Origin of the sequence: Streptomyces sp. NBC_01017 (assembly GCF_045162795.1) — a bacterium.
Classification (GTDB): Bacteria; Actinomycetota; Actinomycetes; order Streptomycetales; family Streptomycetaceae; genus Streptomyces; species Streptomyces machairae.
In genome coordinates this window covers 688,465-803,807 of the sequence record NZ_CP108683.1, presented here as the reverse complement: position 1 = coordinate 803,807, position 115,343 = coordinate 688,465, and the positions used below count along the sequence as shown (strand labels likewise).

Annotated in this window: 90 protein-coding genes and 15 pseudogenes (2 of these 105 only partly in view); 44 read left to right on the top strand and 61 right to left on the bottom strand. The window is 66.8% G+C overall.

Features of this window, described 5'->3' with window-relative positions; all coding sequences use genetic code 11:
• A protein-coding gene (locus OG331_RS03920; protein ID WP_406191590.1) for a CDP-glycerol glycerophosphotransferase family protein crosses the window boundary here: on the top strand, positions 1 to 620 show its final stretch. 2,251 nt of this gene lie to the left of the window's left edge; 620 of the gene's 2,871 nt are visible here — the last part of the coding sequence; its start codon lies off the left edge, out of view; the stop codon is at positions 618 to 620.
• 38 nt (positions 621 to 658) lie between these two features.
• Positions 659 to 1,807 carry a glycosyltransferase gene (locus OG331_RS03915; protein ID WP_406191588.1) on the top strand — a complete coding sequence of 383 codons (1,149 nt, stop codon included), beginning with the start codon at positions 659 to 661 and terminating at the stop codon, positions 1,805 to 1,807.
• Between the two features lie 424 nt (positions 1,808 to 2,231).
• On the opposite strand, the gene OG331_RS03910 is transcribed toward OG331_RS03915, so the two are convergent.
• Positions 2,232 to 2,792: a hypothetical protein gene (locus OG331_RS03910; RefSeq protein ID WP_406191586.1), complete on the bottom strand. Its 561-nt coding sequence runs from the start codon at positions 2,790 to 2,792 to the stop codon at positions 2,232 to 2,234.
• Between the two features lie 451 nt (positions 2,793 to 3,243).
• On the opposite strand from OG331_RS03910, the gene OG331_RS03905 reads away from it, so the two are divergent.
• Positions 3,244 to 3,918 carry a GNAT family N-acetyltransferase gene (locus tag OG331_RS03905; RefSeq protein WP_406191584.1) on the top strand — a complete coding sequence of 225 codons (675 nt, stop codon included), beginning with the start codon at positions 3,244 to 3,246 and terminating at the stop codon, positions 3,916 to 3,918.
• Positions 3,919 to 4,188: 270 nt separating this feature from the next.
• Entirely contained in the window at positions 4,189 to 5,412 is a 1,224-nt protein-coding gene (locus OG331_RS03900; protein ID WP_406191582.1) for an AMP-binding protein, read from the top strand.
• Positions 5,413 to 5,629: 217 nt separating this feature from the next.
• On the opposite strand, the gene OG331_RS03895 is transcribed toward OG331_RS03900, so the two are convergent.
• Positions 5,630 to 6,283: a class F sortase gene (locus OG331_RS03895; RefSeq protein WP_406191580.1), complete on the bottom strand. Its 654-nt coding sequence runs from the start codon at positions 6,281 to 6,283 to the stop codon at positions 5,630 to 5,632.
• Positions 6,284 to 7,072: 789 nt separating this feature from the next.
• Between OG331_RS03895 and OG331_RS03890 the strand changes: the two genes are divergently transcribed.
• The 3 genes and pseudogenes from OG331_RS03890 to OG331_RS03880 form a co-directional block, all read left to right on the top strand.
• Positions 7,073 to 8,287, top strand: a complete 1,215-nt coding sequence (locus OG331_RS03890; RefSeq protein ID WP_406191578.1) for a hypothetical protein — start codon at positions 7,073 to 7,075, stop codon at positions 8,285 to 8,287.
• A gap of 285 nt (positions 8,288 to 8,572) precedes the next feature.
• Positions 8,573 to 9,142, top strand: coding sequence for a response regulator transcription factor (locus OG331_RS03885; protein ID WP_406191576.1), 570 nt, complete (start codon positions 8,573 to 8,575; stop codon positions 9,140 to 9,142).
• A 126-nt stretch (positions 9,143 to 9,268) separates the two neighbouring features.
• A pseudogene (locus tag OG331_RS03880) lies at positions 9,269 to 9,511 on the top strand (transposase); the annotation flags it as partial.
• 502 nt (positions 9,512 to 10,013) lie between these two features.
• On the opposite strand, the gene OG331_RS03875 reads toward OG331_RS03880, so the two are convergent.
• Together OG331_RS03875 and OG331_RS03870 are read right to left on the bottom strand one after the other, a co-directional pair.
• Entirely contained in the window at positions 10,014 to 10,625 is a 612-nt protein-coding gene (locus OG331_RS03875; protein ID WP_406191574.1) for an NUDIX hydrolase, read from the bottom strand.
• A 5-nt stretch (positions 10,626 to 10,630) separates the two neighbouring features.
• Positions 10,631 to 11,262, bottom strand: a pseudogene (locus tag OG331_RS03870) (adenosylhomocysteinase); the annotation flags it as partial.
• Between the two features lie 477 nt (positions 11,263 to 11,739).
• On the opposite strand from OG331_RS03870, the gene OG331_RS03865 reads away from it, so the two are divergent.
• The gene (locus OG331_RS03865; RefSeq protein WP_406191572.1) at positions 11,740 to 11,910 is read left to right on the top strand and encodes a hypothetical protein; all 171 of its coding nucleotides are present in this window, start codon (positions 11,740 to 11,742) and stop codon (positions 11,908 to 11,910) included.
• A 26-nt stretch (positions 11,911 to 11,936) separates the two neighbouring features.
• On the opposite strand, the gene OG331_RS03860 is transcribed toward OG331_RS03865, so the two are convergent.
• The gene (locus OG331_RS03860) at positions 11,937 to 13,322 is read right to left on the bottom strand and encodes a hypothetical protein (protein WP_406191570.1); all 1,386 of its coding nucleotides are present in this window, start codon (positions 13,320 to 13,322) and stop codon (positions 11,937 to 11,939) included.
• Positions 13,323 to 13,461: 139 nt separating this feature from the next.
• Here OG331_RS03860 and OG331_RS03855 point away from each other — a divergent pair, with 139 nt between their 5' ends.
• From OG331_RS03855 to OG331_RS03845, 3 genes are all read left to right on the top strand, one after another.
• Entirely contained in the window at positions 13,462 to 13,590 is a 129-nt protein-coding gene (locus OG331_RS03855; protein ID WP_328689944.1) for a hypothetical protein, read from the top strand.
• 538 nt (positions 13,591 to 14,128) lie between these two features.
• On the top strand, positions 14,129 to 15,259 hold the full coding sequence (locus OG331_RS03850; protein WP_406191568.1) for an asparagine synthase-related protein: 1,131 nt from the start codon (positions 14,129 to 14,131) through the stop codon (positions 15,257 to 15,259).
• Between the two features lie 76 nt (positions 15,260 to 15,335).
• Positions 15,336 to 17,216, top strand: a complete 1,881-nt coding sequence (locus tag OG331_RS03845; RefSeq protein WP_406191566.1) for an ATP-binding cassette domain-containing protein — start codon at positions 15,336 to 15,338, stop codon at positions 17,214 to 17,216.
• A 102-nt stretch (positions 17,217 to 17,318) separates the two neighbouring features.
• On the opposite strand, the pseudogene OG331_RS03840 reads toward OG331_RS03845, so the two are convergent.
• The 19 genes and pseudogenes from OG331_RS03840 to OG331_RS03750 form a co-directional block, all read right to left on the bottom strand.
• A pseudogene (locus tag OG331_RS03840) lies at positions 17,319 to 17,534 on the bottom strand (Tn3 family transposase); the annotation flags it as partial.
• Positions 17,535 to 17,695: 161 nt separating this feature from the next.
• Positions 17,696 to 18,169, bottom strand: a complete 474-nt coding sequence (locus tag OG331_RS03835; protein WP_406191564.1) for a hypothetical protein — start codon at positions 18,167 to 18,169, stop codon at positions 17,696 to 17,698.
• 455 nt (positions 18,170 to 18,624) lie between these two features.
• The gene (locus tag OG331_RS03830) at positions 18,625 to 19,437 is read right to left on the bottom strand and encodes a DNA integrase/recombinase (protein ID WP_406191562.1); all 813 of its coding nucleotides are present in this window, start codon (positions 19,435 to 19,437) and stop codon (positions 18,625 to 18,627) included.
• A 56-nt stretch (positions 19,438 to 19,493) separates the two neighbouring features.
• Positions 19,494 to 20,193, bottom strand: a pseudogene (locus OG331_RS03825) (Tn3 family transposase); the annotation flags it as partial.
• Positions 20,194 to 20,617: 424 nt separating this feature from the next.
• Positions 20,618 to 21,337: a GNAT family N-acetyltransferase gene (locus OG331_RS03820; RefSeq protein ID WP_406191560.1), complete on the bottom strand. Its 720-nt coding sequence runs from the start codon at positions 21,335 to 21,337 to the stop codon at positions 20,618 to 20,620.
• 607 nt (positions 21,338 to 21,944) lie between these two features.
• A complete protein-coding gene (locus OG331_RS03815) occupies positions 21,945 to 23,336 on the bottom strand; it encodes a hypothetical protein (protein WP_406191558.1) in 1,392 nt (463 codons plus the stop codon).
• A 278-nt stretch (positions 23,337 to 23,614) separates the two neighbouring features.
• Positions 23,615 to 24,916, bottom strand: a complete 1,302-nt coding sequence (locus tag OG331_RS03810) for an NADase-type glycan-binding domain-containing protein (protein ID WP_406191556.1) — start codon at positions 24,914 to 24,916, stop codon at positions 23,615 to 23,617.
• A 719-nt stretch (positions 24,917 to 25,635) separates the two neighbouring features.
• The gene (locus OG331_RS03805; protein WP_406191554.1) at positions 25,636 to 26,124 is read right to left on the bottom strand and encodes a phage tail protein I; all 489 of its coding nucleotides are present in this window, start codon (positions 26,122 to 26,124) and stop codon (positions 25,636 to 25,638) included.
• Positions 26,125 to 26,171: 47 nt separating this feature from the next.
• Positions 26,172 to 28,118, bottom strand: coding sequence for a putative baseplate assembly protein (locus tag OG331_RS03800; RefSeq protein WP_406191552.1), 1,947 nt, complete (start codon positions 28,116 to 28,118; stop codon positions 26,172 to 26,174).
• Between the two features lies 1 nt (position 28,119).
• On the bottom strand, positions 28,120 to 28,533 hold the full coding sequence (locus tag OG331_RS03795) for a GPW/gp25 family protein (RefSeq protein WP_406191550.1): 414 nt from the start codon (positions 28,531 to 28,533) through the stop codon (positions 28,120 to 28,122).
• Positions 28,534 to 28,754: 221 nt separating this feature from the next.
• Positions 28,755 to 30,698 (bottom strand): phage baseplate assembly protein V, encoded by a 1,944-nt coding sequence (locus tag OG331_RS03790; RefSeq protein ID WP_406191548.1) that lies wholly within the window; start codon positions 30,696 to 30,698, stop codon positions 28,755 to 28,757.
• A gap of 3 nt (positions 30,699 to 30,701) precedes the next feature.
• Positions 30,702 to 31,415 carry a LysM peptidoglycan-binding domain-containing protein gene (locus OG331_RS03785; protein WP_406191546.1) on the bottom strand — a complete coding sequence of 238 codons (714 nt, stop codon included), beginning with the start codon at positions 31,413 to 31,415 and terminating at the stop codon, positions 30,702 to 30,704.
• Between the two features lie 16 nt (positions 31,416 to 31,431).
• Positions 31,432 to 31,893 (bottom strand): phage tail protein, encoded by a 462-nt coding sequence (locus tag OG331_RS03780; RefSeq protein WP_406191544.1) that lies wholly within the window; start codon positions 31,891 to 31,893, stop codon positions 31,432 to 31,434.
• A gap of 28 nt (positions 31,894 to 31,921) precedes the next feature.
• Complete coding sequence (locus OG331_RS03775; protein ID WP_406191542.1) at positions 31,922 to 32,377, bottom strand: phage tail protein; 456 nt, start codon at positions 32,375 to 32,377, stop codon at positions 31,922 to 31,924.
• 13 nt (positions 32,378 to 32,390) lie between these two features.
• Positions 32,391 to 34,982, bottom strand: a complete 2,592-nt coding sequence (locus OG331_RS03770; protein ID WP_406191540.1) for a DUF4157 domain-containing protein — start codon at positions 34,980 to 34,982, stop codon at positions 32,391 to 32,393.
• Between the two features lie 816 nt (positions 34,983 to 35,798).
• A complete protein-coding gene (locus tag OG331_RS03765) occupies positions 35,799 to 35,951 on the bottom strand; it encodes a DUF6760 family protein (protein ID WP_406191538.1) in 153 nt (50 codons plus the stop codon).
• Entirely contained in the window at positions 35,948 to 36,346 is a 399-nt protein-coding gene (locus OG331_RS03760; protein ID WP_406191536.1) for a hypothetical protein, read from the bottom strand. Before OG331_RS03760 ends, OG331_RS03765 begins: the two co-directional genes overlap by 4 nt.
• Positions 36,343 to 36,786 (bottom strand): phage tail protein, encoded by a 444-nt coding sequence (locus OG331_RS03755; protein ID WP_406191534.1) that lies wholly within the window; start codon positions 36,784 to 36,786, stop codon positions 36,343 to 36,345. Before OG331_RS03755 ends, OG331_RS03760 begins: the two co-directional genes overlap by 4 nt.
• A gap of 21 nt (positions 36,787 to 36,807) precedes the next feature.
• A complete protein-coding gene (locus tag OG331_RS03750; protein WP_406191532.1) occupies positions 36,808 to 38,361 on the bottom strand; it encodes a phage tail sheath family protein in 1,554 nt (517 codons plus the stop codon).
• Between the two features lie 189 nt (positions 38,362 to 38,550).
• Here OG331_RS03750 and OG331_RS03745 point away from each other — a divergent pair, with 189 nt between their 5' ends.
• From OG331_RS03745 to OG331_RS03725, 5 genes are all read left to right on the top strand, one after another.
• Complete coding sequence (locus tag OG331_RS03745) at positions 38,551 to 39,318, top strand: DUF4255 domain-containing protein (RefSeq protein WP_406191530.1); 768 nt, start codon at positions 38,551 to 38,553, stop codon at positions 39,316 to 39,318.
• Positions 39,303 to 39,737 carry a hypothetical protein gene (locus tag OG331_RS03740; RefSeq protein WP_406191528.1) on the top strand — a complete coding sequence of 145 codons (435 nt, stop codon included), beginning with the start codon at positions 39,303 to 39,305 and terminating at the stop codon, positions 39,735 to 39,737. The genes OG331_RS03745 and OG331_RS03740 overlap by 16 nt, the downstream gene beginning before the upstream one ends.
• Before the next feature lie 145 nt (positions 39,738 to 39,882).
• The gene (locus OG331_RS03735) at positions 39,883 to 40,053 is read left to right on the top strand and encodes a hypothetical protein (protein WP_406191526.1); all 171 of its coding nucleotides are present in this window, start codon (positions 39,883 to 39,885) and stop codon (positions 40,051 to 40,053) included.
• Positions 40,054 to 40,119: 66 nt separating this feature from the next.
• The gene (locus tag OG331_RS03730) at positions 40,120 to 42,963 is read left to right on the top strand and encodes a helix-turn-helix transcriptional regulator (protein ID WP_406191524.1); all 2,844 of its coding nucleotides are present in this window, start codon (positions 40,120 to 40,122) and stop codon (positions 42,961 to 42,963) included.
• A gap of 516 nt (positions 42,964 to 43,479) precedes the next feature.
• Entirely contained in the window at positions 43,480 to 44,679 is a 1,200-nt protein-coding gene (locus OG331_RS03725) for an ABC transporter substrate-binding protein (RefSeq protein ID WP_406191522.1), read from the top strand.
• A gap of 187 nt (positions 44,680 to 44,866) precedes the next feature.
• Here OG331_RS03725 and OG331_RS03720 read toward each other — a convergent pair whose 3' ends face one another.
• From OG331_RS03720 to OG331_RS03705, 4 genes are all read right to left on the bottom strand, one after another.
• Positions 44,867 to 45,112 carry a hypothetical protein gene (locus OG331_RS03720; protein WP_406191520.1) on the bottom strand — a complete coding sequence of 82 codons (246 nt, stop codon included), beginning with the start codon at positions 45,110 to 45,112 and terminating at the stop codon, positions 44,867 to 44,869.
• Between the two features lie 106 nt (positions 45,113 to 45,218).
• Positions 45,219 to 45,662, bottom strand: coding sequence for a PIN domain-containing protein (locus OG331_RS03715; RefSeq protein WP_406191518.1), 444 nt, complete (start codon positions 45,660 to 45,662; stop codon positions 45,219 to 45,221).
• Entirely contained in the window at positions 45,659 to 45,919 is a 261-nt protein-coding gene (locus OG331_RS03710) for a CopG family transcriptional regulator (RefSeq protein WP_406191516.1), read from the bottom strand. Before OG331_RS03710 ends, OG331_RS03715 begins: the two co-directional genes overlap by 4 nt.
• 418 nt (positions 45,920 to 46,337) lie before the next feature.
• Positions 46,338 to 47,795, bottom strand: a complete 1,458-nt coding sequence (locus OG331_RS03705) for an ATP-binding protein (protein ID WP_406191514.1) — start codon at positions 47,793 to 47,795, stop codon at positions 46,338 to 46,340.
• 777 nt (positions 47,796 to 48,572) lie between these two features.
• Here OG331_RS03705 and OG331_RS03700 point away from each other — a divergent pair.
• Positions 48,573 to 49,199, top strand: coding sequence for a response regulator transcription factor (locus OG331_RS03700; protein WP_406191512.1), 627 nt, complete (start codon positions 48,573 to 48,575; stop codon positions 49,197 to 49,199).
• Between the two features lie 165 nt (positions 49,200 to 49,364).
• On the opposite strand, the gene OG331_RS03695 is transcribed toward OG331_RS03700, so the two are convergent.
• The 6 genes and pseudogenes from OG331_RS03695 to OG331_RS03670 all read right to left on the bottom strand — a co-directional run bounded on the left by OG331_RS03695 (position 49,365) and on the right by OG331_RS03670 (position 53,474).
• Positions 49,365 to 50,102: a CAP domain-containing protein gene (locus tag OG331_RS03695; protein ID WP_406191510.1), complete on the bottom strand. Its 738-nt coding sequence runs from the start codon at positions 50,100 to 50,102 to the stop codon at positions 49,365 to 49,367.
• Between the two features lie 575 nt (positions 50,103 to 50,677).
• The gene (locus OG331_RS03690; protein WP_406191508.1) at positions 50,678 to 51,688 is read right to left on the bottom strand and encodes a hypothetical protein; all 1,011 of its coding nucleotides are present in this window, start codon (positions 51,686 to 51,688) and stop codon (positions 50,678 to 50,680) included.
• Positions 51,689 to 51,959: 271 nt separating this feature from the next.
• Positions 51,960 to 52,214, bottom strand: a complete 255-nt coding sequence (locus tag OG331_RS03685; RefSeq protein ID WP_406191506.1) for a hypothetical protein — start codon at positions 52,212 to 52,214, stop codon at positions 51,960 to 51,962.
• Positions 52,117 to 52,563, bottom strand: coding sequence for a hypothetical protein (locus OG331_RS03680; RefSeq protein WP_406209689.1), 447 nt, complete (start codon positions 52,561 to 52,563; stop codon positions 52,117 to 52,119). The genes OG331_RS03685 and OG331_RS03680 overlap by 98 nt, the downstream gene beginning before the upstream one ends.
• A 66-nt stretch (positions 52,564 to 52,629) precedes the next feature.
• A pseudogene (locus OG331_RS03675) lies at positions 52,630 to 52,824 on the bottom strand (hypothetical protein); the annotation flags it as partial.
• Positions 52,746 to 53,474: a choice-of-anchor D domain-containing protein gene (locus tag OG331_RS03670; protein ID WP_406209686.1), complete on the bottom strand. Its 729-nt coding sequence runs from the start codon at positions 53,472 to 53,474 to the stop codon at positions 52,746 to 52,748. The gene OG331_RS03670 and the pseudogene OG331_RS03675, both read right to left, overlap by 79 nt.
• 2,199 nt (positions 53,475 to 55,673) lie before the next feature.
• Between OG331_RS03670 and OG331_RS03665 the strand changes: the two genes are divergently transcribed.
• On the top strand, positions 55,674 to 56,723 hold the full coding sequence (locus OG331_RS03665; RefSeq protein WP_406191504.1) for a hypothetical protein: 1,050 nt from the start codon (positions 55,674 to 55,676) through the stop codon (positions 56,721 to 56,723).
• Positions 56,724 to 56,804: 81 nt separating this feature from the next.
• Here the strand turns inward: OG331_RS03665 and OG331_RS03660 are convergent, their stop codons facing one another.
• Positions 56,805 to 56,978 (bottom strand): hypothetical protein, encoded by a 174-nt coding sequence (locus OG331_RS03660; protein WP_406191502.1) that lies wholly within the window; start codon positions 56,976 to 56,978, stop codon positions 56,805 to 56,807.
• Between the two features lie 331 nt (positions 56,979 to 57,309).
• Positions 57,310 to 58,137 (bottom strand): transposase family protein, encoded by an 828-nt coding sequence (locus tag OG331_RS03655; protein ID WP_406190463.1) that lies wholly within the window; start codon positions 58,135 to 58,137, stop codon positions 57,310 to 57,312.
• 544 nt (positions 58,138 to 58,681) lie between these two features.
• Between OG331_RS03655 and OG331_RS03650 the strand changes: the two genes are divergently transcribed.
• The 5 genes and pseudogenes from OG331_RS03650 to OG331_RS03630 all read left to right on the top strand — a co-directional run bounded on the left by OG331_RS03650 (position 58,682) and on the right by OG331_RS03630 (position 64,917).
• The gene (locus OG331_RS03650; protein ID WP_406191500.1) at positions 58,682 to 59,023 is read left to right on the top strand and encodes an Lsr2 family protein; all 342 of its coding nucleotides are present in this window, start codon (positions 58,682 to 58,684) and stop codon (positions 59,021 to 59,023) included.
• A gap of 345 nt (positions 59,024 to 59,368) precedes the next feature.
• Positions 59,369 to 60,298, top strand: coding sequence for an RNA-guided endonuclease InsQ/TnpB family protein (locus OG331_RS03645; RefSeq protein WP_406191498.1), 930 nt, complete (start codon positions 59,369 to 59,371; stop codon positions 60,296 to 60,298).
• A 937-nt stretch (positions 60,299 to 61,235) separates the two neighbouring features.
• Positions 61,236 to 61,384: pseudogene (locus OG331_RS03640) on the top strand (IS5/IS1182 family transposase); the annotation flags it as partial.
• A 2,172-nt stretch (positions 61,385 to 63,556) separates the two neighbouring features.
• Positions 63,557 to 64,204 carry a DUF4360 domain-containing protein gene (locus tag OG331_RS03635; protein WP_406191496.1) on the top strand — a complete coding sequence of 216 codons (648 nt, stop codon included), beginning with the start codon at positions 63,557 to 63,559 and terminating at the stop codon, positions 64,202 to 64,204.
• A 50-nt stretch (positions 64,205 to 64,254) separates the two neighbouring features.
• Complete coding sequence (locus OG331_RS03630) at positions 64,255 to 64,917, top strand: DUF4360 domain-containing protein (RefSeq protein ID WP_406191494.1); 663 nt, start codon at positions 64,255 to 64,257, stop codon at positions 64,915 to 64,917.
• Between the two features lie 462 nt (positions 64,918 to 65,379).
• Here OG331_RS03630 and OG331_RS03625 read toward each other — a convergent pair whose 3' ends face one another.
• The 3 genes and pseudogenes from OG331_RS03625 to OG331_RS03615 all read right to left on the bottom strand — a co-directional run.
• On the bottom strand, positions 65,380 to 65,847 hold the full coding sequence (locus OG331_RS03625) for a hypothetical protein (RefSeq protein WP_406191492.1): 468 nt from the start codon (positions 65,845 to 65,847) through the stop codon (positions 65,380 to 65,382).
• Between the two features lie 134 nt (positions 65,848 to 65,981).
• Positions 65,982 to 66,542: an ATP-binding protein gene (locus tag OG331_RS03620; RefSeq protein WP_406191490.1), complete on the bottom strand. Its 561-nt coding sequence runs from the start codon at positions 66,540 to 66,542 to the stop codon at positions 65,982 to 65,984.
• A gap of 409 nt (positions 66,543 to 66,951) precedes the next feature.
• Positions 66,952 to 67,341 (bottom strand): annotated as a pseudogene (locus OG331_RS03615) (transposase); the annotation flags it as partial.
• Between the two features lie 694 nt (positions 67,342 to 68,035).
• On the opposite strand from OG331_RS03615, the gene OG331_RS03610 reads away from it, so the two are divergent.
• Complete coding sequence (locus OG331_RS03610; protein WP_406191488.1) at positions 68,036 to 69,358, top strand: transglycosylase family protein; 1,323 nt, start codon at positions 68,036 to 68,038, stop codon at positions 69,356 to 69,358.
• Positions 69,359 to 69,508: 150 nt separating this feature from the next.
• On the opposite strand, the gene OG331_RS03605 is transcribed toward OG331_RS03610, so the two are convergent.
• The 3 genes and pseudogenes from OG331_RS03605 to OG331_RS03595 form a co-directional block, all read right to left on the bottom strand.
• On the bottom strand, positions 69,509 to 71,113 hold the full coding sequence (locus OG331_RS03605; RefSeq protein ID WP_406209683.1) for a sigma-70 family RNA polymerase sigma factor: 1,605 nt from the start codon (positions 71,111 to 71,113) through the stop codon (positions 69,509 to 69,511).
• A gap of 949 nt (positions 71,114 to 72,062) precedes the next feature.
• Positions 72,063 to 72,212 (bottom strand): annotated as a pseudogene (locus OG331_RS03600) (IS5/IS1182 family transposase); the annotation flags it as partial.
• A 15-nt stretch (positions 72,213 to 72,227) separates the two neighbouring features.
• Positions 72,228 to 72,563 (bottom strand): annotated as a pseudogene (locus OG331_RS03595) (transposase); the annotation flags it as partial.
• A 645-nt stretch (positions 72,564 to 73,208) separates the two neighbouring features.
• Between OG331_RS03595 and OG331_RS03590 the strand changes: the two are divergent.
• Positions 73,209 to 74,450: a DUF5925 domain-containing protein gene (locus OG331_RS03590; protein ID WP_406191486.1), complete on the top strand. Its 1,242-nt coding sequence runs from the start codon at positions 73,209 to 73,211 to the stop codon at positions 74,448 to 74,450.
• An 82-nt stretch (positions 74,451 to 74,532) separates the two neighbouring features.
• Here the strand turns inward: OG331_RS03590 and OG331_RS03585 are convergent, their stop codons facing one another.
• The 7 genes and pseudogenes from OG331_RS03585 to OG331_RS03555 all read right to left on the bottom strand — a co-directional run bounded on the left by OG331_RS03585 (position 74,533) and on the right by OG331_RS03555 (position 80,698).
• Positions 74,533 to 75,927, bottom strand: coding sequence for an ATP-binding protein (locus OG331_RS03585; RefSeq protein WP_406191484.1), 1,395 nt, complete (start codon positions 75,925 to 75,927; stop codon positions 74,533 to 74,535).
• Positions 75,924 to 76,652, bottom strand: a complete 729-nt coding sequence (locus OG331_RS03580; protein ID WP_406191482.1) for a response regulator transcription factor — start codon at positions 76,650 to 76,652, stop codon at positions 75,924 to 75,926. Before OG331_RS03580 ends, OG331_RS03585 begins: the two co-directional genes overlap by 4 nt.
• Before the next feature lie 62 nt (positions 76,653 to 76,714).
• Positions 76,715 to 77,528 (bottom strand): annotated as a pseudogene (locus OG331_RS03575) (IS5 family transposase).
• A 243-nt stretch (positions 77,529 to 77,771) separates the two neighbouring features.
• Complete coding sequence (locus OG331_RS03570; RefSeq protein ID WP_406191480.1) at positions 77,772 to 78,272, bottom strand: hypothetical protein; 501 nt, start codon at positions 78,270 to 78,272, stop codon at positions 77,772 to 77,774.
• Between the two features lie 212 nt (positions 78,273 to 78,484).
• On the bottom strand, positions 78,485 to 79,267 hold the full coding sequence (locus tag OG331_RS03565; protein ID WP_406191478.1) for a cytochrome c biogenesis CcdA family protein: 783 nt from the start codon (positions 79,265 to 79,267) through the stop codon (positions 78,485 to 78,487).
• Positions 79,268 to 79,424: 157 nt separating this feature from the next.
• Complete coding sequence (locus OG331_RS03560) at positions 79,425 to 79,985, bottom strand: TlpA family protein disulfide reductase (RefSeq protein ID WP_406191476.1); 561 nt, start codon at positions 79,983 to 79,985, stop codon at positions 79,425 to 79,427.
• Between the two features lie 20 nt (positions 79,986 to 80,005).
• The gene (locus OG331_RS03555; RefSeq protein ID WP_406191474.1) at positions 80,006 to 80,698 is read right to left on the bottom strand and encodes a thioredoxin family protein; all 693 of its coding nucleotides are present in this window, start codon (positions 80,696 to 80,698) and stop codon (positions 80,006 to 80,008) included.
• Positions 80,699 to 81,892: 1,194 nt separating this feature from the next.
• On the opposite strand from OG331_RS03555, the pseudogene OG331_RS03550 reads away from it, so the two are divergent.
• Positions 81,893 to 82,280 (top strand): annotated as a pseudogene (locus OG331_RS03550) (transposase family protein); the annotation flags it as partial.
• A gap of 77 nt (positions 82,281 to 82,357) precedes the next feature.
• Here OG331_RS03550 and OG331_RS03545 read toward each other — a convergent pair.
• Positions 82,358 to 83,596 (bottom strand): IS256 family transposase, encoded by a 1,239-nt coding sequence (locus OG331_RS03545; protein WP_406209680.1) that lies wholly within the window; start codon positions 83,594 to 83,596, stop codon positions 82,358 to 82,360.
• Between the two features lie 222 nt (positions 83,597 to 83,818).
• The gene (gene tnpB / locus OG331_RS03540; RefSeq protein ID WP_406191472.1) at positions 83,819 to 85,195 is read right to left on the bottom strand and encodes an IS607 family element RNA-guided endonuclease TnpB; all 1,377 of its coding nucleotides are present in this window, start codon (positions 85,193 to 85,195) and stop codon (positions 83,819 to 83,821) included.
• 372 nt (positions 85,196 to 85,567) lie between these two features.
• On the opposite strand from tnpB, the gene OG331_RS03535 reads away from it, so the two are divergent.
• Positions 85,568 to 86,074, top strand: a complete 507-nt coding sequence (locus OG331_RS03535; RefSeq protein WP_406209677.1) for an ATP-binding protein — start codon at positions 85,568 to 85,570, stop codon at positions 86,072 to 86,074.
• Here the strand turns inward: OG331_RS03535 and OG331_RS03530 are convergent.
• The gene (locus tag OG331_RS03530; RefSeq protein WP_406191470.1) at positions 86,071 to 88,665 is read right to left on the bottom strand and encodes an ATP-binding protein; all 2,595 of its coding nucleotides are present in this window, start codon (positions 88,663 to 88,665) and stop codon (positions 86,071 to 86,073) included. The two genes, OG331_RS03535 and OG331_RS03530, sit on opposite strands and share 4 nt — an antisense overlap.
• 547 nt (positions 88,666 to 89,212) lie before the next feature.
• Here OG331_RS03530 and OG331_RS03525 point away from each other — a divergent pair.
• The 5 genes from OG331_RS03525 to OG331_RS03505 all read left to right on the top strand — a co-directional run bounded on the left by OG331_RS03525 (position 89,213) and on the right by OG331_RS03505 (position 94,019).
• On the top strand, positions 89,213 to 89,410 hold the full coding sequence (locus OG331_RS03525; protein ID WP_406191468.1) for a hypothetical protein: 198 nt from the start codon (positions 89,213 to 89,215) through the stop codon (positions 89,408 to 89,410).
• Positions 89,411 to 89,701: 291 nt separating this feature from the next.
• Positions 89,702 to 91,180 (top strand): S8 family peptidase, encoded by a 1,479-nt coding sequence (locus tag OG331_RS03520; protein ID WP_406209674.1) that lies wholly within the window; start codon positions 89,702 to 89,704, stop codon positions 91,178 to 91,180.
• A 636-nt stretch (positions 91,181 to 91,816) separates the two neighbouring features.
• Positions 91,817 to 92,437: a TetR/AcrR family transcriptional regulator gene (locus OG331_RS03515; protein WP_406191466.1), complete on the top strand. Its 621-nt coding sequence runs from the start codon at positions 91,817 to 91,819 to the stop codon at positions 92,435 to 92,437.
• Positions 92,434 to 93,174: a DsbA family protein gene (locus OG331_RS03510; protein ID WP_406191464.1), complete on the top strand. Its 741-nt coding sequence runs from the start codon at positions 92,434 to 92,436 to the stop codon at positions 93,172 to 93,174. Before OG331_RS03515 ends, OG331_RS03510 begins: the two co-directional genes overlap by 4 nt.
• Complete coding sequence (locus tag OG331_RS03505; protein ID WP_406191462.1) at positions 93,171 to 94,019, top strand: maleylpyruvate isomerase family mycothiol-dependent enzyme; 849 nt, start codon at positions 93,171 to 93,173, stop codon at positions 94,017 to 94,019. The genes OG331_RS03510 and OG331_RS03505 overlap by 4 nt, the downstream gene beginning before the upstream one ends.
• 69 nt (positions 94,020 to 94,088) lie before the next feature.
• Here the strand turns inward: OG331_RS03505 and OG331_RS03500 are convergent, their stop codons facing one another.
• The 3 genes from OG331_RS03500 to OG331_RS03490 form a co-directional block, all read right to left on the bottom strand.
• A complete protein-coding gene (locus OG331_RS03500; protein WP_406191460.1) occupies positions 94,089 to 94,349 on the bottom strand; it encodes a hypothetical protein in 261 nt (86 codons plus the stop codon).
• Positions 94,350 to 95,353: 1,004 nt separating this feature from the next.
• Entirely contained in the window at positions 95,354 to 96,649 is a 1,296-nt protein-coding gene (locus tag OG331_RS03495) for an ABC transporter substrate-binding protein (RefSeq protein WP_406191458.1), read from the bottom strand.
• Between the two features lie 305 nt (positions 96,650 to 96,954).
• A complete protein-coding gene (locus OG331_RS03490) occupies positions 96,955 to 99,867 on the bottom strand; it encodes a LuxR C-terminal-related transcriptional regulator (RefSeq protein ID WP_406191456.1) in 2,913 nt (970 codons plus the stop codon).
• A 295-nt stretch (positions 99,868 to 100,162) separates the two neighbouring features.
• Here OG331_RS03490 and OG331_RS03485 point away from each other — a divergent pair, with 295 nt between their 5' ends.
• From OG331_RS03485 to OG331_RS03475, 3 genes are all read left to right on the top strand, one after another.
• A complete protein-coding gene (locus OG331_RS03485) occupies positions 100,163 to 101,209 on the top strand; it encodes a transposase (RefSeq protein WP_406191454.1) in 1,047 nt (348 codons plus the stop codon).
• A gap of 138 nt (positions 101,210 to 101,347) precedes the next feature.
• Positions 101,348 to 101,641 (top strand): transposase, encoded by a 294-nt coding sequence (locus tag OG331_RS03480; RefSeq protein ID WP_406191452.1) that lies wholly within the window; start codon positions 101,348 to 101,350, stop codon positions 101,639 to 101,641.
• Between the two features lie 3 nt (positions 101,642 to 101,644).
• On the top strand, positions 101,645 to 101,893 hold the full coding sequence (locus tag OG331_RS03475; RefSeq protein ID WP_406191450.1) for a hypothetical protein: 249 nt from the start codon (positions 101,645 to 101,647) through the stop codon (positions 101,891 to 101,893).
• A gap of 39 nt (positions 101,894 to 101,932) precedes the next feature.
• Here the strand turns inward: OG331_RS03475 and OG331_RS03470 are convergent.
• A pseudogene (locus OG331_RS03470) lies at positions 101,933 to 102,028 on the bottom strand (IS200/IS605 family transposase); the annotation flags it as partial.
• Between the two features lie 13 nt (positions 102,029 to 102,041).
• Between OG331_RS03470 and OG331_RS03465 the strand changes: the two are divergent.
• The 4 genes from OG331_RS03465 (at position 102,042) to OG331_RS03450 (ending at position 106,635) form a co-directional block, all read left to right on the top strand.
• A complete protein-coding gene (locus OG331_RS03465; protein ID WP_406191448.1) occupies positions 102,042 to 102,239 on the top strand; it encodes a hypothetical protein in 198 nt (65 codons plus the stop codon).
• 756 nt (positions 102,240 to 102,995) lie between these two features.
• Positions 102,996 to 103,529: a hypothetical protein gene (locus OG331_RS03460; RefSeq protein WP_406191446.1), complete on the top strand. Its 534-nt coding sequence runs from the start codon at positions 102,996 to 102,998 to the stop codon at positions 103,527 to 103,529.
• Between the two features lie 42 nt (positions 103,530 to 103,571).
• Complete coding sequence (locus tag OG331_RS03455) at positions 103,572 to 104,783, top strand: hypothetical protein (protein WP_406191444.1); 1,212 nt, start codon at positions 103,572 to 103,574, stop codon at positions 104,781 to 104,783.
• Between the two features lie 1,396 nt (positions 104,784 to 106,179).
• Entirely contained in the window at positions 106,180 to 106,635 is a 456-nt protein-coding gene (locus OG331_RS03450) for a hypothetical protein (RefSeq protein WP_406191442.1), read from the top strand.
• 289 nt (positions 106,636 to 106,924) lie between these two features.
• Here the strand turns inward: OG331_RS03450 and OG331_RS03445 are convergent.
• Together OG331_RS03445 and OG331_RS03440 are read right to left on the bottom strand one after the other, a co-directional pair.
• Positions 106,925 to 107,295: pseudogene (locus OG331_RS03445) on the bottom strand (IS5/IS1182 family transposase); the annotation flags it as partial.
• Between the two features lie 24 nt (positions 107,296 to 107,319).
• Entirely contained in the window at positions 107,320 to 107,511 is a 192-nt protein-coding gene (locus OG331_RS03440) for a hypothetical protein (protein WP_406191441.1), read from the bottom strand.
• 553 nt (positions 107,512 to 108,064) lie between these two features.
• Between OG331_RS03440 and OG331_RS03435 the strand changes: the two genes are divergently transcribed.
• On the top strand, positions 108,065 to 109,000 hold the full coding sequence (locus OG331_RS03435) for an NADP-dependent oxidoreductase (protein WP_406191439.1): 936 nt from the start codon (positions 108,065 to 108,067) through the stop codon (positions 108,998 to 109,000).
• A gap of 208 nt (positions 109,001 to 109,208) precedes the next feature.
• On the opposite strand, the pseudogene OG331_RS03430 reads toward OG331_RS03435, so the two are convergent.
• Positions 109,209 to 109,933, bottom strand: a pseudogene (locus OG331_RS03430) (IS5/IS1182 family transposase); the annotation flags it as partial.
• 81 nt (positions 109,934 to 110,014) lie between these two features.
• Between OG331_RS03430 and OG331_RS03425 the strand changes: the two are divergent.
• Positions 110,015 to 111,964 carry a hypothetical protein gene (locus tag OG331_RS03425; protein WP_406191437.1) on the top strand — a complete coding sequence of 650 codons (1,950 nt, stop codon included), beginning with the start codon at positions 110,015 to 110,017 and terminating at the stop codon, positions 111,962 to 111,964.
• Between the two features lie 229 nt (positions 111,965 to 112,193).
• Positions 112,194 to 112,523, top strand: a complete 330-nt coding sequence (locus OG331_RS03420; RefSeq protein WP_406191435.1) for a transposase — start codon at positions 112,194 to 112,196, stop codon at positions 112,521 to 112,523.
• Positions 112,524 to 112,795: 272 nt separating this feature from the next.
• Here the strand turns inward: OG331_RS03420 and OG331_RS03415 are convergent, their stop codons facing one another.
• Positions 112,796 to 113,113 carry a hypothetical protein gene (locus tag OG331_RS03415; RefSeq protein ID WP_406191433.1) on the bottom strand — a complete coding sequence of 106 codons (318 nt, stop codon included), beginning with the start codon at positions 113,111 to 113,113 and terminating at the stop codon, positions 112,796 to 112,798.
• A 278-nt stretch (positions 113,114 to 113,391) separates the two neighbouring features.
• Here OG331_RS03415 and OG331_RS03410 point away from each other — a divergent pair, with 278 nt between their 5' ends.
• Together OG331_RS03410 and OG331_RS03405 are read left to right on the top strand one after the other, a co-directional pair.
• A complete protein-coding gene (locus OG331_RS03410) occupies positions 113,392 to 114,555 on the top strand; it encodes a low temperature requirement protein A (RefSeq protein ID WP_406191431.1) in 1,164 nt (387 codons plus the stop codon).
• 135 nt (positions 114,556 to 114,690) lie between these two features.
• Positions 114,691 to 114,849: pseudogene (locus OG331_RS03405) on the top strand (IS5/IS1182 family transposase); the annotation flags it as partial.
• Positions 114,850 to 114,869: 20 nt separating this feature from the next.
• Here OG331_RS03405 and OG331_RS03400 read toward each other — a convergent pair.
• Positions 114,870 to 115,343 (bottom strand): IS5 family transposase gene (locus OG331_RS03400; RefSeq protein ID WP_406209671.1) (it continues 355 nt past the right edge of the window). Within the gene, positions 114,870 to 115,343 belong to an annotated coding region that runs on past the window's edge; the region does not span the whole gene.

The following is a 115,343-nucleotide window of genomic DNA, read 5'->3' as shown; positions in this document are numbered from 1 at the left end:
CACGCGAGGAGGAGCGCCGAACCGGCAGACGACACCGCGGGCCGCTGGCGCAGGCGTTGGGTATCCCAGACGACAAGGATGTACTGCTGTACGCACCCACGTTCCGGGCCACGTTCGGCGGCCAGGTGCGCGACTTCGCATTGCCCTTCGATGCGGAAGCGTTCGCCGAACGCTTCGGGGGCCGTTACACCTTGCTCGTGCGCGCCCACTACCTCAGCCGTGTCGTACTGCCGCCTTCCGTAGGCGACATCGTCATCGACGTCACCTCCCACCACGACGTCACCCAGCTGATGTTGCTCGCCGATACTCTGATCACTGACTACTCGTCAGTGATGTTTGACTACGCCCTCCTGGACCGGCCCATGGTCTTTTACGCGCACGACTGGGAGGAGTATGCGAGCGCTGAACGCGGCACCTACTTCGACCTGCGGTCCAAGGCGCCCGGACCGGTCACCTTCACCGAGGATGAGTTTTTCAACGCGATCGACGCATTGAAGGACGCGGGAGAAGCCGACGCCGACACCCGGGCCCGCTTCGTGGCCGAATTCGGCGAGTACGAGCACGGCGACGCTGCCCGCATCATCATCGGCTCCTTTTTCAACCGCGGAGGCTCTCAGTGACCACGGCCCCCACGACACTCCACAGCACCGCACCCTCGATGGCCGAACCACGGGACATCTTTCTTGTGAGCAACAGCGTCGACGAACTCGGCGGTGCGACCACCTGGACGCACCAGATGGCTCGGCTCTTCACCGAACGCGGTCACCATGTCCACGTCATCGGTATCACCATGGCCGAAGTGCCGCAAAACCTCGGAGGCCAACCCACCTACCCCATCACCACCCTGTACGACACGGCCCCACGCAAGAGAACGAAGCGGCACGGCACGCGCGGTCGACTCGACCCTGTCCACACATACCGGGTGCGGGCCCACGAGGCAGACATGCGCAAGCACGCCTCTCGGCTCACAAAACTCTTCGCCGACGCCCTTCCCGGCGGTGTCATCATCGTCACCCAGGTGTGGGCCATGGAATGGGTCGCCCTCGCCGACACACACGGGATGACGGTCATCGGCATGAGCCTTGAGTCCTACGCCTACTCCCGCGCCTCGACCCGCTACGGCCGAGTCAAACGCCACTTCGCCGACGTCGACCGGCTCTACCTCCTCACCAGAGAGGATGCCGACCGCTGGATCCGGGACGGCATGAACAACGCGTCCTTCATGCCAAACGCCTTGCTCTCCTTCCCCAGCGAGCCCTCCCCACGCACCCAACCGGTAGTCGTGTCGGCGGGGCGACTCACTGACCAGAAGGGCATTGACATGCTCCTGGACACCTGGGCGGCGACAGCGCCACATCACCCCAACTGGCGACTCAAGATTTACGGCGACGGAGAGGACAAGGCAGAGCTGAAAGCTCAGTGCACCATGCTGGGACTCGACGACAGCATCGAGTGGTGCGGCCGCACTCACGACATCTACAGCGCACTGCGCGGCGCTTCCGTCTTCGTGCGATCGTCGCGAGGCGAAGGATTCCCACTGGCGTTGACGGAAGCCATGGCCGCGGGCGTGCCCTGCGCCGCGTTCGATTGCGCCCCCGGAGTCCACGAAATCATCCGCCACGGCGAGGACGGGCTGCTCGCCCAGACCGGCAACACCCACGAACTGTCCCGATGCCTGGATGCATTGATGTCCAACGCCGAGCTGCGTAACCGACTGGGTGACGCCGCGCGCGACAATATCCGTCGGTACACCCCCGACGAGATCACCCGCCGGTGGGAAAAGGAATTCACCTTCCTTGAACGGTGATCCAGTGCCAGCGGCCGGTAGATATCTCCGTAGAGGTTCTGCTTAGCAATGTGCGGCCATCCGCCTATTGATCTTTAACCTCGATCTTGAGGGTTATTGAACCTTTCATCCTGCGTATTCGCAGGTGAGGAGGGTGTGGACTGCTGCGACCACTCTGCCGATGCGGTTGGTCGAGCATCGGGTACGTCGAGCATGGAAGGGTACGGAACCAACAGAGCATCCCCTTGGCGCCGGTGTCGAGTGAGATCAGCACCGCCAACGACAAGGGGCTCGGCCATGTCACCAACGACCCACCCGACCTGCCCTTTCACCCCTCAGTGACAGGTTGAAAGAGGCTCAAGTGGAGTCACCACGCCAACGACGAGGGGCTCTGCCACGTCACCACCACAGCCCATTTCACCCTGCAGCACAGGATGAAAGAGGTTCAGTCGGTATCCGACTCGGTTCCATCCGGCCATTCCGGATGAAAACCTGTTCCGTAGAGATCTGGATGACCGGCATCCGACGGATCCGGAGGAAGCTTCATGGCTGTCCACACGTCAAGAGCGATGGTTACTTCGTCGGTGCTGTCCTTTGTGTAACCCCTGTTTATTGCAATCTGCATGTGTTTCTGTGCCCAGTCCGGCGTGACCACCACCTTATCTGTCTCCGACAGATAAAAATTCCACTCGCGTGACTCGATGCACTTCGCAAAGCCTTCGGCGAGCCGGTTCCGGATTTGGCCGCCGACGATATCGAACTGTGCCAGGAACTCTTCAATGGTGAACGGCCCGAAGGTCTGCGGATTATTTCCACTGTTATCCAAGCACAGAACAGAAACCGTGAATTGACTCAGTAGTGCATTTGCTTCACCCAGGCGCTGATATCGGCTGGGAATGGTCTGCGTCGGCGCCGCCTCGGGTGTAGCGTACCAATTCTCGTTATTGTAGTCCTCGTTATCGGAGGAGCCGTACATGTCAACATACTCTTCTTCAGAGTTTTCCATCTCAAGGCCCTCCATTTAAGTGCTGGCTGCAACGCCGAGGTTAACGCTTGAGTCTTTGGTCAGCACTTCCTTTTGGGGGAGACGAAGGGGCAAACATCGCTTCCGTCTCCTGTACGGCATGCCACCGGGGCTTGTCCCGCGACGGATCCCTCCCCGCCCACACGTGGCCCCATAACCATTTCCTTAGGGGCTTCCCCTGGGGCAGCAGGTCCCGGGGGAGGGGCACAGTCGAAGGCGTGCGGCTGTCGGCCGCTGCCCCTGCCGCACGACCCTGTGAGAGATATGAATGGCCCAGCACCGCACTGCCATGCCCGCCCTCCCGGCCATTCGCCCCGGCGACAGCGCTGACCTTCCTGCACTGCGGGAGTTGATCAACCGTGCGCGGCTGCCCGGGGAACCTGCTCTGACAGCTGCATCGGCACAGCACCTGGCTGCCCCAGGACACTTTGAGATGTGCGCCGGCGTGGACCCGTCCGGCGCTGTCGTCGGGGCCGTGGCGCTGTCGCAGCGGGCCTTCGACGGCAGCGGGCTGATCCACTGGCTGCACGCCCAGGACGACGACCCCGGCGTCATATCGGCCCTGCTCTCCCACGCCTGCCAGACACTGGGCCCGCGGCGCCTGTATGCCTTCAGCGAGCCCGCGATCTGCGCCCTGGCGCTGGTGCCGGGACTGCCCGTCGGGCACCACCACCGGCTCGCAGACCTGCTCATGGGCGCCCGCTTCGTGCCGTACGCCCGCCAGCGCTATCTCCTTTTGGACGACCTCCTCCTCCCTGGGCGACCCGCCCGCCTGCCCGATGAGCCGCCCACCGACGTCACCCGGGTGCGCAGCCCGCACGGCTGGCGGCTGCGCATACGGCATGGTGCAGGCACGGCAGCCTCCGCCGTCGTCCTTGCCTGCCCGGATGACACAGCCCTGCTGTGGCAGCTCAGTGTCAGCCCGGGCCACCGCCGCCGCGGCATGGGAAGCCGCCTGCTGCGCGAATGCGTCGACCTGGCGATTACCCGCGATGCGCGCCGTGTAGCGGTGTACATCGACCACGACAATGCCGCGATGGACAGCTTCCTGCAGGCCCATGGCTTCTGCCATGTCGATACCCTGGTCGCCTACGAGCGCAGGCCGTAAAGACCGCTGCCCGAGGTCTGCTTGGGCCTCCTTGGCGACGGGCTGCAGAGCCGGCGCATCCGTGCCGTGGCTGAGGAGTTGACAGAGGACTTCGCGCGGTGGGCGCAGCTGGGCAGGCCAACTCATCACTCGTCGGCGCCTGATGGTCCACCTCTTCGGGCACCACGCTCGGTCACTTCACGCGCCAGTCTTTCCTCATCGGTGTACCGAGGTGCACCGCAGAGCGGCCGGGCCGCCCGGCTCTCATTTCTGACCGCAGGGAGGTGTGTGGTGCAGTACGTCGTCCCCGATCTCCTGTTGCAGGCAGCTCGCAAGAACCCGTGGGCTCTGGCTGTCGTCGAGGACGACCAGGCCCTCACCTACAGCGAACTCGCCGTGCTCGCCCGCAGATGTGCCGGCTTCCTGGCCGGACGAGCCCGCCCGGGCGATCGGGTGGCGCTCGTCCTGCCACCGGAGACCCGCAGCCTGGCCCTGTTCTTCGGCGCCCACATGGCTGGTCTGATCCCGGTCCTCATCCACGAACAGCTTCCCGCGCCCCGGGTCGGAGGCATCATCGAGCACGCCCAAGCCGTCCTCGCGGTCACCTCCCGCCACCGCCGCGCGCTCGTGCGCCGCTACTCTGCCGGCGGCAGATCCATAGTCACCGCGGATGCGGCTGCGGGACCGCCGCTGAGGGCAGTGCAGCGCGTCATCGGCCACGACCTGGCAGCACTTGTCTACCCCTCCGGCACCGAAGACCCCCTCAAGGGCGTCATGCTCAGCCATGACAACCTCCTGGCCGGCGCGTTCACGCTGTGTGACTGCCTGCGCCTGACGGGACGCGACCGCGTCCTGACATTGCCTGCGTGGAGCAGCCACTACGGTCTGAACCAGGTGCTCGCCACCTTCGCCGCCGGCGCCGCCGTCGTCATCCCCCGCTTCACTTCCGCCTCAAGCCTGTGCCATCTCCTCAAAACCGCCGAGGTCACCGGACTTGCCCTGCTGCCCTCCTTCTGGCCGGCCCTGACCGGCAGCCGCTCCCCGTTCCTGCGCGAGGCCTATCCCCGTCTGCGCTACCTCACCCACTCCGGGAAAGGTCTGCCGCCGGCCGCGCTCAAGGCGATGAGATCCGCCCATCCCAAGGTGGAGGTCTTCGCCCTGTACGGTCACCCCGAGACACTGCACACAACATGCCTGCAGCATCCTCTGATCGACACCAAGCCCCGCTCCATCGGCCGGCCCGTCCCCAACAGCGACGTCCTGGTCGTGGACGAGAACGGACGGCCCTGCCCGCCGGGCACCCGCGGCCAGTTCGTACACCGCGGGCCGACCATCGCCCAGGGATACTGGCGTGACCCGGAAGCCACCGCCGCTGTCTTCCGCCACCATCCCGCCGACACCGCACAAGGCGCGGCCGAGTTGGTCGTGTATTCGGGTGAGTACGGCTACGCCGACGCCGACGGCGATCTCCACCACACGGTCTGCCGCGTGGACCAGCCCGCAGCGACAGGCTGAACACCGCCCGCTGCCTGCGGCCGGAAAGGCGCAGGTGCGGCCAGACGCCTCCAAGCCGCCTTGCGGCGACGCGAGCTGCCCGGGGGTGCTGCGGGGCCGTCGAGCCGGCGGTGCATCGCTGCTGCCGGATCCGGCCTCGGTCCTGCTGTCCGACGCTCGCCCCGGGCGGGCCGGACAGGGCAGCGCAGAGGGGCGACGTTAAGGCCCCGGCCTCGCCTCAGCCGGATGCGAGGCTGGCGAAGACGATGAGGTTTTCCTTGTACTGGCCGGTTCGTGAATTGAGGCTGCCGGCACAGGTAATGACCCGCAGCTGCGGCGTGGCCGTGTTCGCATAGACTTGATCCGTTGGAAATTTATTCCTCGGATATTTCTTGACGCGGTCCACGGTGAACCGTGCCGTACTTTTATCCTTGCGCGTGACCAGAATGGAATCGCCCTTGTCGACGGCTTCCAGCCGGGAGAAGACCCCTTTGCCGTACCGCCCGACAGTGACATGGCCGAGAAGCACAGAGGGGCCCGTTTCGCCGGGAGTGGGCGAATTCTTGTACCAGCCGACCGGGTCGTTCTTCTGGATCGGAGGCACAGCGACCGTGCGGTCCTTGTTGAGGCCCAGCGAGATGATGCGGCTGCTGATCTTCGCATCGGGGATCTCGACGCGCAGGGGCACCGACGCCTTCATCGCTGATGCCTGAACAGACTGCCCCGGAACCGGAGCATCGGTGGTCCCGGGCGAAGACAGATCGGCACAGCCCGCCGTAGCAGCGCTCAGAGCAACAACCATCATGGCTGCCGCCGTGCGTGTTCCCAGCCATGCGGCAGACAGCCGCTGCCGGCCATGGCGGGTCGGCTGAGGGGAAGAGGCAAGGGTCATGTGCAGTCCTGAGGCCAGATGGCGGGCTGAGCGCCACGAGGAGCCGACGAAAAGGGGCAGGTGCCGGCGGCGACCGCGCAAAACAGTTGCCGCCGGCAGCCCGCCCGGGGCCGTCCAGCGCCCGACCTGGGAGGGGACCGGACAGGCGTGGACGGCCCCCGGGGAGGGGGGTATCAGCCACGCTAGGAGGAGCGTCGGCCCGCGTGCAGGAGCGGGGATGCCGCAGGAAGGGCCGTGAGCGCTGCCCGAAAGGGCCGAGGTGTCGGCACCCGCGGAGCAAATAACAACCTGCGGCCGAAAGAGGAACCCGCCGCCTGGCAGACATATCCCCGCCAAAAGCGGTCCGGCCGGCGCCCACACAGCCCACCGGCTTCACGGGTAACGCGGCCACGTTCCCGCCGCACCCGTCATACCCTTTCCGCCGGCTCCTGCCGCCCCGTCGTTCCGGGAAGCCGCCCGCCCCCCTCTCCGTACCCTGACAGTTGCCCGAAAAGCGTTTACACCACTTCTCGCTATTCCCAGCATGGAGAGGGACAGTTCCTTTCTGCCCAGGCCCTGTACTTGCGCTTTGCGGAAGAAGGAGGGCGGCATCGTGGGTGCGGGAAAACGTCTCGACCAAGAGGAGTGGCCAGTGGGATCCGCTGTCTGGCGCCGGTCCCGCGCACACGGGCGATCGAAGCGTCAACGCCCTGGTCCGCTGTCCGGCACAAGCCCCGACACCACGCCCTCCCTGCCATGAGAGGGCGCCGCATGCCCTGCGCACTCCAGTGCCCGAACCCACTGAGCCTGATGGGCGCGCTCCTTGCGGCGATCGCCGTCCTGCTGGTGGCGGCACCTGCACTCGGGGCGGTTCCGTCCGCAGCCGGCCTGCCGAGCAACCGGTCCGCCGCCGGCACGACGGGCGGTGCCGCCTCGACCTCTGTGCCGCTCCCGGTATCAGCCAACAGCTCACCGCCGCCCGCGCCGTCGCCGGGCTCGGCCACCCCCCAGTCCACCCCTCCGGCGCGCAAGCCCACCCCGCCGCCGGCGGCTGTCCCCACCTCTGCGGAGCCGTCGGCGGCCGCCCCTCCACCCTCCATGTCGTCCCCACCTCCGCAACCGGCTCCCGAGGGCGGGCCCGTGCCCCAGGCGCCCGCGCCTGCCTCGTATCCGGTCACACCCCTGGGCCTGATCAGCCGTGCCGAAGTCATCCAGCGCGCCGCGCAATGGGTCATCGAGGGCGTCCCCTACAGCCAGACCTCGTGGTGGACGAACACACTGGGCACCTACCGGCAGGACTGCTCGGGCTATGTGTCCATGGCCTGGCGCCTGGACCAGAGGGCCAACTACTGGACCGGCAACCTGGGCACCGTCGCCCACCCCATCCCAGCCACCGACCTGCAACCCGGAGACATCCTTCTCTCCTCCCCCCACACGGTGATCTTCGCAGGCTGGGACGAGGTCTCCCACCAGCGCTTCAGCCTCTACGAGCAGCCTCGTCCCGGACAGACGGCGCGCTACACACGCAACGCCGCCTACGCCCACTACGCCTCCCGCGGATTCGTGCCCTACCGCTACGACTTCATCTATGACCAGCTCGGGCCGGGCCCCGTGCTGCCGGCCGCCTGGCTGTCCTCGGCCGTTGCAGGCCTGCCCCTGCCGGCACCTCCCGCCTACCTGCCGCAGCACACGACCAGCGCCGCCCTGCCCGCCCCACTGCTGGGCTGGACGGACGGGGCCCTCAGCCCCACAGGATGGACAGCCGGCCCCGCCCCGGCCACTCCGCCCGGGCAGCTGCCGCCGACCCCCCGCCCTCAGCCACTGCCTGCCTCCCCGCTCACGGCAGCCCAAACGTTGCTCTACCTGTCGGCGGTCCTGCGCACTCTGGGGCGGGGGATTGTGCATGCTGCGCCGCCACAACCGCCCGCCGGTATCGCACCGACCGCGCCGTACCGTCCAGGACCGCGTGGATGCCCGGCAGGACATCGCACCCGCGCACGACACCACCGCATCCCATGTCCCTAGGAAGGACCACTAGGGCAGCCCCCTGGGGTGCCGGTGGGCACACGTCGCGCAGGCTATGCACATCGCGGACTACCGGAACTTTCTCCGGCACACCACTGCGGCTCAGCGAACCGTTCAGGTATCCATCGGGTCCCCGCCGGAGAAGGACAGCCCAGAACACCTGGCGCCATCCCGACCATCCAACGGCAGGGCTCCGCACTACCCGCCTCCGGGGAGGTCGACCGATCCATGCCCACGCGCATCCCAGTCTACGTACACGCTGAGGACCCCATATCCGAAGCAGGCTTGGAAGCCACACTCAAGAGCCGCCCTGAAGTGCTCCTGGTCGACGAGGAACACATCGATGACAACGCGGTCGTCATCGAGGCGGCCGAGGGCCTGGACGAGGCCACCATGCGCACCCTGCGCAGCCTGAGCCGCAAAGGCTGCCGGCGCATCGTCCTGGTCATCGGCACACTCGACGAGAGCGGTCTGATGTCCGTGATCGAGATCGGAGTATGTGCCGTCGTCCGCCGCTCGGAGGCCACCGCACCGCGCCTGGCACAACTCATCGTGAGCGCCGCCGCGGGAGAAGGAGTCCTGCCACCCGACCTGCTAGGACGTCTGCTGCTGCAGGTCGGACGCCTGCAACGCCAGGTTCTGACCCCCATGGACCTTCACCTGAACGGCCTGTCCGACCGCGAGACGCGCATCCTGCGCCTCGTCGCAGACGGCTACGACACGCGAGAGATCGCCGCCCAGCTGTGCTACTCCGAACGCACCGTCAAGAACGTCCTGCACGACATCACCAGCCGATTCCAACTCAAGAACCGCTCGCAAGCAGTGGCCTACGCACTGCGCGAGGGCCTCATCTGACAAGGCGTTCACGCACTGAGCCCTTTCAGCTCGGCCACTGACGGGCGATGGGAGGGAGTGTCTAATCATCGGCGGATCCGGTGATCAAGGAGACGCTTCCCTGATGAGCGAGACCAATTGGTCGCGATGCCGGTCGGCCGAGCCCGCAGTGATGGGCCGCAGCTGACCGGGGAGGGCGGGCTGCAGCAGCCGACCAAGCGGGTCCCGGAGTCCGCCCCGGAGGGCGAGATCACCGGCCACGTCGGCTGCGACAAGCCCGACGCGACGGGCAGCGGCAACAGCCGCAACGGCACCCGGACGAAGACCGTGCTCACCGACGTCGGCCCAGTCGGGGTGAAGGTGCCGCGGGATGCGGCCGGCACGTTCGACAGCACTGGGTGATCGACCTCGACATCCAGAAGTCCTTCGACAACGTCTGGAACCTTTCTTCGCGCTCAGGCTGTCTCATGAGACAGAAGCAAGGCGCTGTCTGCCGAGGGTTGTGTGCCCATCCAGGACTTGGCGCTGACAACTTTCGAGACCGGCTTGTGAGTCACCCGCATCTGGCAGGGTCACGTCGGCAGTGATCGCAAAGCGTTCTGATCCAGGTGCCATGTGGATCCCCGTGGAAGCGGGTGCATCCCAGGACGCCAGCCGGGCCCGACGACGGACAGACGGTCGGGAATCTGCTGCTCGAAGGCCGTGGTGCGGGACGAAGGTGCGCTCATGGGATCAGGGTCCCCCGCACCACTGACAATCCGGCTTTTGGATGGACGACGACGGCCGACACCTCTGAATGCGGCTGTCGGCCGTCGATGCGGTCGCGGATCGCAGTGTGATGGCTGAAGTTCTGTCCCTTCAGCCCCTGAGTCCCTGCAGACCTGTCGGTCTGTCACCAATCTGCGGTTGGCCAGGGTTCGGTGAGTGGGAGCTGGCCGTTCATCACGGCGTCGCTGTCGGCGTCTAGGAGGGCTGTGGCAATGCGGTCGCGGAGCTTCGGGTCGGTGATCTCGTCGATGGTGCGCCAGGCGGCGTCGGAGACTCCTTCGGTCTGCAGTTCGCCGATGTCGGCGGTGGTGCGGAAGAGGAATCGGAAGTCGAAGTGCTGGTGGGCGGGCTCGTCCTTGGCCGGGTTGGCGTCGATGGGGTGGACATCGACGTGCAGCGGGACCTCGCCGAGTGGGGTGACGACGTGGGGCGGGATGCCAGTCTCCTCGGTGAGTTCGCGACCGGCGGCCTGCAGGAGCGTCTCGTCGGAGGGCTCCAGGTGGCCTCCTGGCAGCAACCACAGCTTTGTGACGTTGTGGTGGATGTGCAGGATGCGGCCGTCGGGGCCGACGAGGATCGCCCCGGCGGTGGCGTGTCCGGGGGACGTTTTGCGGCTGGTGAGGTCGTCGCTGTCGTCGAGGAGGCCGCGGATGACGTCGATCTCGCGTTTGTCCTCGGGGTGCTGGTCGAGGTAGGCGGTGAGGGTGGTGCGGATGTGGTTGGCCGTGACGGGCATGTTGATCACCTGTTGAAGTAGGAGAGCCAGGTCGCCGCGATGGCTTCACGGTCGGGTGCGGGGACCTCATGGATGCCGGGGGCGAGGTCTTCGCGGGTGAGCATCCTGATCGCGGCGAGGATCTCGGCCTGGATCAGGAAGATGAACGGCCCAGCGCTGGCGCCGTGGATGAAGTTGACGGCGTTGCCGTCGTTCGCCAGATAGAAGCAGTGGCCGGTAGTCCGGTAGCGGGTGACGTGGTCGCCGACGATCGTGCGGGTGTAGACGTCGGGGAGTTCGGCGAGGTCGAGTTCGTCCTCGCTGGAGGTGACGGTGGCGACGTAGGCGCCGTTGCGCAGGTGGGAGAAGTCCTCGCCGCGCAGGGAATCGCGCCGGTCGCGCAGAGCACCAGGCTGGCGCCGGTCAGGGCGGTCTCGCGGTCGCGGGCGACGGTGAAGCCCTGGGACAGGGCCTGAGTGCGGCGGACGGGGTCGATGTCGAAGACGGTGACCTGCACTCCTTTGGCCTGCAGGAGCCGGGCGATGGAGGAGCCGAGCTTGCCGAAGCCGATCACGAGGGCGGGCCGTCCGTGGAGGATGTCGCCGCGGCCGCGCATGACGGCCTCGGTCGAGAAGACCACGGACTGTCCGACGAGGAAGGCGATGCTCCGTGAGGGGGTCGGTAGCCAGCACGTCGGCCCGCCATCGGCCGTCGGGCCTGCGTACTTCGAGTTCGGCGTGCGCGCCAGCGTCGCGTGCGGCGTTCGCCAGTTCCAGCTTGAGCAGGTGGTGGGCGACGGACTCCAGGGCGAGTGCGCAAGTGGGGGTGCCCGGGGCGTGGGCGAAGAACCGTAACCCCGCGCGGGAGGTCTTCGCGTACATCGCGTGTTCCGCACTCGTCGCACGTCAGCGGCGCGGACGGGCGCACCTTCCACACCGCATCCCAGACGCGTCCGCAGCCGAGATCGGGCAGATGCGCGAAGACGGTCCCCCACTGCGCGTGTACAGCCCTGAACGCCATCGGCCCCCTGCTTCATCAGCGAGGAGCCCAGTGTGGCGCGGGCCACTGACATCGCATCAGGCTGCATGAAGGCGGACCGGCCATCCGCGCCCGACGGGCGTCGTACGGTGGTGCGATGTTTGCCAGCTACTACCGGACCAAGGGCGGTGCCCCGATGCTCGGAGTGCCCGCCGGGGAGCCGGGCCCCTTCGGTACGTACGAGGAAGAGGACCCGGCGTCGGCGGAGGTAGACCGGAGCGGGCCCGTCACGGATTTGTCCTCCCGCCCCGGAGATCAGTCCGGCTGACGCTACAGCGCGGCACCGCGCGGCGGTCAGTTGGGGCGGGAGGCGAGGAAGAGGCGGGCGCGCTCGTCGAGCTCGGCGGCGCACGGCACGCCGCGCGAGCGGTACGGGCGCAGGTCCCCGCGCAGCGAGCGGACCGCTTTGAGGGTGCGGGTGGACTTCACCCCGGCCATGGCGTCGATGGCCCGGTCCCAGGTGGCGCACGCCTGCTCGATGCCGCCCTGCTTGGCCTGCTGCTCGGCCTGGGCGACGAGGTCGAGCGCGATGATCCGTGCGTACGTTGCCCCGGGCCGGCTCGCGGCGGCGGTCGCGTAGCTCCGTGCAGAGTTGCCGCGGTCGCCGAGCGTCTCGAACACCTTCGCCGTACGGGAGTGGACGGTGGCTGCGGGCGGCCCCCAGACCAGCGCCCAGAACGGCACCTCGTCCCCGGTCGCCGCTCCGGCCGCGAGCGCGGCGTGGGCGCGGTCGACGTCGGCAAGCGCGGCCTGACGCTGGCCGGTCTTGGCGAGCGCGTGCGCGTGGGTGACGGCGAACAGCGCCTCGACCTGCGAGTCCACCCGTCCCTTGGCCCTGGCCCAGCCGGTCTCGGCCAGGGCCAGGCAGTGCTCGGGCCGGTGCAGCTTCATGCCCTGCTGCGACATGGTTCGCATCACGAACCCGTCCTGACCTGGGATTCCGGACTCCCGGGCGAGCCCCAGCGACTGCATGTAGTACCGCTGGGCGAGGCCCTGCTCACCGCTGTCGTACGCCTTCCACCCACAGAGGTGGGCCGCGGCGGAGGCGACGGACAGCGCCTCGGCGCGGGCTTCCTCGCTGCTGAAGCGGGCCCGGCAGAGGTCGCGGACGTCGGTGATCAGGTATTGCACGAACGCCGAGCGGCCGTGCTGGCCGCCGTGGCGCTCATCCATGTCCATGAAGAGCTTCACCATGTCGCGCACGGCCGTGACGTCGGCGTGCCCGGCGAGCGCGCCGCCGCTGACGGTGCGGGTGCGGGCGGCGGCTTCCTGGACAGACTCCAGCGGGAGGACGGAGGCAGCCATGGAGAAGGCGGAGGCGGCAAGGAAACGGCGTCGGTTCACGTCTGCGCTCCCGATGGCGGTCAGCGTCTCGATGGGGTCGAAGTCCAGCGTCAGCCCGATGCTTTCATCCTCGCCGCCGATGGGGGAACCGAGTCCGAGGTCTTCGCGGGTGATCCGGCGGCCCAGGCGCCGGGAGAGCGCCTCGGCCAGGTATCCGGGGGTCGCCCCCTCCGGCACGGCGCCGAGTGTCCAGTGGTGGACGGCCGACTTGTTGGTCCCCAGCCGCTGGCCGCTCTCCGACGCGACGGCCTTCACGGCGCGCGCGACGCCGTCGTACGGCAGGCCGGATTCGTCGATCAGCTTCTTGAGCTGGTGGTTCGCCGTGCGCTGGGTCATGGGGTCCCCGCCCTCGTATACCCGATATACGGCTCCGCGTGCTCCGTACGCTACCCGCCAACTCCCTTGCCCAGTTCACTGATTGACGAAGCCCGATGACGTTCCGTCAACGGGATGGGTCGAGTGGAAGGGGACCGTGATGAAGGACCAGACGCGTCCGTGGGAGTCCGTGTTCGCCGGGCCGGAGATCACCGCCGTACCCAGTGACACCGCGCGCTTTGAGGAGAAGCCGCAGGAGAGCTCGGACCAGGGTCGGTTCGAGGACTGATCCACCGGCACCACGAGCACCACCGGGGCCCGCGCTCGGCCGAGAGCCGCGCGGGCCCCGTCGCTTGCCCACCGGAGGAACGAAGGGAGTCAGGGGATGCTGACATGCACGGTCGATCTGCGGACGGCCTCGGGGCCGTGGCAGTGGTGTGAGCAGGGCGAAGGCTGCTGGGTACGGGGAGAGGACCGCATCCGCCCGCTGGCCAATCTGGCGCTGGAGGCGCGGGCGGTCACCGACGGCACCACCACGCTGATGGTGGTACGCGAGCGGGCTGCCGGCCGTGCCTCCCTGCTGCGGTCCATGGCGCCGGTGCGGGTCGACGCCGCGGTGTACGCCCGCGCCATAGAGGAGTGCCGCCAGTGGCCGCTCCAGTCCGTATGGGTCGAGGCGGGCCCGGACGGGCTGCGGCTGGAGACCGGGCTTGGCGGGGTGTGCCCGCTCTACCTCGCGTACGAGAACGGGCGGCTGGCCGGGTCGTGGCAGCTGATGGACCTGTCCGCCCACCAGGCCCCGGGACGGCTGGGAGGTGATGCGGCTGGTGACCGGGCATCCCCGCTACGGGCACGACACGTTGTTCACCAGCATCAAGCGGCTGTCCGAACGCTCGTCGGCGTACGCGGACGCCGAGGGCCTGCGCTTGGTCTACCCGGCCGCGGCCGAGCACGCCCAGTCCTCCGCACTCGTCGAGGGCACCGACGGCCCGGCTCTGGTGGGAGCGTTCGAGGCGCTCGTCGACCACATCTACGCCCGCCGCCCCCTCACCGCGGCACAGACCGCGGCGCAGCTGTCGGGCGGGAAGGACTCCACCAACCTCGCCGTCTCCCTCGCGCTCGCGCACCCGGGCCTGATCACGCCGTGCGCGCTGCTGATCGGCGGCGAGGCGGGGCCGCAGCAGATCGCGCGGCGCCGCATGGTCATCGACCACACCGGCTTCGCCCCGGACATCACGGTGCCCGCGACCGACCACCCGCCGCTCGCCCCGGGCGGGCTGCGCCGGGCCTGCCCCGAGGCGATCAGTCCGCTGGACGAGCCGCACCTGGAGGCCGCCGACGCGCTCGCCCAGGCGTTGATGGCGCGCGGCATCACCACGGTGGTGGCCGGGTTCGGCGGCGACGAAGTCGCCCGCGTCCGCCGCCCCGACGGCGGCCCCGTCCGTACGCCGGAGGCGCCGGCCTGGTGCGGCGAACGGGTCCGCGACCTGCTCGGCGAGGTGAACACCGGGATCTCCCCAGCCACCGTGGCGCCGGAGACCGCGCTGGTCGCCCTGGAGGTCGCCACCCCGCTCCTTGCGCGCCGGGGCCTGTGGACCCTCGCCCCGTTCACCGACCCCGACCTGGTCCGCTTCGGCCAGCGCCTCCCACTGGAGTGGAAGCGCGACAAGAAGCTGCTGACCGAACGCTTCGCCGCCCGTGGCCTCCCCGACGCCGTCGTGCACCCGGTGATGCGGGAGAACTTCGGTCACCTGATGAACCGGGCCGTGCACGAGTACAGCAGCGGCCTGCTCCGCGGCTGGGGCAAGGACCTGCACCTGGTCGAGCAGGGATTCCTTGATGCGGCCGTGCTCTCGGAGACCGTCGAGCGGGCGGCCCTCGGCCCCGATGAGGCGGCGCCGTACCGCACCGGGCTGTTCCTGATCACAGCCGTCGAGCTGGCTCTGCGGGCCCTGTAGACGCAGCGTCCACCACGCAGGCGAGTTCGGCTCAAAAGGCTCCGGCCGTCCCGGCGGACGCACCAGGATGGGGCGGGTGACACAGTCCTCGCCCGCCCCGAAATCCTCCGGCTCCCCGCAGCAGGTCGGCTACCAGAGCGACCCGCACTTCGAGGACATCGCGAACGCCTCCTGGTGGCGGATGGCCGCCCGGCTGCCCCGTACGCTCGCCGCCGCGGCCCGCCTCGGCTGGGCCGCCGACAGAGCGGCGATGCTCTGGCTCGGTCTGTGCCAGCTGGTCGTCGCAGTCTCCTCGGCCGTCGCGCTCGGAGCGCTGCCCGGCGCGATGAACCACCTCTTCGCCGGCGGCCAGGTCGCCGACCGGGTGAGCGCGGCCACCCCCGCGCTGATCGTGGTCGCCGTGGCAACCGGCGTACGGGCCGGGGCCGACGCGCTCGCCGTGTACGCCTCTGCCCGCCTGTCGCCGGAGGTCGCGACCGAGGCGGACCTCCAGATCCTGGCTGCTGCCCCGGAGGTGGAGCTGGAGGCGTACGACCGGCCCGGCTTCACCGACCGGCTCCAGGCCGCTGGAAAGGGCGCCGAGGCGACGGAGAACCTGATCGGCGACGCTCAGGCCCTGGTCTCCGCGCTCGCCCAGCTCGTCGCCGCGGCCTCGGTTCTGACGGTCCTGCACCCTCTGCTTCTGCCTCTTCTGGTGCTGGCCGTGGTGCCCAAGGGCGCGGCGGCGATCACCACCGCGAGGATTCAGCACCGGGCGGACTACCAGAACATCTCGGACAACCACCTGCGCTACCTGCTGCGGTACTACTCCACCGACCGTCGCACCGCCGCCGAGGTCCGCGCCACCACCATGGCCGGCTTCCTTCAGTCCTGGTACCGCCAGATCACCGACCGGATCAAGGCCACCCACCGTGCGGCAGCACCGAGGGTCCTGCGGGTCACGCTGCTCGGCTCGGCCGTCAGCGGGCTGATGCTCGGCACGACTTGGGTCACGCTCGGCTGGCTGGCGGCCACTGGTCGGATGGACCTGGCCATCGCGGCGACTGCCTTCATCGCGGTGCGCACCTCCACCGGCGCCTTGACCTCGCTGGTCATGGCCGCCGCCCGACTGTTCCGTACGTCGCTGTATCTGGACGACTGGCAGGTGTTTCTGCGCCGGGCGAAGGCCCTGCGCGCCGTACGTGGCACCGAGGTGATCCCGGCCGGGGCGCCTGCCGTGATCGAGGCGAAGGACGTCACGTACGCCTATCCCGGCGCCGACGCCCCGGCGGTCGACGGCGTCTCTCTGACCCTGCGGCGGGGCGAGTTGATCGCGCTGGTCGGGGAGAACGGCAGCGGCAAGACCACGCTGTCCGCCCTGCTGACCGGGTTGCGCGTGGCGAACGGCGGCGGCACGGTGACCTGGGACGGCACCGACCTCGCCGGGGCCGACCCGCACAGCGTGTGGTCCCGCGTCGGCCTGGTGCCGCAGGACTACACCCGCTGGCCGATGGACCTGCGCGCCAACATCCACCTCGGCCAGCCCCGCACCGCCGACGACGCCCTGCTGCTGGACGCGGCGAAGGCGGCTGGCGCGGACAGCGTCATCGCCAAGGTCCCGTACGGGCTCGACACCCTGGTCGCCAGCTCGAACTGGGGCGGCACCGACCTGTCCGGCGGGCAGTGGCAGCGCATCGCGGTCGCGCGAGCGTTCTACAGGGATGCCGCGATGCTGATGCTGGACGAGCCGACGTCCGCGATGGACCCGCGCGCCGAGCACCTGGTGATCCGCCGGTTCAAGGAGCTCGCCGTGGGCAAGGCCGCCGTGTTCGTCACGCACAACCTGGAGAACGCCCGGATCGCGGACCGCATCATCGTCCTCGATCAGGGGCGCGTCGCGGAGTCCGACACGTTCGAGGCGCTCCTGGACGCGGGCGGAATCTTTGCTGAGCTGTACAAACTCTCCCAAGACCGGTGAGCAATCCGGCTAGGGTGATTCAACCGTCGGCCCCGGTGCTGCCCTCCCCCCGTGGGACAGCACCGGGGCCGATCCGGCTTCCGGAGGCGTCCACTCGTCCCCACTGCCGTCGTCGTCCTCGTCGAGCTCGAGGGCGTCCGGGTCACGCAGCGGGCGCAGGCCCTCGCGCGGGGTGGAGGGGGTGAAGCTGTAGCGGCCCAGGACATTGAGGTTCTTGAACTTCAGCGGGGACAGGCGGGTGACATCCTCATCGCTGATCTCGTGGCCCTCAGCACGCAGCTGGGCGACCGCGGCGTCAATGTACTTCGTCGTCAAGAGGGTATCTGGGGCAAAGGGGGTGAACGGCTGGTATTCGCGCAGCTAGAGCACTTGCGGACGCATCTGCAAGTGACTGTCCCTGATCGCGACTTTGAAGGTGACAAACGCTCAGGGAGCCTCGCTGGCACACTCTTCGCATGGATGCTGGAACGGCAGCGGTTCTAGGAGCTGGGGTGGGAGTGATGGGGACAACCCTGGCTGCAACTATTGCTGGGATAGCGGGGCAGCGGCAGGTTCGAGCTGAGCATCGTCACTGGCGTCGTCAGCTCCGCCGTGATGCCTATGCCGCCTTCACGGGCAAGGCCGACGAGGTTCATGAGGCCCTGCGGGGTATCGAGGCTGAGCTGGCCAGGCCAGGTCATGATCTCGATGGACTGCGTCACCTTCTCGAAGAGACCCGCAGATTGCTTCGAGCGGACCTGGCGGATACCCAGACCGCAGTCGAGCTTGAAGGTCCGGAGGAATTGGCCCGGATGGCTGGCGAGTTGCGACAGTCGCTGTCGGCTTGTGTGGCAGCGATTCAGGCGAGAATCCTTGGACGGGAGAGCGGCGATGCGATTGACGCGAACCAGTCGAATCGCATCAGGAGTTACCTCGGCCATGCGTCGAATAAACGGCAGCAGTTTGTGAGCCATGCCCGCAGGGCCATCGATGTGTGAGGGCGTCAGGAGTAGGGGCTCTCAGGGCGGGTGGTGTGTCGGGGGCCGAGGCTGCGTCGCAGTTCGAGGTTCTCGCTCTGGGCGGCTTCGAGGGCCTGCCGCAGGGCTTGGACCTCGTCGCGGTGGCGCCGCTGTGCGGGTGCGCTGGTCCATAGCGGCTTTGCGGCGGGCGCGGTTCTTGCTGTGGTCGGTGTCGCTGTCGCGGACCGGACAGGGAGCGACCCACGGGCCCCACCGGGCCGGTTCTTCGGCAGCCCAGCGGGCGAGATCCTGGTAGAACGCCCGGACCCAGCTGAAGATGGTGTACGCCGACACGCGGCCGGACGGGGACGCCGTGACGGTCACGGACCATGCCGACGCGCTCCTTCCAGGCGGTGACGGTGTCGGCGTCCAGCCGCAAAGAGTCGATGCCGGGGTGGTGTTTCTCCAGGTCACGCCAGAACAGTCCGGCCAACGAGCGGGCCATGTCCTCGAGCGTGGTGTAGTCGACGTCCACCGCGCGCTCGGTGAGGTAGTCGACCAGGAGGTCGCGTATCGGGGTGCAGGCGATGCCCAGCCGGTCGACCAGGGCCGCCGGTGCTAACTGTCCGGGCAGCATCACGGTCTTCAGCCGGGCGGGGGCCTCGGGGCCCGAAGACGCCGAGTCCTGCCAGGAGTTGATAGAAGAGGTGCTTGCCGTGGTAGCCGTTGGTCTGGTGCTCGCCGATGGCGTGCTGCAGTTCGACGCAGTCGCCGATGGTGACGTCGCGGATGGTGCCGTCTTTGCAGGTCACGATCCAGGTGACGCGGTTGAGCGCGTTGTTGCAGTCGTTGGCCCCCGCGTGGCCGGTGGCCGTGAACTGGTCCTTGAGCGCCGCGAAGCCGTCGGGATCGGTGACGCTGCGGATGTGCGCCAGCAGTTGGGAAGGGCGCTGCCGCAGCAGCCACCGGTAGGCGGGGCGTGCGACTTGTCCGCCCAGCAGCGGGATCATGCCGCAGCACAGATCGGCTCGGTCGTACTTGCGTGCTCGCTGGTGCTCGGCGAGCCACTGCATCGGCACCCGCGGCCATTCCCGGCCGGCTTCCTCGGCTCCGCTGGCCGTCCAGCGTTCCTGCCAGGTGCGGCCGGGCTGGTCCTCCAGCCAGTCGAGCAGCTTGATCAGACCGCGGCGGCGTGTGCGCTGGTTGGTGTCCGTGTCCGCTGTGAACGGCAGCGCGAGCGTGCGCTCCAGTGCCTTCTCGCGCGGCTCCTCCGTCTGCCACAACGGCTCGGACGGCCGCCCTTGCCCCTCAACGAGAGGCAAGGTGTCCATGTAACTAAATACGAGGTGTTGTCGGTGGCGACCATCTCCGGCTTCACCCCGCCGTCGAGGTTCAGCAGGGCGTCCAGGATGTGCAGGGAGTCGCGGGGAGTGCCCGGGACCACCATCTGCCCGATCCCGAAGACCTGGTCGTTTACGGCGTTCAGCCAGGTGATGCCGCGCTTGAAGCCGAAGTGCTTCGGATTCGGGGCGGTGCTGATGGACTTCACCGGGACGACGAAGCGCAGGCCGTCGACGGAGGCGAGCAGCCCGTTGCCCCAGTGCGCCACGATCGGCACCTTCGCCTGGGCCTCGATCAGGGCGGCGTTGGCCGTGGCGATGGTGTCGGCGCGCAGGTAGTACTGGTCGACGTGGACCAGCCGGGAGCGGGTCAGCGCCTCGTGGCCGGGGTTGACCACCGGGGTCATACCGATGTTGCACGCCTCGCTCACCAGCAGGCGACGACCGAGGTGGTGAGGTCCTTCATGCGGGTCTTGCCGTCGCCCAGGTGTACGAAGGCGTCCAGGAACCCGGTCCAGGAGTGCACCCCGAACAGCAGGTCCGGAAGGTCGATCTTCGGGAGCATCTTCTCCACCCGGCGCCGCAGCAGGCCAGCGACTTGGGTACCCCGAGCGCTCCGAGCCCGTCCACGTTGAGCTTGGCCCGCCCGTTGGGCTGCACCTCGATGCTGACCTTCGCATCCGCGCCAGCCCCTTCGAGGGCAGCGTACCTCCCACGCGGCGTTGCGCGGAGGCGGGTTGAGGCTCTGACGGGCGGAGAACACCCGACTGAAGAGGAGCGCGACCTCCGCGAGCAGCTGTTGGACCTGTACAGCTCGCAGAACCCGAGATGAAGATGAGGATCCGAGCCCGGACGGCCCGAAGACAGCACCGGTTCACCCGGGGCCGTCTCCGGGCCGTGCAAGAGTGCTCAACGACGATCAGCGCTGACAACCAGCAGCAGCCACGTCGCAGTTCGCAGCGTTGACCGCAAGTCGCAGTCAGTCGCGGGTCAGCTGCCCTCAAGCCCCTCCTGCGGCGCATCAACGCCTACCTGGTGCGCTGGATCCGCAGAAAGTTACAACCGGGCTGGCAGGGTTCAAGAAAGCAAGGCAGAGACAGGGGGAAACGGTCTTCCCAGGACATCATCCCCGGGTATGTCCCAGCGGCAGTTGGGCAGCCATCACCGTGTACTGGCCCAGCTGGATCGGCAGCCCCGCATATCCCTGGGAGAGGTAGAACAGCTCGGCCTGCTGGGAGGACGCCTTGCGGGTGAGCATCGTCCAGCGCGCTTTGGTGTGGCGGTGTACTTGCCTGAGCAGCGCGGAGCCGACGCCGAGCCGCCACATGGACGGCATGACGTGGAGTTCCAGCACGACGAACGGAGTGCCAAGCAAAGCGAAGCTGCAGCTGTGGACGGCCGGTGCGATCGTGGCAGCCCAGGGCCACTGCAGCGTGAAGGGGGCTCCATAGCAGAAGCCGACGAGCCGGCCTTCGGAGAAGGCGCCCACGGCACACGTATGCGCTTCGCCCGCCCGGGTGGCGATCACACGACGACGTCGGCCGCGTTCCTCGTCCGTGAAGCCGTTGGCTCGGCCCTGTATCTCGGTTGCCTCGTCCACGAAGGCGCGCAGGTCGAGCTCGCGGTAGACCAGCGCGGCAGGAGCATGCCCCGACGCAGCGGATTTCGGCGGCGTGCCTGCGCCGCGGCAGCCCGCCGAGGCGGCCGGCGGCACATCAACGGCAAAAGACCGATGCGCGGTGATGCCGGCCGGTACGACAGGATGGGCTGCGGTCGGCGCAGGAACGACGCCCGGCCCTGCTGACCGGGCGTCCACAACGAGAGGCAGCTTGCCTGGCGGCATCGTGAACTCCTAGGCGCGCTGTCGCGTCGGGGCGGCAGACGCCGATGTCCCCGGACGCCGCGGACGGATACAGTGCTTCACTGTCCCGCCGTGGGGGGTATGTCCGAAGAGACCGACGTGCAGACTTTGGGGAAGCCGCGGGCCCGCCGGGAGACAACACACACGGGCCGCTCCCTGAGTGCCTGTCCGGCCCACGTTCGAAGACATCCTGCGCAGGCGGCTGCGCACGCACTCCTGGGAGCCACGCACCCGGGGCCCGGCCCGGGTCAGGAGGGCGGCAGGCTGGCCGGTGGCCACTGCTCATACCCCCGCAACGCGCGTTCCGCGTAGGCCGCCGCATACTCGTCTATGAATCTGTCCAGATATTGCTGGGAAGCGTCCGATCGGCACAGCAGAGCGTACTCGGGGGACGAAAACGCCCGCAGTATCCCAGTGCGATAGGCGGCGGCGTATGCATTGTGGTTGGGAGGGGCGCCGACAGCATTTTCGGGTACTGCGCAGGACAACTCGTGAGGATCGTCTGTCGGCGGATCGTCCGGATGGAAATCGTCCGCGCTTCCTCCGTTCGTCTGGGGCAAAGGGCACCTCGCGTTCTGCGTTTCTGAAGTCACTGGAGCTGACCGGAAAAGTACGCTGCAGGCGTACACGCCCGGGATTCATTGTGGCAGTCGACAGCGAGCACAACCGGCTGGCCCGCAGGAATCTTGATGGGCTGAGTGAAGTTCTGGTCTTGGGTTCGGAAATTCTCCAGTCCGAAGGGCATGAGCATAACGTTTCCACGGCGCACTTCCAGGTTTCCGGTGTCGCCGTTCGGATTGGACAGGACGAAGTCGTAGATGAGCAGCGTTTTCCCCTTGGGAGCCGTATAACTGAAGGTCTTGAATGTTCCTCCGTTCCCGGCCGGAACGAAGGTGCGCAGGGTGAAATCGACGGGACTGGGAGCGGCCGGGGTGGGCTGGCCGCTGCTACCGCCGTCGCCTCCCGAACCGCCGCCTCCCGGGGTGCTGCCCGAACCGGCGCCGCCACCTGTGGAGGCGCCGTCCCCGCCCGTCGTCCCTCCGCCTTGCTGCTGACCATTGGGCGCGCCTGAGGACCCGCTGCTGGGGGCGGCAGGCGAGGAGGGCACGGGTGTGGCTCCGGTGGCGTTCAAAGCTGCCTGCGCATTCTGGCTCGCATTGGCTGCTTGCTGACTGGCCTGCGCCACGCCTTGCGACAGCTCGCTCGCCTGGGCCGCTGCTGCCTGCCGTGCCTCCGACTTCAGGACAGGGCGCAGGACGGTCAGCCAGAGAACCGCAAAAAGGATCGCGAGGGCGACCAGGGCGACCAAAGCAGTGGGAAGCCACTTGGGAAAGATCTGCTCCTGCACCATGACCGCATCGGCGGTCACGGTATCGAAACCCTTCCCGGTGACCGACGCCTGGAACGGATGGGTCTTCGGCGGCCCCTTCAGGAACCGCTTCTTTGGAATGGCCTTGACCGGAATGAGCGTCGCTGTTCCAGGCTCGGTCACCACCCACCGTTGTTTTATGGAGAAGTCCAGCTGCTGCTCCGGGTCGAGGAGCGTGATGTCGACCCGGGTGGGTATGTTTCCCTCGTTGTCGATGGCGAGCCGATGGCGGCCTTTACGTGAGCCGCGTGAACCCTTGGGGGTGAACTCCGCAGATATTTTGGTGAAACTGTCGACGGTGACAGTTCCTTCCTCGACGACAGAACTCTCGGGGTCCTCACGCGAGGTGACTCGCACAGCGAAGGGCTTTTCGCCGGCTAGTACCGCCGACGTTTCCGGGGGCTTGAACTTGATCTGTGCCGTTACTTCCGAGTCGGGAAGCAGATTGACAACCTTGGGTTCGATATCCGCCCAGTCTGCAAAGTCGCCGATCAGTTCGATGCTGAAATGATCGACGACAAACCCTACGTTGCGGATCTCAACAGAACACACGGCCTCCCCGCCAGGGGACACCTGCACCTCGGCAGAGGTCATTGAAAGGAGCACTGTCATGCCCAGCATGCTCCGGTGGCGGAACGACCAAAACATCAGCGAAGAAGGTGGAAACAAGGGCAGTTCTTCCTGCCCCGAATACCTGCGATGGCTGCCTGTCAGGCGGGATGCCGGCGCCCGCCGGTGACAGCGGACTCGGCTTGGGTCCTGCACGGGCGCAAGGCCCGGGGCGACTCCGCCGCTGCCCCTTCAGTGCGCCCGATGCGCCCTTCCATGCCGGCAAGGCGGCGGTGCGAGACGGGTTTCGAGGACGGGGAGCGTCGACCGCGACGCGGTGCTCACGCGCGCTGCTTGCTGAAGAGCTCTATCTCTGTGACGGCAACGCTGTTGCCGCTGACCGACTTGTACGTGGAGAGCACGTGGATCTCCACCCACGTGACACCTCCGCCGTTCTTTATGCGAACCTGCTGAGGTCCTGACTGGTCCTTGAGCTGCACATCATGAGACTCCCCGTTGGAGAAAACCAGGTGCAGGTCCTTGGGCCGGTCGAAGTCGGCAAACTTATCACTTGCGCCATTGGTGAAGAGCGCGCGGTCGAGATCCACCGGTTGACTGAAGCTCAATGTGAGGGACTTTTCCGGCCCTGCACGAGGGGCCGCCCAGTACGTGTTGTTGTACTGGTCAACTGCGAGGCGCGCATGATGCGTGGCCAGCTGAGAGCTGGCTGTGACCCCTGTCGGTCGCACAGGGTCGTAACGTGGGTGCACGACAGCCGTAACTTTCCGGTTCATCGAATTGATGTGCTGGCTTACCCATGTATGGAACGGAGGAAGGACTGCGTAGGTGATAGTCAGAAGCAGAAATGTTATTCCCAGGATCAGGCGGAGAGGGCGGAGAATCTTGGACATCTCGGGCCCGCGCCTTGATTTGACGCCGGGCTGGCCGGGACGCTGTCCTGCCTTGAGCGTCCTCGGCTTCCGCTTCGGCATGAGACGACGCCACCAAGGCAGTCCCACGACCTCGGCTGTCTCCAGGGAGGTGCCGCACCGTCCGCAGAACTTGCGGGCCGGGGAGTTTCCGGTACCGCATTCACCGCAGATCTTGTCTCCCGGCTGCAGACCGGGCTGCGTTCTCCGGGCCTTGGCCGGACGCTTCTTCGGGGCGACCTGAGGGAGAACAGGCTCGGGCTGATCAGCGATTGGCAGTTCAGCAGTCTTGTCCGGTCCGGGCATGCGTTGCGGAAGGTCTGGCGCTTGCCGGACCGGCAGGAACAAAGCCGCTGCTGCCCTGCCCGTTGGTTTAGAGGACGCACTGTCGTCCTCGTCCTCGTCCTCGTCGTCGTCCTCGTCTTCGTCGTCCTCGTCTTCGTCTTCGTCGTCCAGCAGGTCGTCGAGATCGTCGTCGTCCTCGTCGTCGTCGTCCTCGTCGTCGTCCTCGTCCTCCTCGTCGTCTTCGTCGTCTTCGTCCTCGTCGTCCTCGTCGTCTTCGTCTTCGTCGTCGTCTTCGTCGTCGTCGTCTTCGTCGTCCAGGAGGTCGTCGTCTTCGTCGTCGTCGTCTTCGTCGTCCAGGAGGTCGTCGTCTTCGTCTTCGTCGTCCAGGAGGTCGTCGAGATCGTCGTCCTCGTCCTGGGGTTTGCCCATGCCGGGGGGGCCGCTCATCCCGGGGGGTCCGGGCATGCCGGGTGGGCCGCCCATGCCGGGTGGTCCGGGGCGTGGAGGCATGCCGGGTGGGCCGCCCATGCCGGGTGGTCCGGGGCGTGGAGGCATGCCGGGTGGGCCGCCCATGCCGGGTGGTCCGGGGCGTGGAGGCATGCCGGGTGGGCCGCCCATGCCGGGTGGTCCGGGGCGTGGGGGTGCGCCCGGCATACCGGGGGGGCCGCTCATGCTGGGGGGTCCGGGCATGCCGGGTGGGCCGCCCATGCCGGGGGGGCCGGGACGCCCGGGCATGCCGGGGGGTCCGGGCATGCCGGGTGGGCCGCCCATGCCGGGTGGTCCGGGGCGTGGAGGCATGCCGGGTGGGCCGCCCATGCCGGGTGGTCCGGGACGCCCGGGCATGCCGGGTGGTCCGGGCATGCCGGGGGGGCCGCCCATGCCCGGCATTCCGGGACGCCCGGGCATGCCGCCTGGCCCGGATGCCGCCGCAGCCGGTTCTGCCTTTCCGACGTCGGCATAGATCATGGACTGCACGCGCGCCAGGAGTCCCCGCTTCGGTGCCTTGGCCTCCTCCTCGGCCTGTTGGATGACCTCCTCGGAAATGACGGGCTTCTTGACGGATTCCCCGGTCCACTCCAGGAAACTGCCGCAGGAGCCGCAAAAGGTATCGGATGGCTGGTTGTGTGCCCCGCACTGCTTGCAGACGATCATGCTGAGACCACCTCCAGCCGGTGCACCACGTGAGCGGGTTTGGCGGCCGTGATGAGGTCGTCCAGCACTGCGATGTTCACTGCTTCGAGGTCGGGCACGATCACGCGGATGGCCAGCCGAGGTGTGTCTTCGCCGGGCATCGGCATGTCCGGGGCGGTCGCCCATGCGACGCCGCCGTTGTCGGCGATCTCCGCAGTGCCGCCTGTCAGGATCTCGATGTAGTCGCGCAGGCCGGTGATGGTTCCACGCGTGCGGTGGAGTTCGACAGCGCATGCGAGCGCCTTGCGGGCCCGTTCGGTCGGCCAGTTGCTGTCGATGGTGATGCCGACCCAACTGGCCAGCCATTCCAGGAAGTCGCTGGGAGCGTAGTGCGGATCGAAGTAGGCGGCGAGGCAGTCGAGGGTGGAGAGGACGGGTGAGAGGACATCGTCCAGCCCGGCCAACCAGCGCATCGCGAAGGGATCCTCCTGGTAGACCGCCGGCATCAGGGTTCCAAGCGGGTACGGAGTGGCCAGTCCGGGAACGCTTCCTCTCATCGAGCTTCCTCGATTCGGACGTGATGCTGGTAGGAGTAGATGAGGCTGTTGTCCGCGAGGGTCAGGTGGTTGGTCTCCAGCCCGCGTTCCCCTGTGATCGGGTTGGCTCCGAACAGACGGACTTCATTGACCATGTCGACGCCAGGAAGGCGCTGAAGCAGGGCGTGGATCTCTCCGGTCTGCACGTCGCGGCCGAAGGGCCATCCTGTGCTGTCGGGGCCGCCGGTGATGGGGTTGAGGTAGTTGTAGAGAGCGTCGAGCGCTGCGGTGCGCACCTCAGCCTGGTCTGCCTGGCGGCGGGCGGTGACACTGGCGACGATGGTGATGCCCTGATAGCGGGGCGGCTCGACCAGGACCCGTACGCCGATCAGCCGGACCTGGTCGAGCCGGGTGGCGATGCGGCGCATCAGTTCGGCGGGCGGTGCGAGGTCCTCGAAGCGGACGCGGCCGTTGTCGCTGGCGGCTGAAGGGACGACCAGTACTTTGACCGAGCCTGCGTCGACGGCTTGTTCACCGGCGGTCAGGCAGTGCACGCGCGTGCTGGGGGCTGCGCCTTTGGCGAGGACCTCGTAGTCCTCGGCGGTGACCGCGCGGGTGCGGGACCGCAGCAAAAGAGGGCCGCGGGTTTTGGCTTCCTCGATGGTTTCGCCGTCGCTTCCGCCGGTGGCCGCATCAAGGTTCTCCACTCGTGCCACGAACGGGACCGATGACTTGAGTGTCTGGACCGCTCCCTTGGAGACGTTGCCGCGCCGTCCGCCGCCCGTGGCGTAGCGGTGCAGGCAGATCACTGCCTCACGCGCAGGGACGGCGCCGTACTGCCGTATGGTGCCGTCGGGTTCGCGCACGGCAGGCCCGAAGTGAACGGTGCCGGTATAGCCGTCCAGCACGAAGTGCCGGTCGGCGGGACCGCTGGCGGCGAAGGAACGGACCGGCTCCCAGTCGTCCCAGCCGTCATCGGAGCTGATCTTGAGCTGTGCCGGGTAGGAGCCGCCGAGTACGGGGGTGCGCAGCACGGACAGGGTCTGTCCGGGCACGCCTTCGGACATCCCGAGGACTTCGTCCTGCACGACATCTGCCTGGATGGCCTCCACGGACCCGCCGATGGTATCGGCGCTGACGTCCTGGACGAGGGGAGAGGAGCTGTAGGCGGGTTGGCCCTCTTCGGTTTCGGTGACGATGGCGCGCAGCCAGCCGGCTCGCTCGCTGTCGATGACGCTCACTTCGTGCCGGCGGGGCAGGTGCAAGACGACGGAGCCGTCACGGTTGAGGCCACCGGTCTCGTCGTTGAGGACGGCGCAGTCGGCCCAGTCCTCGCCGTCCCATGCCTGCCATGTCAGCGGCGGGTCGCTGGGGTCGACGCCGACGCCGTCGATACGGCAGGTGAAGTTCAGCCGCACGCAGCATTGCGGAGCGGCATCGCTCAGGCCGATCAGCAGCGCATCGCCCGGGCTGGGGGTGGTGCTGAAGGCAGGGAAGCCGGTGTTGCCGGTGAGCCTGTCCGGGACGGCGTACTGGGAAGCGGCGGCATAGGTGCGTACGTGCTGCAAAGAAGTGGGAACGATCAGCAGGTCGTGGACGGTGGTGAAGACGATCGGGTCCTCGGTCTGGGTGCGCACGGTCGCGGCCTGGGTGCCGGAGGGGAGGACGTGGTCGGTGCGGGCGGGCGCGGACAGCCAGAACGTCAGGGCCGTGCGTGCGGGGGTGGGCGGCAGGATGTACACGCCGATGAGTTCCAGGAACTTGATGTACAGGCGGTCCGGGACACGGTTGAGCCGGTACAGCAGTTGGTCCGTCATGTAGGCGAAGGTCTCGATCAGGGTGACGCCCGGGTCCGAGACGTTGTGGTCGGTCCATTCGGGGCAGCGCTGCATGACCATGCGCTTGGCTTCGTCAACGAGATCCTGGAAACGGCGGTCGTCCAGGTGAGGCGCAGGTAGGACCATGTCAGTCGCTCCCTTCGTCGGGGATGCTGTAGAAGGGGAAGACCAGGTTGCGCTGGTCGTTGGTGGCCTTGGTCGTGTACCGGATGTCGATATAGATCAGGGCCTGATCGTCCGGATCAGGGTAGGCGTCGACGCTCTCGACAATGACGCGTGGTTCCCAGCGCAACAGTGCGTTGTGCACTTCACCGGCTATCTCCGCGGCGGTCTGGATGCTCGCGCCGCGGAAGACATAGTCCCTGAGACGGCAGCCGAACTCGGGGCGCATGGGCCGTTCGCCCGGGTAGGTCGACAGGATGAGCCGCATGGCCTTGATGAGGCAGTCGTCATTGGCCACCATGGCGATGCCGCCGCTGGCGGTGGTACTCATCGGAAAGGCCCACCCGATGCCGGTGAAGTCGGGGCGAGTGTTGTGCATCGCTCACGCCTCCTTCGGCCGGTCCTGGAGGGTGCAGTGCGGTGCCCGGGGCAGGCAAGGTGCCGCACACGGCGCAGATGCGCGCTCTGTTCCGTCCCGGTGCCTCGGATGGCTCCCACTGCTGCGGGCAGGGCCTGGGGACAGCAGGGCCCGCCTGCCGGGGTGGGCGGTTGAGCAGTGGTGCCGCGAGAGGTGCATGGGATTCTCCGGGGAATGCGGGGTCAGGCTCCGAGGTCGATGGAGGGAGACTTCAAAGCGATCGACTGGGGAGCGCTCATCTCGATGGAGGTCTCAGCAGTGAGGCTGATTTTGAGAGCCTTGACCGCGACTTCGGCGCCGCCCTCGACATTGACTTTGCCGCCCTGCCCGGAGTTGATGTTGATCGTGCCGCCCTCGCCGCATTCAATGGTGATTGTTCCAGCGGGATTGGAGCTCTCCGGCGGCACGGGTTTGCACGACAGCGTGACCGTGCCCATCTTCTGGTCGATGGACAGGGCGATGTTCTCGGACTTGGTGCCCAGCACCACAGAGGATTGCAGGCTGGGGCCCCCGACGGTCGCCACGTCGTGGAACGTCAGCCGGTTTCCTGTCGGAGAGGCGAAGCCCCGCCTGACCACCTGCCCGGCCACGGGCGGCATCACCGCGGGGCCGCCCAGTCCGTCCAAGTGGTAGCTGCTGTTGTTGTTGAGCAGGCCACCGATGACATAAGGGCGGCGCACATCACCGAATTCGAAGCCCACCAGAACCTCGTCGCCCACCTCGGGAAGGAAGTACGCCCCGCCGTCGGCTCCGGCGCCCACCTGCACCACCCGCGCCCAGTCGGTGACATAGCTGGGAGACAGCACGGGCAGCATCACCTTGACCCGGCCCTTGGGGGGCAGGCCGGTGTCGCCGGTGTCCGTGACGATGCCGCACAACAGGCCTTCGATACGCGGCGGCGCGCCCTGGCTGGCGCCCATAGAGGTCAGCCCGAGCAGGGACCGGTCGTGCCGGCCGCTCACCCAAAAACGTGTCCGGTAGCCGCCGTCGTCGGCATCAAAGACATGCTGGGCCCGCGTCACCCACCACTTGCCCTCGAACTGCAGGGGAACTCCGTCGACACTCACGGCGCGGCCGGCCTGGATGTCAGGGTGACCGATGGCGACCCCCTCCGCCTCGGCATACGTGCTGCCGATCTGCTCGGCCAGCCCCGCGGCAGCATCGGCGACAGCCATTTCAGGAAGGAGACCGTCGCCGGCAGGACGGTCGTTGACCACGAAAGCATTGGGATTGGGCAGGGAGAGCAGTTGCGCGGCAAGCCGGGGGTTTGCTGGAGGCGGCGGCGGAATCGGCACATTGAGGCCGGCGGCGCGCCATGCCAGAACGGCGGGTTTCAAGGTGATGTCCATGAGGTCGGCTGTCGAGCCGCTGACCGCCTCGCGAGCCACCATGGCCTTGGCATTGTCGCTGTCCCAGCTGCGCACCTCGACCATGGACGTCAGGTTGGCGGAGGTGACGCTGGGCTGGAAGGACAGCAGGTTCTTCTTGTAAGTGAGATCGAACCCTGGCAGCAGGGACAAAAGCCCTGAGCCGGAGGCCTTGCGGAAGTAGAACACCCCGTCCCTCACGCCGGTTTCATAGCCGATCTCCCGCGCACGCTGCTTGAGGAACTCCCAGTCGGTCTGGTTCACCTGCGGCATGTGTGTGTGGATGGTGAGCGTCGGCTCAACCTCCATCGGGACCAGGCCCGCCCCCTCGGCGATCTGCATAGCGATGGAGGAGTCCGTCTCCTGTGTGAAGACCCGGGTGCGGCGGGCGTGCTGCAGGCGGTGGGACCGGTCCAGGCCGCGGACCACGGTGAGGACCTGCATGTTCTCGCACACGGCCTCGATGGAAGTGACCTCTCCGCCCATCAGCTCACTGGCGTCGGGCACGCCCGCTGCCTTCCCCGTGATCACCACCCAGGAGCCGATCATCAGACCGCTCTCCATCGCCGAGTTGGTCGTGCTGCTCTCGAGGAAGACCAGCTCGAACATGTCCGGCATGTGCAGGTGCGTGTCCACGGAGACGCGGACAAGCCGGTCCGAGACCAGCGGCGACAACGGCAGCGCGGCCGGGAAGACCTCCCCGACCAGCACACCGGGACGAACGGTTTCCGCGGCCTGCGACAAAAGATTGGAGAACATCAGTCATCCCTCATCGGTGATCTCGGACATGTTGGGGAGATACACGTACTGCCCGGGCTTCACGCGCAGCGGATCATCGATCCCGTTGGCCTTCGCCAGAGCCCGCCAGTGCTTGGGATGGCCGTAATGCTCGGTCGTGATCTGTGTGAGGTTGTCTCCCTCACGCACCAGATGGCTGCTGCGCCCGGGCAGCCCTCCGGAACTGGGGTTGGTGGGCAGGGTTCCCAGAACGTTGGGCTGCTCCCGCATGGAGAGGGAAACAGTAGCGCGCAGGGGGAGCCCCAATTTGTCGAAGCGGTCGTAGGCGATGGTGACGTCCTCCAGCCTGACGAGGTAGAAAAACCCCGCGGCAGGTGGACCCCATTGGAACGACAGCAGGGGCAGTTCGGTGGCGATCGGGAACCCCGGTATCTTCAGCGACGCCAGGATCGTGGGGGGCGCGCACCAGCCCATGAGCAAGTCGCAGCGGGCCTTGGTGTCCTGGCCCGACAGGATGATGTCGCCGATCGAAATGCCGGCCAGCGGGCTCTTTTCCAGCAGAGTGGGGCTGGCGCCCTCCGCCATGGCGCGCGAGCTGGTCTTCGGGGTCCGCTTGAACTGGATCTTGAGGGGGTTGTAGTTGAACAGCACGAAGCCGGGCGCCGCCGGCGAGATGGACACGAGCTTGGCACGGTCATGGCCAGGCGCCCAGTTGGTGTATTGGGGAGGAGCAGTCACTTTCTACATCCCTTGGCTACAGGAATCCCTGGTGGACAAGGTCCAGAGATTCCAGGGCGACGGCAGCGGTTCCCATGGCGTCGAGAGACGGACCCGACCATTTCGCAGGGAACACGTTGCGCAGGGTCCAGACGGCAACAACCTCGGTCAAAGAGGCGTCGTACAGTTTGATCGTCGCCGTACAGCCCCGGTAGGTGCCCCCCGTAGGATCCTCCATCCATAGCTGCGAGATATCCCTCAGCCACTGCTGGACCCTGGGGGAGTCAACGGCCGACATGGCCCGCTCGAGCGTGATGACCTGATATTCGAGTTGTTCGGGAAGCACTGCGGCCGGCTGGTCGTAGAGTCCTCCCTCATAGTGGAACTTGTGCTTGAAGCTGACGGTCATTCCCTTGCAGCTTTTCCAGCCGCCCAGGCCTATGCCGTCCACGTCGACCTGGAACCTCTGAGTGATGCCCAGGGGCGGAGCGTCTGTCATGGGTCTGCACGCCTTCCCTGCGGTGGGGTCACTGGAACTGCGTTTCGTCGGAGAGGAATCCCTCGTGGACGAGAGTCAGGGTCTCCATGGCAACCTTGCTCGCGGAGGCCTCGAACTTTTCCACCGCCCACTTCAGAGGCATGACGTTGACCAGGTCCCAGCTGGCGATCTTCAGGTTCTCGCTGTCGCCCAGCTCGATGGTCCCGGTGAACCGCTTCCGGGAGTTCGCGAAGGAGCAGTTCTTGAGCCAATCCTGCACCTTCATCGTGTCCTGGCAGGCCGCTCGCTGCAGGACGATGTCGGAGTACTTTGTGGACCCGGGAAAATAAGTCCGGCGATTTCCCGAGTCACCTGCACGGTATTCACACAGATTCCATGAGACGTCCAAGCCGGACGCCGACGACCAGTAGCCGAGGTCGACGGTGTTGTCTTCGAGAACCACCTTGAACCGGTTGGCAAGGGCGAGTTGATCGAGGTTGCCCATTTCATTTCCTTTCTCATCTGTAATCGCTGAGCATGCCCGCGCGTGCGCGGTCGTTTCTCAGTTCCGCAGCCAGCCGGCTGCGCAGCCGGCTGTAGAGCCGGTCGGCCAGTTCGTCCAGGTTCAGGGCGTCCGTGGCGATCTGCTGTTTACCGGCCTGCGGGGCCGATGCGACTGCGGTGGTCAGGGCCGTTGTGGCCGCGGTGACCGCCGCGGTGCCCGTCGCGGTGCCCGTCGTGGTGACCGCCGCGGTGCCTGTCGCGGCCGGTTCGGTGCCGGAGTCGAGGTCGAGGGCGTCCTGGCCCGCTTCGGAGCGGGCGGGATCGACCCATTCGCCCGGGGACTCGAAGACGCCGAAAGCCTGTCGGATCTGCTTGCGTTTCTTCCCGAAGACTTTCAGGCCTGTCAGGGCGTCCAGTGTTCCGGCCAGTTCCATGCCGGCTTCGGCGGCCAGTGCTCCGTAGGAGTGCCCGGAAGAGACAATGATGGAGGGATAGATAGGTGATTTCTTCGTGCCGAGGAATGTCTTTTCCGGAGGGGCCTCGATCACGATGTCTTTTTCGGCTTTTGCCGAAGGCCGTTCAGTGATCTTGTAGTGGGTGATGCCGGCCTGCTGCAGTACCCTTTTCGCTTCTTCCAGTGTCATGCCCACGATTTGAGGCATCCGCAAGGGGTGCTCGTCGGAGGCCGAAGGCATCTTGGCTGCTGCAGCGCTGGGGCGGGCCGGCTTCTCGGCCGCAGCGGCACCGCTTGCCGCGCCGGCCGCGCCGTCCCCCTCCACCACCCCGGCGGATCCGGTGGGCAGGACGGGGAGCGTGGAGGCGGCCGGCGTGGCCGGCGTGGTCGTGGCCGGCGTGGTCGGCGCGGCAGAGGAGGTGCCCGGGCTGCCGGTAGCGGCAGGGGAAGTGCCGGGCGACGTCCCCGTCTGCTTCTCTGCGTCCTTCCTGGGCGGCGCAGACGTCTTTCCTGCGGACTTCTTCCCGGACTTCTCCGACGTCTCGGAAGCCGGTTTTTCCGTCTTTTCGTCGCGTTGGAAGACGCCGAACTGCTGGCGGACGTTCTGCGCGTACTCGTCCTTCCACTTCAGGCCCAGCATTGCGGTGGCTGTCTGGAGGGTTGAGGTGGCCGCATCGCTGAACGCGGCGTCCCGACTCCGGCCGCTGGAGATCGTCACGATGACCTGGGTTTCCTCGAGGTAGGTCTTTCCCTCCCCGGGTGACACCCCGATCACGATGTCTTTCTCGGAGGTGCTCTCCCGGTAGCGCCTGGTGATCGGGTTCCTCAGCTTTTTCAGCAATGGCTGCAGCTGGATCTCGGCCTCGCGCCAGGTCAGCCCGATGATCTGGGGGATCTTGGGCAGGGAACCGTATCCGCTGCCGTCGCCCTCGAGCTCGTTGAACAGCCGGACCGCCGCGTCGAATTCTCGTTCCTCTTTACGGCTGATGTCTTCGTCGGTGAACCCGGTCTTTCCGTCCGTCCTCCAGCGGACGGCCGTGTTCATCGCCTCGACCCGCCTGTTTTTGAGCCAGACAGGATCGGTGAGTTCCTCCTTGGACGCGTGTTTCCAGATTTCAAGCTCCGCCTCGTGCACCCCGATGGCGAAGTTGTCCCGCAGGTCCTCGATCCGGTTGTACCGGTCGTGGTTCAGGTCGCTGAGGATTTGCAGTTTGACCTGGAGCAGCTGCTCCTCGCCGAAGTGCTGGGTGACGGCGGCGGAGCTGTCGACGGAGTCGAGGGCCTCTCCGGAGCCGAGCACGAGGTGGCCGGCCCCGTCATGGTGGGCCAGGCCCTGCCGCAGCAGCTCTTCGGCGAGCTTGCCGATATACCGGGAGGGATCCAGGGCGGGGGAGTGCATCAGCTCTGCCGGGCCCGCGGCAGGTCCGGCGCCGGCCGACAGCACTCCCTCGCCGGCGCGGGCTTGGGCTTCCAAGGCTTGCCCGTGCGGCGTGTGCGGGTGCGGCAGGGCGGCACCCAGAGTGCGCTGCTGCACCACATGCACCAGTTCGTGTCCGAGCAGGGGACGGGCCCGGGGGCTGTCCAGAGGACCTTCATCGGCCGGCAGGAAGACCGCCCCGCCGCGGCTGAAGGCCCGCGTGTTGCGGCTGCGGGCCTCGGTGGCGGCCTCCGGGCCGCGGAAGACGGGAACGCGCGATATGTCGGTGTGGTAGCTGGCCTGGAACGTAGCGGCGACGGCGGGCGGGACCCGCTCGACACCGGGCGGGTCGGCCGGCGGCAGCACGACCTGGGCATGCGGCTGGGGCTGCACGGGAGTCGGACCGGGCTGGTAGCGCACCACCGGCGCCGTGGGCGCCGCCGTGGCCGTCTCACGCGCCGCAGGCGGATGCCGCAGCGCAGCAGGGGCTTCCCGTGCGGCGGCAGGCTGCGGCGCAGCAGGCGTTTCCCGTGCGGCGGCAGGCTGCGGCGCAGCAGGCGTTTCCCGTGCGGCGGCAGGCTGCGGCGCCGGAGCAGGAGGCGGGCCGGCGGCCGGTTCCTCCTCCGCATCGTCGTCGGAATCGCTGTGCTGCTCCTCGGCCGGATGGGTAAGAGGGGCTTCGCCGGGCGGCTGGGTCAGCGGCGCGCCCAGGCCGAGCCGGCGGCTCTGGCCCAAGTTGCGCCTGCGGGACGGCCTGGGCGCACCGCTGCCAGGCGCCGGCTGCAGTGGCGCAGGAGCCGGAGGGCCTGAGGCAGGCGGGGGCTGGGCGGCCTCGTCGGAAGGCAGAGGCCAGGGCGCCGTCCAGGACGTCATGCCCTTCAGCGGCTCGTCCCGGCTGGGCAGCGACGGCGCGGCCGGCTGGTCCGGCACAGCCGCGGCCGGCTGATCCAGCGCAGGGAAGAAGGGTGCGTTGCCGGCGGCCCGCAGCCACCCAGGGGCCCTGTAGGGCTCGGCGGGCTCCTGCGGCTGGCCCACCCAGGCATCCACCGCCTCGGTCAGAGGGGCCGACGGCTGGGGGCGAGGATGGTTCAGTGCCCGCACCGGCCGGGCGGCGGGCTGCGGCAGCGGTTCGACCGCCGGCGCCTGGGCCGTCGGGGGCCCGGGCGCCGCCGTGCGGGGCAGGCGCAGGGCGCGGCGCCGGGCGGCGGGCGGCTGCGGCTGGGAGGGGGCGAGCGCCGGGGCGGCCAGTCCCTCGACCCGACCCGCCGGAGCGGGCTCATCGAGGGGGACCGCCGTGCGGTGCAGCAGAGAACGGGTGCCGCTGACGTCGGGCAGGCCGGCGACCGGTACGGCGATCGCGGGCGGCGCAAGGACCGAAGGACGCAGGGCGGGCAGCGCTGCCCAGTCCCGGCCGGCCCTGGCCTGCCCGTCGGCTCGCGCCGTGTCACTGGCCGACCTGTCGGGCACGCTGCCATCCGCGGCCGGTTGCCGGGTGCCGGCACGGCGAAGCGGCCACCGCATGGCGACTCCTTTCTGTGCTGTTGCTGCCGGTCATCCGGCCATCCGGGTATGGATCTTTCCGACTTCCTCGATGAGACGCTCACGCACCGGATGCTCAAGATCGAGGATCGTCTCGAACGGCCAGTGCAGGTAATAGGCGACGTACGCGGCTTCCTCCCACAGGCGGTCAGCCGCGTACGTCACGATCCCCCCGAGGCATCACCCGCTACGTCCACGGCGAAGTCGTGACCGCACGCAGGGCAGGACACGGCGGCCTCGGTGTGGCCGTCCTGGTTGATGCGCCGGTAGAGGTCCTGCAGGAACGCCAGGTCGGAAGCGAAAAGGTTTTCGATGACGAAGGTGTCCACCTCCGACACCGACCCCAGACTGGTCACGGTGCGTTCCAGGAGCAGGACGGTCAGGTAGGCCGGGTTCTGCCGCACCCGCTGGTCTGTTTGCGGCAGCAGCTCGTCGCGGGCTGTGGCCAGCCGCATCACCCCCTCGCGGTGCACCTGGCCTGCCTCGTCGACGTAGCCGCGGGGCAGGACGAACGGGTACTGCGTGCGCATGCCGCCCTCGGCGGTGGTGGTCACGGTCACGGCGCCACCCGCTGCAGGTGCTCGCACACGAGGGTGACGGTCTCCATGAGCACCTCACTGCTGCCCGCCCGCAGCGCCCCGACCTCCAGCTTGGACGGCCAGGCGTTTTGCAGGTAATAGCGGGCGACAGGGGTGCCGTCGGAGCTGTACATGACCAGTGAGGCGCTCTTGCGGGCGGCGGTGAGGTCGCCGAGCAGCACCGTCTGGTGCCATGACCACAGCTCCAGGCCCGAGGTCTTGCCTCGCTTCAGTACAACGGTGGGGGGCTTCGCCTTGCCGGGCAGTTTCTTGAAGATGATTTCCTTGTCGGAGGAGGAAAGATAGTCCACCGGTTCCACTTCGGTGACGATGCCGGAGAGTTCCGAGAAGGAAGCGATTTCGTATCCGTCGATCACCACGGCGAACCGTGAGGCGGTTATCGCATCGTGCGGTTGAGCCATTACATGTCTCCTTTACCGGCTTTATTCCTCGAGTCCCGCGCCGTCGGCGTACTGCGAGATTCTGAACACGACGAATTCGGCCGGTTTGACGGGGGCGATGCCGATCTCCACATTGAGGATTCCCTGGTCACGGCTTGAGGGCGGGTTGTTCTCCTCGTCGCACTTGACGAAGAAGGCCTGATCGGGAATCCGGCCGAAGAGGGCACCGTCGCGCCATACGCCGCGCAGAAACATGGTGACGGTGCGTTTCACCGAGTCCCACAGCTTCTGGTCGTTCGGTTCGAAGACGACCCAGTTCGTTCCCTGCAGAATGGATTCCTCGACGAAGTTGAACAGGCGGCGGACGTTGATGTAGCGCCACTCGGCGTCGCTGGCGAGGGTGCGCGCGCCCCAGACACGAATGCCCTGGCCGGGGAAGGCGCGGATGCAGTTGACCCCGATGGGGTTGAGCTGGTCGTGCTCTCCACGGGTGATGTTCAGTTCCAGGGAGATCGCTCCGCGGACGACTTCGTTGGCGGGCGCCTTGTGGACGCCGCGGGTGGCGTCGTTGCGTGCCCATACCCCTGCGAGGTGGCCCGAGGGGGGAATGTGGACCGCCTTGCCCGCCGCCGGGTCCATCACCTTCACCCACGGCCAGTACAGCGTGGCGTACTTCGAGTCGTAGCCGGCCGTCTCCGAGCGCCAGGTCTTGATCTGCTGGGCGTTCATCTGCGGCGGAGGGTCGAGAATGGCCATCCGGTCGGCCATCAGCTCGCAGTGGGCGATCATCCCCAGCTGGACCGCCTTGACCCCTTCCAGGTCGATCAGGCCGTCCCGGTAGGCGCTCATGAGGTCCGGGACACTCAGCATGGTGACCTCGTCGATCGCCTCCAGGCCGGCAAAGCCCGTGCGGTCGCCGGAGTCGCCGACGTAGTCGCTGGCCGATACCCGTTCGGGAGCGGACTCGGAATCCGGTGCCGCCGGCGCCGGCAGGTCGACCTCGCCGTGGTTGGGCACCAGCTGGGCGGCGCCCTTGGCCTCCTCGATCACGATCAGCCGGGAACGCTGACGCACGGCGTGGACCACATTGCGGGGGCCCTTCTTGACCGTGACGTTGTCGAAGGTCTCCTTCTCCTTGCCGTCCTGCTTGATCACCAGCTTGAAGGTTCCTTCGGCCGGCTCGGACGGCTCGGTCACCACCACGGACAGCGATGGCGCAGCCTCGGCGTCGGATTCCTTGACCCGCACCACGAGCGCAGGCCGGGCACTGTCCCCGGAACCGGCGGTCAGCTCGGCCTGGGCCGGCGAAGCCGTTTCGGGCTCCTGCTCCTGCCCTCCTCCGATGCGCACCACATAGGCGGTGCCGCCGCCGTTGAGGAAGTACCCGTAGACGGCGTGGGCGAGGTAAGCCCCTTCTGTGAAGTCGCCGAAGGCCTGGGTGAACTGCGTCCAGTTCGTCACAAGGGTGGGCTCGTTATATGGGCCCTTCTGTGCAAAGCCGACAAACGCGCACACCGCGGTGCCCACGCCCTCGATGGGTTTTGAGCCGGAGGAAACTTCCTCCATGTACACACCAGGTGAGAGGTAACTGGGCACATGCCCTCCTGCAGCAACAAAGGTTCGGCTGACATCAGGAAGACTGTCAGCCCGTACCCGGCCTCTCCCATGGACCGCAGGGTGGCCAGCAAGACACCCAGTTCTGCGTCATCGTGCAGCGGCCTGTGTCCGCCCGGCGGCCCCGCAGCGGAGTGCGTTCGGGCCCGGCCCCGCGAGACAGTGGCGGACATGTTCCACGAAGTGGATGCCAGCCTGCACGCCTTCCTCACGGACCGTCTGCCCGAGGGCACCGCCGTCAGCTTCGACGCGCCGCCCGGTGCCGACGGACGCCCCGACGCACCGCAGGTCTGCCTGTTCCTGTACCACGTGGCCGAAGACGCCGGCGGGCGTGCCGCCGGGTGGGGGGAGGTCCGCGACGAGCACCACCAGGTGATCAAGCGGCATCTGCCCCTGCGCCGCTACGACCTGTCCTACCTCGTCACCGCCCTGGCGCCGTCGGTCAAGGACGAACACCGGCTGCTGGGAGCTGTGCTGGCCGCGCTGGTCAACTACGAGTCCTTGCCGACGGCGTGCCTGAGCTCGTCCCTGGCGGCGGTCGGACGGCCGGTCCCCCTGCGGACTGCCGTCCTCGACCCCGTCGCGCCCGGATGGAAGCTGTGGTCGGCGCTGCAGATGCCCCCGCGTGCCTGCCTCGACCTGGTCGTGACCGCGCCTTTGCTGCCTGACCGGCCGCTGGAGCTCGCGAGCCCCCCCGACATTCTGGATCTGGGCATCACCCCCTCCTCCGACCCGGCGCAGGCACGCCCTCCCGTCATGCCCGGGCCCGCCGCCTCGCCGGTGCGGCGCTGGACCACCGTGCGCATCAGGGAACGCATCGGCACCCGCACCGATCCGGACGTGCCGGCCCCGAGCGCACCCCCACCGCAGACCGACCCGCCGGCGCCGAGCGAGGCGCCGGCAGAAGAAAGGGGAGACAGTCCATGGGAGACCAGCTGATCGTCACTGGTGACCTGCTCCAGGTCACCATCACCCCTCCCGCCGTCGTCCCCGAGCTGGAGGCACCGTGTCCGCTGACCGGTACCAGCGCCACCGTGAAGATCACGAAGAGAGCCGCGTGCCTGGTCGGTGACGAACTGCCCCCGGCGCTGAGGCAGCCGATGGCGTACATCTCACCGCCGTTCGTGGTCCCCGGAACGGGAACCCTGCAGCTCATCCTGCAGCCCATCAACATGACGCAGATGGTCACGAACGACCACAAGCCGATGCTGCTGAAGGGCGCCATGTTCGATGCGATCTTCACCGTTGAGTCGCCGGCCATGCAGGTCACCCCGCTTGGCTCAATCCCCGATCCGGTTCCGGTCAAGCAGGGCGAGGCAATCTTCCAGACCACCAATACGGTGGCCCGCGGGCAGTGACCGGCGTCCGCCTCGGACCCCCGGGCACCCGTTGCCGGCCTGCCCGGAGAGAGGCCGGAGGGGAGAATCAGATAGATTGCCCGCTTTTGCGTCATGATGGGTGGTGTACCTGAGAAGAACACAGCGTAAGAACCGGGACGGCAGTGTGGTGACGTATCTGCAACTGGCGCAGAACCGGCGCAGCCAGGGAAAGGTCCGCGCCGAGATTTTGCTGAGTCTCGGCCGTGAGGACACGCTCGACCGTGCGGCGCTGCGCCGACTGGCCGATTCCATCAACAACTACCTCGACGGGCGTTCCCCTGGCCGGCAGCCATGACAGCGGCCGCTGTGCGGTAGGGCATCGCATGAACGCGGTAGGCCGGATGGCCGGGAAGGCGGAAGGGTGACGCAGGACGCCGGGTCGGGCCCTCCGAGAGAGTTCGTCGGCCGAGACGAGGAACTGAAGACCTTGCGGGAGTGCCTCGAGGCGGGACGCCGCGGGGTGCCCTGGCTGGTGGTGGTCCAGGGCCGTTCGGGCATCGGCAAGACCGCCCTGATCCGGCGGGCACTGGGCGCCTTTGCGGACACCACCGTGTGGTGGGCGGGATGCGACCCCGCCGAACAGGACTGGCCGCTGAGCGCAATCGATCAGCTTCTGCGCCGCGCCGACCGCGCCGCCCTGAGGGAATTTCCCGCACTGGACGCCCTGCTGCCCTCCTCCTCCGCCGCCGAGGTCGGCGCGCAGCTGCTGCAGCTCCTGGGACAAGCCGAGCAGTCCTCCCCCGTGGCCATCGTGATCGACGATGCCCACTGGGCGGACCCGGCATCGGCGAAAGTCCTCAGCTTCGTCGCCCGGCGCCTGTCCTCCGACTTCGTCACCCTGATCATGGCGGCCCGCACCGGCTCACCCGCCGCCCACCCCCCCCTCCAGGTACCCGGCACAGACAGCGCCACCACGGTGTGGAGCCGCCTGCCCGCCGGCGTGGAACGCGCCCGCACCATCGTCGTCGAAGGGCTGGGAGTCAAAGATGTCGCCCACCTGGCCGCGCTGCGAGGCCGCATCCTGGCACCGGCGACGGCCAAGCGTCTGCACCAGCACACCCAGGGCCACCCCCTCTACATCCAGGCCGTCGTCGCCGACGCCCAAGCCACCGAAAGTCTCGCCGACCCCGAACGCGCTCTGCCCGTCCCCTCCTCGCTGTCGGCCGTCGTGCACCGCCAGCTGGACCGGCTCCCCGACGACAGCCGCGCCCTGACCGAGGCCCTGGCGGTCCTGGACGTGCGGGTCCCGCTCGGGGCGGTCGGTCAGGTAGCCGCAGTCAAAGACGCCGAACAGGCACTCGGCCCGCTGCTGACGTCAGGTCTGGTGCAATGGTGGCCGACCGACCCCACCACACCCGTGCAGATCCGCCACACCCTGCTGCGCGAGACGGTCTACCAAGCTCTCTCCCCTGTCCGCCGCAGAGCCCTGCACGCGGCCGCCGCAGCTGTGGTCGACCACTCGGCCGCCTGGGCCCACCGCGTCGCCGCAAGCCACCGCGGCAACCAGCCCCTGATCCACGACCTGCGCGCCGAAGCCGGAAAACAGGCCGCAGCAGGCCGACCGGAACGCGCAGCAACCCTCCTGCTGTGGGCTGCTGATCTGTCCCAGAAGCGCACCGAACAAGAAGACGACCTGCTGAACGCCGCCGCCCACCTCATCCTCGGCAACGATTTCAGCCGCGCCGTCAAACTCCGCGACGCCGTCGAGCACTGCACACCCAGCCCGCTGCGCTCGGCCCTCCTGGGACAGCTCGCACAACACCACCCCGGCGGGTCCGCTGCCGCCGAACGGCACCTGAGCGATGCCGTCGAGGCCGCGGCCGCCGCCCAGGACACCTGGGTACAGACCCTGGCCAACATGTGGCTGGGCAGCCTGTACACCGCGCAAGGAAACGGCGAAGCAGCCCTCGCTCCCATCCGCGATGCCCTGCAGCTGGGCTTCCCCTACGGCCACGTGACGCAAGGCGCACAGTCCCTGCTGACCACCGCCACCCTCATGGCCAGCGGCCCGCAGGCCGGCCTGCAGCAACTGCAGTCACTGACGCACCTGCCTCCCGAGCCGGCTCGCGTGCCGGCCACCGCCACCCCCCTGCTGCGGCCCCGGGGCACCTGCCAGGTAATGGCCGGCGCCCTGCACGCGGCACGCGGGGATCTCACCACGCTCATCGCCCGCACCCGAGCCGGACATGCCCCCACCGTCTACCCGGCCGACCACTACATGCTCGCCATCTGCCACTACCTGCTGGGCGACTGGGACAACGCGACCGCCGCCGCCGACTACGCCCTGACCCTGACCGAGCTCGAGGACCTGCCCTACGGCATGGCCCCCGCCCACGCCGTGGCCGCCGCCGTCGCCGCCGGGCGTGGCCGCTGGCAGGTCGCCTCGTACCACTGCCGCGCCGACCCCCCTCAGGGCTGGCGCCGCGTCGATCGCCTGTACTCCCTGCTGGCGCAGGCCACAGTGGCCCAGGCACGCGGCGAACCCAACGACATGCACAGCGCCCTGCGTCCCCTGCACGACATCGCTCCCGGGTTTCTGCATGCCTGGCAACTGTGGTGGCTCCCCCTGGAGGCCGAGGCACTCATCGGCGCCGGCCGCATTGAGCAGGCGCAGCAGACCCTGAAGCGGCTGGACGCGTTCACTGCGTCAGCGCAAGCCACCGCCGCCTGCCTCCACTCGGCCACCGCCTACCTCAAGGGACGCCTGGCCGAGGCCCACCGTGACCCGCACGCCGCGCTCGACCACTACGCCGCAGCCCTCACTGCCCCCGCACCCCACGACGACCTGCCCCTGTACCGGGCCCTGCTCCACCAAGCCCACGGCCGCCTGCTGCTGGCGACCGGAGACCGCAAGAGCGCCGCGGACCAACTGCGCCGCGCCCACAGGGCCTTCACAGTCCTGGACGCAGCCCCCTACCTGGAGCGCACCACCGAGGATCTGATCGCCTGCGGACTGCATCCGCCCACAGGCGGCCTCGACAACCCCGCCGATCTGACGAGCCTCACCGAACGCGAACACGCCGTCGCCCACCTGGCCGCCCAGGGCCACACCAACCAGGAAATCGCCAACAGGCTCTACGTCAGTATCAAAACCGTCGAATACCACCTCGGCCACGTCTACACCAAGCTCGGCCTGAGCTCCCGCCGCCAGCTCCGCGCCGCGCTCGGTCAGCCGCCGACCGACCCGTCGGCCCGCACGCCATGAAGCCGGCTCCCCTTGTCACTCTGCGTTGCACGCTCGCTGTGAGCAGGCGTCCACACGCGCGAGGCCGGGCGGGCACGAAAGGGCAGTTGTCACGTTGTCGGGGGCGTGGTCGGCTGAGGGCGTGACGGGGCCGGGGGCCTGTGGTTCAGGTCGTGGCGGGCAGGCCGGTGCCGGCCGGTGATGTGGTTCCAGAGGGTGAAGCGGATCATCATCTCGAAGCGGTACCGGCCGGCTGTCATGAGGTGGCGGTGGGTGGGGGGATCGACGCACGGCCCCGACTGACTGCAGGATGCAGCCGGCGCCGTGCGGGCCGACTTGCTCAACCTGGCCGAGCAGCAGACTGTGGTGATGCTGGCACCAGGCAGCACAGACGGTCGCCCCGTCTCCATCGGCCGGGCTGTCAGAGGCGGAGGAGGGGCCATGGAAAGGCGTTCAGTTGTCGCTGCGGCACTGGCACTCCTCGTCGTCGCTGCGACAGCTTGCAGCGACACGAATAAAGAGTCATCGACTCCCGGCGTGAGCGACACGACGGTCACCATTGGCAGTCACACGTCGCTCACCGGACCGATAGCTGTTGCCGCCAGCCAGATCGCCCCAGCCTCCAAAGCGTACTTCGATTATGTCAATAGCAACGGCGGCATCCATGGCCGTAAGATTATCTTCAATTATCGGGACGACGCCTATAGTCCCGACAACACTGTGAGGGTCGTGCGCAGTCTGGTGGAACGGGATAAGGTATTCGCCGTCATGGGTGGCTTCGGTACTGTCACCCACCAGGCAGTCGTCGACTATTTGAACGACAAGAAGGTGCCTGACCTGTTTCCGATTTCTGGCTGCCCCTGCTGGAACAACCCTGAAAAATTTCCATATCTCTTCGGCTGGTATTCCGACTACCGTCGGGAGGGGAAAATTCTGGGTAGCTATATCAACAAGAATTTCCCCGGGAAAAGAGTGGCCTACCTTTACCAGGACGATGACCTAGGTAAAAGCGGCGTCGCAGGCTTGGACACGGTCATCCCACGGATCTCTGTGGTCGCCCGCGAGAGCTACCAGCCCAGCTTCAATGACATCACCCAGCAGATGCAGGCGATCGACCGCGCTAAGGCCGACGTCATTGTGAGCTTCTCCCTGCCCAGCTATACAGCGCTGCTTCGCCTGGCCCAACAGAAGTCCGGCAACACCGCAAAACTGGTGGTGAGCTATTCCGGCTCTGATCCGACGACTTTGTCCAGCCTCCTTGAATCCGCGGCTCCTGGAGACGGTCCTCGCGGCGAGGGTAACCCTCTCATCCAAGGGATCGTCACCGATGCCTGGCTTGTACCGATCGCCGAAACGTCGAACAAATGGATCCAGCTCGTGAAGATGATCCGCGATCGCTACCTGCCGGGACAGCCTCTGACCCGCTACACGGAGATCGGTGTAGCCACCGCGTACCTCTTTGTGCAAGCACTGCAGCGGACAGGCAGAGACCTCACCCGGCAGTCGCTGGTGGAGACGCTGGAAAAGGGCGGCTTCTCATCCGGCCCGGGGGTCACACCGCTTGACTACAGCCGTACCTCCCACGCCGGCTACACCGGCACTCAGATCGGCGTAATCAAAGGCAACGCCATCGTACCGCAGGGCACGCCCCTGACTACCGACAGTGAAGACGGCCCCGTACAGCCTTATACCGCCCCCTCCGCCCCGCCGCCCGCCAACGGCCTCCCTGAGAACTGAAAGAGCCAGAGGGCTGCCTACATCCGACCAGAGGGTTCTGTCACGTTGTCGGGTGGGGCAGGGGATGACCTTCGGGGTGTCCGTGTCCGGGAGTGAAGTCGTCGTGTCACCTGTGGTGCCGTCGTGCAGCAACCACCGGTACCCGGTCGAGGTGATCTCGCACTGTGTGCGGTGGCTGTACTTCCGCTTACCCCTCAGCTACCGCGAGGTCGATGAGCTCATGTCGGCAGCGCGGCGGCACCGTCTCCCACGAGACGTCGCTCCGATCCCGTTCCCCGTCATGGTTGTGGTAGACGGTGGTGGTGGCAGTGTGCCCGGTTGCGGGCTGGGGCGCCGTGGCCCGGTGCTGCTGCCCGGCGGCGGGTGTGCTGCTGCCGACAATGGCCTGCCACAGGCAGTCGGGTTCGGCGCCGGCGGTGGAAAGGCCGAACATAGCGGCCAGCCTGAGCGGCCAGTGAGGGGCCTCGACCAGACGGACGATTACGCAGTCCAAGACCGAGCCCGTTCAACCTGACAGTGCCCGGCCGGACGCCGCCGAATCAGAGCGGAAGGTCGTCGGGCAGCACCCGGAATGTTTTGTGATGGCCGAGCGGGCGCACAGCCCGGAAGTCGCGACGGTCGAGAGTGAGTACGGCGTCGGTGTCGTACTCAGCGGCAAGGGCCACGTTCACCGCATCCGCAAGATCCAGGTCCAGGTCGCGATAGCGGGCGCGCACCGACTGGGCGACACCCAAGTGGTCTTCCGTGATCTCGGGCATGACGACACGGCCTCGATGCATCCAGTGCCGGATGTCGTCGACTGCGCTGAGCGCCGCGTCACGGCCGATTTCACGCGTGGCGACGTGATCGATCTCGGCAAGCAGCAGCGGGGACATCACCAGAAGGCCCGCGGCCATGATCGCTTCGTTCGACGCATAGTGTTCGGGATGGGCGGAGTCGAGCGCTGCAAGGAGCCCGGACGTGTCCGCGATGACAATGATCACGCAGCCGTCCCGGACCCCGTCTCGCGACGCACAGCGTCGGCGACGGTGTTGCGCACCTCATGCTTACTGGGGGTGCGACCAGCCCCTTCGAAGGTGCGGGAGAAGAGGGGTTCGTCCCAGACACGATTGGCCATGGCTGCCAGATGGATGCCCTGACGAATGATCTCGGCCTCGCTGATGCCGCGCCGCTTCGCAGCTTCCTTGATGATGGCGAGGTCTTCCGGATCGGCGTAGACATTGGTTCGCTTCATGGACATGTACCAAACGTAGCGTATGTACCAGGTTGATGTATACCGGCAGGGGTGGCAGCTGCTGAGTAGTCCATCAGTGTGTCTCGGTCTCTGCTGTCTTGTGCCGTGACGGTGTGCGGTTCTCCGAGTGGGGAACGGTGCCTGATGGCGTGTCCTGCCTGGGACCTTCCAGACGGAAACGTCTGGAAAGCTGAGAGTCACTGAGACTCTGAGCAACGGTCTCGATCGTCTGCTGCTGTTCGCGGACCTGGCGGACCGGGGCGAGGGCGAGGCCGGTGAGCTGACCAGCGCCGAGCGCGAGGAGCTCAAGCGGCTGCGCAAGGATGGTGCTAAGTGGCCCTTCCTCCTTCTCACCGGCCGTAGGCGTGACGGCGTGGCACCGCTCACCGACCGAGCAGGTCCGCCACCTGTGCCTCACGCGTCGTCAATCACCGTTGTAGAGCCTGTCCAGTCCGACCAGCTGGATGCCGCGGTCCCGTTCGGCGAGGGCGCGTAGCTCATCGGTGAAACCGGCTCCGCTGAAGCAGAACAGGCGCGTGTGCTGGGCTTGCACGCCGTCGCGGGCCTGCAACAGGGCCCGGATGTGCTCCAGGCGCCGCAGGTGCCCCAGGCCCATGGTGTCGTTCCACTTGGCCTCTCCGATGGCCAGGAGCACCTCGCGGCCCTCGTGGTCACGCCCGAATACTGCGGCGTCGAGCTCATGACTGGTCTTGGCCGCCGGGTCGGGAACGGTGCCCGACTCCACGCGGGTGCGACGGCCGCCCAGTGTGTCCTCGGTGGCGTACCAGCGGATCCAAGTGCGGCAGATCTGTTCGAAGTGCGGGCCCACGACCCTACTGCGGAACGTTGCCTGCGACCGCTCCCATACCCGCGGGGCCTGCCCGGGACGCTCCAGGTCGCTCCACTCGGGACGCATCAGGGCGTGGTAAAAAGTCAGGATCGGCTCGGCGATGCGGTAGGCGGAGCGCTTACCGTGGAACGCATCCGGCTCGCGGATGATCATCCCCGTGTCCTGCAGCACGGTCAGTGCGTGCCCCAGGTCGGTGGACTTGCGCTCCAGGTAACTGGCGATGCCGCCGCGCGTGTGATTGCCCTGGGCAATGGCGGCCAGCACACCGTGGTACAGAGCGGTGTCCCGCAGATCCGGCTCCTCCGCCAGCAGGAACCGGGCCTCGCGGAACAACGGGCGCCCCGGGTTGAGCACATTGCGCAGCACCCAGGGCCCAAAGTCCGCCAGATCCGCTGGCGCGTCCCCCAATACGAACTCCCGCCCATACGCCGGAGTCCCACCCAGCACCGAATTGACCAACAGCGCCAGGTGCGGATCGGCGATCCCCCAGAACTGAGCGGCCAGCCGGAAATCCAACGTGGGCACGACCAGTTCCAGGCTGGCCCGCCCGCGCAGCGGGGCCGTCCCCGACAGCAGGCTCCCCATGAACGACAGCGCCGAACCGCACAGCAGCAGCCGCACCGGACCACCCTCGTGCCGGGCCTGCGGCCCCAACGCCCGTTGCAGCAGCGAGGGAAGCTCGGGCGACGCCTTGGCCAGGAACGGGAACTCATCCAGCACCACTACCAGCGGCCCCGCTCCGGGAGTGGCCAGGCCCATCATGACCTCCACCGCCTCCTCCCAGTGCGCGAACCGGTACGGCACCCGCCCCCTCTCGTAGCGCGCCAATGCCACCCCGAATTGGCGCAGCGACTCTGCCTCGGTCGCCTCACTCGCCGCAAAGAAGAAGCCCCCTCCTGTACGGCACAATCCGTCCAGCAAGTACGTCTTGCCCTGACGTCGCCGCCCGGAGACCACCCCGAGCGTCGCCTCCGGTCCCCCGTAGGAGGCGAACCGCACCAGCTCCGACCATTCGAAATTGCGATCGAACATGCCTGCCGGCTTCTCCACCAAACACCTCCTCCCGGTCAATAATTACTGCACCTATTATACGCGCACCTATCTTTGATTCCCGCGTACGTCGGTCGTAGCGTGGATGTGTCGGCCCTCGCCGCTCGACACCGGTCACGACCCGCGGGCGTTCGCTGTCGCCTCGATCCAACGCTGGTGGCTGGAGCTGCTTCGTGAGTTGGCCCGGGAGTCCGGACACAATGAGCAGCCCTGTACGACTGCGAGGTCGAGGGAGACTGCTCCGGGCAGGGTGGTGGCGGCAAGGCGGGCGGCGCCCCGTACCCGGACCGGCCTCACACGGGGATTAAAGGAAGCGGGAGACCGTCGTCAGGACACCGAAGCGCAACCCACGCAGTGGTGACACCGTCACGGACCTTCCAGACGGAAACGTCTGGAAGCTGAGAGTCACTGAGACTCTGAGCAACGGTGCCGTCCAGTATGACGGTTGCGGCGAGGGCCGGGTGCAGGCATAGGCGGATCGCCCGTAAGGGGCATCGTGATTTTCCGGCAGGCGCCTCCCGCGGGACGACACGGGCCGCGTCGAAGTATGCCCCAATGACTGCCCCTTTGGACATCGTTCGCGTGCTGACTGCCTGGTACCTATGGAGAACACATGTCTCCAGCGAAAACTTTGTTGCGTCACTGCCGCCGCTTCAACCGTGCTGCGCTTGAGGAGATATGAAGCCAGCCAGTGGTGGCGCGCGCCCTGCCTTCTCACATGTGGCCAGGTTCTGGGTGCAGCTGAGGACGGGAGCGTTAGTGACCACGCGGATACCGGCGTTCGTTCATGCCGAAGACCCTCTGTCGCAGGCGGGTTTGGAAGCAGCGCTCACGAGCCGGCCTGAGGTCACGCTCATCGACCGCACGGAGATAGGCAGCCGCACAGTTGCGGTGGAAGTCGCGGACCCGTTCACCGACACCACACTCAAGGCCTTGCATGCCTTGAACAGCCAAGGGTGTTCAAGGGTCGTGCTGATCACGGATGATCTGCCGGAGGACAGACTGATCGAAGCGGTGGAGGCCGGGGTGTGTGCCTTCGTGCGGCGCGGTGAGGCCACGGCTGATCGGCTTGCTGAGCTCATCGTCAGTGTCGCATCGGGGGAGGCGACATTCCCATCCGACCTGCTGGGGCGGCTGCTTCAGCAGATCAGTCGGATGCAGCGCGACGCCCCCGTTCCGCTCGGCGGAACCCCCACGGGCCTGTCGGAACGAGAGACACGCATCCTGCGTCTCGTCTCCGAAGGGCTCGACACACGCGAGATCGCTCGGCGTCTGAACTACTCGGAGCGGACGGTCAAGAGTGTGCTGCACGACGTCACTAGTCGCTACCACCTGAAGAACCGGGCTCAAGCCGTGGCGTTCGCAACGCGGGAGGGATGGATCTGACCCGCCTCCGGCCGTCCTGCACCGCCGCCGGACCATCGAGCCCCTTGGCGCCCGTCCTGACAGTGTCTGTCTGCCGGTGCGGCCCCGGCACAGCAACAACCGGTGGGTAGCGGACGAACCGCCGGACGGGATGGTGTTGTCGCAGCAGCGGTGGGCGGCTGGGGCTCACTGCGCCCGTGCTCCGGTGGAGGCCAGGATCAGTGTCCACCACGGGCCGCCGGGTGCCGAGTACATGCCGACGCCGGCCTGCGTGAAGGAACAGTTGGCTATGTTCGCCCGGTTGTGCGGGTTGGTCACCCAGGCTTTGACGACCGCTGGTGGATTGGCCTGGCCCCGGGCGATGTTCTCGCCGTAGGCGCTCCAGCGGTAGCCGGCTGCTGTGAGGCGTTCACCGGGGCCGATGCCGTCAGGGCCGACGTGATCGAAGTACCCGCGCAGAGCCATGTCGGCCGAGTGGACCTGGGCCGCCTTGGCCAGCGTGCTGTTGTAGGTGATCGGCCGGCACTTTCCCTTCGTGCGTTCGGCGTTGAGCAGGGTGATGACCTGCAGGGCGGGGTCGGTCGGCCCGGGCGTGGTGGAGTGTGGTGTCGGGGTGCCGGCCGAGGGTACGGCCGGCGTGGTCCCGGCTGCTGTGGGAAGGGTGACAGCGGGCGGACCGGTCCGGAGGCCTTCGGGCAGGGTGGTTGACGGCGTGGGAGTGACCGGCCCGCGAGGAGAGCTTGGAGTGTGCGTGGAACGGCTCAGCAGCTGTGTCACGCCGGCTGCGGATACGCACAGGGCGACGATGACCGCTGCGACGGCTGCCCGCCGCCGGCGTCTGGCCCGCTTGTACAGGCCGCCCGGGGGACGCCGTCCGGCAGCTCGCTTGGCTTTCATCCACGCGCCGAGGGGCGCGGGGGCCACAGGGCTCCCTGAGGTGCTGCGGCACACGATGCGGCGCTGCGTGGGGGGCGGCCATCACCGGGTGCGCGGGATGCGCTGCCCGCAACGGCCTGCTGGGGGGCGGGAGGCAGCAGACGTGGGGAGGCTGCCGGAGGGTTGCTGGAGGCGCGGGGCGCAGAGCATTGGGTGATCACGCACGTGCTGCGGCGGGGATTGCGGGGAGCTTCTCGGCCCGCCGTGGTGGGTGTCCCTTTGAACGGCGGGCCGGTGGGCAGGGAGCTGGAGTTGGTGGGGCTGACGGAGGCTGCCGGAACAGATCCGTAACGGCATGGCGCACCGTCGTCGGCAGGCCGTCGGTGTTCGGGGCCGGGGCCGCGGGGGAGAAGACCAGACCGGGTGCGCGGCGGGTCGAGGACGCTGCCGATTCGGTTCGTGTGCGGGCAGTGTGCGGAAGGGGCCGTGAGCCGTCCTGCAGCTCGGTACCGACCGCGGATCGGGAACGCATTCACGGGGAATGGCCTCCTTGGTGTGCCTGCGGCATTCAACCGGGACCCGGATTCGTTTACGGTCGTCCGGGCAGGGGCCGTGGGATGCCCTCAGCCCTGAGCGGTCGGGGCGAGGATGTCGCACAGATCTTCGGGGCGTACGGCCAGCAGGGCGGCGAGCTTGGCGACGTTTCGATGTTGCGGGCGGCGGGTGCCCTTGCGCCACATCTCGAGGGTGTCGCCGTTGGGGTGACCCAGTGATCGCGCTATCCGCAGGGGCGCGCGTCCGGGCTCGTTGAGGATCTGGTCGAGCTTGCGGGCAGAGAAACTCATGGCAGCTAGGTACTTTCGGGAGTAGGTGTAGTTCTTGCGGTAGACGGCGCAGGCGGGGCACACGGGCAGCCGTTCTCGTTTGTGGATCAGATAGCCCTCTTCCGTTCCGCAGGCGCCGGTCCATTCGGGCACGGCGTCAGGGTCGTCGATGGTGTCGGCGTCCCAGCAGCTGGGGGGCGTGTATCCCCGGCGCTGGGCGGTGTGCTGGGCCCGCACGATGTGGGCCTGGCTGATGCCGACGTGGGCGGGGTCGACGTTGTGGTACTTGTCGTAGAGCTCTGCGATGGCGTGGGCGGTGGTCGCCATGATGTAGCGGCGGCCCTTGGTCTGGGTGAGCAGCGTGGAGAGGTGCTGGTCGCTGACGCTGTCGTGCTGCCGGCTGAGCCATTTGAGGTTGTATCCCTGAGCGATCAGGGTCTGTATGCGGCGGAGGGTGGTCTGCGGATTGACTCGTGCCCCCGCACCGTGCTTGCTGATCATGGGGGGCTCGTACTGCATTGCCGTCAGTCGGTCGATCGTGGTGCGGCGCATCGCCACGATCGGTGTGGGGCGCCCGTTTTCTCCTATGCCCCGGTGGCCGCGGATGACGGAGAGAACGATGTTGAGTGACACACCGGACTGCTTGTGCATCTGCTCGGCCGACATTCCGCCCTCGAAGTACAGCTTGCGGATGTATGCCTGGACGTCCTGGAAGTCAGCACACAGTGCAGGCCTTCCGATGGCGGCGAGGTAAGCGCGCCGCTTCTGGTCGCGGCGCCGCTGGAGGACTGAGGACGGAACGTGTTCCATGATCTTCCTGTCTGGGGGAGGCCCGTCGGCGCGGATGGTTCCCTGCGTGCGGGTGCGAAAGGGCAACTGCAGGCCGGCTGAGAGGTCAGGAGGTCGCTGTGCCGTGTGGCAGGTGCAGCATCGGTATGCCTTTAAGAACACTTTTCATTGCCCCAGCGAGGCATCGGGGGCAGGCCCTAATGCCGACCCTGGGATGCGGACCAGGGGTAGGGCGGGGCCGCGGCATCTGCGGGGTGACCTGGCCTCTTTTGTGGAAGGCCGCCAGGCGGCATCAACGCGTCGGAGTGAAGCAGCAGCGGGCCGACCCCTGAGCGTCGGGATCTTCGACGCGGAACTTCAGGGCGCGGGGCCCACTCGTGCCGGCCGCCGACGCGATCAGGCGCACGAGCAGCTGCCCTTCCCTGTCGGCTCTGGCCTGCTCGACACGGTCACCCACGCGCAGGGTGACCCGCTGACGAGGAGCGAAGTACCGTCCCGTGACCGTGATGACTGTCTCCGCCGAGGCCTCCGCCGACGAGGTCACCACCTCGGGCAGCGTGCCGGTGGCGTTGAGGGGGATGGTGAGGTTCTGGGCGGTGGTGTTGAGGGTGAGGGTGGCGTTGCGGGGGCCGGGGGCTTGGGGGGTGTGGGTGAGGGTGAGGGTGCAGGTGTGGGTGGGGGGCAGGGGTGGTGCAGGTGTTGTCGGTGATGCGGTAGTCGTCCGGATGGCCGGGGCCGTTGATCTTGGCGGAGGAGACGGTCAGGGGATCGGTGCCGCTGTTGGTGACGGTGAGGGTGCGGGGGGTGCTCTGGTTGTTGATGCCGGTGGGCCCGAAGCCGAGGGTGCTCTGGTCGACGCTGAGGGCTCCGCTGGTGCCGGTGGCGTTGAGGGGGATGGTGAGGTCCTGGGCGGTGGTGTTGAGGGTGAGGGTGGCGTTGCGGGGGCCGGGGGCTTGGGGGGTGTGGGTGAGGGTGAGGGTGCAGGTGTGGGTGGGGGGCAGGGGGGTGGTGCAGGTGTTGTCGGTGATGCGGTAGTCGTCCGGATGGCCGGGGCCGTTGATCTTGGCGGAGGAGACGGTCAGGGGATCGGTGCCGCTGTTGGTGACGGTGAGGGTGCGGGGGGTGCTCTGGTTGTTGATGCCGGTGGGCCCGAAGCCGAGGGTGCTCTGGTCGACGCTGAGGGCTCCGCTGGTGCCGGTGGCGTTGAGGGGGATGGTGAGGTCCTGGGCGGTGGTGTTGAGGGTGAGGGCGGCGTTGCGGGGGCCGGGGGCTTGGGGGTGTGGGTGAGGGTGAGGGTGCAGGTGTGGGTGGGGGGCAGGGGGGTGGTGCAGGTGTTGTCGGTGATGCGGTAGTCGTCCGGATGGCCGGGGCCGTTGATCTTGGCGGAGGAGACGGTCAGGGGAACGGTGCCGCTGTTGGTGACGGTCAGCGGCCGCTCCAGTGCCGCACCGCCCACACCGCGCGCCCCGAAGTCCGGCGCCTCGTCGTCCACGGAAACACTGCGCACCTCAGCCAGAGCCAGCCCCCGCACCGGCACGGTCAGCCCCGTACCCGGCCCACGGAAAGACACCCTGACGGCGGCTGAGCGCACTCCTGGCGCCTCGGGGGCGAAGCGGACCGCCACCCGGCAGGTATCCCCCCGGTGCAGCACCGCCTTTCGGCAGGTGCTGGAGGGCAGCACCTGGAAATCGTCCCCATGCACCCCCCCGACCCGCACAGCCCCGATGGACAAGGGCCCAAAGCCGGTGTGCTCCAGCGTCAGCACACCTTCGCTGTGCTGCGTGACGGCGGTGTCTTCCCACCGCATCCCCGAGGACGCCCTCAGGCCGGGAAGGAACGCATGAGCGAGAACCCGCCGGTCGCCCGCACTCCTGCCCGCCGAAGTGAAGGCCACCACGGCACCGTCGGCCGACAGCACCGGCGCGCCGCCGGCTGTGCCGACCGCCTGATCCACCGCGACCGCCTGCCCAAGCTGCCCCGCCCGGGCGCCGCGGCCACGCTCCGCGTCCGCGTGCCGGTCTCGCACCACCACCCGGGCCTCGCCCCTTGCCGGCCCCTCCACCCCATAGGCGCGAGGGTCGGTGCTGACAAAGGCCACGTACCGGCCGTCCGCGGACAGTCCCGGCCGCGTCCCGTCCACGACAGAGCCGTCCGTGTCCCGGGACACCACCTGGGACTGCGTTTCCTCACCGGCGCCCGGCCCAAGAACCGTGTTCCCGTCGAGGTCGCGATCGACGAGGACCACCTGCGAGGGCGCGCCGGGGGAGGGGGTGAAGGAGAACGCCACCACGCGCCCGCTGCCGGACACCACCGGTTCCCCCGCGCCCGGCATCCCGGCCCGCGTATCAAGAGCACCGGGACGGGATTTGAAGGGCGCATGATGCTCATCCACATCCAGCCGCGACTGCCGGCCGGTGGCCAGATCGATGCCCACTACTCCACTCACCCCAGTCGTGGGAGAGGACGCCAGCACCACCGTGGCCACCAGATCACGCCCGTCGGCGGACAACGCCGGAGAAGAAGCCTCCACGACACGCTGCCCCGGCACCCGGACACGGACTCGGTGGACACCGGCCGGATTGACCCGCCCGCGTTGGTCCTTGGCCAGCCGGGTGACGAACACCTCGCTGTGCTCGCGACCCCCCGAGGCCGCGGGCACAACGTTCTGCCACGCCACGGCCGTGCCCTGCGCGGCCAGGCTGGGCACCGCCTCCCGGTTTCCCGTGATGCGCTCGCCTTTGACCATGGTCGGCTTGCCTGCGTAGACGAACCGGTAATCCATGAACCCGGTCGGGGCTCGCTGGTCGAAGACCCCGTCACCCCTGGGATTGCGGTCACAGATGATCACATCGGGGCTGCGATCCGTATCCCCAGTGTGCAAATTCGTGGCTGTCGTAATAAAAGCCACGTACCGGCCGTCCGCGGAGATGGAGGGAGCGTAGCTGTCGCCGTCGGCGCTCTGCTCCCCGAACACCCGGTCGCCGGCGACGATCTGACCGCGCGAGATGAGAAACGTCTCACCCGCCAGGCGGTCCCGCACGTACACATTGCGCCGAAGCGTGGAGATATCCGAATCGAGTTCCTCGGAACTGGTGAACGCGACATACCGTCCGTCCGCCGATACAGAGGCATCACCGCCCGAGCGGGCAGCACCGGTCACGTCCCGGGACATCGTCTCCACGACACCCGGCGCGGCGGACGGCTCGACAGCGGCGACCCGCGGGGCAGACCGGGCGCTGAGCGTCAGCACCCCGGTCAGCACCACCACAGCCATCAGCAGACGTGAAAGACGCGACACTGCCACGTCCGATGCAGCCCACATCCGCTCTCCTTCGATACCGGCGGGACGAACGACGCTACTCGCCGTGCGCCGCTGCACCAGACGCCTTCCAACCCGCTCTTCGGACCGTTGAGATTTCCCCGTCGGCTGCACCGAGGCCCGCACCCACTCGAGGGCAGCCCGCCCCACTCCCGGTGCCGGGCACCTGCAGCTAAGCCGACACCGTGCACGGACGCGGCGGGGACAGAGCCGAGAAGGCAACCAGCCCGCAAGCGGTTCCCAACCCACGCAATTCCACCGCTGGTTGCTTCCACCGGCCCGCCAGGGCAGCCCGTCCCCGCCGCATCCAACGCCGAGTGCGGCCGCACCCGGCGTTCCCGAGCCGTTCTCGGCGAACACCGGCCAAGATGCCCTCCCGGCCAGCCACAAAGGCATGATCAGGCCTGCCGAGTGTCTGCCTGAAACGCCCTGGAACCCGCCCGGCCCGCGGGCGACACTTCCTGCGTATGCCGGGGACCGCGGCCCGGCATACGCCCAACATCCCTTACGACGCTGCGGCCGTGCCGCGACCGCAGGTATCCACCCGCATGTCCACGGCCGGCCCCACCGGGAGCGGCCATGGGCACAGCCCCCCACAAAAGTGCCCCCAGGCACCGAGCGCATCGGCACACGACCGCCGTACGGCCGTCACGGCGCACCCAGTACGCCCGGAACACGAGCTTGCTGGTGTTCATCGCCATTCTCGGCCTGGCCCTGGGCGCTGTCGCCTTCTCCACCCCCCGGACGGGCCCGGCCTTCCCGGACACCGGCGCCGACGGCGGAGGCATCCCGTTCGCCTCCCCACCACCCAATTCCGGTCCCGCCATCGTCGGTGCACCGACGATGGCGGCCGCCGCGACGTCCACCAGCGCCCAAGTCGCGGACATCCCACCCGCCGTGGCCAACGCCTACATCCAGACCGCCAACGCGACGGGGATCAGCAACCCCTCCTGCCATCTGGCCTGGACCGTGCTCGCCGGCATAGGCAAAGTCGAATCCGATCACGCCCACGGCGGCGCACTGACAGCGGACGGCACCACCCTGCAGCCCATACTCGGCCCCGTGCTGGACGGCTCGAACAACACGGCCGCCATCGCCGACACCGACGACGGCCGGCTGGACAGCGACACACGATGGGACCGTGCCGTCGGGCCCCTGCAGTTCATTCCCTCCACATGGGCACGCTGGGCCACCAGCACCCGTTCCGGAGTGACACCGAATCCGCAAAACATTTATGACGCCGCGTCAACGGCGGCCCGATACGTCTGCGCGGCAGGAGGCGACCTCGCCACACCAGAAGGTCTGAGAAGGGCCATCCTCGCCTACAACCCGTCCCAGACCTACCTGTCGGTCGTGCTCAGCTGGATCACCCACTACAACGGCACATCCGCTCCCCTGGGCACCACTGCCGGGGCAGCCGCCCTCCCACCCGTATCCACCGGCGCCACATCGCCCCCCGCACTCCAGACGCAGCCCAGCACGGTCTCCTCGTCTGCGAAGGCACCGAAGAAGACGTCGCCCCCGCCCCCCACCACCACTCGGCCGGCGACCAAGACGCCCCTCCCCTCCAGACCCACGACGTCCAGACCACCCACGACGTCCAGACCACCCACGACGTCCAGGCCACCCACCCCCTCATCGCCCGCACCCACCTCGCCGAGCCCCACCAAGACCTCACCCGCCCCCGACGCCTCCAGCCCCAGCGCCCTGTCATCGAGCACCACCAGCACACCCTGACCCCGCCTGGTGAGGTAGGAAGAGGCCCCAGCCTGCACTGTGGGCGACACCGTCGAGCCCTGCCCGGCCGCCGGACCCGGATCACCCGAAGACGTGCCTCGCGCCGCACTGCCAGGCACTGCCACCCATCCGGTGTTCCAGGTGCTTCGGACTGGCCACTTCACGGATCTCTCCAACACTGTCGGCCATCACCGCGAGCGTCTTCACACCCAGGTCGATCCCGACCGCCTCGTCCGGACGGGTCGACGCGTGCAAGGTCGCGCTTCACTTCGGCCCGGAAGGACACGAACCAGCGCCCGCGCTCGTGCCGGACGGTCGCCGACAGGACGCGGGCCGTCCCGCTCTGAACGCGTGCGAGGAGCTTCACGGTGGGCCCGTGGACACGGATCCTGCCCAGGCGGGGCAGCGTCACGTGCCGGCCGTCGATGTCGACGCGGATCGTGCCCGTGGTGAAACGGCCAGACAGGCGGTCCGGCTGAGGCTATTCCGGGTCCTCGGCCCCGCAAGTCCGGGCGGTTCCGCGTCGGTGCGCTTTCGACCCAGATTGAGGCTTTCCCAGTAACGGATCATGACGTTGTGTGATCGTTCAGATGGTGCGGTCGTACTCGAGCTGAAGCTGGACGAGGGCCGCTGCAGCGATCTTCGTGATGCGGCTGGGGTCGAGGCTGACCCTGCGCAGGGCCTTGAAGGTGGTCTTGAGCAGGGAGTTGGCGCGCTCGCAGACACCGTGGATACTACGCATGACCTTGTTGTAGGTCTGCTGGGCCTCTGTCAGTTCGCTTCCGGCGGGCTTCTTGACCGGGTGGCGGAAGCCGTCACCTGCGTTCTCGTAACCGAGGTCGACCAGGGTCGGCATGTCCAGCTCGGCGGCGATCCGGCTGAGGGCGTCGATCAGGCCGTGGTGGCGGGCGCAGGTGGTGTCGTGCTCGCGGCCCGGGCGGACCGGGGAGACCCAGATCGGCCAGCCGTCCGGGGTGGCGATGACCTGCACGTTCCCGCCGTGGTGTTTGTGTTTTCCGGACCACCAGAGGTCTGCGCCGTTGGGGCCGGGAGCGGCGACGCGGTCGGTGCGGATGACGGTGCCGTCGAGGTTCAGGTGTGTCAGCCCGGCCGCTTTCGCACGCTCCAGCGCGGTCGCGAGGTCCGGTGCCCCGGCCGCCAGAACGGCCAGTCCTTCATGAAGGTAGCGGTAGGCGGTGGAGGCCGACAGGCGGTTGTCGCGGGCAAGCTGGGACAGGCGGGTGCCGTCGATGAACCAGCGCAGGATCAACACCGCCTGGCGGAAGCAGCCCAGTGCACGCCTGCCCTTGCGGGTCCCGGCCGCGACACGGTGATCGCGCAGCAACCGGGCGAGGTGCTCGGCGGTGGACCGCTTCACATCGAGCACGGCGGTGTATGTGACACTGGTCGACACGTGGGGCCCCTCGGTCAGAACAATCCTTCGCAAGATCGTTCCTACCAGGGGCCTTACGCCTGCCCGGACTTGGGGAGCCCACGGGCCACAGCACCAGCATCGCGATCACAGCGAGCGACGACCCCTTACTGGGAAAGGCTCATTGCCCGACGGCAAGCTCGGAGAGGCTTCGGCCGTGGCCCGCTACCGAGACCCAGCCAGGTTCCACGGCCGAAATCAGCTCACCTGGAGAGCTGCGCTAGAACTGAGCTCAGCAATCCCGGGAACGACACCATCTCAACTTCAGTCAAAATGTCCCACCGGGACGAACACTCCCCGATGCCGGATGTGCAGCATCTTCTGTCGCGGGTGTATCCAGTTGATGCCCATCCGGGGCGCTCGACGGCATCACGCTCGACTCGGAATCCGTGAGGTCCCGGAATCCGATGCCGATTGGCCGAACGTGGTCAATTTTCCCCGACCATCCCACCAACCGTCCCCTTTCGGGTATTGTCAAGCCATCGCAACATGCACGATTCGGCGAAACGACGGAGGGGTGGTAGTTATGGCGCAGCGCACTGTCGTCATCTACACGGACGACATCACAGGTAAGCAGGGAGAAGACGTCGCTCTGCACTTGTTCAGCCTGGACGGCATCTCTTATGAGATTGACTTGGGAACGGAGAGCCACCAGAAACTGCTGGATGCCCTCGGCCCCTTCCTCAAGAGCGGACGCAAGGTGAAGGGGAATGTGCGGCGCCGGACAGGCCAGCGAGCATCGGGCGCCGAAGGCGGCCCGGATGCCGGGAAGGTGCGTGAGTGGGCCAGGGGACAGGGGCTGACGGTGAACGACCGTGGTCGGGTTCCCCGGGAGGTCCTTGAGAAGTACCAAGCAGCGCACAACTGAATTCGGCCCGCACCCTCACGAGTTCACGTTTTATACCGGCGAGGGGGTGATGAGGGTGATGCCTGACCTGCGGAAATTTGGTGAGTCAGCTGATACTGCTGAGCGGTTCAATGTATGGATGAACGATGCTCTGCGGGGTCGGCTTCCGGTCGGAGACCAGCGGGAAGTGGACGAACTGGTTATCGCTGGACGTCACATCCAGGCCATCGCGTTGATGCGTGAGCGCGTCGGCTTGCCGCGGCCGGGTGACGATGTGCCGCTTGCGTCCGAAGATCTTCCTGGTAGCCCGCTCACCGTGTCAAGGCTCGCATCCGGGCGGGCACGGCCCGCATCCTGTCCGCGGCCGTGCGGCACGAGCGTGGACGCTGGTTCGTGTCCCTCCGGGTGGAGACGGCCCGGGAGATCACCTGCGTCGACCGGCCGGATGCGGCGGTCGGGATCGACCTGGGCGTCAAGCACCTGGCGGTCCTGGCCGACAGCACCGGACAGATCCGTTACGAGCCCAACCCCAGGCACCTCGACAGTGCCCTCAGGCTGCTGAGGTTGCATTCCCGCCGGGTCGCACGGCGGCAGGGCCCTGACCGCAGGAGCGGGCGGAGGCCCTCGAAACGGTGGGAGAAAGCCAACGCCGACCGCAACCGCGTGCACCACCGGGTGGCGAACCTGCGCACCGACGCCCTGCACAAACTCACCACCTGCATCCGCAACGAGTACGGCACGGTCGTGGTCGAAGACCTCAACGCCGCCGGAATGCTCCGCAACCGGCGACTCGCCCGCCACGTCGCCGACGCCGGGTTCGGAAAAGATCCGCCGCCAACTGCTCTGCAAAGGCCGGCGCAACGCGTGTCCCACCATCGTGGCCGACCGCTGGTTCCCCAGCTCAAAAACCTGCTCGGACTGCGGCGCGACGAAAGCCAAACTGCCGCTGCACGTCCGAGTCTTCACTGCGATCTCTGCAGCCTGGTCATCGACCGGGACGAGAACGCAGCCCGCAACCTGGCCGCCCTCGCAGCGGCCCGCACGACTGGTCCCCGAGTGGCCGGAGACCAGGACACGCCCCGCGTGTCGAAACCCCGTGGAGCCGACCGTGAGACCCGTCGCCAACACCCCGGCCCGAACACCGGCCGGGGCGGACGGGCAGATGGCGCGAACCTGCCGCACCAGCGGCAAAGGAAACGGGAGACCGTCGTCAGGACACCGAAGCACAACCCACGCAGGGGTGACACCGACACGGACCTTCCAGACGGAAACATCTGGAAAGCCGAGAGTCACTGAGACTCTGAGCAACGGAACTGGACAACCCGCGGGGACGGGGACGGCTTCTCGACCGCCGTTTGAGAACCCTCAGCGGCGTGGCTCCTGCGGCTTTACGGCAGGGCGGCGAGTGCCATGGTGCGGTCCAGGAGGCCTTCAGCTGCCGCGGGGCCTCCTGATGCGAAGGCTCCCGTAAACGGCCCTCCCTGGTTCCCGGTAGGGAGAACCGGCTATCCGACAGCCGAACCCTAGCCGGACGTACGCAGCACCCCGGGAGAGGACTAGGGACAAGCCCTGACGCCAGGGAGGGCTGACTCGTGTGGACTGGAACGAACAGATGACGTCCCGACCACTCTCCTAGAGGTGCCCCGATGCATCAGATCCGTGTCAGGCCCCCTCAGCGGCCTCCTAGCAGTGACCGCCCACTCGATCTGCGAACCCCTTCTGGACGGCCCCTGCCGTACTGAGCGGCGGCACAAGACCCCTGGCAGGACCACCTTCGACCGAGGGGATCAGCGTAAGCGGGCGTTTGGCGACTTTCCGCCTCTAATGACTCGCTCGCGCAAATCATTCCATTTCACTCTCACTTGGAGGGGTAGGGGTCATGCCCAATTCCCACGCAACGACCAACCATGTAAAGGTCGGTCTTCAGCTGACGGGCGAGGACGGGAACGTTATCGCGCACATGGAGTTGAGCAAGCGAATAGTCGCCGACCTCCTGGAGTGCGGTCGCGTCACCGTAGTTGGAAGCGACTTCTCTTGTCGCACTGAATCGGGTTCGCCGCCGAAGCAAGTTCGTTACGTAACTCTCTATCTGACATGAAGGTCCATGCGGACCCTGCCAGAACTAGGGTCTGTCTTCAAACGGATCTTGCCCGGAGCAGGAATGATGCGAGAGTGACTGCTGCTTTGTAGGAGGTGGCGGTCTTCTTGTATCGGGTGGCGATCCCGCGGAAGTCGTCCCGACCAGGTCATCGCAGACAAGGCTTACAGCTCCCGAGGCTTCTGGGCCCGCCTGCGAAAACGCGGCCCTGCGCACCCATCCCGGAAAAGACCGACCAGCAACGGCACCGACTGAGGCACGGTTGCCGCGGCGGCCGACCACCAGGGTCCGGCCTGCAGTGCGGCCGGCCCGGGCCGGTGCGGAGTGCACGGATCCGCTCCGGGAGAGGGCGTGCGCAGACATTGTCGTGGCGTTGGCCGGGCGTCGGCAGGATCGCGAGCGGGCAGGGTCCTGCCGTCGCAGGCGAGGTGGATTTTGGTGATCGGTCCGCATCGGGATCGGCCGAGGGCGTGATCGTCCGGTTCGTCCCGACGATGCCGCCCCTTTTTTTCGGCCGGTGGCGGCGGCGTGCTGGTGGGCGCGGATGATGGTGGAGTCGATCTGGACCAGGCAGTCGATGTTGCCGTCCGCGTCCGCACGGGCCTGGGTCTGCTGCAGGGCCCGAGTGAAGATTCCGTCGAGCGTGTAGCGGCGGAAGGGGGTGTACGCGGTTTTCCACGGCCCGTGGCGTTCTGGCAGGTCACGTCAGGAGATCCCGGTGCGGATCTTGTAGACCATCCGGTTGATGACCTGCCGGTCTTCCACGCGAGGCCGCCCCGTTGCGGCCCGAGGTATCAGCGGAGCGGGTAGATCCCACTCTGGTCAGTGAGTTCATGACGACGTACCGCGGCATCATGATCCACCATCCAGATGATCTTTGAAGACGGAACCTGGCTAGTTGCCCCGCCTTCTTGCAAGCAGCCGAACGGCGGGCCGATCACGCTGCTGACGTACAAGGAGTCAACGTCCTGAGGGAGACGACGATCGACCTGTTCACGACGAGGTCATCCAATCCCGGCGGCCCGTGGAAGGCGCTCTCGCACGTCAAGCTCGCCACCGCTGGGTGAGTCGCCTGTTGAGCCAATTGACTCTGATCGCGGATCCCGGGCGTCGACCCTCTGGTCTGTTGTCAGGGCTTCCAGATCAGGCACCAGTAGTCGCGGTAAACGCCCACATCGATGCGGGGAACTGGGGGAACGAGGCGGGGGTCGGGCCTGCCCACGGCCGACAGGGAGCATGCCGGGTCACCGACCGTTCCTGAGGTGTACATGCGCTGAGCGGCGGCGACGGCAGTTGGGGAGGTGACCCACATCGTGGCGGGGGGTGTGCTGGCGGTGGGCGAGGGGGGAGGCGGTGTGGCTGTCTCCCTGTCCGCCGGCTTCGGCGGTGGCTGGGTCGATGGCTCGGCTGTCGAGGGAGAGAGCCCCGTCGTGGTGCTCGTCGGAGGGGGCTGTGAGGTCGTCGCTGTTGGCGGTGGCTGGGGACTGGGTGTGGTTGTGGTGTGTGGTTTTGCTGTGCTGGATGCTTCTGGTTGCGGTGCGGGGGACAGTGTCCTGGCGGTGGGCGGGACCAGGTCACCGGTGGCTGATGACACGGGTCGTGGTGTGCTGTCGTCCTCGGCTGCCAGCATGAATACACCGGTGCCGCTCAACGCGAGCACGGTGACGCCTCCGGCGATCCACCATGGGGACTTGTGCACGGGTCGGCGGGGGCTCATATCCCCAACTGTCCATCGGACTGACGGCCACCTCAAGCGGTATGCACGTCTGAAGGACGTGGCGGGATGCACGCCACCGCGTTCACGCGCCAGCTGTGAGGCGGGCGGTGTCGCCGGTCATCCGTGCCTGCCGCGCAAGCGGTGAACCAGGCTATGCATCGCGCTGTGCGGTCAGGGAGTGTATCCGAGGCCCAATTCCACCTGGTCAATGTTGGGTGACTGCCGAGATCACCACCGGAGGACCAAGGCGTCACTCCTCTATGTCCGCGGTCAAATCCGGTGATGTCATTGCCAGGCTCTGTGAGATCAGGGCCTGGCTCTTCTTCTCTTGTCACCGACAGTCGGCGCCCGCCGGGCTACCGCGGCCTGACTACTTGCTTGCGGTGGCCGCAGGAGGGCCGTGCCGCAGTTCCCTGGGCGGATCGGCCGGCGACCGCTGCCCGCGCGGCGTTTTCCGCTCGCTGCCCTGCACCGAGCAGCCTTCTTTTCGGCCGTTTGAAAGGCCTGGACCTGGTCCGAGCTGTATGCCGTGCGGCTCGGTTACCGGCCAGCTGGGCGCGGTAAGACGCTGCTTGCCAAGATCATGGGCCCGTGATGGGAACTCGTCATGCTCCCCTAGCGCAGCGGGCCGGATCCTGCACGGATATTCACGTCACCCACATCTCTGTGATGGCATGCCCACGCTAGCTTCACAAGTGGGGCTGGCGTCGCCATAGCGTCATCCATCTGAGGAGAAGTCATGGCATTACGTCGCTTGCTGGCCGGCGCCCTGGCCGTCGGGGCCGCTCTGAGCGTCACCCCCGCCCAGGCGCAGTCCCCGTCCACCAATCCGCCCGGCCAGATCACCGTGGAGGTCCAGACGGTCAACGGCTCGGGCTGCCCGCTGGGCACCGCTGACGTGGCCACCGCCTCGGACAACACGGCCTTCACCGTCACCTACAGCGACTACCTCGCGCAGGCCGGTGCCGGCTCCAACCCGATCGACTTCCGCAAGAACTGCCAGTTGGGCCTCAAGTTCCACATCCCGCAGGGCTTCACCTATGCGATCGCCCGCGCCGACTACCGGGGCTTCGCCTACCTTCAGCGCGGGGCCTTCGCCCAGGAGCGTGCGAGCTACTACTTCCAGGGCATGCCCCAGACGGCCCGCATCACCCACCAGTTCAACGGCCCCTACGCCGACAACTGGCAGGCCAGCGACGTGACCTCCTACGCAGACCTGGTCTGGGCGCCCTGCGGCGAGGAGCGCAACCTCAACGTGAACACCGAACTGCGCGTCTACACCGGCACTTCCGGCCCCGACAGGCTGAGCTTCATGAGCATGGACTCCACCGACGGGAGCGTCAGCACGAAGTACCACCTGCGCTGGAAGGAGTGTCCGGCCACCTGACGGCTGCGCTCCACCTCGCCGCAGTCTCCCAAAGGCCAAGAAAGGACACCATGCACCGGACCATGATCGCCGGTGGTGCGGCGGCCCTGCTGCTCGGCCTCGCCACGCCTGCACACAGTGCCTCCCACACCCCCACGGGCATCACCGTGCCACCCGACAAGATCGTCATTGAGGTGGCGACCGTGAACGGCTCCGGCTGCCCGGAAGGCACCGCCCAGGTGGCCGTGGCCCCCGACAACACAGCCTTCACCGTCACCTACAGCGACTACCTCGCCCAGGTGGGCTCCAACGCCTCTCCCACGGACTTCCGCAAGAACTGCCAGCTCAACCTCCGCGTTCACGTGCCGTCCGGCTTCACCTACGCCATCGTGCAGGCCGACTACCGCGGATACGCCTTCCTGCAACCCGGCGCCAACGCCATAGAACGGGCCAGCTACTACTTCCAGGGCATGCCCCAGACGACATACAAGTCCCACCAGTTCAAGGGACCGTTCGACGACAACTGGCAGACGACCGACCGCACCGAATACGCCGACCTGGTGTGGGCGCCCTGCGGGGAGAAGCGGAACTTCAACATCAACACCGAGCTCCGCGTGAATGCCGGCACCTCCGACCCGCTGACCCAGACGAATTTCATGACCATGGACTCCACCGACGGCAGCGTCAGCACCGTGTACCACCTGGCCTGGCAGGAATGCCCAAACCCGGCCTGACCTGCACCGCCAAAACCTGACATCGGGACAGCCGAGCGGACCACGAGCGCTCAGGTGTCCCGGATAGCCCACCCCCGGTGACGCAGCTTCCACCCCTCAAGCTGCGCCACACAAAGAAAACGGCAGGCCCGCCGATGCCATCGGCGGGCCTGCCCCTTTCGAGAGCTGGTACATCTTGCACCGGCTTCACAGCAGTCTCGACTACCGCAGTCCCGCCGCATATGAGACCGCACTCGCAGCCTGACCAACACACCGCTGGTGTCTGTCAAAGCGGAACAAGCGCAGTGCGCGGTTGCCAACCAGCGCGGACAGGGCACAGTCAAGGGAGCGCCGCGGTCCAGCACTGGGCGACCGTTCAAGTCCCGGGCCGGTCACGAACTCCCGCCACATGAGAGGCCGTCAGGTCGCTGCACTCGGAAACAGGCTCCTGACCAGCGGCGATAGCGAACTGCAACTGGAGTACTAGGCTGCGCTGATCGCGGGGATGAGGTCCGAGTGCTGGACGGCCAGGGGCAGGTAGGGCCAGGGGGTGCTGCGGACTTCGTACCAGCCGTTCCGGACGGGCGTGAGGATCTTCAGATGGTCCGTTTCCAGAACGTAGGCCCAGTCAACACCCGCTTCCGCGGCGCCGGTGGCGTCAAGCTCCCGGGGCGGGGCCTTGGTCTCTCCGTGGCAATAGCACAGGTTGGCCAGGCTTTCCTTCTTGTCGTGCCGGTAGCCGGTTTCTGAGGTGAAGTCGCCGCCTATCCTGTACCAGCCGGCTGGGTGGGCGTCGATCAAGTAGGCCTGGGCGACTGCGACGTGGCCATGAAAGTAGTGCGTCACGGCACGCAGTAGCAGGCCTTCCAGCCGGTCTGGCGACCCTCCCCGGGTGCAGAAGCGTCCGGTGAATCCGGAGGGCGTCGGCCGTGCGATCAGGGCAGTCGACATGCTTGATCAGTCCTTGCGACAGTTACTGGAGGGGGGAGGGCGGGTCGAGAAAGTGGGGCTGGCCGCGCGGGTATCGGTTGCCGGAATGAGGGCGCGGCATGATCTGCAGACGGGATGAGTTGCAGCATTTGTAATCAGGGGAAGGAGACGTGGGCGTAAACGGTCTTGCCGCCGTCCCGGGACCGGAAGCCCCAGCCGTCTGACAGGGCATCGACGAGACTCATGCCGAAGCCTCCCTCTGCTCCCCGCTTGTCATCATCAACAACCACAGGCAGGTCTCGGCCGTAGTCGTCCACCTCCACGGTCATGACGCGGTCGTGCCAGCTGGTGCGCAGGTCCGCCGGCCCGGGAGAATGGCGGCAGGCGTTGGTGACCAGTTCGGAGACGATAAGGAGAACGGCGTCAGCGCATTCGCGGATGGACGCGTCGCTCGCCTCGTCCAGCCCCAGGCTGTGCAGCTCGTGCTGAATGGCTTCACGGGCGTGTCGCGCCGCGGCCGGCCGGTGGGAAAGGTGCACGCACTGGCAGGTCTCGTGGCTGTCCCTTTTGGGGGGCCTACCTCCGGCCGGCGCCGGCTGAGCGCTTGCTTTGCTGCGGCTTTCCATGTTGTTGTGCTGGTCAGGCCGGGTGTCGTGGGGCGTCCCGGCAGTGTCCATGCGGCCCTGGCCGGAGCGGATGGTGGAGACTGTCAGCATGGGGATCAACTCCGAAATCGGAAAATCCGTGCTATTTCAGAGTGCCGACCAGGGACGGTCGCCTGCCTCGGGAGGTGTCCCTAGTCAGTCCCTAGGAGGACAGGGCAGGGGGTCCCCAGGGTTCCAGGGGGACGGGTGCCGAGAGCCTGCATGACGTGCCCATGAGCGGCACACCGTCAGGCCGAGAGGTAACCATCTCGTCGCGTGAAGTGAGTCGGCAGCGGGGCGGGAGCGGTGCCTCTGGGTCTGGCATGGCGGTGTGCCCCCTGTCGTAAGGATGAGTACGGATGACCTGGGGGGTGCCGCCGGGCTTCGGGGCACAGCTTGACCGCTGATGAGGAGCCTGATGATCGCCCGGTGGGGTGCGATGCCGGACCGCTTCACGGGTGGCATGTCTGCGAACGTGGTTGCCGGTGTCCGAGCCGAGGGCTTTGACCAGGCCGTCGACCGAGCGGGTGGAGACGCCGTGGACGTATGCCTCCATGACGACCGGGTAGAGGGCCTGGCCGATCCGGCGCCGACGCTCGAGCAGGCCCGGGAAGAAACTGCCTGTCCGCAGTTTCGGGATCGCGAGCTCCAGGTCGCCGGCCTGCGTGGTCACGGTCTCCTCCCGGTGTCCGTTGCGCGAGGTGGTGCGGGTGTCGGTCCTCTCGCCCCACTGCGCACCGATCCGGGCAGTGGCCTCGGCCTCGATCAGTTCCTGCAAAAGCCGCTCAGTGACCTCGCGGACGAGTTCAAGACCATCTGCCGAACGTAGTGACTCAAGCAGGCGAAGCAGGTCATGCCGGGACAAGGCCACCGGGCACCCCCTTGGACCGAACTGGCAGTTCACCAAGGACAGTTGCACGGTGGCCTGCCCCGTTCCCAGGGGAGCGTTCACCGGCAGTCGACGCACGCGAGAGCACGCAAACGGCGCACTTCCCAGCACAAGATCCGTTACACCACTCGGCGGGACGCCATCCGCTGGGCTGGGATGAGCGATCCCCTCGCGTCCTGCCTGGTTGCCCTGGGGGGCTACACGGCGGGCAGTGACGCAGTCCCGCACGGCCATCTCGTGTTCCTCGGATTTCAATGGGCAGACACCTCACGCCGCCTCCTCCCGACATGAAACGCGGGCCCCTCCGGACGGAGCCGGATCACCCATTTTCTGCACGGTGTCTGCGTCGACGGCTGCTTCCTGCCCAACTCCCTGGCGCGGCAGGAAACCTGCGGCGGCATGTAGCTCCTTCGGCCCGTCGTGTGCCTACGGCCCTCGGGGAGGCAGGGAAATGAGTTGTTCCGCACACAGTGGCTGATGTGCTTCTCTCCCGAGGTGTCCCGGCAGTCGGTTCGATACGGGTCTCACGTGACCCTCCCTTGGGGCATGCGGATCCGTTGACGCGATCACCGCTCGGTGCAGAAGTCACCACCGATCTGACTGTCAGCCGTGGCGTCGGCCTGTTCGCCGCTGCACGCATCCCGTGACGTTGCGTAAGAAGATGAGGAGATCGTCTATGCCGTCCACCCCGCCCGCGCCTCCGGCCGTGCCGAGGACGCGCTCCTCGGGCCGCAGGGCCCGCTACGAGCCGCGCCATGCGCGCAAGTCCGACCCGCCCTGGAAGAAGCAGCCTCCCCGCACCGCGGCTGCCGGTCTGATCGGGCTGGCAGCCTTCCTCGCTCCTTCGGCACTGGGCAGTTCAAGTGCCAGCGCCAGTACAGCAAGTGTCTGGGACAGCGTCGCGCAGTGTGAGAGCGGCGGGAATTGGAGTATCAACACCGGCAACGGCTTCTACGGAGGACTGCAGTTCACGCAGAGCACCTGGACGGAATTCGGCGGCGGCCAGTACGCCTCGCGCGCTGACCTGGCCACCAAGGAACAGCAGATCGCGATTGCCCAGAAGGTTCTCGTTGGCCAGGGGCCGAACGCATGGCCCGTCTGTTCTGCGAAGGCTGGACTGACACGGGAAAATGGGGGGGCGCCATCAAGCGCCCAGCCGGACACCACTGAATCGTCGCCGCCTTCACAAGATCACGGCCAGAAGCGTGACAGACAGGAGCCGCGAGCGGACCCGGATGCCGGTGACAAGGCCTCGCGGCACCCTTCTGGCACCTCGACGCGGTCCTACACCGTGGTGTCCGGTGACACTCTGTCGCATATTGCCCATGATCATCGCGTCAGCGGCGGCTGGTCTGCACTGTATGCCGCGAACCGGGACGTGATCGGAAACGATCCTGATCTCATCTACGCCGGGCAGGAACTGACCATGCGTAAGGCGGCGGCCTCGTCGGAGGGGCCCGGACGGCACCGGGCAGACGATTCCACCTCTCGGACCGGCGGGGAGGATGCCCACAAGACTGGAACAGGCAAGCATCGCGCGAGCGGGGGCAGCTCCCAGTCGGGCAGCGCAGCCGACTCACCGGCCTCGTCCGCAGGGCTGACGGGTCCCGTCGGTTCCACAGCGGTCAGCACTCCGTACCACGCGGCCGGCTCGAGCTGGTCAAGCGGCTATCACACCGGAGTGGATTTCCCCGTTGCCACAGGGACACCGGTCACGGCTGTTCGGGCCGGCACAGTGGTATCCGCCGGGTGGGGCGGCGCCTACGGCAACCAGGTCGTGATCCGGCACGCCGATGGCATGTACAGCCAGTACGCCCACTTGTCCTCGTTGAATGTCAGTACCGGCCAGGCGGTGGGGGCAGGTGACCGCATCGGATCGTCCGGCTCGACCGGCAACTCCAGCGGCCCTCACCTGCACTTCGAGATCCGCACCGGCCCTGGCTACGGTTCGGACGTCGACCCGCTGGCTTACCTGCGCAGCCACGGTGTGAAGATCTAGGCAGTCCGCCACGACCGGGTCGCACGGGGGGCGCCGAGCACGTTGTCCGTGCCCGGCGCCCCCCGTGCGTCGCGCAGAACTTGCCGCATCGGCCAGGGCACCGGATCCGCCCGGGACCTTGCCTCCGTCCGGCATTGCCGGACGGATGCCTCAGCGGGCCCCGAATGCCTGTGTCCACCACGGGCCGCCCGCCCCGTCATGTATGCCGATGCCGATTTCCTTGAAAGAACAGTTGAGAATGTTGGCACGGTGGCCTGGACTGTTCATCCAGCCGTCCATGACCTCCGCGGCCGTCTGCTGGCCCCTCGCGATGTTCTCGCCGTAGGTGGACCACTTGTATCCGGCAGCGGTGATGCGGTCACCGGGGTCTGTCCCGTCCGGGCTGACGTGGTCGAAAAAGCCCCGTTCCGCCATGTCGTTCGAATGGTTCACGGCCGCGCCGGCGAGCTGGGCGCTGGAGGTCACAGGACCGCAGCCCGCCGCTGTCCGTTCCTTGTTCACCAGCGCGATGACTTGCCCTTCCTCGCCGGAGGCACCGCCGTTGTCGGGCGCCGACTCGGGCGCGGGGGCCGGGACTGCGGGCTGCTGCGTCGATGGCGGCGCCTTGGGTGTTGGGGCGGAGGGACGAGGCGCCGAAATGCTGGACCGCGAGACCGACGGCTTCGCGGAAGCGGATCTGGAGACGGGCGGTGAAGGTGTGCGGCTGACGGCCGGGGAAGGGGAGACGACAGGCAGCTCAGCATCGGAGATGTGATTGCCGCTCGAGGCCGAGCCGCCGGGGTGCAGGAACACATACAGCGCGACGCCGGATGCCGCCAGTGCCACAACCACCCCGGCCACGGCGGCACGACGGCGGAACTGGCGTCGTCGGGTCTGCAGGCGGTCACTGCGTGGTCCCCTCGACGACGCAACTGCCGACCCTGTGCTGTGTAGCGGGAGCGACGCGACTACCTGCGTGGTCAACTCCCGGGTGGCAGCGGTCAGAGCGGCACTGGGAGGCACCAGGGCCAGGCCTGCCAACAGGCCCTCCGGCGGAGACATACCTCGCTGCAGCTCGGAGCAGCGCCGACAGCTCTCTGCGTGCCGGGATATCTGCCTCCGCCACAGGCTGCTCCGTTCCCCGTTCCAGGTTCTGAGCGTCTCGTACAGCTCCGGGCACGGCGTCGTCGCCTGCAACACCTGCACCACAACGCGGGCGGACTCCAGATGCGCCTTCATCCTCTGCACGCGCACGGCAGTGTGCTGGGCGGACAGCTCCACTGCTTGCGCGACCTCTGCACGGGTCAGCTCGCCCGAGCACTCCAGCCACCACAGCGACAGCAAGTCCTGGTCTTCGCCCTCCAGCCAGCGGGAAGCCTCCGCCGTCTCCAGATGCTGGCCCGACAGCTTCAGGTGCGTGACGGTCAGGGCAACGAAGTCCGCTGAGGGGTCGTCGAGTTCGCGAGCGGCCTCCAGGCCCGTGCCTTCGCAACCCTCGCGGTGGGTGTGGTGATCCTGCCGGTAGGCCCGCACACGGTTCATCGCTATCGCCACCACCCAGGAGCGGAAGCTGCCGGCCGAAGGCAGGGCACTGAAGCCGACCATGGCTCGCAGCACGGTGTCCTGGACCAGGTCGTCGGTGTCCGGACGACCGTTGAGCGCCCGCCCGATCACGTTGTAGACGAGCGGGAGGTGCATGGTGACGAGTTCCTCCTGTGCTTGCGCATCACCATTCTGTGCGGCCCTCACCAGTTCGACTTCCAGTTGTGTATGCATGTCTGAATCAACCCTGCTTGTCCGCGGGCAGCGATGTAGCCCTCGTCTGGGAGCCCCGGGGGCGGCTGCGAGATAACAAAAATCGTGTGCTGTTTGGCGGTATCGGCGAGAGGGATGAGAGTCAGGCGCCACAAGTGAATCGCAGCATGAGAGGCATGTGGAGACCTGCAGGCGGTGTCAAGACCGCTGATGCCGGGAGGCGCTGAACGATCTCGGACCGTGCCGGCTGTGACGGGTGCAGCGACCGCTGTGGAGGCCTGCAGACGTTGATCCCTCGCCCGTCCGTTCTCCCCTCAAGATCGCTCAAGTCGCCGTCTGCCGACGCCATATGGGCCGGGGCAGCCGCCTCCCATGGCGACCGTGTACGCGGCGACCGTCGCATGGTCGGCGGGCGCATCCTGGAGCGCCCCGCCCTGCTTGGTGCTCGGTGACTGTAATCGGTCCGTCCAGCCGGTCGCAAAGGACGACCCGGCACACCCGGATGTCCTCCCTTTCGGCCGCCCCAAAGGGAGGACGCTGCGAACTTCTGCCGGAGCAGGACAGCCGCTGCTCGGCTGTGGAACTCAACACCGCGGTTGCTCGGCGGCGGTAGCGTGAGCAGTCGCGGAAGAAAGAAGACGCGCAACAAACGAGTGAGGCAAGCCGTCTTCGCCCAAGGAATCCCGCGCTGTAGGCAGGCGGGACACGAGCAGCCGACGTCTCGCGCCCTGGAGCCGAGGATCGTCAATCCGTCCCTGGCCATCGAGTGACGGACGAAGACGTGCAACCTCTACGCGATTCCCGGCCGCAGAGGTTCTACGACGAAGACCGCATGTGGACCATGCATGGGCGAAGTGCAGTACCAACAAGGGCAATTCGCCGGCAAACGGTGCATGGCTCACTCTGCGGACCTGCAATCCCGAGTGGAACATGGCACAGTCGTGGCAGGTAGGTCCGTAGCCCAGTAGTTGCGCGCGAGCGTGTTGTGCCTGCGTAGGTGCACCAGCCGACCACGGCAGGGCGGCGCGCGGGACAACGGTCACCCTCGGGTGACGATGAGCATCGCGGCCCACTGGACCAAGGCGTGCGGCAAGCCGAGTGCGGCAGGATGCGGAACCAACGCGGCTCCTGGCCTGTGGGATAGCGATGACTCGCCTCGCTGCCCGTGAGGATTCGGACCTGCCAGATCCCCCTTTGAGGGCTCGCATGTTCACCGAGTCGATCGCGCAGCTGGACCAGTCCAACGCGCCGCGGGAGCCGAGTTCGTCAAGGACCAGGCGGTGGAGCTTGGCCCACGCCCTGGCCTTCGTCCACTCGGCGAAACGACGGTGAGCTGTCGCCCCCGAGGCCCGAACGACGCTGACGGCAACTGCTGCCACGTGCAGCCCGACGTGGCTACGAACACGATCGCAGCCAGCACCTCCCGGTCACCATGCCGGCGCCGTCCACCACCCTGAGGTTGCGAGGGAGCAGCTCAGCGATCCCCACCACGACCGACATCTGCCGAGTCGGCCAAATGCGACGTCTCAGGCGAGCGGGGATGTCACAGCCCGGCGTAACCTCGTCCACTGCTGAGGGTGGGGTCGGTGCGGCTCTGTATCGATGCCATTGACCACGGTGTGGCAGGGACATGGGGAAAGGCAGCCAGGGGGTAGATCTCCCTGAACCTGTTCAGGACCTGCCGCATGCCTTCAGCCGCCTGCTGTGCCTCGGCAATCGCATCGCCTCGCTCGGCAACCAGCTGAGTGTAGATCGGGTCAGTCGTAGTTCCATCACCAGCTACCACGCCACACCTCGTGAAGAGAGACAATCGTGAATGAAGGGTCGTGCAGATGAGCAAACGCACGATGCGGTAACCAGGTTGCCGTCGAAATCCCCGCAAGAGCTTCCCGTAAGGGCAGCAGGAAACGCTCCTCCTCGTTCATGTATGGACACGAGAGCCCTCCACTCGCGCAGGCACCCGTTGCCGACAAGACAGGAACCCATCGGTGCCCTTTCGCTTGCACGGCAAGTACTCACCTTTGCTGCTGCGGGATCAGAGAATGTCCGTGCTCCTAGCGACACGTATGCAGATTTCTCCAGGAGTGGCGCGTAAGAGAGGCACGACGTCGGGGTCATGCCCGGATGCGAGCTCCGGAGCAGGACGGACTGGGTCCGCCTGGCCTCCCCAAGCGCAGCACCCTCAGCCGGAACGAACAGAGCGAGGAACCATACAGTGATCGGCCCGTTCTCCAGGTGGACTGCACGGTCGGAACGACAGCAGTCGCTTCAAGCGGCGGCCCCTCGCCGGGTCATCAGCGGGGGAGACGGCATCCGGCAGGTGATCCTGGCACTGGCCTTGGACCCCTACATAGCGGGCGCACAGCCCTGTGCCCGCAGCGCCGAGATACATTGCGTGCGCGAGCATTTCGGTGCGCCTGCGCTGGATGACCCCCGCGTCGTACGCCGCTTCACATCCGACCTTCACGACATCTGCCTGCTTGGGGGCGACGGCTGGACGTGCATCTATTCCCGGAACCTGAGGCCATCTGCTTCAGTCCAGGCAGAGGTGACGGTGACCGCCGAAACTCCGCAGCTCGCTGCTGAGATTCTCGCGGACCTGATCACTGCCCACGGCCAAGACAGCACGGAAGAGTTCGACAGCGTGCCGGTCGGATTCTGGCACCTGTCCTCGCGAGGCGTGCCCACGCGTGTGTTCCGCCCCACTCGTGTGCCCGGCTGGAAGGACATCCGGTCGAATTACGCGAACTCGGCTGCAGCGCGCATTGATCACCTCGCAAATCTCACCCCGGCAACGCTGCAAGGAACCATCATCTTGATGCACGGTCCTCCCGGTACCGGCAAGACGACGGCTTTGCGGTCCCTGGTACATGCCTGGCAGAATTGGTGCGGCTTTGAGTACATCCTGGACCCCGAACACTTCTTCGGTTCGCCTGACTACCTCTTGCATGTCGCCACTCCGGCCCGGCCGAGGGACGACCGGTGGAGCGCACTGATCCTCGAAGACTGCGATGAACTGCTGCGCAGTGATGCGAAGAGAGCCATGGGGCAAAACCTCGGCCGGCTGCTGAACCTCAGCGACGGCATTCTGGGGCAGGGAGGGAAGACCCTGTTGATCATGACCACCAATGAGGACGTTCACAGACTTCACCCCGCAGTCGTCCGGCCCGGGCGCTGTCTGGCGCAGGTGGAAGTGGGACCGTTGAGCCAGGAAGAAGTCAGCCGCTGGAACGGAGGAGTGGCCGCGAACCTAGGGGCGTCCGCCACACTTGCCCAGCTTTACGCCCATGCGTCAGTAGCCACACCGCTCCTTGACACTCCTCGCCGAACCGGCGACTTCACTGGTGCCTACCTTTGAGCAGCCCGCGCCGGGAGCTGCGGGGAGGGCGGCGCTGGCGCATGCGGCGCGCACTGCCGTGGCCCTCGGGCCTTCCGGCGTCTCAGGGGAGCAGCCGCCGTCTGACCGGGCGTCCACGCCTGCTGCGGCGAGGGCGTGGCGAAGTGGCGGAGGCCAGACCCAAGGTCACGCGGATGCAGGCACCTCCGAGCGGGCCGCGGCCGATGTGCACGGAGCCCGCTGTGGCTGCGGCGGCGCGGCGGGCAATGTCCAGGCCAAGGCCGGTCGAGTGGGTGCTGTGTCCGCGAGCCAGAGCGGCGTCGGGATCGGGAATACCGGGTCCTGCGTCTTCGACGACCAGCTCCGCGGCATGGGCGGTGCGGGTCACGGCGATGGCGAATGCGGTGCCAGCGGCGGTGTAGCGGAAGACGTTTCCCACGAGGGCGTCCACGACGGCCGCGATGTCCTGGGCCGACAGCCCGACCCAGGTCGGCTCTTCGGTGATGCTCAGTGTGCAGCAGCGCTGCTGCTGTTCGGCGAGCATGGCCCAGAAGACGGCCCTGCGGCGGATCACAGGGGCGGCTTCGCACCGGTCGGCCCCCTGACCGGCGCGAGCAGCGGGTGCAGGAGCGTCAGTGCGCAAGGCTCGGCCCATCGGGCCGACGGCCAGCGGGGTGCGGGCTGCGGTGATGATGGTGTGGAGCTCGGACTCGAGTTCGTCCACGGCTGCTGTGATGCGTTGGGTCTGTGCGTCGGGCCGCATCCGTTCACAGGCCAGGTGCAGGGCTGTCAGCGGGGTGCGCAGCCGGTGGGAGAGATCGGCGACGAGTTCGCGCTCGATGGCGAGCAGTTCCGTCATCCGGTCGGCCATGGTGTTGAAGGCCCTACCGGCGTCCTGCAGCTCCCGGGGACCCATGGGCTCCACGCGGGTGTCCAGGTCGCCGTCCCCCAGCGCGCTGGAAGCACGGGCCAGTTCCTTGCTGGATCTGACCACCCTGGCGGCCAGGCGGTCGGCGACCAGGACGGATCCGACGACGAGCCCGGCGGCCAGGACGGCCATGACGGTCCACGATGCTCTCACCCCGCGGGTGAGTTCTGCGCGGGGTACGAAGTCCTCCACCACGGCGACCCGGCTGTGGGGGAGGACGACGGGCTGCAGGTGGATCCAGCCGTCCGCGATGTCCTGGGAGATGGATTCGCGGTCTCGCTTGGCGCGCTCGAGCAGGTGCGGCGGGGCGTGAGTGGTGCCGATGGTCTGGGAGTCGGGAAGGTGGAGGACCAGAAATTGAGCCTGGTCCAGGCTGCCTGCTGATTCACGTATGTCGGCGGGGTTGGTGGTGAGGGCCAGCAAGGGAGCCATGGCGGCGGCCCGCTGCTCGGCGGCCGTGATGCTCTGTTCCCTGGCCAAAGACATGACCAGGACCGCCAGCGGGATCAGGAAGGACAAGGCGATCATGGAGGTGACGGCGAGTGCCACGGCCGCCAGCGAGCGTCTCAACGGGGAGCCATCAGTTTTATGCCGACGCCGCGCACGGTCTGCAGGTAGCGGGGTGCCGATGCCCGCTCGCCAAGCTTGCGGCGCAGGGCCGACAGGTGGACGTCGACCGTCTGATCGTCGACATAGGGCTCGCGCCACACCTCATTGAGGAGCTGCTGCTTGGAAATGACCTGCCCTGCATGGTGCGCGAGGAAGGACAGCAGATCGAACTCCCGGCGGGTGAGCCTGAGTTCCCGGTCGGCCAGGAGCACGGTGCGGGCGGGCGGGTCCACCGTGAGATCACCGACGGATACCGGCTGCATCAGGTCGACGGCCGGGGGCCGCCAGGCACCATCGGTGTGATGGGCGGAGGAGGATGCCGCGCCTGCGGTGCGGCGCAGTACCGCAGACAGGCGAGCGACGAGCTGCCCGCCCGAGAACGGCTTGACCACATAGTCGTCAGCGCCGGCGTTCAGCAACCGGATGATCTCCGCTTCGTCGTCGCGAGCGGTGACCACCATCACCGGCACGGAGGAGATTCCGCGCATCATCTGCAGGACGTCGCCTCCGTCCAGGTCCGGCAGCCCCAGATCCAGCACCACGGCGTCAAAGGGATCCTGCGCCACTTCACGCAGAGCTTCGAAGCCGCTTCCTGTGCTGCGAACGGTATGCCCCTGCTCGGTCAGAATCTCGATCAGGGAGACACGGATGCGGGGATCGTCCTCAACGACAAGTACACGGGGCATCCTCGAACCCTATCCAGCGTCTTTCCACAGCCAACTCCGCGCTGTCGCACCAAGAGGTCATCTCATTTGGTGAGTCTGCGGTAGCAGATCAGGGTGCAGGCGATGCTGGTGAAGGCGAGGAAGTGGTCGGCTTTGCGTTTGTAGCGGCGGTGCCGGCGGCGGCATCCGGCGAGCCAGGCCGTTGGGTGCGTTCGGTGGTCCAGCGGTGGCGGCCGAGGCGTTGCGAGGTCTCGATGCCCTTGCGGGCGATGCGGAGCCGGATGCCTCGGCTGGATAGCCATCTCCGCAGGTGGTTGTAGTCGTAGCCCTTGTCGGCGTGGAGTTTGCGGGCCTGCGTCGCCGGCGTCCCCGGCGGGAGCGGATCGGCTGTATGCCTTTCATCAGCGGGATCAGTGCCTGGCTGTCGTGCGTGTCGGCGCCCGAGATGCCGATGGAGGGGGGCAGGCCGGTCCGCTCCGTGATCAAGTGGATCTTTTGGCCCGGACTTGCCCCGGTCTACAGGATTCGAACCTGGCAGGTCCCCCTTTTCAGGGCCCGCATATTGACCGAGTCGATCGCGCACCTGGACCAGTCCAGCTCTCCGCGGGATCCGAGTTCGTCGAGGACCAGGCGGTGGAGTTTGGCCCACACGCGGGCCTTCGTCCACTCGGTGAATCGCCGGTGAGCCGTCGCGCCGGACGGCCCGAACGACGCGGTCGGCAACTGCTGCCACGCGCAGCCCGAGGTCGCCACGAAGACGATCGCGGCCAGCACTTCGCGGTCGCCGTGTCGACGCCGGCCACCACCCTGAGGCCGCGACGGCGCCTTCGGCACCACGTGCTGGAACAGTTCCCACAACTCGTCCGGCACCAGCCGCTCAACGATCCCTGCCACGATCGGCAGCTTACCCAGCCAAATGAGATGACGTCTGAGGAGCATCTCTGCCGATCGCACCTGCGGCCGTCGCTTGCGCCCGCTACCGCAGCGCAGCGACCGGACCGGTCGCAGGATGCGGCAGATGAAGGCGGGCCGTACATCGCGAAATGCGGGCGCGGCGCCTGACGGGGCAAGGACCCTTGCCCGGATTGTCTGCCCAATAGTCTGCCCGATCGGGTGGCAGCGGGCCTTGTGGTGCTGAGGTCAGCGTCCGCCGAACGCCACCTCGTCGTCGGTGACATGCATGGCCACGGGGTGACTCTCGACCGGCAGAGTGCAGCCCTCGGAGGAGCTGCAGCTGGCATAGGTCAGCAGCGCAGCCGCCTTGCCGGTGCCTTCGGCGTGAATAGGCACAGTCAGGGTGACGGGCCCGTCGGGATAGACCGCAACGGTGCTCTTCACGCCCGGCACACTGATGTTGCGGACGTCGGAGGAAGCAGTCGGCTCCTCAGTGGCCGTGATCGCTCCGCCGAGGGCGATGACGGTGGGTCTGCCCACCCCTTCGACGCCGTCCTCGGGCAGATCGGTGCTGTAGAGATGGAAACCGTCGTCCGTGGGGGTGAACGTCACCTTCAGAGTGCCGTTGGGAGCCTTCCACTCGGCGACGCTGAGTTCTACGGTGACGCCGTTCCTGGTGAACTTGGTGGCCGGCGGAGGCCCTGCCGCCGGCTCGTCATCGGCCGCACACGCGCTCAGGGCGGCCATCGACACAACCGTCATGGCGATCGCGGCGGCATGGCGGGACCGGCGACTGCCTGCCCAAGCCAGCGCCCAAAGGGAAGAGTTGGTCATCACGCTCGGTTTCCCATGCAAAGGTTGATCGAAGGAGTCGCCGAGGTGACGACACCTTGCCTGCGGTCTGATGCTGACTGGCGCCGCAGAAGCCCACAGTCTGCTGAACGGGGAAGGCCGCTTGCTCACAGGACGGCCGTGGAGTCGGCGGTCCACAGTTGCAGCCAATACACGAGATCGCTCCATGCACCGGTGACCATCAACAGGCCCACGACGACAAGCATGCCGCCGCCGGTACGCAGGACCCACTGGTAGTGCCTCTTCACCCAGCCGAATGCGCCCAGGGCACGACGGAACGCCACTGCCGCCACGACGAAGGGCAGCCCCAGCCCCAGGCAGTAGGCAGCCATCAGCAGCGCACCGCGCGCCGCGCTGGCCTCACTCCAGGCCAGCGCCTGCACCGCGGCAAGTGTGGACCCGATACAGGGAGTCCACCCGACCCCGAAGACGATCCCCAACAGCGGTGCTCCGGCCAGGCCCAGTACGGGGCGCCGGTGGCTGCGGAACTCCCGCTGGGTGAAACCGGGCAGCACTCCCATGAACGCCAGGCCCATCACGATGGTGAAGGCGCCCAGCACCGTGGTGATGAACTCCTGGTGAGTCAGAAGCACGCGCCCGAAGTACCCGAACAGGGCGCCCCCGGAGACGAACACTGCGGTGAAGCCCAGGACGAACAGGACGGCACCCATGAGCATGCGACCCTTGCGCCCGCCCTGGGCATCGGCCAGGTCCTCGACCGACAAGCTGGTGACATAGCTGAGATAGCCGGGAACCAGCGGCAGCACGCAAGGTGAGAGGAACGACACCAGACCGGCCACGACAGCCACGGGAACAGCAATGACCAAGGCTCCCTCGATGAGAGCCGGAGCCTCCTGAACGGCACGCATACTCGTACCGGCGAGCATCATCGCAAGCTCCCTGCCGGCATCCCCAGATGTCTCGGCCGATGCAACTCCGCATCGCTGCCGCACACGCGCATGACGACGCCGGCCGATGCGCGTTGGGCCGTGACGGACAGGCCGCTCCCATACCGGCGCCGCCGCTCCTGGGGCGTCAGGGAGGACCTCACGTTCCTTCCTCCAGCACACGTGTGATCATCGACCGCAGTCCGGACACTGTCATCGGCCCCGACACACTCGCTGCGATCCGCCCGCGGCGGTCGACGACCAGGGTCGAGGGGATGGCCTGCGGATTGAGGATGTCGGCAGGGAACTGCATCAGCAGCCGCCCGGAGGGATCGTAGAGACTCGGAAAGGTCAGGCCGTACGTCTGCTCGAAGGAGCGAGCGGCCTTGGTCTGCCGGTCGCGGGTGTTGATACCGAGGAACCGCACGCCCCGCGGCCACATCTCGCGGTGGATTTCCTCCAGCACAGCGGCTTCGGCCCGGCATGGACTGCACCAGGACCCCCAGACGTTGACCACCACGATCTTTCCCCGGAAGTCGGCGAGGGCCGTGTGCCGTCCTTCGAGGTCGGCACCGGCGATCCTTGGTGCCGCATGCCGTTCAGCCAACCGGATCACCGCTGCTTCGGCCTGTTTTGTCTCCCCCTGGTCGTCCGAGGACTGGGCGTTGGAGGAGGTGCAGCCGGTCAGCGCGACCAGGGCGGTACCGAGGGCAGTTGCCAACCGCTGCGCGTGGCGCACCCTCACGCCCACTTGCGCAGCCAGGCATTGAGGCCGTCGGCGGTCAGGTCAGGCTTCCCCGTTTCCTGGGTGTCGGTGAGCACCGTTCCCGACGGGGACAGCACGATCAGTACAGGCATCTTGTAGCTACCGCCGCCCGGACTGTACTCGCGCAGAAGTGAGAAGTTGTCGGAGCCGCTGCTGCCGATGTCCACCTTCACCACGTGGTAAGAGTCACCGAGGATTCCTGCCGTATCTCCGGCGGCGAACACCTCGTCTGCGGCCTTGCAGTTCCCGCACCAGTTGGCGCCGAAGTCGAGCAGGACGGCCTTCCCGTCAGCTTCGGCAGAACGCAGTGCCGCATCAACGGCCGCCTGAGCGTCCAGCGAGCCGTCGTAACCGGTCTTGAACGGTGTGCCTGCGGCAGGAGCCGCCCTAGTGCGCTCAGGCTCGTCCGGGGCAGGCTCGGGTGCCTTGGCCTTTGCGGAGGCAGAGGGCGGGGCAGAAGCAGTGACAGTCTTCGAAGGGGAAGCCGACGGGGATGCCGAGACAGACGCCGACTGCTTCGAAGGGGTCGGTGTGCCGATGGCGGCAGGTTCGACGGTGGAGGTGATGCTGTGCCGCCCTTCAGCAGCAATGCCCGCAGCGGAGTCTTCCGCGGAATGCTGGGAAGCGGCATAAGTGGCGCCCATGGCCACAGCGATCACGGCCACCACCCCAGTGACAGTGAGGACCCGCCCCGTGCCGCGGGAACGGTGGGTGTGCCGGGCGGCACGGTGTTTGCGAGGACTCATCTCAAGTCACCTCAAAAGGCTCTGTGCTTCCGGAAGGCGAAGCAGTCCCTGTGGCGCGGACGCAGGGGATCCGGGCAGTCGGCACAAGCGCTCGGGCCGGCCGACGGGTCATGAACGACCGCGAGCATAGGGCCGGCCGATAGGGGCTACAGGCCCTCGACAGCGATCTTGAGGTGCGCTTAAGGAAGCCCTCACCCTCTGCTTCGTCACCGCGATGAACATATGAGGGGATAGCGTTGTGTAAGGTTGATACGCAGCGAAGCGGACAACGGGGATGAACGGGAGACCGTCGTCAGGACACCGAAGCGCAACCCACGCAGTGAGCAACGGCGCCAGCTGCCGGGCTGCAACGGGAGTGTCCCACCCAGAGGCAGCGGCGCCTGCGAATCGGGGCCGGCTCGGGGCCTTGTGTTCATGTGTGTCAGCTGTTCGGCCAGTATGGTGCGGTGTCTCGCTTCCCCCGCTACCTGCTCATCTGGGTGACCTGCACGACCGCCAGTGTCGCGGCTGTCATCGTCACCGTCGACTTCGTGACGCTTTCTACTCGGCCGAAGCCCCCGGTTGCCCGGCCGGCCCCCGAGGCGGTGCCCTCCGCCTCGCCGTCTCACCGTACCGCCGTATCTCGTCCGCCCGGGTCTTTCCCGGCCACCGCCCCGCCTTCGACGCCGAGCGACCCCGCACGGGATGCTGCCCCCACGACTACTGCGCCCGACCCCTCCGCTTCGGCCACCACCACGGCCAGTGCATCCCCGCCGGCACCGGTGCAGGCCGCCTCTCCAGACTCCCCCGAGGACTGTCTGGACAGTGGGCGGGGACCTCATACGGTGCCGTCAGAAGGCGGCAAGGCAACCGTGCGCTACGGGAACGGCCGTGTGTGCCTCATCTCCGCCATACCGAACCCTGGGTTCAGCGCCGGCACCACGCAGACCTCGGATCAGACGCTGATCGTCACGTTCACAAGCGGCAGCCACCGGTCACAGATCACGGCGACAACGGATCCGGTCGCCCGGGCAAGCGTGCGCGAGACAGATCATTGAGCCCTTTTCATCCCGAGCCTTGAAGTGTGGATGTGCAGGTGGGGTGGTGGGTGACGTGGCAGGGCCCCTGGTCGTTGGCGTGGTGACTTCACTCATCACACCGGCGGCCGAGGGGCTCTGTTGGTTGCACGCTCGACGTCTCGGACGAGCTCGTCGAGCATGTTGCGTGGCTGATCCATGCCCGTCGGCAGGAGCTGAAATTCGCCGTGGCGCCGTCTGGGTTTGTTTCAAGCAGGCCCTGCCGGCCCTGGCCCATTGGCGGAAGAACGAGACGTTTCCAAAGTTCGTGGCGGGTTTCGGTGTGTCCACGACTACGGCCTGGTCGGTACGCCGACGAAACGCTCGGACTCCTGGCAGCGTGGGCACCGGGTCTGCACAAGGCTCTCGTCGCACTGGGTGAGGGTGATTTCGTCGTCGTTGACGGCACTCTCATCGGCACCGACCGGATCGCCACGGATGAGCCGTACGACTTCCGGCTAGGACAGGCGTCCGTCGACGGCAGCACTGCGAGTCCGGGTCATGTCCCCCTTCGTGGTGTAGCCGATCAATCGGTGGGCTTGTTGGTGGTGTGGGGTAGTGCGGGGGTGCGTTCGGGGAGCTCGGAGTAGAGCTCGGTCATGCTGCCTTCGGGCAGGTACCGACGGGGGAAGGCGATCCATTCGTCGTGCAGTTCGAAGAGCACGGCGGTGACCAGGCGCTCGAGGGCGTCGGGGTTGGGGAAGACCTGCACGACGTCGGTTCTGCGCTTGATCTCCCGGTTCAGCCGTTCAAGGGGGTTGGTGGACTGGATCTTCTTCCAGTGCTGGAGTGGGAAGACCGCGAACGCGGTCAGGTCCTCCTTCGCTGCCAGGAGCATCTCTTTCACCTTGGGGAACTGCTCGCCGAGCATGTCGGCGACGGTGTCCAGCTGGGTCCGCACCAGTGCCGTGGCGGGCTGGGCGAAGATGGTCCGGATTGTCGCGGCCACCATCTCACCAGCACCTTTGGGGATGTGCGCGAAGCAGTTGCGCAGGAAGTGAACGCGGCACCGCTGATAGGAGGAACCCAGCATCACCTTGCGGATAGCGGCCACCAGTCCGCTGTGGTGGTCTGCGATGACGAGGCAGATGCCGCCCAGGCCGCGGGCGCGGAGCGAGCGCAGGAACTCGCTCCAGAATGCTTCGGTCTCGCTGTCACCCACGGCGACCCCCAGGACCTCGCGGCCGCCGTCCTCGGTGATGCCGGTAGCGATGACGACGGCCTGGGAGACGATCTGATGGTTCACCCGCACCTTGCAGTACGTCGCGTCCAGGTAGAGGTAGGGGAACCTGGTGTGGTCCAGGGGACGGGTGCGGAACGCGGTCAGCGGCTCGTCGAGCTCGCCGCAGATCCGGGAGACCTCACTCTTCGAGATCCCGCTGTCCCCGCCCAGGGCCTTGACCAGGTCATCGACCGAGCGGGTGGAGACCCCGTGAACGTAGGCCTCCATGATCACGGCATACAGAGCCTGATCTATACGCCGCCGGCGTTCCAGCAGGCTGGGGAAGAAGCTGCCAGTCCGGAGCTTGGGAATCTCCAGGTCCAGGTCGCCGGCTGGCGTGGTCAGGGTCTTGTCCCGGTGGCCGTTGCGCAAGGCCGTCCGTGATGCGGTGTGCTCGTTCCAGCCGGCACCGATGTGCGCGCTCACCTCGGCCTCGATCAGTTCCTGCAGCATCCGCTCGGCCACACTGCGGACAAGCTCGATTCCATCAGACGAGCGTAGTGACTCCAGCAGCCGTATCAGGTCAGACTGGGACAGGGCCATCGCGTACTCCTCATGGTTGAACTGGGCGTTCACCAAGGAGAGTTACGTGATGGCCCGCCTCGCGTCAGGGAGCGGCAGGCACCAACAGAAGTGCGCCCCGAGCACCCGCCCGCGCACGCCCGCACCTTGATCGGCTACACCACAACAAGGGACGCCATCCGAGTCCGGCCGCGGATCCCGGACCGACCCGGAAGAGTGGGCCTGTAACCGTTCGCTGGATTCTCAGTGAATCGCAGTGATTCGCCCATTACTGGACGAAGGTCCCCGTCTTACCCGGGCAGGGGTCGCCCGGTGCGGGGCAGACGCTTCATGGCCACCTGCCCCGCCAGGCGGGGTCTTACGGTCGGCTCCACGTCCGTTTACTGTCTCCGGGCCACTCCCGGCGACGTGCCGCTTCACGAGTGCGGCGAGGTTGAGTGCGGCATTCTCATCCCGGTCCAGGACCAATCCGCAGTCTTCGCAGATGTAGGTGCGTACCCGCAGCGGCAGCTTGGGTTTCACGTTGCCGCAGGCACTGCACGTTTTCGAGCTGGGGAACCAGCGGCCGGCGACTTCGAGCCGTCCGCTGTTCCAGGCGGTCTTGTAGGCGAGTTGCCGGCGGATCTCACCGAACCCGGTATCCGCGATCGAGCGGGCCGGCTTCCGGTTCTTCACCATGCCGGCGACGTTGAGGTCTTCCACCACCACGGTGCCGTACTCCCCGGCCAGGGAGGTGGTGAGCTTGTGTATGCCGTCCCGGCGCAGCGCGGTGACGCGGTGGTGCACGCGGTTGCGCTGGGCGTCGGCGCGCTTCCACCGGTTCGAGGGCTGCTGTCCGGTGCGCCGGTCGGGCCCTCGGCGGCGGGAGACCGTACGGGACAGGCGGCCCAGCTTCCGCTGTGCTTCGGCCAGGTGCTTCGGGTTCTCGGTGGCCGGGCGCCCGTCGGAGAACACCGCGAGGGTCTTCACCCCGAGATCGACGCCGATCACCGCATCCGGCCGGGTGGGCGTACGCTCCGCGCGCTGGACTTCCACGATGAAGGAGACGAACCAGCGTTCGGCCTCCTGCCCGACGGTCGCGGACTTGATCCGCGCGCTCCCCGCCTCGATGAGGCGGCCGAGCTTGCATGTGGACTCGTGTGTCCTGATCCGCCCCAGCACGGGCAGCACCACATGCATACGCCCGTCCAGCCGGATCACACCCGTGGTGAACCTGACCGAAGGCGTGGCCTTCCGCTTCGGCTTGAAGCGCGGGAAACCCATCCGCGGGCCCCTGCGCCTGCCCCGCTTGGAATCGGCCCAGTTCTTCAACGCAGACGCGAGCCGGTCAAGACCGGTGGCGTACGCCTCCTTCGAGCACGCCGCCCACCAGGGGGCAACGGCGTCCTTTGCCTGATTCCACGCCTTGCGCAGCCAGTACATCGACCACGACACCGTAGGCGTCAACTCCGCCTCGGCAATGCCGTAGGAGCGTTCCGCCTCACGCCGGGACAAGTTCGCCTTCACCACGGCCAGACCCCAGTTGTAGGCGACACGAGCCGCACCGGCATGCCGGAACATCGCACCGGCCTGACGCGGCGTCGGGTCCAGCGCAAACCGGTAGGCATGCGTCGTGATCACCCCAAGAACCGTACCTGCCCCCGCTGACAACCCGACACCAGCAACCCCAACGATCAAGAGAACCTGACGAAGGCCGAGATTCACTGATGGACTCCACAGCAGCTAGTAGCCCCGCTGAGCAGGGCCCGCGCCGGGCCGAAGGCCGGGGGAGGGCGGGCGCCCCATCCGCCGTGCCGGGATTGCTCCCGCCTTCCTGCAGGTGCGGTCCGCCCTGCTGGGTTGTGCTGTCCGGTGTCTGCCGCCCCCCTAGGGATTCAGGGCCGTGTCAAGCCTAGGGGGTTTCCCTGATGTGTGGTATACGCGCATGTTCTTGTATGGAGTCAGTGATCCGGTCAGACGAACCACACCACAGGCTCCCCGGAAGTGAACGCGATGTATGTCACCGACCTCGACAGCACCCGCCCCGAGACGGCAGGCGCCCCCCGGCACACCCGGGCCGGCGACCACCCCGCCCGCACCGCGTCCACCGAAAGCCTCTGCCCCGACCGGCGGGCCACGCCCGTCACCCGCGACCTCGACCACACCCCCCAGTCCGTCAGCCGCGCCCGCCACCTCACCCAGCAATTCCTGGGCAACAGCCGCAACGACGCCGCCGAGGCCGTCGTGCTCGTGGTCTCCGAACTCGTCACCAACGCCATCGAGCACGCCCAGCCCCCGGTGATGCTCCACCTGCACCGAGAGACCACCGGCAACCGCGTCTGGGTCGGCGTCACCGACGGCGGACCCGCCCCCGACGAAGCTTCCTGGACCTCCCCCCGCACCGACGCCGAACACGGCCGCGGACTGAGCATCGTCGACACCCTCGCCGACGCCCACGGCACCCACCACCTCACCAACGGCACCGCCACCACCCACTGGGCCCGACTCCACACCACCTAACCAATGCGCAGGAGGCCGACGAGGTCCTCACGGCAGCGTTTCAGGAAGGGAGCGGCACCGAGCGCCTGGAACCTGCTGTGCGCATGGCGCAGGTGCGCGATCGCAGCATGCTCCATCCCCTGGGCCGAGAGCAGCCGGCCGTACGCCTGCTCCAGCCGGGCCCGGTGGAGAGGGATGTTCTCCGGCCTCTCGGGCAACGCGAGACCAGCGGTGTAGGCGGCGGCCGCCTCGTCGATGGCGCCGTGGGACTCGAGCAGCAGCCCGGACAGCCATGCCTCCACCACAGCCAGGCTCGAGCCGTACCGGGTCAGCTGCTGCAGCTCCTCCACCGCGCTCGTGGCCTGGCGGATCTGCCCGGTTCCTACAAGAGCTTCGGCCAGCAACGGCAGCCACCAGGATCGGTACGCCCGGATCCAGCCGCCCGGATCGGTCCACAGCGGCAGCAGGGCCGCAGCCATCCCTTCATGATCGCCACGTGCCTGGGACAGGACGGCCTGTGCGAGTGCCGGGTACACCATGAATTGCGGGGGACCCACCTGGTACGCCCACTGCTGAGCGGCCTCGACATGTGCTTGGGCCCGCTCGAACTCTCCTCGGCCGGACGTAGTCAGTGAGGCCACCGCATACGCGCGGCTGCAAGCCCAGGAGTGTTCCAGCCCCTCGGCGACCGAGATGCAGTGTTCGGCATTGACGGCAGACCTCTCCCACGCGCCGAGCAGATACTGCCCCAGCGAAAGGCAGAAGTATGCAAGATCCCCGGACCATGCCTCGGACGATGTGGTCGGCGACGTGCTCAGGGCCATCTGCGCATGCCGTTCGCTGGCTGCCGGCTTCGCGGTCGCAATATGTGCCAGGGCCATGCACGCATGCCAGTATCCGCACGCTGGGACTTCCTGTCCGCCCATCTCGCGCGTCCATGGCTCCACCGCATCGCTGACGCGCGCCAAAGCTGCCTCAGGACCGTCAACGAGCAAGTGCCCGAGGAACATGGAGCTCCTGGCCGGGGCGGCGAGATGCGCGACCGCGCCGCTGGTGTCCAGCACTTGTCTGGCATACCGCAGGCCGGCTTCGCCCAGGCCGTGCCAGCACGCAAGCGACGCCATGAAATTTCCCGCTTCCGCGACGACCCACTCCGGGCCGGCTACCTGGGCTGCCTTCATCGCTGCCGTCAGCCGTTCCCGTGCCATGGCATACGCGCCCCGGTAGCCGGCCGCTACACCCAACGCACAGTCCTTCAGCGGAGACGGCGCGCAGGACTGCACGCTTTCCAGCAGCGGGTGCGCCCGGTCCATCCGGCGACCGGACAGCAATTGGATCACCGCTGTCAGCAGCCGCCGTTCGCGGTCCTCGCGTCTGTCGGCGAGATCGGCTGCCCACAGCAGCCACGTCGCCGCCAAGTCGGTGTCTCCTTCCGCGATCCGTTCCCAGGCCGCTTCCTCCAGCTCCGCAGCGATCAGCTTGGTGTCGGACTGCTGAGCAGCCGCGACCCGGTGCGCCCACTGCGAAGGCCCCTCCACCACGGAGACTGCAGCCGTGTGCAGCTCCCGGCGGCGTGTCGGCGTCAGCGCCGTATAGACCGCCTCACGCTGCAACTCGTGCGCTACGCCGATGAGCGTGGACCCGGCCCCCTGCCACTGCACCAGACCGAGCTGGAGCAGACGCTGCAGGGCCGGCTGTGGGTCGGCCAGGCCCGCCACGGCACCCCCGGCGCTCGGAGGAACGAACGCATTCAGCACGGCGAGGGCATCGAGCAGACGCCGGCACTCCGTGTCCAGGCCGTCCAGGCGCAAGCGCATCGTGGCCACCAGTGAGCCGGGCACCTGGAACCTGTCCCTGGGATTGTCGGAGTCGGCGAGTACAAGCTGCAGGTACAAGGGGTGCCCCTCGGTACGCCGGCACAGTTCTTCCAGCGCGCGCCGGCTCCAAGGGGCTGTGGTGTGCAAGGACGCGAGCGTCGCCACGCTGCCCGCGTCCAGCCCCGCCAAGGGCAGGTGGACCAGTTCGCCCAGATCCTCCACGAACCGGACAGCAGTGTTCCCCACCGCGGAGGTGCCGGGGCTGCTCGGGCATGCGGCCAGCACCAGCAGGGGTTCCCCGTGGCGCTGTCTCAGCGCCACCCGCAGCACCTGCACGGAGGTCCAGTCCGCCCACTGCAGGTCGTCCACCGCGACGGTGACTGGTCCGCTGTCCAGCAGTTCGTCGATGAGCAGGCGCAGCTGCACGCCGACCGCGGACAGCGCCGGGGTGGGAATGGCACCTGGCGCCGGGGTGAGCTTCGTGATGAAGGGGTAGCGCTGGACCTGTGCCTTCGGCACTCGTCCCGCCAGCTGACCGACCAGACCGAGGGGCATGTCGCTCTCGGACGGGTCGCATGTCGCGCGGAGCACCGTGAAGCCATCGAGAGTGGTGAGGAAGCGATTGAGCAGGGCAGTTTTCCCGATGCCTTCCTCACCGTGGATGCAGACCACCACGGGACCTCGGCTCGAGCGTACCTGCTCAGCGCTTACAGCCAGGGTTTCAAGCTCACAGCCCCGGCCGACGAAGACCTCACCGACAGTCGTGGTGTCGGCGCTTATGAAGCCGACCTCCATACCAAAACCGTAGCCCCCCACAGCCGATCGAAACAGTCAGAACCCCGGCGAAGTCGGGATCGGACAGGCCAGCCGGGGTGTCCGCGGGCGGAACCCGGTGGAGGCCTTCACATCTGGATCAGCCGCGGGCACTGGTGGGGATGCGCCGAAGTCACGTGGCCAGGGCGGAGCCCTGGCCCTGAGCGGTGATCATCACCAGAGGTGACAAGCCTCTGGGCGTCTTCGTCGACGCCTGTTCCAGGACGTCCCCGAGACTGCGGCGGTACACGGTGTGATGGCGGTGGTTCTACTCGCACTGGCCAGCTCCTTTGGCCCGTGTGCTTGATCGCGGGGGACCATCACCGGTGCAGGTGAGCAAGGTGACCGGGACCTCGCTGCCACAAGGAAACCCTCCGGTCACAGCATGAGTGCGCAGGCCTGGGCCCTGGCCCTTCGCGGGTTCCCGGTCTCTGGGCGGACGACGTCTCTACCCGCTTGTCTGCGCCTTGGGGCTGGCTGGGCAGGCACGACACTTCGCACAGTGAGATGACCCATGAAGGGAGGGCTCGTGTCTGACAAGCCGAAGTATGGCTGGACGGTGACGCTGCAGGTGGACGGCGAGGAAAAGACGGTCCTCATCAAGCCCCACGAGAGCGCAGGCAGTTATGACGCCGTGGCGCAGGCGGCCCTGCGCGTCGCGGGGGAGAGCTCTCCTTGCGCCGATGTCCGCTTCTCACGGCTCTGCGCCCGCTACCAGGACTACTAACCCAGGTCCGGCTCGCGCGGCTGCGCGGGGATGAGCCCCCACTCATCCTTCTGACGGCCGCGCACTACGGAAGGACAACTTCGCAGGAAGGCGCAAACAGGCCCCTCAGGTGATGGGTTCCCTGACTGAACCAGCCGACCTTCATGGGCCGCCGAGCGGTCTCTCCGCTCCCACACGCGCACGTACGCGGCACGGGAAACACGCGCTGAAAACGACGGATAGGACGATGCTGTGAGGAACGCATGGCGAGGAGCGGCCGACTGCAGTGTGGCTGCCCTGGCTGTACTCGTGATGAGCGCACTCTGCGCGGTTCCGGCGAGCGCGGACCCCGAACGCGACGACCGCGTCCGGTACGCCGATGCCGCCAACGCGGTCGACGGCAGTTACCTCGTGACCTTCAAGGCGTCCCTCCCAGAGGACTCCGCCAGGCGTCGTTCCTTGGTCAAGCACTACGAGGGCAAGATCGCCCACGTCTACCGCGAGGCCCTCAACGGCTACGCGATCAAAGCCTCGGCCGATGACGCTGAGCGTCTCGCGGCCGATCCGGCAGTGGCCTCCGTGGTACAAAACCGCACCTTCTCCATCACCGCGACTCAGACCGACCCGCTCTCTTGGGGCCTGGACCGCATCGACCAGAAGAGCCTCCCGCTGGACACCCGATACCGGTACTCCAACAAGGCCGGAGCGAACGCGACGGTCTACGTCCTCGACACCGGTGTACGCATCACCCACAGGGAGTTCGCCGGCCGCGCCTCCTACGGCTACGACGCAATCGACAACGATCTGTCTGCCCCGGACGGCCATGGTCACGGCACGCATGTGGCCGGCACAATAGCCGGTGTCTCCGCAGGTGTGGCCAAGAAAGCGAAGATCGTAGCCGTTCGTGTCCTGGACAAGTCCGGATCCGGTACCACCGCGCAGGTGATCGCCGGTATCGACTGGGTCATCGGGCACGCTGTGAGGCCGGCGGTGATCCACATGTCTCTCGGCGGCCCCGCTGACACCATGCTGGATGCGACTGTGCGCAAGGCAGTCGCAGCCGGCATCCCTGTCGTCGCCGCGGCAGGCAACGAAAGTCGCGACGCGGCCGGCTCCTCACCGGCCCGGGTGAGTGAGGCAATCACGGTCGGAGCCACGGACCGCTTCGACGCCCGCGCCGGCTACTCCAACTATGGTGCGGCACTGGATCTCTTCGCCCCCGGATCATCGATCACATCCGCTTACCACTCGAGCGACTCAGCGTCCGCGACCAGCTCGGGTACCTCGATGGCGGCCCCCCACGTCTCCGGCGCAGCCGCTCTCTTCCTCGCTGAGAACCCGTCGGCGACTCCAGCCCAGGTCGCCTCGGCCCTGAAGAACAGTGCCTTCGTCGGTGCGGTGTCAGGCGCGGGCCAGGGCTCACCCAACCGACTCCTCAAAGCGCCCGGCCCCGTCTACCGGAACGCGACCGACTTCGCGATCAGGGACCACTCCACGACCGAGTCACCGATCTCCGTCAGCGGCGAGCCGGGCAAGGCCTCGACGACCCTGGGTGCAGAAGTGCACATCCGGCATACATATATCGGCGACCTCCAAGTCAAACTGATAGCGCCGGACGGCACGCAGTACATGCTCAAGCGATTCGGTACTGGCGGCAGTTCAGACAACATTGACACCACCCACACGGTCAATGCCTCCTCGGAGTCAGCCAGCGGCACATGGCGGCTGCGGGTGACCGACAGCGCGTCCTTCGATACGGGGAAGATCGACTCCTGGGCCGTCCGCCTCTGACGGCGCGGCACAGGCGTTGGTGCGGGACACGCCGAACCAGGCGGCCGTGGCGGCGAGTTCACGGCTGGTGTAGGCAGCCGTGTCCCGAGTGGAAGATCGCCGGCCTGGACAGCGCCGGCGACTGATGTCGATGACCGTGGCCAGGCAGAGCCAGCCCTCGTCGTTGGCGATGGCGGGTGACGCGTGCGGATCACGGGTGCGGTGCCCGTCGTCTTCGATGCCTATGTCACCACTGATATCCGCCATGATCATATATGAAGGGCAGCGGTTCCTCTCGTGATCGACATCGACCTGCCACCGCCTGGTCCGTGAGCGGCGGACCTTCCGGGAACTTCTCGGAACACCAGCTCGTCGTCTGCTCGGACAGGGGAGGACTTTGGGTGTGATGCCTTCCCCGGGCGGTCTTCCTGTCTTTGCAAGCCCTGGGCCGTGGGTCAACAGGGCGGCGAATACGGCGAGGGAGAAGGCTGTTTGAACTCCTTGTTGCCGCCCGGGGAGGGCTGTTCGCCGCTGGTCGAGCCCGAGCCGCGGGCCGTCGGGGTCGGCCCGCATAGACGGCGAGGGGCAGCGGACGGGAAGGAGCATCCCGCTTGGGCTCTCTTGACAGACCGGTCAACCAAGGAGATCTTCTTCCCCATGACGGAGATCCTGGCGGAGGCCCCCGATACGCGCGGCCGGCTGGTTGGCGCAGCGGCCCGGCTTTTCCTGTCCCGCAGCTATCACTCCGTTGGTGTTGACGAGTTGTGTGCGGCTGCGGGAGTGCGCAAGGGAAGCTTCTACTACTACTTCTCCTCCAAGGCCGACCTGATGAAGGCCGTGATCGACCGTCACGCGGATGCCCTGTGGCTGCGCCTTGCGGCCACCGCGGACATTCCCGACATCGCAGCGCGGCTGCGTGGGCTCGTCGATGCAGTGGGCGCCATCCAGGGGGAATTCGAGTCGTACTTCGGCACGGTGGTGGGCTGCCCCTTCGGCAACCTTGCCGCCGAGGTGGCCGCGGCGGACGCGGATCTCGCAGCGCACCTGCGGCGGGTCTTCGGCACGTGGCAGCTCCGTTTGGCCGAGCAGTGCCGGCAGGCAGCCGCCGGGGGCGTACTTGTGGCAGGGACGGATCCGGATCAGCTGGCGCGCATCCTGCTTGCCCAGTTCCAGGGCATGATCCTTCTCGCGAAAACCGACAGCACCCCGGCCTGTGACATCACGGCCGCGCTGCATGATGTGCTCGACCACTATCTTGTCCAGGAGCGGCTCCGATGACATCCCGGCCCCTGAGTGTGGACTTTCATTTCGATCCGATGTGTCCGTTCGCCTATGCGGCATCCGTCTGGATCCGCGAGGTCCGCACGCAGTGCGACATCACCGTCAACTGGCGCTTTTTCAGCCTGGAAGAGGTCAACCGGGCCGAAGGCCGCAAGCATCCGTGGGAGCGGCGCTGGTCGTACGGCTGGTCGCTCATGCGCGTCGCGGCTTACCTGCGCCGTCGTGACGAGGCCTTTGCAGACGCCTGGTACGAGCGCATCGGACGGGAACTGCACGAGCACGGCGGCAAACCCCATGACCCCGACGTGGCCCGCGAACTGCTGAAGGAGATAGGACACGACCCGCGCCTGCTGGACGAGGCCCTGGCGGACCCCACCACTCACGAGGACATACGCGCCGACCACCAGCGAGTGGTGGACGCCGGCGGCTATGGGGTACCCACGTTGATCTTCCCTGACGGGCAGTGCCTGTTCGGGCCCGTGCTGATCCACTCGCCCACAGGAGAGCGGGCGGCGCGGCTGTGGGGCAGTGTCACCACGCTGCTGGAATTTCCTCACGTCTACGAGATCCAGCGGCCCAAGAGCGCCGCCGCCCATACCGACATCCTGACGGCGATGCAGCCGTACCTGGCCGGGCGTGACTGGGAAACCGTGGACCGGGGCAAGGTGGTCGATATCCCGCCCCTGCCCGCGATCGAGCCCGCCACAACGGACGGGGAGGGTCGATCCTGGTGAGTGGGACGGACATGCCGCGCGATGTCGCCGCACAGGCTTCGGACCGCAGCACGCTCATCGTGGCGCTGCACGACGTTTGGGACTCGCTGGACCACGTGCTCGCACGGCTGACACCAGTCCAGTGGGCGCTGCCTACCTGCCTGCCGGAATGGACCGTGAGCGACGTCATCGCTCATGTCATCGGCACGGAGTGCATGCTCGCCGGCGACCCGGTTCCCGCTGTCGCCCTGGATGTCTCCTCGCTCCCGCACGTTGCCAATGACATCGGCGCCGTGAACGAGATCTGGGTTCAGGCGCTGCGTGCTGCCCCCGGCGCCGAGATGCTTCGTCTCTTCCGGAACGTCGTCTCCCGCCGCCGCGAGGCTCTCGAGTGCACCACGCAGGCGGACTTCGACGCCCGGAGCTGGACTCCCGCCGGTGAGGCCACCTACGCGCGGTTCATGCAGCTGCGTGTCTACGACACCTGGATGCACGAGCAGGACGTCCGCGCCGCCACCGGCATCGCCGGGCACTGCCGCGGCCCCGCCGCTACCGTCTCATTGGCTGAACTCTGCCGCGCACTGGGCTACATCGTCGGCAAACGGGCCGCCCTGCCCGACGGTACGAGCGTTCGGTTCGACCTGGCCGGAGCGCTTCCCGCGCGGATCGACGTGATGGTGGAGGGGCGGGCCGAGATCGTCCAGCTCGACAGGACGCCTACCGTCACTTTGCGCATGCCCTCCGAGCTGCTGATGTGGCTCAGCGGCGGCCGCTCAAGCGCCTCTGAGCACAGCTCGGACATCGAGATCCGCGGTGATCGCTTCCTGGGGCTACGGGTCCTGGACCACCTCGCCTTCACGATCTGACCCGCCTGGCATGTCGGGAGTTTGCCCTCGTTGAGGATGAGGCTGATTGCGGATGGCCGGGACGGGGACCTACGTGCCGATGGAGTCTTCATCAGGGAGCGAATACAGCGGCTCCAGCACGCGAGCGTAGCCACGCACCAGTTCCTCCGCTTCCTCGACAACCATCCTGCGGACGCATGCCGGGGAGGCTTTTGGCTTTCTACGGTCCGGCGCCATGCGCTCCATCGGGCGCTCGACGCCTCGTCGAGGGGTGGCACGCCATTGCATGACCAGGACGAGTACGACACCAAGAACTGCCATCAGGATCCCGTACACCCTGTTACTGTCCATCACTCCTCCGTACTGCGTGTCCTTGGCCAGAGGGCGGGCCATCCCACTCAAGCACGTCGGATACAGGCAAACCGCTCTCGCGGGAGCCTGCCGGTTCGGTCGCCGTCCGGGGACGCCATAGCGATGCTGCGGCGGATGGCGGCCTGGTGCCGGATTCCTCGCAGCGGCGGGAGTCGTGCCGGTTGCCCGGCACGGGCCGGCGGCCACCACGATCAGGCGGGTGTCGGCATCGGTGACGATCTGAAATGCCGAGTTAGGGAAGATGCCTGTTGCCGTTCGATCGATGGATGCCCGGTTCTGACCTGAGCCAGCGAGAGTCAGCCACGGCGGTGGGTGCGTCGACTGAGCACCCGGCACGTGTGTTTCCAGCAACCCCGTACTGGCCTCAGCCACGCTTCTTCCATACGTCACGGGCCGTACTTCGATCCGGCCTGGGCGTTGCCGACGGTGCATGGGCGCTGGGCTCCGGCTGCGGCTCTGTGGGCCATGTGGCCTGGAGCGGCGGGCGGTTGGGTGGCGTGGTCGTGCTTGGTGGGTGTCGGCCTGGTCCTGGTGCTCGCAGTGGTCGGGTTGCTTCCTGGTCTTGCTGTCCGCCTTGGTGGTGTTGCACGCTGAGCGGGTGGGGGCCGCCGGAGCGGTGCACGTGAACCCCGCGTGGATCACGCGGATCGGGGATCTGGGCCAGGGCATGCGGCAGTCCCCCGGGGACGACCGCTCCCGCGTCAGCCTGCGCACGGGTCGGGCAGGGCGCGCACCCGGGCGTGATGGATACGGGAGAAGGTGGAGCGACGAGCACGGCAGATCGTGAAGCGTGAAGACTTCCATGATCTACAAGGGCCGTGCTCACTTCACGCCGGGGTGCCATTGATGATCACGGGAAGTGCAGCAGGACGGGCGTGTCCCGCGCGTCCAAAGCATGCAGTAGCCGCTGGGCGGGGGCGGGCGCAGACCCAACCGGTCTCTCCATGTATGCCGGGGACCCGGTCATAGGGGGGCAAGGGCCTTCATCCTTGCGGTGGAGGTGGGGGGATGCCGCTGGCGGGAGGGCGGGGAAGGGGAGCGGTGTAAGGGACGACCGGCCCGGCTCCATCATCGGTGATCATGGGTTTGCCCTGCAGGACGATGGCGTTGCCTTTGATGACGCCGATCTGGGCACCGGCATAGCCGGCGTGGGAGGTGCGGCTGTAGTCCAGAGGGGTCAGGCCGAGGCCGGGCGAGAGGCCGCCCTTTTCCAGCGTGTCCACCAGCGACTGCCGGGTCAGGTTCCTGCCCGTGCGCTGCAGCGCCTCCACGAACAGGTATGCGGCCGCTACACCCATTTCTGTGTAGCGGTCCAGGGGGCGGCCCGACAGGTAGCGGTCATGGATCATCTTGACCAGGACGATCCAGCTGTTGGAGGTGTCGCTGACCGGCACGAGCCAGGCGTTGGTGATGATGCCCTGGATCATCGAGCTGCCGGTAGCCGGGTCACCGGTCGCGGACGTCAGGAGACCGGACAGCGTCGTCGGGTCGGAGCCCGTGGAGACGAGAACGAGCCGCGCTGTGTTGCCGAGCTTCTTCTGGGCAAGGCGCAGCAAAACGTTGTAGTTAGTGAGTGAGAAACTGACGATGACGTCTGCTTTAGCCCGGTGAATAGCCCGCATTTGCGCAGTAACGTCGGTTTCGCCGAGCAGGTAGCTCTCCCGCGCGACCACGGAAGAAGGTGGAATGACTTTATCCAGTCCCTTGATCCCGCTTTCACCCACTTCGTCCCTCTGGTAGAAGTAGGCCACCTTCTTTCCCGGGAACGCCTTGCTGATGTAATCGCCGAGGATCTTGCCTTCCCGAAGGGAGCTGTACCAGCCGAAGGTGTATGGCAGTTTGACTGGATTGTTGAAACGGGCGGATCCCCCATTTGGGATAAGGTCAGGGACCTTGCGGGAGTTCAAGTAGTCAATGACTGCAGCGTGTGAGTCGGCGCCCCAGCCGGCGAGAATGGCGAACACCTTGTCTTTCTCTACAAGGTTCTGTACCACCTTGATGCTGTTATCCGGTTCACCGCCGTCGTCCCGGTAGGTGAAGATGATTTTCCGGCCGTGGACGCCGCCATTCGCGTTGACATGGTCGAAGTACGCCTTGGCTGCCAGTGGGAGCTGGCCCCAGGCGGGGGCCAGCGGGTGGCTCAACGGCTGGTGGCTGCCGATCGTGACCGTTGTGTCGGTTACCCCCGGTGTCGCGGACTCGTCACTTGGACGGCTGCATGCCGCGGCGGCGACGAGTACGAATGCCAGTGCGCAGGCGAGCCACGAACGCCTTGCCATGATGGCTCTCCTCGGCAGATGGTCGGCAGCCGGTGGGCCTGACATCACCACCGTGCTCCCACACAACGGGTTGGGCAAATTCTGACCAGGCTCCGAGCCTTCCGTTCGATTACCGAGCTGCATGAGGCAGCCCCGTGCGGCACTGCGCTACATCCAGAGACACCCCCGATCTTCTCACCGCATTCCTCGGCGGAACCGGCCTCGAGCTCAGCCCACCGGACCGATCCAGGACGGCACCAATGCTGTGATCACACCAGCCGCATCAAGATCACCTCAACCGTGACCAGCCACTGCGGGACAACTCTTTAGTGGTGATCAGTCGTGAGGGCGGACGGCAGTTCACGACGAGTGGTGAGATGAAGCTTCCTGTAGACGTGACTGAGGTGATATTCGACAGTTTTCGTACTGATAAAGAGTTTGCGGGATATCTCGGCATTGGTCAGCCCCTCGGCGGCGAGGTGAGCCACTGCGTATTCGCGCTCACTGAGGATTCGGGAGGACAGGCCAGTGGGGGCCTCATTCACCCGTGCGCCAGGCTGCAGCCGGGCCAGTTCCTCAGCAGTCCGGCGGATATACGGTGTAGCACCGAGGCGTGCGTAGTTGTTGTGAGCTGACTGCAGGAGGAGTGCCGCCTCGCTGTGATGGCGGGTGTCGTTCATCGCCAGGAGGCGGTCGGCGAGACCGTGATGGAGGAAAGCGTGATGAAGGGGGATGTGAACTCCCTCGTCAGCTGGCACCGCCACCCCTGCACGGTAGTGGCTCAGCATCGCCTCAGACTGACCTAGAATTTCGGCCAGATGTGCATGAAGCAAGTGTGAAGTAGCCGTCAGAGCGGGAGCTCTGCCGGCGAGCCTGTCGAATATCCGGATTGCTGCTCGAACGAGACGCACCTCTGAGGGCTGGGCATCCCTGGCATGCGCGACTGCCTCCGTGAACAAAGGAGCCCACAGCAGAAGGTGCAAAAGTCGATTGCCCGGTTCGATCGTGGCAGGATCCTGCAGCGCGCGCAGAGCGTCGAGCATGGCCGGACGATCTGCCCGAGCCTGCGCCATAGAAGCCTGCGCCACCATTTTGTACGTCGACGCCAACCGGGGGAATGATGCGGCGTGACGAGCGCTGTGCTCAAAATGCTCGGCAGCTTGGTCGACACGGCCTTGCTGCGCGTGCACTATGGCCGCCAGTGCATGCGCGGGGGCGTAGGACAACGGTTGTTCCTGTGCCTCTGTGATGATCAGTGTCTGCTCCACTGCGACGAGGGCGTCGTCCCAACGGCCGAGGAAGTACTCGGCGAACCCGCGCTGCCAGTAATCCGCCGGGCTGACGGAAAGGTTCGCGTGTGTACCCTGACGGGCGATCAGCGTAGCCAGGTCATCAATTCCCTCCTGCAGCTGGCCTGCCTCTACCCGCATGTACCCTCGCCACGCCAACAGGTGGGAGTCGCCAAGACTGACGTTGGCGGCCCGTTCAGGGATGTGCGTTTTGGCGATCACATCGAGTCCGGCGAGTGGGCCTTCTGTGTGGCCGGCAGCCATGGAGAGCAGCCCGACGACCCGATGCCTCGTCAGCCCTGCAGACAACTGATTGACAACCGGCTCAAGGGCCTCGGTAGCCTTGGACGCTTGGGAAAGCATCATCCGCACTAGACCAAGCCAAGTACCGGCCATGATCTGCATGGCCTCGCCGACCGCGGTTTGCCTGGCCCGCTCGAGCATCTCCACAGCAGCCACCGGTTCGCCCGCATAGGCCACAAGACGGCCCAGGACAATATCGCGGCCGGCACTAGGTGCGCAGCCCTCGATGGCCTTCCGTAGTTTTTGGGCTCCGGCATCGTCGTCCTGGAGCAGCAGGTAATTGGCTGCAGCCAGCAGGTGCTGCTCATACTGATCACGCCGAGGAACGAGACCGGATGCCCACAGTTCGAAGGTGGCTGCCCGGTGCATGCGGCCAGTGTCAGCCAGACGATGAGCTTCGGCAGCGAGTTGGTCGGCGAGATCTGAGTCGACGTCAGCTGCAACCGCTCTATGCGCCCATGCGTCGTCTGCACTGACCAGAGTGGCGGCCATGGTGTGGAGAGCCCGCCTGCGCACAGGTGTGATGGCGGCGTATATGGCATCTCGCTGAAGGGGGTGGTGAATCCGAACAGGCGTAATGGGCTGGGAAGGCTGCCACTCGACCAGCCCGCTGCCGAGTGCTGCATCGAGCGCAGAAGACGGCTCGGGCACCTCGGCCAGCCGAGCAGCGACGGCCAGCGGTATGGGGGCGTCGAGGACAGCGACAGCCTCGACCAGCCTCCGGGCGGTATGAGGCAACGCGTCGATCGTGTGTCGGACGACAGCCTCGAGTGTCGTGGGAACCGGCAGAGGCTGAGACACGTCGGCCAGCTGGTCCGGGCTATTTTCCGAAAGCAGGCTGCGTAGATGCAGCGGATGTCCGTCGGTGCGCCGGTGCAGCTGGCGCACCGCTGCAGCATGCAGGTCGTCGATCCCCGCCGAGGCCGCCAGCTGCGCCGTTTCGTCCACGGTCAAACCAAGCAGGCTGATCCGCTGCACACGGGCCGTGCCCCGGGTCAAAACCTGCCAATCCTGGGAACGCGGGCTCACGGAGTGGTCGGGTGGAGGAGCGAACGCATCAGAGCTGCGCGTGGTGATCAGGATGAGTATGGACTCGGTAAATAGGCGGCGTAGCGAGAACGCGAGGGCGTTGATCGAATGCTGGTCGGCGCAGGACAGATCGTCGATCACCAGGGCGATTGGCGCCCTCTCCGACGCTGCGGCGAGCAAGGCCAGCAGCCTGGCGCCGATCATCAGCGGCGAGGCAGTGGGGGTAATGGCGTCTGCAAGGTCAGAAAGGCCGGGCGTATCTTCGGGGAAGCGACGCAGGAGCTGTTCCAGCACACCGTATGGCCAGTCCTGCTCAGCTTGGTCACAGCTCGCCCAGTACACCTGCAGCCCGTCTGTACCTGAAGCCACCGCTTGGCGCACAAGAGCAGTCTTCCCGATGCCCGCCTCGCCCTCCACCGCGACCAGCCAGGGGATGCCCGTGGCCACCTGGGCGCGGCAGCGGGCAATCGCTGCGAGCTCAGTAAACCGCCCAACGAAGCCAGGCCCCCATGCAGCCGAGGTCAGCCCCCTGCCCACTGAACCCTCGACAGGGGTGACGACAGACGTCCAGGTCGTCGCTGCCGCGCTAACGTCTTCGTTACGGGAACCGGATTTCATGACCACCTGCTGGGGCTTTGCTACCCCCCCCGCTTACCTAGGTCAGGGTAACAGTCAAGTGTCAACCACTACGCGGTTGTGGCACCCGACGTCGTCGCGCTGTTGCAGGGGCTCGGTCTCTGTCCCAGATCCGCAAGGCCAGCCGCCGACGGCTGATCTCCCTGCCGCACTCTTCAGCATGATCTAGCGCGGAACCCTGGGCGTGAAGGACTCCGTTGGGAAATCCGTAAACCGGTGATGACGAGCGTGGCGGGCTGCCATGATCGGCCTGTTCGTCGATCGAGGGTGGGGCTGGATGTCGCTGGAGCCGCGGGCTGTGCGCGGAGTGCCGGAGCTGACTGCGCGGGTGGTGCGGGCTTCGTTTCCGAAGGGGACGCTTGCGGTCCGTGTTCGGGAGGCGCTCGGTCCGCTGTTCGAGGACGAGTCGTTCGCGGGGGCTTTCCCCGGACGGGGGCGGCCGGCGGTCTCGCCCGGGGCACTGGCGCTGGTGTCGGTGCTGCAGTGTGCCGAGGGGCTTACCGACCGGCAGGCCGCTGACCAGGTCCGGGCCCGGATGGACTGGAAGTTCCTCCTCGGCCTTGAGCTGGACGACCCGGGGTTCGACTTCTCCGTTCTTGGCGACTTCCGTGCCCGGCTGATCGGGCACGGCCTGGAGGAGAAGGTCCTGGACCTGGTCCTTGAGCGGATTTCCGGGGTCGGGCTGCTGCGCGCGGGGGGCCGGCAGCGGACCGACTCCACCCACGTGCTCGCGGCGGTGGGGACGTTGAACCGGATGGAGTTCGTGGGCGAGACCCTGCGGGCTGCCCTGGAGGCCCTGTCGGCGGCGGCCCCGCAGTGGCTGTCCGCGCTGGTCACCGCGGACTGGGCCAGACGATACGGCGCCCGGATTGACTCCTACCGCTTCCCCAAGGGGGAGAACGTGCGTCAGGAGTGGGCCGAGCAGGTAGGCCGTGACGGCTTCATGGTCCTTGAGGCCGCCTTCGGTCCCGGCTCTCCGGGCTGGCTGCGGGAGATCCCTGCCGTTCAGGTCCTGCGCCGGGCCTGGGTCGAGCAGTACCACCGTGATGGCGAGGGGGTGCACTGGCGGGAGGGCAAGGACCTCCCGCCGGGCAGACGCCGCCTGTCCTCGCCCTATGACCCGGACGCCCGCTACGGCGTGAAGCGGGGATCGGGCTGGTGCGGCTACAAGACGCACCTGAGCGAGACCTCGCGAATCCGATGTCCCGCATCTGATCATCCACGTGGTCACCACGGATGCGACGGTCGCCGACACCGAGCTGACCGACGTGATCCACCAAGGCCTGACCGCACGGAAGTTACTGCCTGCCGAGCACGACGTTGACGCCGGCTATGTCACCGCCGCGCACATCGTCACCGCCCGGAACGAGTACGGGATCGAGTTGGTGGGGCCGGTCGGACTGGACACCTGCCACGAGAACCACGAAGGCGAGCACTTCACGCAGAGCGCCTTCACCGTCGATTGGCAGGCCCGCAAGGTCATCTGCCCCGAGGCAAGATCAGCGCCAGCTGGTCCGACCAGCGAAAGAGCAGCCAAACTCCCGTCGCGCGGGTCCACTTCACTGCCCAGGACTGCGGGAGCTGCCCCGTACGCGAGAAGTGCACCAAGGCGGCGAACGGCAAATGGGGCCGCAGTCTGACATTGCTTCCCCGGGGCCAGCAGGAGGCGTTGGAAGCGCGGCGCCGCGAGCAGCTGACCGACGAGTGGCAGCAGCGTTACAACATCCGCGCCGGCGTGGAAGGCACGATCTCCTAGGCAGTGCGGCGCACCCGCATCCGCCGGACCCGCTACACCGGCCTGCCCAAGACCCACCTCGGCCACGTCTTCGGCGCCACCGCCATCAACGTCATCCGACTCGACGCCTGGCTCACCGAAACCCCACTCGGCGAGACCAGGACCTCGCATCTGGCCGACTTGACCTGGCCGCATAAAGGCCCCGCCCACACCCCGTTTACGGATTTCCCAACGGAGTCGGTCACGCCCGGGAGGAAGCGCTTCTCAAGATAGGGGTGACCCGCACAGGCGCACGGGTCTGCACTGTTGGCCTCAGTCGGGACGCTTCTGGTTCTCGTACTCCTTGATGATCGTCGGCGGTGCGCCGCCGCAGGATGCGGCGAAGTAGGACGGGGACCAGAAGTGGTCGCCCCACAGGTACGTGCGGATTGCCACCACGTCCACCGGCTACCAGGCCGCCGGGCGCGGTCTGAATCGGTACCACAAGCGGCAGCTTGACTTGCGGGCCAAGCTCCAGAAGAAGCGCACCGAGAGCGCGAAGCGCCGGTTGAAGGAGCGCTCCCGCCGCGAACAGTGGCACGCCGCGAACGCCAACCACATCATGGCAAGACGATCGTGACCGAGGCTGAAAGCACCTCGGCCGGGATCTCCCTGGAAGAACTCCGCCGCACTCCCAGCGCGCACGACTTTCTCTACTCCATCAAGCCCCGGCTGCGCTCCGCTCCGCCGGGCGCGCTTCCCGGCTCCGCCGACCTCCGCGCTCATGCCTTCGGCCCGCGCTGCGGGCGCTGCGCCGACGCGCGCTTACGTGTGGACAGGACCGGTAGCCAAGGGTAGATCAGCGCAGAGCGCGGCCCCCGGTCACAGCGGTGCCTCCGGCGGGGGATCGGCCGGCACGGGGATCGAGGGGGTGCCCCTGCCGGGCGCGGGCGCGTGGGGGTGGTCCCGTCCCGCACACCGCCGGCCCAGGCGAAGCCGAGCAGAGACGGCCCATGGCGTCCAGGTCGCACGTCCGGTAGGGCGCTCCACCTGGACGCCATGGACCGCGTCCGCTCCACATGCGTGTGGGTCGACGGCGTACGGGACGGGAGCCAGGGCAGGTGGTGGGCTGAAGCCGCCGCCGTGAGGGCAGGTGCGGAGGCAGCTTAGAGGGTACCGGGACTGGCCCCGTGGGCAGTGGGCCCCGCTGCTGAAGCTGTGGTGCGATTTGCATATCTCTCTCACCGGACCGACGGGTGCCGTGGCACCGGCCAGCTTTGCGGCGCCGCACGGCGTGCGTTGCCAAGTGCTTGTATGACAAATCCCGCTCTCACGGGACAGCTGGCTGACAGCTGGCCCGGAGGGGCGGCGTGCCCCACCGTCAGAAAGGACCCCCATGAGCACTCTCGAACAGGCTCAAGAATTCGCAGCGCAAATCGCATCGTACGTAATGACCGGGTTCTGGCCTGAGTCTGGGGTCACTGACCCCGTCAGCTACCAAACAATCACAGAAAAATTCTATCCGGAGCGGGCGACCAGAGCGGCCGACATAGTTAGCCATTGGGACGGCAGCCCGGATGATGACGTGAAGCAGATAATAAAGATCCTGCAAGATCCATCAGGGGGCTATGCGCTAGACGTGGACGTTGTGGCGGCCGCTCTATTGCCTATGTATTCCGCCGGGGGTGCAGGAGTCGACGCCCCAGATCCGGGCGGCGCGGAGTATGTCCCTGCATATCCCGGCACCCAGGAGAACGAGCCCCTTCTCACACTCGACGAGTGCGACGCGCTGAAAGTCCTTATGGATGCCTTTACTGGCCTCTCGCCGGATGCCGGAGAGGAACAGTTCAAAACAGAAGCGAAGAAGTATCTGACCGGGCTCGGGATCGACGCGGATGTGGTCGAAGAAGCGGCCGCCTCCGGGAATTGACCTATCGCAGATTCGGTATTTGGATACACGGGAGGAATGGCCATGGAATCGGAAGGAAACAGCTCCGGGGAGGAGCTCCAGTCTCTCACGAGCTCTGCCGTCAATAGTCCGGACAACGATTATAACCCCACGGATCCCGGCGCCGCAGAAAGTTCACCACTGCCTGCATCCCGGGAGATTAGGGGTGGTTCGCGGGTCAAGAAGGCAAACGAGGAGAAGAAGCCTCTCGGCATCGTACGGCCGGAGCTCACCATACAGTTGGAGCGCACCGACAAGGAAAAGGCGCTCCGTGCTATCGAAAGCGCGATCGACCGGATGGGCAGGGATGTGGGTGGCGCCGTTAAAGGCCCGGAAAACTTGGCGGACGTCCAGGACCGACAAACGTTTGTTAGACGTCTCATGAAGCAGATTCGAAAAAGGTATGATGGCCTGAGTCAAGGCGAACTTGACGATATCAAGGAGCATGCCTGGGCAGTTCTCGAGAGGGGGGTGAATATGCGCGACGTTCTCGTGGCTGAGGGGGAAACGTCCATGGAACAGAAGGCGAATACTCGCAGCAAGGGCAGGACCACGGGCGAGAAAGCGCAGCAGGTCGCGGGGGTGGCCTTGATACTGTCCGGGGTTTCGAGCATCGCATTGGGAACTGCTCAGACAATTCAAGCTATTGGGTGGGATACGCGTTTCGACAATGCGCCCGGCAGGGACACGACCCTCCCGGCCTCGGCAGGTAACGAGACAAACCCGAGTAACGCGGTGCCAGCGTCGGACCCAAAGTGGGCCGAGGGGCAGTGGTTTGGCCGAATGGCCGAGAGTAATTTGGCTTCCGGTCCTGCCTTCATTGGCGTCGGAATTGGTCAGATCGCTATGGGCGTTGCGGTGCTCAGGAACTACATGGGGTGGCTTCAGAAGTGTTGCGGCGACACCACCCATCAGCAAGACATCGACCGGGAAAACGCACAGGACGAAGCCAAACCCTACGATACAACGCTGGAAAGAACCTTCTGGATCAAAAAAGAATCCGACCAGGCCTGGGATGCGCAGCAGAGCAAGTTCACAGACCTGAAGCGTGAATTCGGCCGAGGGAAAAAGGGAGAAGATGCCGAGAGCGAAAGGATGCTGCGGTTGGAGCAGATAAGAGCCGAGCTTGCGCGGCTCGAAACAGTCGTGAACGTGCTGGAAAGACTCCGGATGGAAGCCGAATACTACAGGGACGAAATTTACAGAAGATATGCAACAAAGCACCCTCCGGGGTGACGGTCTCCGCATGTGGCCAGTGGCCCGTGGATGGGCGGTGGCAGTCTCGCCTGGCGGCACAGTGGCCCCAGGCCGCGGCATGAGCCCCTGCCGTTCCCCCAGCTGCTGACAGACGGTCGCACGGGTGGGGCGGCCCGGCCTCTCAAGTGAACAGTCCCGACGCTGGGCCGTCCGTGGGCCGTGTGAGGGAGCCCGAGGCCGGACAACGACGACGGACACTGACAACCGAGCCAGAGCCGCCAGCAGTGAAAGCCCAGGTCAGTACCGCTCAATCATACGGGTTTCCCTCGGCGGCGGTCGGGCAAGATGGAACGTTTTCTTCCCCTCGCGCGAGTACGGTCCCCAGGCACACCCGAAATACCGAGCCTCCCGCTCCAAGCCATCTACACCGGGCCCAGAGGGGCCAGGCGGTGGCGGCTGTGACGATGGGTGTTCGCCGCGTGAAGCGCTCGTAGCCTCCGATGCGCAAGTCGCTTCGGCCAACAGGCGGTTGTTCAGGTCTCACTTGTGGTCTCGGTTGCCGCTTCTTCCGTAGGCATCCGTATCGCTCCGCCGCGGTTTAGGGCCGGGTCAAGGTGACCTGCCACTCCCGCTCGGCCCTGAGTAGCCGGGCGTTTCGTGTTCCGCTCCGGCGACGACGAGGAGCGCGATGTGTATGGCGGTCGGCCTTTGTGTAGGAGGCTCAGCGCGTGGTGGCCAGCCATACCGGCGTTGGATTGGCGCCGCTGGGCAGGCGGTCGACCCGCAGGTGGATCACGGTCCCTTTCGAGAGCGATGTGTGTGATCTGACGATCACAATGAAGCGGGCGCAGCGTTTGATGGTGTGTCAGGGGCGAGTGTTTTAAGGGACACTCCTCACAGCATGCCCGCCCCCAGGCAACGGACAGTTGGACCAAGTGGGGGGTGGAAATCCGCAAATGCAGCTCAGTACACGTTTCGGTGTCTCCGGCCTGGAAGCACGGATGCGACCAGCCTGACTGCTGGGCCGCGACAGGCTTGCCCAGTAGCGCAGGCGTTCCTGTCCCATCGTGATACGGAACGGTTTTGAGCGTCCGCTCCGAACAGGCCTGGAATACACTCCGGAAACCGGGTCATCCGGCCCCGGCCGTCCGTGACGGGCAGACGAAGGTGGGCCTTCCACCCTTTCCATTTAATCGGGCAGGCAAGCAATGCCACACAAGAAACTCGATATTTTGACGGACAAAGGGTTCGTCATCCTCAACCGGGTAGGGGATGAGATAGACCCGCGGAGTGGACGTCTCCCACCTACCATGACTGGAAGTCAGGCGGGGATACGAACTTCGCTGTTCTCGCCTCGGCGGTCGGGGATGAAGACCCTCATGGCTTCTGGGAGCACGGAAAACCGGACAAGGACGGCGTCTGGACGCCGGCCGTCATGAAGTCCCCTTCCTTGCAACGGTGGGTAGAGCATGCCGGGACGAGATTCGGACGTGTACGCATCATCAAGCTGCAGCCCTCGCCCAGCTACGACAAGGTCGCCAACAGTTACCTCCATCTCGATGACAACAATCGCCTCAACCCCGACGGAGAAGGCTGGATAGTCCGTGCCTGGCTGAACCTGACTGATGACCCTGACAGTTACATGATTGTCCGTGAAGACAGAGACGACCCCGCGACAGAGAGCCGGATCCCCCTTCCTCGGGGGGCGCTGTTCGTCGTTGACACAGAACGGCTGTGGCACGCTGTGTACCACGCAGGGCCGGAACCTCGCTACGCGATGATCACCAGTTTTGAGAGCGGACCGCAGCTGCAGCGCTGGATCGAGCGCAACCAGCACCAGGCGCTGTTTCTCGGATCTCCTGACTTGGGCGGGATGTTGGGGCCAGGCTGACTCCGAGCCGTGCCAGGGCGTCCTGGGGTTCCCGATCCGTGGTGCACTGGGCGTGCGGCCAGCCGAATCGATGGACACCGTTCGCCGGGTCATCGAGCAGTTGCACCCTGACGGTCTGGCCGTGCTGCCGGCCTGCCGGTGCGGACCGTGACTGACCTGTGCGGCTGGCGGCGGATGGCAAGAGCGCCCGGGGTTCACGCACCCGGACGCGGACTGCGGCTCACCTCTTGGCCGTCATCGACCAGGATGACCAGGTCATTGCCCAGCCGCGGATCCCCGACAGACCATCGGTAGGGATCAACGTCCTGTCGACAATAGTGACGAAGGCGCCCTGCCCGGACCGACGAGGGCCTCGTGCAGGCCGGGAGCCCAGGCAGTCAGGACCTTGACTGTCTCGTCCGCGTATCGCCACGTCGTCGCCTCCGGCACCCCGGACCCGGCCCTCATCTGAGCGAAGGTCTCGTTCTTCGGCATGTGGGCCAGGACCGGCAAGGCCTGTTTGAAGCAACCCGGCTTCCGTCAGGGAGAGTTCGGTTCACGCCTTCGGGCGTAGATCAGCCAGGCGACATGCTCGACCAGCTCGTACCGGGACGTCGAGCATGGAAGGGTACGGAACCAACAAAGCCCCTCGGCCGCCGGTGTGATGAGTGGAGTCACCACGCCGACGACGAGGGCTCTGTCACATCACCACCGCCGCTGACCAGCCCATTTCACCTTGCCGCACAGGATGAAGAGGTTCAGTTGGGCGACGGTCCTGTTGTCGTCCGTCATGGCGGCGAGCAGGTGCGCGGTCGGCGCATCGCCGTCGCGGGAGCCGTGGGCGCTCTTGCCGTCCGCGGCCACCGACTCCGTCCCGGCCGGAGCCTCGCCGGTCAAGTCGGCCAGTCCGCCCGGGCGTGCACCGGTTACCACGGCGGATGCGGCGATCGGTAGCACTGCCACGAACGGGTGACGCACACCCGGCGAGGGTGCGGGTCCGGCAGCCTGACCAGTCACTCAGCCAGCGACAGCCCCGAACACCGCGCCAGTGCAGGCGACTTGATGAGACAGACGGTGGCAGACCGACGGCACATCGAGGCTCCGGTCCTGAACGGTGACTGGCAAAGTCATCCGTCCACAGCGGGAGCCTCGATCTGTTCGTAGCGGCTCTCACCGACATCGTCACCACGCCGTGACCAGCACCTTCACCCACTCGCCAGGACTTTGGAACAGCCCTGGGGCTGCACGGCGTTGACCACGTTGCCTTAAAGGGAATCTCAGTGCCTGCCTCTTGGAGTGATCTTTCCATGCTGAGCTTCCGAATCGGCTCGATCGAAATAGGATTCCGAAGGCCGCCGGGTTTTCCTGCAGGACTGGCCGAGTGACTGAACCTTGAAGCCGCCTGGGTACCCGCCGGTACTTCTCAAGCAGTGCGACCAAAGGAGCCATCATGAAGGCAGCAGTCATCACCCGGTTCGGCCAGATCGGCGATGTTGTGGAGGTCAGGGATGTCCCCGTCCCGGTCGTCGGGCCGCGTGATGTGCTGATCGAGGTCCGCGCGGCTGGCGTGAACCCGGTGGATTGCCTGATGGTGAAGGGCTTCATGGCGTCCGCGGAGCTGACGCAAATGCGGGTCCTTGGCAGCGAGGTGGCTGGTGTGGTGACCGCCGCTGGTGACGAGGTGACGCGGTTCTCGGTGGGGGAGGAGGTGTTCGCCCGGGTCGACCCGCGGGTGGGCGGGGCGTTCGCCGAGTATGTGGCCGTCCATGAGGAGCTGGTCGCCGCCAAGCCGGCGAGCCTGTCGTTCGAGGAGGCGGCCGGCCTGCCTCTGGTCGCGCTCACTGCCTGGCAGGCTCTGACCGAGCAGGCCGAGGTCGGGGCCGGAACGCGGGTGCTGGTCCATGGCGGGGCGGGCGGGGTGGGCTCCGCCGCCGTCCAGATCGCCAAGCATCTCGGTGCCGAGGCCATAGCCACCGCGAGTGCCGACGGGGTGGAACTGGTCCGCGAGTTGGGCGCTGACCAGGTTATCGACTACCGGGCCGAGAAGTTCGATGAACTCCTTTCCGGGGTCGACGTGGTCCTGGACACCATCGGCGGGGACACTCAGGAGCGTTCCTTCCGTGTCCTCAGGTCCGGCGGCACCCTGGTGTCCATCGTCCCGATCGCGGACGTGGAGGCCAAGAAGGCCCAGTGGGGGGTCCAGGCGCGCAGCTTCTTCATGCGCCCCAACGGCGAGCAGCTGGCCCGCCTCGCCGCCCTGGTGGAATCCCGAGAGCTCCGGCTGATCGTGGAAACCGTCTTTCCCCTCGACCGCACCTCCGAGGCCCTGCTCAAGGTCGAGCGCGGCGGCGCCCGGGGCAAGACCGTCATCACCGTCCGATCCTGACCCGCAGCTCCGCGCTGACGAGGGCCCAGCACACGATGAGGAGCACCTCGCTGCCTGAAGGGGAGAACCGCTCAAGCTCGGCTGGAGGAACCGCATACTCAGTGCGACCATCGGCCGCAGGGCAGCTAAGGGTTGTCCCGTAAATGATCTTCGAGTTGTTGGAGACGCGGTCGACTGCTGTGCGGCTCGTTCGCCTATCCGGCGAGGTGAGGTTGTGCAGGTGGGCGTTGCCGAGCATGGGGTGGTCGACGCGGTCGCCTTTCAGGCAGTCGCGCGGGGTCTTCCAGCTCTTCGTGCGGACGCAGGGCCGCTCGGCGCGGGTGCGGGCCCGCTGGTGTTCCTCTTTCCAGGCCGGAAGTCCATCGTCCTTGCGGCGGTGGTGCGGGATGAGTGGTCCGGTGCCCTGGTAGCCGCCGTCGGTGATGGTCCTCGTCTGGCCGACGGCGGCCCTGGCGCCGGATTCCTCGCAGTGGCGGGAGTTGTGCCGGTTGCCCGGCACGGGCTGGCCGGCCAGGCGGGTGTCGGCGTCGGTGACGACCTGACAGGCCGTGCAATAGCGGTAGTTCTTCGACTGCTCGGTGACAGGGTGGTCGCGGGTGGGGCCCAGAGTCTCGTGGGCGATGAGCATGATGTCCTTGCGGAAACGCTGACGCGGCCGCTGGGCGGCCATCCGCCCCAGCTGGTCGATGATCCGGGCAGCGGCCGACGTGGAGATCTCGAAGAGCGGAGCCGGCCGGTGCATCATCACCTCCGTCCGCCCGTAGGCCGCGACCAGCAGACCTTGATCCTCCCGAGACCGGCTCCACCGCCGCCCGCGGTGCACGTCAGCCGCGTGCCTGCCCCGGACGTCACCAACGTGCCGAAGCAGCACGGGCTCAGCCCGGTCAACGGACCCATCCAGGACGGCACCAATGCCGTGATCACACCAACCACACGAAGACCATCTCGCACCGTGACCAGCCATTACGGGGTAACCCTTGCGAATAGCGGCGACACCGTGCCGGGAGTTTCCATATGTCGCTGAATCAAGACCAAGCAATGGCGTGCGTAGAGTGGTTCGAGAGAAATGGACTTAATCGCGGAGGATTCGGAAGGATCCGGGAAGAGCAGGGTGACCTCCTGAATAGGGTGGTGGCACCCAGGGCGATATTCGAGGCTCCTGGCAAAGTTGTGGCAAGTTACTACGCTGTCATGCCGGAAGGTGGAAAACTGATCGTCTGGGGATGGCGCCTGCACCGGCTCTGCGCATCCGGCCTGAAGTCAGAAAACGATCTCAAAACGGCTCTTTCTGCCCTCAGTGCTTTTTCGCAATTCAAGGGAGGGCCGAGAATTATAGACAGGCTCGGAGACCTCTTCAGTTTGGACCCAGCTGGAACCCTCAGCGGGGCGCGATCGTCGGCCGAGCGCGAGAGACTATTTCTGGCCAAATGGCAAGAGGATCATGTCCTCGTGCAGGAATGGTTCACAAGGGTACATAAAAGATTCCTTGGTGAGTTGGAAGAGATTCGTCTCACCCTCACAGAAAATCTCGTTGAGGCAACGAGGAAGATCTTGGAGGACGGGGAATTCCTCCAACAGGCAGGGATCGCGTACAATCAGCCACCCGTATTCCGGGATTCCCGGACGGATCGTGACGCCACCAGCGCAACTGCGACAGCCACGCAAGCGAGCGCACGCCTCGAACAACTGAGGGAAACCTGGGGGCAGACTTCAGCTCCTGCCAAGGCCATGCTCCGATCCGCCATCGACTTCTACACAAGCCTCCTTGAAGCCGCTCGCTCTGAGGCGTTGACCTGGGAAGAGCCGTCTCAGGCCTTTCACGACGCAGTCGCAGGAGAGATAAAGAAGGCGACCAGAGGCATCGACGAGCTGGAGGAGCGGATGAATCGACCCGTTCCCGCCGGGACCGACCTCAGTCGAACTGCCGAGGAGATTCTGACCCTGTTTCGCCGCGCCAGGGCAGCCCTCGCACAATTGGCAACCGTGATCGACGAGTACGCGGAAGAGCCTCATGTCCTCCAGAACCTGTCGCGAGATCCGCAGCATCTGCGGTGGACGCCAGAGCAACTGCGCCTCGGCATGAACGACCTTGCCAAGACGGAGGAGATCCTCGCCCAGGCCACCTCTGTCGTCGACATCGCCGTACAGATCCAGACGCTGCCGAAGCCCGGCACGGATCTCGACTCTGCCACCTGGCCTCGGCGCCACATCGACGGCATGAAGGCTCGTGTCACACAGGCTCGTGAACGCCTGGAGCAAGCCACCACGGGCACTCCTCAGTCCGCTGACCTGTCCCTTGCCTCCGGACACCACAAGGCGGCGCAGGCAATCGACACCGCTCGGGCCACGCTCGCCATCGCCGAGGAACTGACCGACAACGCCAACTGGTTCCACCAATTCATAACTGCCGCGCACCGTGACGGGACCGCCAACACTCAGGGAGCCGAGTTCGTACCCGGCGTCACCTGGACCTCCCCCGCCGATTTCATCGACTTGGTCAGCACGAAACTTTGGGATCTGAACACCGCGGACGAGAACTTGCGGGGCGTACTGCTCACTTCCCCACCCGACACCAATGACATCGCGGTCCGGCTCTACGACCTGCGATGGGCAGCCGCCGGACTCGCCAGTTTGATCGACGGCATGGACGCGTACTGCCAACCCCAGCCATGTGACCTTGTCGACTGGCTGGTTTCCGCCGAGAACGCGGCATACTGCACAAAGTGGTCGACCCGCCAATTGACCGGTGCCAAGACATACCTGGAGCGGATGGACGAGGTCTACGAACTCGCCAGAACGGCTGGGCAAAACGCCCGAGACCTCAGGAAACTCGGAGGCCTGGTGGAGGATCCCACCGTGACCCCCTGGCCGCAAGGCCTGATCGAGGAGGTCATCCACCGCAGCACCCTCGCGCTTCAAGCACTGACTCAAACTCTCGCCACTCGTTCCGCTCAAACCTCCTGACTGTCCTCCTCTACACATGCATTCGGTCGGCCGGCGCATGCGCGCAACTGCCTTCTGCTTCTGCTCGCACCCGCAACGTGGCCCCCGCGGCCGACAACCCCAGGCGGCTCACCTTGTGACTGGGCTGCCCGTGCAGACGCGCGCGTTGCTGTGGTGCCATCGCTCAAGACGTCGTCGCCCCCGTGGAGCCGTGGAGCCGTGGAGCTGTCGGTCGACGAGAAAGACGCAGGTGCAGGCCCTGGACCGGACCCAGCCGGTACTACCGGTCACCTTCGCGGCCACGGAGAAGCGCACCCACGACTATGGGCGGCACGGCACCACGACCCTATTCGCCGCGCTGAACGTCACAACCGGTGAAGTGCTGGGCGAGTGCAGGCCGAACCGGAGCGGCGCGAACTTCCTGACATCCCTGAAAGAGGCCGTCAAGCCGCATACGGGGAAGGAAATCCATGTCGTCCTGGACAACCTCTCCACGCATACGACCCCGGACGTGAAGGCGTGGCCGGCGAAGAACCCGCACGTCCACTTCCATTCGCCCCCGTCGGGTCCTCGTAGTTGAACCCTCGAGATCTGGTTCGGGATCATCACCCGGCAGTCCGCGGCACGTTCGCAAGCGTTAACGTCCCCTGGTCAAACAGATCCGCGACCACGTCAACTCCTGGAACGAGAACGCGAAACCCTTCACCAGGACCGCTACCACCGACGTCCTCGCCAAGGTCCGACTGAACCTCTTTCATCCTGAGTATTCGCAGGTGAGGAGGGTGTGGATGGCTGCGACCACTCTGCCGATGCGGTTGGTCGAGCATCGAGCTTAATCAGGATCACGAGACACTAGTTCGCCAAAAAGACACCCACCAGAGTAGCCGGGTCGTACTGTTCGAGGGTCAGATACGTATCGACATATTGTTGCGCGACGGTCGAGTATATATCGAAATGCGCCCCTTGAAGCATGAAGTGCTGCAGCCGCCCCAGGTTCGGCAAATTATGGAAAGTCATCACGTAGCGAGTCATTTGATCATCTTCGGAGTCGCTGGAATCCCCGGTATCCGCAGGTGCGAGATCACCTGGCCACATGTGTACCGCCGCCATACCGCCAGCGACGTTAGTGCCCGTCAAAACGACAATTTCTGGCATGTTTTCCTCTTTCATTCCCTAGTAGTTTGTTTCCTGCGCTCAGAAGTCATGAGTAACAGGACTCATACTAGGAGCATCCCGGCCGGTGGCCGTTATAGATCGGTCCGAGAGGCCGAACGAACGCACCGAATCCACTGCCCCTTCGTGTAACCATCTCTGCTGATGGCAGGGCGGAAGTTGGGGAGGCGCACTTTCTTCGGCGCTGCCCTGCGCCGGGCCCCCAAAAAGGCAGACCGGTCGGCGACGAGGGCACGGGCCCCGACAAGGGGAAGACGAAGCCCCATGATGGGCCGATGGCCACCATTTCCGAAGCACCGCAAAGCGCCACGCCGGACCAGCGGCATGCCGACTGGCTCGAGCTCTTCTTCGATCTTGTCTTTGTTGCACTTGCCGCCCAGCTGTCTCATAGCCTGCATGGAGACCCCAGCCTGCGCGACTTCGCCATCCTGCTGGCGCTCTACTTCCCGCCCTGGTGGATGTGGATCAATTTCACGGTCTCGGCCAATCTCTTCGAGGACGATAGTGCCCGTCGCAGGCTGCTGCTGCTCTCAGCGATGGCTTGCCTGGCTGTGATGGCTGCGGCGGTACCCGACGTGGCGGGGGAGCGCGGGCCCATGTATGCGCTGGGCTATGCGGGGACCCGGTTCGTACTGCTGGGGCTTTGGTGGCCCGCGACCCGCCTCTCTGCGCCGGTCCGGGTGCCGAAGTGGCGGCCGCTTAGCTATTGCCTGGTATCCGGAGTGCTGTGGGCGGTCTCCGCGTTCACGCCGGAGCCCTGGCGCTATGTGCTGTGGGCGCTGTTGATAGTGGCCGAAGTGGCACTGCTGATCACCGCGCGTGGACTGCCCGGGCAGTTGCACAAGAAGCATCTCGTGGAGCGTGTCGGACTGTTCGTGATCATCGTGCTCGGCGAGTCGGTCTTCACCCTGGTCACCTCGACCGACCATGCATGGACCGCCCGTGCAGGCCTCACGGCTCTGCTCGGCTTTGTCCTGCTCGCCGCGCTCTGGTGGTCTTACTTCGACTTCGGAGTGGCCTCGGCCGAGCGGACACTGGATGCCGCCCAGGGACGTCAGGCCTATCTCCTCGTACGAGACACTGCAGGGTTCTTGCACTTCTTCGTGACAGCCTCGGTGATCTGCATCGCCGGCGGGCTCGCAACGACTGTGCACGAGGCCGGACACCACCACCTGCCCGAGGGGGCGGTCATCGCCCTGGCCGGCGGACTGGCGCTGTACCACTTCACCCTCGCCTGTATCGCACTCCGTTATCGCAGCCCGCTGGGTCGGGTGGCCACTTGGGCGGTTCCCGGCGTCGGCATCCCAGTCCTGGTGATCCTCCTCGCCAACTACCTCTCCCCTTGGCTGGTCGTCCTGATTCTCGCGACCGAGGCGATCGCCCATCTGCTGTATGCCAAGGCAATGACCCGCCACCGGCCCGTAGCCGGGATGCCATAAGGAGACGGCATGTACCTGACTGAGCTTCTTCGAGTTGGCCACTGATCGGGTGACGGGCCAGGGTGCGTAACGGGCAAGGCTCCGGACGGTTGAGTGAGAGATCTGACGTCTCAACTCGTTCGCCTGGGAGCCTTGTTGGTCACCTGTCCTGCCGCATTGAATCTTCCGCATGCTCTCGTGGAGTGGGTCACGATGCTGATCGTCATCCGGGAGGGTGACCGTCGGTGCAGGCTGGCGGCCTCCGCGCGGGCTCTCATCACGCTCGTGTACCTGCGTAAGCACGACACCTTGGCCTAGGAGTTGTCGTCAAAGTGTCACGCCCACATCAGGAGCGAGGCGAGAGTGACGGCTGCCTGGTACGACGCGGCGGTCTTGTCGTACCGGGTGGCGATTCCGCGCCACTGCTTCAAGCGGTTGAAGCACCGTTCCACGACGTTGCGCCGCTTGTAGACCTGCTTGTCGAAGGCCGGCGGGCGGCCGCCCCGGCTGCCACGCCGGGCCCGGCTGCCCACCTGGTCGGCCCTCTCCGGAATGGTGTGCGGGATGCTCCGGCGCCGCAGCCAGGTGCGGATCGCCTTCGAGCTGTAGCCCTTGTCACCGATGACATGTCCGGGCCGCACCCGCGGCCGGCCCGGCCCGAGGCGGGGGACCCGGATCGCCTCCATCACGGTGGTGAACTGAGTGCAGTCGTTGGTGTTGCCGCCCGTGACCACCAGAGCCAGCGGGCGGCCCAGGCCGTCGCAGGCCAGATGAATCTTGCTGGTCAGCCCGCCTCTGGAGCGTCCGAG

Bases quoted from the DNA above. Each gene is read 5' to 3' on its own strand.
- OG331_RS03915 (WP_406191588.1), top strand. From the start codon at position 659: ATGGCCGAACCACGGGACATCTTTCTTGTGAGCAACAGCGTCGACGAA.
- OG331_RS03910 (WP_406191586.1), bottom strand. From the start codon at position 2,792: ATGGAAAACTCTGAAGAAGAGTATGTTGACATGTACGGCTCCTCCGAT.
- OG331_RS03905 (WP_406191584.1), top strand. From the start codon at position 3,244: ATGTGCGCCGGCGTGGACCCGTCCGGCGCTGTCGTCGGGGCCGTGGCG.
- OG331_RS03895 (WP_406191580.1), bottom strand. From the start codon at position 6,283: ATGACCCTTGCCTCTTCCCCTCAGCCGACCCGCCATGGCCGGCAGCGG.
- OG331_RS03890 (WP_406191578.1), top strand. From the start codon at position 7,073: ATGGGCGCGCTCCTTGCGGCGATCGCCGTCCTGCTGGTGGCGGCACCT.
- OG331_RS03875 (WP_406191574.1), bottom strand. From the start codon at position 10,625: ATGCCCGTCACGGCCAACCACATCCGCACCACCCTCACCGCCTACCTC.
- OG331_RS03865 (WP_406191572.1), top strand. From the start codon at position 11,740: ATGTTTGCCAGCTACTACCGGACCAAGGGCGGTGCCCCGATGCTCGGA.
- OG331_RS03860 (WP_406191570.1), bottom strand. From the start codon at position 13,322: ATGACCCAGCGCACGGCGAACCACCAGCTCAAGAAGCTGATCGACGAA.
- OG331_RS03855 (WP_328689944.1), top strand. From the start codon at position 13,462: ATGAAGGACCAGACGCGTCCGTGGGAGTCCGTGTTCGCCGGGCCGGAG.
- OG331_RS03835 (WP_406191564.1), bottom strand. From the start codon at position 18,169: ATGGCTCACAAACTGCTGCCGTTTATTCGACGCATGGCCGAGGTAACT.
- OG331_RS03820 (WP_406191560.1), bottom strand. From the start codon at position 21,337: ATGCCGCCAGGCAAGCTGCCTCTCGTTGTGGACGCCCGGTCAGCAGGG.
- OG331_RS03815 (WP_406191558.1), bottom strand. From the start codon at position 23,336: ATGACAGTGCTCCTTTCAATGACCTCTGCCGAGGTGCAGGTGTCCCCT.
- OG331_RS03810 (WP_406191556.1), bottom strand. From the start codon at position 24,916: ATGGGCAAACCCCAGGACGAGGACGACGATCTCGACGACCTCCTGGAC.
- OG331_RS03805 (WP_406191554.1), bottom strand. From the start codon at position 26,124: ATGCCGGCGGTCTACCAGGAGGATCCCTTCGCGATGCGCTGGTTGGCC.
- OG331_RS03800 (WP_406191552.1), bottom strand. From the start codon at position 28,118: ATGGTCCTACCTGCGCCTCACCTGGACGACCGCCGTTTCCAGGATCTC.
- OG331_RS03795 (WP_406191550.1), bottom strand. From the start codon at position 28,533: ATGCACAACACTCGCCCCGACTTCACCGGCATCGGGTGGGCCTTTCCG.
- OG331_RS03790 (WP_406191548.1), bottom strand. From the start codon at position 30,698: ATGTTCTCCAATCTTTTGTCGCAGGCCGCGGAAACCGTTCGTCCCGGT.
- OG331_RS03780 (WP_406191544.1), bottom strand. From the start codon at position 31,893: ATGACAGACGCTCCGCCCCTGGGCATCACTCAGAGGTTCCAGGTCGAC.
- OG331_RS03775 (WP_406191542.1), bottom strand. From the start codon at position 32,377: ATGGGCAACCTCGATCAACTCGCCCTTGCCAACCGGTTCAAGGTGGTT.
- OG331_RS03755 (WP_406191534.1), bottom strand. From the start codon at position 36,786: ATGGCTCAACCGCACGATGCGATAACCGCCTCACGGTTCGCCGTGGTG.
- OG331_RS03745 (WP_406191530.1), top strand. From the start codon at position 38,551: ATGTTCCACGAAGTGGATGCCAGCCTGCACGCCTTCCTCACGGACCGT.
- OG331_RS03740 (WP_406191528.1), top strand. From the start codon at position 39,303: ATGGGAGACCAGCTGATCGTCACTGGTGACCTGCTCCAGGTCACCATC.
- OG331_RS03720 (WP_406191520.1), bottom strand. From the start codon at position 45,112: ATGTTCGGCCTTTCCACCGCCGGCGCCGAACCCGACTGCCTGTGGCAG.
- OG331_RS03710 (WP_406191516.1), bottom strand. From the start codon at position 45,919: ATGTCCATGAAGCGAACCAATGTCTACGCCGATCCGGAAGACCTCGCC.
- OG331_RS03705 (WP_406191514.1), bottom strand. From the start codon at position 47,795: ATGTTCGATCGCAATTTCGAATGGTCGGAGCTGGTGCGGTTCGCCTCC.
- OG331_RS03690 (WP_406191508.1), bottom strand. From the start codon at position 51,688: ATGGAACACGTTCCGTCCTCAGTCCTCCAGCGGCGCCGCGACCAGAAG.
- OG331_RS03670 (WP_406209686.1), bottom strand. From the start codon at position 53,474: ATGCGGTGGGAAGACACCGCCGTCACGCAGCACAGCGAAGGTGTGCTG.
- OG331_RS03650 (WP_406191500.1), top strand. From the start codon at position 58,682: ATGGCGCAGCGCACTGTCGTCATCTACACGGACGACATCACAGGTAAG.
- OG331_RS03635 (WP_406191496.1), top strand. From the start codon at position 63,557: ATGGCATTACGTCGCTTGCTGGCCGGCGCCCTGGCCGTCGGGGCCGCT.
- OG331_RS03630 (WP_406191494.1), top strand. From the start codon at position 64,255: ATGCACCGGACCATGATCGCCGGTGGTGCGGCGGCCCTGCTGCTCGGC.
- OG331_RS03625 (WP_406191492.1), bottom strand. From the start codon at position 65,847: ATGTCGACTGCCCTGATCGCACGGCCGACGCCCTCCGGATTCACCGGA.
- OG331_RS03620 (WP_406191490.1), bottom strand. From the start codon at position 66,542: ATGCTGACAGTCTCCACCATCCGCTCCGGCCAGGGCCGCATGGACACT.
- OG331_RS03610 (WP_406191488.1), top strand. From the start codon at position 68,036: ATGCCGTCCACCCCGCCCGCGCCTCCGGCCGTGCCGAGGACGCGCTCC.
- OG331_RS03605 (WP_406209683.1), bottom strand. From the start codon at position 71,113: ATGCATACACAACTGGAAGTCGAACTGGTGAGGGCCGCACAGAATGGT.
- OG331_RS03590 (WP_406191486.1), top strand. From the start codon at position 73,209: ATGCCCGGATGCGAGCTCCGGAGCAGGACGGACTGGGTCCGCCTGGCC.
- OG331_RS03580 (WP_406191482.1), bottom strand. From the start codon at position 76,652: ATGCCCCGTGTACTTGTCGTTGAGGACGATCCCCGCATCCGTGTCTCC.
- OG331_RS03570 (WP_406191480.1), bottom strand. From the start codon at position 78,272: ATGGCCGCCCTGAGCGCGTGTGCGGCCGATGACGAGCCGGCGGCAGGG.
- OG331_RS03565 (WP_406191478.1), bottom strand. From the start codon at position 79,267: ATGATGCTCGCCGGTACGAGTATGCGTGCCGTTCAGGAGGCTCCGGCT.
- OG331_RS03545 (WP_406209680.1), bottom strand. From the start codon at position 83,596: ATGGCCCTGTCCCAGTCTGACCTGATACGGCTGCTGGAGTCACTACGC.
- OG331_RS03535 (WP_406209677.1), top strand. From the start codon at position 85,568: ATGTATGTCACCGACCTCGACAGCACCCGCCCCGAGACGGCAGGCGCC.
- OG331_RS03530 (WP_406191470.1), bottom strand. From the start codon at position 88,665: ATGGAGGTCGGCTTCATAAGCGCCGACACCACGACTGTCGGTGAGGTC.
- OG331_RS03520 (WP_406209674.1), top strand. From the start codon at position 89,702: ATGAGCGCACTCTGCGCGGTTCCGGCGAGCGCGGACCCCGAACGCGAC.
- OG331_RS03515 (WP_406191466.1), top strand. From the start codon at position 91,817: ATGACGGAGATCCTGGCGGAGGCCCCCGATACGCGCGGCCGGCTGGTT.
- OG331_RS03510 (WP_406191464.1), top strand. From the start codon at position 92,434: ATGACATCCCGGCCCCTGAGTGTGGACTTTCATTTCGATCCGATGTGT.
- OG331_RS03500 (WP_406191460.1), bottom strand. From the start codon at position 94,349: ATGGACAGTAACAGGGTGTACGGGATCCTGATGGCAGTTCTTGGTGTC.
- OG331_RS03495 (WP_406191458.1), bottom strand. From the start codon at position 96,649: ATGGCAAGGCGTTCGTGGCTCGCCTGCGCACTGGCATTCGTACTCGTC.
- OG331_RS03490 (WP_406191456.1), bottom strand. From the start codon at position 99,867: ATGAAATCCGGTTCCCGTAACGAAGACGTTAGCGCGGCAGCGACGACC.
- OG331_RS03485 (WP_406191454.1), top strand. From the start codon at position 100,163: ATGTCGCTGGAGCCGCGGGCTGTGCGCGGAGTGCCGGAGCTGACTGCG.
- OG331_RS03460 (WP_406191446.1), top strand. From the start codon at position 102,996: ATGAGCACTCTCGAACAGGCTCAAGAATTCGCAGCGCAAATCGCATCG.
- OG331_RS03455 (WP_406191444.1), top strand. From the start codon at position 103,572: ATGGAATCGGAAGGAAACAGCTCCGGGGAGGAGCTCCAGTCTCTCACG.
- OG331_RS03450 (WP_406191442.1), top strand. From the start codon at position 106,180: ATGAAGTCCCCTTCCTTGCAACGGTGGGTAGAGCATGCCGGGACGAGA.
- OG331_RS03435 (WP_406191439.1), top strand. From the start codon at position 108,065: ATGAAGGCAGCAGTCATCACCCGGTTCGGCCAGATCGGCGATGTTGTG.
- OG331_RS03425 (WP_406191437.1), top strand. From the start codon at position 110,015: ATGTCGCTGAATCAAGACCAAGCAATGGCGTGCGTAGAGTGGTTCGAG.
- OG331_RS03415 (WP_406191433.1), bottom strand. From the start codon at position 113,113: ATGAAAGAGGAAAACATGCCAGAAATTGTCGTTTTGACGGGCACTAAC.
- OG331_RS03410 (WP_406191431.1), top strand. From the start codon at position 113,392: ATGGCCACCATTTCCGAAGCACCGCAAAGCGCCACGCCGGACCAGCGG.